This is a genomic window from Stenotrophomonas sp. KH_052 (assembly GCF_057838755.1).
Genome location: NZ_CM174475.1, coordinates 4,432,809 through 4,543,855 on the forward strand (window position 1 = coordinate 4,432,809; position 111,047 = coordinate 4,543,855).

The 111,047-nt window shown below is 64.7% G+C and carries 113 protein-coding genes, 2 tRNA genes and 2 pseudogenes (2 of these 117 cut by a window edge); 55 read left to right on the forward strand and 62 right to left on the reverse strand.

What is annotated here, in order from left to right:
• The 6 genes from yccS to AC3ITW_RS20265 all read left to right on the forward strand — a co-directional run.
• A protein-coding gene (gene yccS, locus AC3ITW_RS20240) for a YccS family putative transporter (RefSeq protein WP_012512300.1) crosses the window boundary here: on the forward strand, positions 1-573 show its 3' end. 1,605 nt of this gene lie to the left of the window's left edge; 573 of the gene's 2,178 nt are visible here — the last part of the coding sequence; its start codon lies off the left edge, out of view; it ends in the stop codon at positions 571-573.
• A gap of 120 nt (positions 574-693) precedes the next feature.
• Complete coding sequence (locus AC3ITW_RS20245; protein ID WP_012512301.1) at positions 694-1,488, forward strand: SDR family NAD(P)-dependent oxidoreductase; 795 nt, start codon at positions 694-696, stop codon at positions 1,486-1,488.
• Positions 1,489-1,585: 97 nt separating this feature from the next.
• Positions 1,586-3,475, forward strand: a complete 1,890-nt coding sequence (locus AC3ITW_RS20250) for an MFS transporter (protein WP_012512302.1) — start codon at positions 1,586-1,588, stop codon at positions 3,473-3,475.
• Between the two features lie 182 nt (positions 3,476-3,657).
• Entirely contained in the window at positions 3,658-3,945 is a 288-nt protein-coding gene (locus tag AC3ITW_RS20255; RefSeq protein ID WP_012512303.1) for a CD225/dispanin family protein, read from the forward strand.
• Between the two features lie 34 nt (positions 3,946-3,979).
• Positions 3,980-4,258, forward strand: a complete 279-nt coding sequence (locus AC3ITW_RS20260; RefSeq protein WP_005411298.1) for a CD225/dispanin family protein — start codon at positions 3,980-3,982, stop codon at positions 4,256-4,258.
• Between the two features lie 43 nt (positions 4,259-4,301).
• Positions 4,302-4,727, forward strand: coding sequence for a DUF2752 domain-containing protein (locus AC3ITW_RS20265; protein ID WP_006473646.1), 426 nt, complete (start codon positions 4,302-4,304; stop codon positions 4,725-4,727).
• 474 nt (positions 4,728-5,201) lie between these two features.
• Here the strand turns inward: AC3ITW_RS20265 and ampE are convergent, their stop codons facing one another.
• The 5 genes from ampE to AC3ITW_RS20290 all read right to left on the reverse strand — a co-directional run bounded on the left by ampE (position 5,202) and on the right by AC3ITW_RS20290 (position 8,935).
• Entirely contained in the window at positions 5,202-6,089 is an 888-nt protein-coding gene (gene ampE / locus AC3ITW_RS20270; protein ID WP_489389883.1) for a regulatory signaling modulator protein AmpE, read from the reverse strand.
• Positions 6,090-6,235: 146 nt separating this feature from the next.
• A complete protein-coding gene (gene nudC / locus AC3ITW_RS20275) occupies positions 6,236-7,141 on the reverse strand; it encodes an NAD(+) diphosphatase (RefSeq protein WP_006398759.1) in 906 nt (301 codons plus the stop codon).
• Positions 7,142-7,298: 157 nt separating this feature from the next.
• The gene (gene erpA / locus AC3ITW_RS20280) at positions 7,299-7,691 is read right to left on the reverse strand and encodes an iron-sulfur cluster insertion protein ErpA (protein WP_154354852.1); all 393 of its coding nucleotides are present in this window, start codon (positions 7,689-7,691) and stop codon (positions 7,299-7,301) included.
• Positions 7,692-7,722: 31 nt separating this feature from the next.
• Positions 7,723-8,187, reverse strand: coding sequence for a bactofilin family protein (locus tag AC3ITW_RS20285; protein WP_006398829.1), 465 nt, complete (start codon positions 8,185-8,187; stop codon positions 7,723-7,725).
• Positions 8,188-8,191: 4 nt separating this feature from the next.
• A complete protein-coding gene (locus AC3ITW_RS20290; protein WP_489389884.1) occupies positions 8,192-8,935 on the reverse strand; it encodes a DUF6776 family protein in 744 nt (247 codons plus the stop codon).
• A 179-nt stretch (positions 8,936-9,114) separates the two neighbouring features.
• Between AC3ITW_RS20290 and AC3ITW_RS20295 the strand changes: the two genes are divergently transcribed.
• From AC3ITW_RS20295 to AC3ITW_RS20305, 3 genes are read left to right on the forward strand one after another with little or no spacing between them, the layout of a single operon-like run.
• Positions 9,115-9,732 (forward strand): DUF4126 domain-containing protein, encoded by a 618-nt coding sequence (locus tag AC3ITW_RS20295; protein ID WP_006398831.1) that lies wholly within the window; start codon positions 9,115-9,117, stop codon positions 9,730-9,732.
• 44 nt (positions 9,733-9,776) lie between these two features.
• Complete coding sequence (locus AC3ITW_RS20300) at positions 9,777-11,663, forward strand: EAL domain-containing protein (protein WP_006398832.1); 1,887 nt, start codon at positions 9,777-9,779, stop codon at positions 11,661-11,663.
• A gap of 1 nt (position 11,664) precedes the next feature.
• Positions 11,665-13,881, forward strand: coding sequence for an ATP-binding protein (locus AC3ITW_RS20305; protein ID WP_485618024.1), 2,217 nt, complete (start codon positions 11,665-11,667; stop codon positions 13,879-13,881).
• A 58-nt stretch (positions 13,882-13,939) separates the two neighbouring features.
• Here the strand turns inward: AC3ITW_RS20305 and bfr are convergent, their stop codons facing one another.
• The 3 genes from bfr to AC3ITW_RS20320 all read right to left on the reverse strand — a co-directional run bounded on the left by bfr (position 13,940) and on the right by AC3ITW_RS20320 (position 15,493).
• Positions 13,940-14,410, reverse strand: coding sequence for a bacterioferritin (gene bfr, locus AC3ITW_RS20310; protein WP_005419804.1), 471 nt, complete (start codon positions 14,408-14,410; stop codon positions 13,940-13,942).
• Positions 14,411-14,554: 144 nt separating this feature from the next.
• The gene (locus AC3ITW_RS20315) at positions 14,555-14,764 is read right to left on the reverse strand and encodes a (2Fe-2S)-binding protein (RefSeq protein ID WP_012512307.1); all 210 of its coding nucleotides are present in this window, start codon (positions 14,762-14,764) and stop codon (positions 14,555-14,557) included.
• Between the two features lie 108 nt (positions 14,765-14,872).
• The gene (locus tag AC3ITW_RS20320; RefSeq protein WP_012512308.1) at positions 14,873-15,493 is read right to left on the reverse strand and encodes an RNA pyrophosphohydrolase; all 621 of its coding nucleotides are present in this window, start codon (positions 15,491-15,493) and stop codon (positions 14,873-14,875) included.
• 120 nt (positions 15,494-15,613) lie between these two features.
• Between AC3ITW_RS20320 and AC3ITW_RS20325 the strand changes: the two genes are divergently transcribed.
• Positions 15,614-15,690 (forward strand) — tRNA-Met (locus AC3ITW_RS20325).
• A 58-nt stretch (positions 15,691-15,748) separates the two neighbouring features.
• Positions 15,749-15,822, forward strand: a tRNA-Gln gene (locus tag AC3ITW_RS20330).
• Positions 15,823-16,060: 238 nt separating this feature from the next.
• On the opposite strand, the gene rpsI is transcribed toward AC3ITW_RS20330, so the two are convergent.
• Positions 16,061-16,453, reverse strand: coding sequence for a 30S ribosomal protein S9 (gene rpsI / locus AC3ITW_RS20335; protein WP_005411311.1), 393 nt, complete (start codon positions 16,451-16,453; stop codon positions 16,061-16,063).
• Positions 16,454-16,455: 2 nt separating this feature from the next.
• Positions 16,456-16,884 carry a 50S ribosomal protein L13 gene (gene rplM, locus AC3ITW_RS20340; RefSeq protein WP_006398837.1) on the reverse strand — a complete coding sequence of 143 codons (429 nt, stop codon included), beginning with the start codon at positions 16,882-16,884 and terminating at the stop codon, positions 16,456-16,458.
• A 196-nt stretch (positions 16,885-17,080) separates the two neighbouring features.
• Here rplM and coq7 point away from each other — a divergent pair, with 196 nt between their 5' ends.
• Positions 17,081-17,725, forward strand: coding sequence for a 2-polyprenyl-3-methyl-6-methoxy-1,4-benzoquinone monooxygenase (coq7, locus tag AC3ITW_RS20345; protein WP_100435357.1), 645 nt, complete (start codon positions 17,081-17,083; stop codon positions 17,723-17,725).
• An 84-nt stretch (positions 17,726-17,809) separates the two neighbouring features.
• Here the strand turns inward: coq7 and AC3ITW_RS20350 are convergent, their stop codons facing one another.
• Both AC3ITW_RS20350 and speD read right to left on the reverse strand, forming a co-directional pair.
• Entirely contained in the window at positions 17,810-18,130 is a 321-nt protein-coding gene (locus tag AC3ITW_RS20350) for a DMT family transporter (RefSeq protein ID WP_005411314.1), read from the reverse strand.
• Between the two features lie 167 nt (positions 18,131-18,297).
• Positions 18,298-19,092, reverse strand: coding sequence for an adenosylmethionine decarboxylase (gene speD, locus AC3ITW_RS20355; protein WP_006473908.1), 795 nt, complete (start codon positions 19,090-19,092; stop codon positions 18,298-18,300).
• A 149-nt stretch (positions 19,093-19,241) separates the two neighbouring features.
• Between speD and crp the strand changes: the two genes are divergently transcribed.
• Both crp and AC3ITW_RS20365 read left to right on the forward strand, forming a co-directional pair.
• The gene (crp, locus tag AC3ITW_RS20360; RefSeq protein ID WP_010482649.1) at positions 19,242-19,931 is read left to right on the forward strand and encodes a cAMP-activated global transcriptional regulator CRP; all 690 of its coding nucleotides are present in this window, start codon (positions 19,242-19,244) and stop codon (positions 19,929-19,931) included.
• 139 nt (positions 19,932-20,070) lie between these two features.
• Positions 20,071-20,832 (forward strand): sulfite exporter TauE/SafE family protein, encoded by a 762-nt coding sequence (locus AC3ITW_RS20365; RefSeq protein ID WP_012512310.1) that lies wholly within the window; start codon positions 20,071-20,073, stop codon positions 20,830-20,832.
• 88 nt (positions 20,833-20,920) lie between these two features.
• On the opposite strand, the gene AC3ITW_RS20370 is transcribed toward AC3ITW_RS20365, so the two are convergent.
• From AC3ITW_RS20370 to AC3ITW_RS20415, 10 genes are all read right to left on the reverse strand, one after another.
• Positions 20,921-21,637, reverse strand: coding sequence for a haloacid dehalogenase-like hydrolase (locus AC3ITW_RS20370; RefSeq protein WP_012512311.1), 717 nt, complete (start codon positions 21,635-21,637; stop codon positions 20,921-20,923).
• Positions 21,634-22,428 carry an indole-3-glycerol phosphate synthase TrpC gene (gene trpC / locus AC3ITW_RS20375; protein WP_100435359.1) on the reverse strand — a complete coding sequence of 265 codons (795 nt, stop codon included), beginning with the start codon at positions 22,426-22,428 and terminating at the stop codon, positions 21,634-21,636. The genes AC3ITW_RS20370 and trpC overlap by 4 nt, the downstream gene beginning before the upstream one ends.
• A 74-nt stretch (positions 22,429-22,502) precedes the next feature.
• Entirely contained in the window at positions 22,503-23,534 is a 1,032-nt protein-coding gene (gene trpD / locus AC3ITW_RS20380; protein WP_006399001.1) for an anthranilate phosphoribosyltransferase, read from the reverse strand.
• A gap of 16 nt (positions 23,535-23,550) precedes the next feature.
• Complete coding sequence (locus tag AC3ITW_RS20385) at positions 23,551-24,138, reverse strand: anthranilate synthase component II (RefSeq protein WP_012512314.1); 588 nt, start codon at positions 24,136-24,138, stop codon at positions 23,551-23,553.
• Positions 24,139-24,140: 2 nt separating this feature from the next.
• Positions 24,141-24,920 carry an SIMPL domain-containing protein gene (locus AC3ITW_RS20390; protein WP_012512315.1) on the reverse strand — a complete coding sequence of 260 codons (780 nt, stop codon included), beginning with the start codon at positions 24,918-24,920 and terminating at the stop codon, positions 24,141-24,143.
• 67 nt (positions 24,921-24,987) lie between these two features.
• Complete coding sequence (trpE, locus tag AC3ITW_RS20395) at positions 24,988-26,463, reverse strand: anthranilate synthase component I (RefSeq protein ID WP_100435360.1); 1,476 nt, start codon at positions 26,461-26,463, stop codon at positions 24,988-24,990.
• 281 nt (positions 26,464-26,744) lie between these two features.
• The gene (yegS, locus tag AC3ITW_RS20400) at positions 26,745-27,698 is read right to left on the reverse strand and encodes a lipid kinase YegS (protein WP_100435361.1); all 954 of its coding nucleotides are present in this window, start codon (positions 27,696-27,698) and stop codon (positions 26,745-26,747) included.
• Positions 27,699-27,980: 282 nt separating this feature from the next.
• Positions 27,981-28,463: a GNAT family N-acetyltransferase gene (locus AC3ITW_RS20405; protein ID WP_006399036.1), complete on the reverse strand. Its 483-nt coding sequence runs from the start codon at positions 28,461-28,463 to the stop codon at positions 27,981-27,983.
• A 58-nt stretch (positions 28,464-28,521) separates the two neighbouring features.
• The gene (gene rpe, locus AC3ITW_RS20410) at positions 28,522-29,196 is read right to left on the reverse strand and encodes a ribulose-phosphate 3-epimerase (protein WP_006399038.1); all 675 of its coding nucleotides are present in this window, start codon (positions 29,194-29,196) and stop codon (positions 28,522-28,524) included.
• Positions 29,197-29,226: 30 nt separating this feature from the next.
• On the reverse strand, positions 29,227-29,556 hold the full coding sequence (locus AC3ITW_RS20415; protein ID WP_006399039.1) for a J domain-containing protein: 330 nt from the start codon (positions 29,554-29,556) through the stop codon (positions 29,227-29,229).
• Between the two features lie 141 nt (positions 29,557-29,697).
• Between AC3ITW_RS20415 and AC3ITW_RS20420 the strand changes: the two genes are divergently transcribed.
• From AC3ITW_RS20420 to AC3ITW_RS20460, 9 genes are all read left to right on the forward strand, one after another.
• Entirely contained in the window at positions 29,698-30,624 is a 927-nt protein-coding gene (locus AC3ITW_RS20420) for a phosphoribosylaminoimidazolesuccinocarboxamide synthase (protein ID WP_006399041.1), read from the forward strand.
• Positions 30,625-30,843: 219 nt separating this feature from the next.
• Positions 30,844-31,329 carry an Mpo1 family 2-hydroxy fatty acid dioxygenase gene (locus AC3ITW_RS20425; protein WP_489389885.1) on the forward strand — a complete coding sequence of 162 codons (486 nt, stop codon included), beginning with the start codon at positions 30,844-30,846 and terminating at the stop codon, positions 31,327-31,329.
• 333 nt (positions 31,330-31,662) lie between these two features.
• Positions 31,663-34,494, forward strand: coding sequence for a monovalent cation/H+ antiporter subunit A (locus tag AC3ITW_RS20430; RefSeq protein WP_100435363.1), 2,832 nt, complete (start codon positions 31,663-31,665; stop codon positions 34,492-34,494).
• Positions 34,494-34,886, forward strand: a complete 393-nt coding sequence (locus tag AC3ITW_RS20435; RefSeq protein ID WP_006399164.1) for a Na+/H+ antiporter subunit C — start codon at positions 34,494-34,496, stop codon at positions 34,884-34,886. The genes AC3ITW_RS20430 and AC3ITW_RS20435 overlap by 1 nt, the downstream gene beginning before the upstream one ends.
• Complete coding sequence (locus tag AC3ITW_RS20440) at positions 34,883-36,418, forward strand: monovalent cation/H+ antiporter subunit D (RefSeq protein WP_489389886.1); 1,536 nt, start codon at positions 34,883-34,885, stop codon at positions 36,416-36,418. Before AC3ITW_RS20435 ends, AC3ITW_RS20440 begins: the two co-directional genes overlap by 4 nt.
• Positions 36,415-36,921 (forward strand): Na+/H+ antiporter subunit E, encoded by a 507-nt coding sequence (locus tag AC3ITW_RS20445; protein WP_006399169.1) that lies wholly within the window; start codon positions 36,415-36,417, stop codon positions 36,919-36,921. Before AC3ITW_RS20440 ends, AC3ITW_RS20445 begins: the two co-directional genes overlap by 4 nt.
• Positions 36,918-37,202, forward strand: coding sequence for a K+/H+ antiporter subunit F (locus AC3ITW_RS20450; RefSeq protein ID WP_006399171.1), 285 nt, complete (start codon positions 36,918-36,920; stop codon positions 37,200-37,202). The genes AC3ITW_RS20445 and AC3ITW_RS20450 overlap by 4 nt, the downstream gene beginning before the upstream one ends.
• On the forward strand, positions 37,199-37,588 hold the full coding sequence (locus tag AC3ITW_RS20455) for a Na+/H+ antiporter subunit G (protein WP_006399173.1): 390 nt from the start codon (positions 37,199-37,201) through the stop codon (positions 37,586-37,588). Before AC3ITW_RS20450 ends, AC3ITW_RS20455 begins: the two co-directional genes overlap by 4 nt.
• Positions 37,589-38,122: 534 nt before the next feature.
• Positions 38,123-39,088: an IS110-like element ISStma4 family transposase gene (locus tag AC3ITW_RS20460; protein WP_012510657.1), complete on the forward strand. Its 966-nt coding sequence runs from the start codon at positions 38,123-38,125 to the stop codon at positions 39,086-39,088.
• Between the two features lie 18 nt (positions 39,089-39,106).
• Here the strand turns inward: AC3ITW_RS20460 and AC3ITW_RS20465 are convergent, their stop codons facing one another.
• Entirely contained in the window at positions 39,107-40,072 is a 966-nt protein-coding gene (locus AC3ITW_RS20465) for a sodium:calcium antiporter (RefSeq protein ID WP_100469763.1), read from the reverse strand.
• A gap of 73 nt (positions 40,073-40,145) precedes the next feature.
• Positions 40,146-40,799, reverse strand: coding sequence for a hypothetical protein (locus AC3ITW_RS20470; RefSeq protein ID WP_489389887.1), 654 nt, complete (start codon positions 40,797-40,799; stop codon positions 40,146-40,148).
• 125 nt (positions 40,800-40,924) lie between these two features.
• Here AC3ITW_RS20470 and AC3ITW_RS20475 point away from each other — a divergent pair, with 125 nt between their 5' ends.
• Entirely contained in the window at positions 40,925-41,464 is a 540-nt protein-coding gene (locus tag AC3ITW_RS20475; RefSeq protein ID WP_006399178.1) for a hypothetical protein, read from the forward strand.
• Positions 41,465-41,546: 82 nt separating this feature from the next.
• Here AC3ITW_RS20475 and hmgA read toward each other — a convergent pair whose 3' ends face one another.
• Both hmgA and hppD read right to left on the reverse strand, forming a co-directional pair.
• Positions 41,547-42,845 carry a homogentisate 1,2-dioxygenase gene (gene hmgA, locus AC3ITW_RS20480; protein ID WP_489389888.1) on the reverse strand — a complete coding sequence of 433 codons (1,299 nt, stop codon included), beginning with the start codon at positions 42,843-42,845 and terminating at the stop codon, positions 41,547-41,549.
• An 85-nt stretch (positions 42,846-42,930) separates the two neighbouring features.
• Positions 42,931-44,043: a 4-hydroxyphenylpyruvate dioxygenase gene (hppD, locus tag AC3ITW_RS20485; RefSeq protein WP_006399182.1), complete on the reverse strand. Its 1,113-nt coding sequence runs from the start codon at positions 44,041-44,043 to the stop codon at positions 42,931-42,933.
• Between the two features lie 66 nt (positions 44,044-44,109).
• Here hppD and AC3ITW_RS20490 point away from each other — a divergent pair, with 66 nt between their 5' ends.
• Together AC3ITW_RS20490 and AC3ITW_RS20495 are read left to right on the forward strand one after the other, a co-directional pair.
• Positions 44,110-44,667 carry a MarR family winged helix-turn-helix transcriptional regulator gene (locus AC3ITW_RS20490; RefSeq protein WP_081307605.1) on the forward strand — a complete coding sequence of 186 codons (558 nt, stop codon included), beginning with the start codon at positions 44,110-44,112 and terminating at the stop codon, positions 44,665-44,667.
• Positions 44,668-44,896: 229 nt separating this feature from the next.
• Positions 44,897-45,868 (forward strand): PDDEXK nuclease domain-containing protein, encoded by a 972-nt coding sequence (locus AC3ITW_RS20495; protein ID WP_153676118.1) that lies wholly within the window; start codon positions 44,897-44,899, stop codon positions 45,866-45,868.
• An 18-nt stretch (positions 45,869-45,886) separates the two neighbouring features.
• Here AC3ITW_RS20495 and AC3ITW_RS20500 read toward each other — a convergent pair whose 3' ends face one another.
• The 4 genes from AC3ITW_RS20500 to AC3ITW_RS20515 form a co-directional block, all read right to left on the reverse strand.
• Entirely contained in the window at positions 45,887-47,026 is a 1,140-nt protein-coding gene (locus AC3ITW_RS20500; RefSeq protein ID WP_012512329.1) for a hypothetical protein, read from the reverse strand.
• Between the two features lie 252 nt (positions 47,027-47,278).
• Complete coding sequence (locus tag AC3ITW_RS20505; protein ID WP_154354855.1) at positions 47,279-47,878, reverse strand: thioredoxin family protein; 600 nt, start codon at positions 47,876-47,878, stop codon at positions 47,279-47,281.
• Between the two features lie 19 nt (positions 47,879-47,897).
• Complete coding sequence (locus tag AC3ITW_RS20510; RefSeq protein ID WP_006399302.1) at positions 47,898-49,397, reverse strand: peptide MFS transporter; 1,500 nt, start codon at positions 49,395-49,397, stop codon at positions 47,898-47,900.
• Between the two features lie 180 nt (positions 49,398-49,577).
• Positions 49,578-50,453, reverse strand: a complete 876-nt coding sequence (locus AC3ITW_RS20515) for a tryptophan 2,3-dioxygenase (protein WP_012512331.1) — start codon at positions 50,451-50,453, stop codon at positions 49,578-49,580.
• 335 nt (positions 50,454-50,788) lie between these two features.
• On the opposite strand from AC3ITW_RS20515, the gene pdhA reads away from it, so the two are divergent.
• The 5 genes from pdhA (at position 50,789) to AC3ITW_RS20540 (ending at position 55,933) form a co-directional block, all read left to right on the forward strand.
• Positions 50,789-51,871, forward strand: coding sequence for a pyruvate dehydrogenase (acetyl-transferring) E1 component subunit alpha (pdhA, locus tag AC3ITW_RS20520; RefSeq protein ID WP_164241296.1), 1,083 nt, complete (start codon positions 50,789-50,791; stop codon positions 51,869-51,871).
• Positions 51,864-52,931 (forward strand): alpha-ketoacid dehydrogenase subunit beta, encoded by a 1,068-nt coding sequence (locus tag AC3ITW_RS20525; protein ID WP_489389889.1) that lies wholly within the window; start codon positions 51,864-51,866, stop codon positions 52,929-52,931. Before pdhA ends, AC3ITW_RS20525 begins: the two co-directional genes overlap by 8 nt.
• 1 nt (position 52,932) lies before the next feature.
• Positions 52,933-53,286 carry an SH3 domain-containing protein gene (locus tag AC3ITW_RS20530; RefSeq protein WP_032973473.1) on the forward strand — a complete coding sequence of 118 codons (354 nt, stop codon included), beginning with the start codon at positions 52,933-52,935 and terminating at the stop codon, positions 53,284-53,286.
• The gene (locus tag AC3ITW_RS20535) at positions 53,283-54,671 is read left to right on the forward strand and encodes a dihydrolipoamide acetyltransferase family protein (protein WP_154354856.1); all 1,389 of its coding nucleotides are present in this window, start codon (positions 53,283-53,285) and stop codon (positions 54,669-54,671) included. The genes AC3ITW_RS20530 and AC3ITW_RS20535 overlap by 4 nt, the downstream gene beginning before the upstream one ends.
• 272 nt (positions 54,672-54,943) lie before the next feature.
• Entirely contained in the window at positions 54,944-55,933 is a 990-nt protein-coding gene (locus AC3ITW_RS20540; RefSeq protein WP_006360661.1) for a hypothetical protein, read from the forward strand.
• Positions 55,934-55,963: 30 nt separating this feature from the next.
• Here AC3ITW_RS20540 and AC3ITW_RS20545 read toward each other — a convergent pair whose 3' ends face one another.
• The 3 genes from AC3ITW_RS20545 to AC3ITW_RS20555 form a co-directional block, all read right to left on the reverse strand.
• Entirely contained in the window at positions 55,964-56,350 is a 387-nt protein-coding gene (locus AC3ITW_RS20545) for a VOC family protein (protein WP_448123504.1), read from the reverse strand.
• A gap of 249 nt (positions 56,351-56,599) precedes the next feature.
• Positions 56,600-57,307 (reverse strand): helix-turn-helix transcriptional regulator, encoded by a 708-nt coding sequence (locus AC3ITW_RS20550; RefSeq protein ID WP_046984839.1) that lies wholly within the window; start codon positions 57,305-57,307, stop codon positions 56,600-56,602.
• Complete coding sequence (locus AC3ITW_RS20555; RefSeq protein WP_489389890.1) at positions 57,307-57,942, reverse strand: Rossmann-fold NAD(P)-binding domain-containing protein; 636 nt, start codon at positions 57,940-57,942, stop codon at positions 57,307-57,309. The genes AC3ITW_RS20550 and AC3ITW_RS20555 overlap by 1 nt, the downstream gene beginning before the upstream one ends.
• A 106-nt stretch (positions 57,943-58,048) precedes the next feature.
• On the opposite strand from AC3ITW_RS20555, the gene AC3ITW_RS20560 reads away from it, so the two are divergent.
• Positions 58,049-59,587, forward strand: a complete 1,539-nt coding sequence (locus tag AC3ITW_RS20560) for a GGDEF domain-containing protein (protein WP_489389891.1) — start codon at positions 58,049-58,051, stop codon at positions 59,585-59,587.
• 107 nt (positions 59,588-59,694) lie between these two features.
• On the opposite strand, the gene AC3ITW_RS20565 is transcribed toward AC3ITW_RS20560, so the two are convergent.
• Complete coding sequence (locus tag AC3ITW_RS20565) at positions 59,695-60,621, reverse strand: DUF808 domain-containing protein (protein ID WP_489389892.1); 927 nt, start codon at positions 60,619-60,621, stop codon at positions 59,695-59,697.
• Positions 60,622-60,831: 210 nt separating this feature from the next.
• On the opposite strand from AC3ITW_RS20565, the pseudogene AC3ITW_RS20570 reads away from it, so the two are divergent.
• Both AC3ITW_RS20570 and AC3ITW_RS20575 read left to right on the forward strand, forming a co-directional pair.
• Positions 60,832-62,478, forward strand: a pseudogene (locus tag AC3ITW_RS20570) (ABC1 kinase family protein); the annotation flags it as partial.
• A gap of 241 nt (positions 62,479-62,719) precedes the next feature.
• Positions 62,720-64,825 (forward strand): phosphoglycerol transferase I, encoded by a 2,106-nt coding sequence (locus AC3ITW_RS20575; RefSeq protein WP_180889309.1) that lies wholly within the window; start codon positions 62,720-62,722, stop codon positions 64,823-64,825.
• A 523-nt stretch (positions 64,826-65,348) separates the two neighbouring features.
• On the opposite strand, the gene AC3ITW_RS20580 is transcribed toward AC3ITW_RS20575, so the two are convergent.
• Positions 65,349-67,718, reverse strand: coding sequence for a DUF3772 domain-containing protein (locus AC3ITW_RS20580; RefSeq protein WP_489389893.1), 2,370 nt, complete (start codon positions 67,716-67,718; stop codon positions 65,349-65,351).
• A gap of 147 nt (positions 67,719-67,865) precedes the next feature.
• Positions 67,866-68,114, reverse strand: coding sequence for a hypothetical protein (locus AC3ITW_RS20585; protein WP_006399378.1), 249 nt, complete (start codon positions 68,112-68,114; stop codon positions 67,866-67,868).
• A gap of 182 nt (positions 68,115-68,296) precedes the next feature.
• Here AC3ITW_RS20585 and AC3ITW_RS20590 point away from each other — a divergent pair, with 182 nt between their 5' ends.
• The 3 genes from AC3ITW_RS20590 (at position 68,297) to AC3ITW_RS20600 (ending at position 70,695) form a co-directional block, all read left to right on the forward strand.
• Positions 68,297-68,791 (forward strand): lipocalin family protein, encoded by a 495-nt coding sequence (locus AC3ITW_RS20590; RefSeq protein WP_012512342.1) that lies wholly within the window; start codon positions 68,297-68,299, stop codon positions 68,789-68,791.
• Between the two features lie 13 nt (positions 68,792-68,804).
• Complete coding sequence (locus AC3ITW_RS20595) at positions 68,805-70,016, forward strand: NAD(P)/FAD-dependent oxidoreductase (protein ID WP_489389894.1); 1,212 nt, start codon at positions 68,805-68,807, stop codon at positions 70,014-70,016.
• 196 nt (positions 70,017-70,212) lie between these two features.
• Entirely contained in the window at positions 70,213-70,695 is a 483-nt protein-coding gene (locus AC3ITW_RS20600; protein ID WP_489389895.1) for a hypothetical protein, read from the forward strand.
• 84 nt (positions 70,696-70,779) lie between these two features.
• Here the strand turns inward: AC3ITW_RS20600 and AC3ITW_RS20605 are convergent, their stop codons facing one another.
• A complete protein-coding gene (locus tag AC3ITW_RS20605; RefSeq protein ID WP_180889851.1) occupies positions 70,780-71,214 on the reverse strand; it encodes a PepSY domain-containing protein in 435 nt (144 codons plus the stop codon).
• 151 nt (positions 71,215-71,365) lie between these two features.
• Here AC3ITW_RS20605 and AC3ITW_RS20610 point away from each other — a divergent pair, with 151 nt between their 5' ends.
• Genes AC3ITW_RS20610 through AC3ITW_RS20620 form a run of 3 tightly spaced genes read left to right on the forward strand, consistent with a single transcriptional unit; the run spans position 71,366 to position 73,631 of the window.
• Positions 71,366-71,656 carry a PepSY domain-containing protein gene (locus tag AC3ITW_RS20610; protein WP_489389896.1) on the forward strand — a complete coding sequence of 97 codons (291 nt, stop codon included), beginning with the start codon at positions 71,366-71,368 and terminating at the stop codon, positions 71,654-71,656.
• Positions 71,656-72,315, forward strand: coding sequence for a response regulator transcription factor (locus AC3ITW_RS20615; RefSeq protein ID WP_489389897.1), 660 nt, complete (start codon positions 71,656-71,658; stop codon positions 72,313-72,315). Before AC3ITW_RS20610 ends, AC3ITW_RS20615 begins: the two co-directional genes overlap by 1 nt.
• Entirely contained in the window at positions 72,312-73,631 is a 1,320-nt protein-coding gene (locus AC3ITW_RS20620) for a sensor histidine kinase (protein WP_489389898.1), read from the forward strand. The genes AC3ITW_RS20615 and AC3ITW_RS20620 overlap by 4 nt, the downstream gene beginning before the upstream one ends.
• 163 nt (positions 73,632-73,794) lie before the next feature.
• Here the strand turns inward: AC3ITW_RS20620 and AC3ITW_RS20625 are convergent, their stop codons facing one another.
• Entirely contained in the window at positions 73,795-74,115 is a 321-nt protein-coding gene (locus AC3ITW_RS20625; protein ID WP_012512348.1) for a DUF6122 family protein, read from the reverse strand.
• Positions 74,116-74,158: 43 nt separating this feature from the next.
• A complete protein-coding gene (speA, locus tag AC3ITW_RS20630; RefSeq protein WP_012512349.1) occupies positions 74,159-76,048 on the reverse strand; it encodes an arginine decarboxylase in 1,890 nt (629 codons plus the stop codon).
• Between the two features lie 191 nt (positions 76,049-76,239).
• Between speA and speE the strand changes: the two genes are divergently transcribed.
• Positions 76,240-77,094, forward strand: coding sequence for a polyamine aminopropyltransferase (gene speE, locus AC3ITW_RS20635; protein WP_100435378.1), 855 nt, complete (start codon positions 76,240-76,242; stop codon positions 77,092-77,094).
• Between the two features lie 132 nt (positions 77,095-77,226).
• Here speE and AC3ITW_RS20640 read toward each other — a convergent pair whose 3' ends face one another.
• Positions 77,227-78,132 (reverse strand): aspartyl/asparaginyl beta-hydroxylase domain-containing protein, encoded by a 906-nt coding sequence (locus tag AC3ITW_RS20640; protein ID WP_032973506.1) that lies wholly within the window; start codon positions 78,130-78,132, stop codon positions 77,227-77,229.
• 492 nt (positions 78,133-78,624) lie between these two features.
• On the opposite strand from AC3ITW_RS20640, the gene AC3ITW_RS20645 reads away from it, so the two are divergent.
• Positions 78,625-79,227, forward strand: coding sequence for an RIO1 family regulatory kinase/ATPase domain-containing protein (locus tag AC3ITW_RS20645; protein ID WP_489390373.1), 603 nt, complete (start codon positions 78,625-78,627; stop codon positions 79,225-79,227).
• A 115-nt stretch (positions 79,228-79,342) separates the two neighbouring features.
• Here AC3ITW_RS20645 and AC3ITW_RS20650 read toward each other — a convergent pair whose 3' ends face one another.
• Positions 79,343-79,681, reverse strand: a complete 339-nt coding sequence (locus AC3ITW_RS20650) for a P-II family nitrogen regulator (protein ID WP_005411374.1) — start codon at positions 79,679-79,681, stop codon at positions 79,343-79,345.
• A 155-nt stretch (positions 79,682-79,836) separates the two neighbouring features.
• Here AC3ITW_RS20650 and ubiK point away from each other — a divergent pair, with 155 nt between their 5' ends.
• Together ubiK and arr are read left to right on the forward strand one after the other, a co-directional pair.
• Positions 79,837-80,088, forward strand: a complete 252-nt coding sequence (ubiK, locus tag AC3ITW_RS20655; protein ID WP_005411375.1) for a ubiquinone biosynthesis accessory factor UbiK — start codon at positions 79,837-79,839, stop codon at positions 80,086-80,088.
• A gap of 125 nt (positions 80,089-80,213) precedes the next feature.
• Positions 80,214-80,648: an NAD(+)--rifampin ADP-ribosyltransferase gene (gene arr, locus AC3ITW_RS20660; RefSeq protein WP_100435379.1), complete on the forward strand. Its 435-nt coding sequence runs from the start codon at positions 80,214-80,216 to the stop codon at positions 80,646-80,648.
• Between the two features lie 85 nt (positions 80,649-80,733).
• Here the strand turns inward: arr and AC3ITW_RS20665 are convergent, their stop codons facing one another.
• The 4 genes from AC3ITW_RS20665 to AC3ITW_RS20680 all read right to left on the reverse strand — a co-directional run bounded on the left by AC3ITW_RS20665 (position 80,734) and on the right by AC3ITW_RS20680 (position 83,856).
• Positions 80,734-81,357: a Fic family protein gene (locus AC3ITW_RS20665; RefSeq protein ID WP_157804793.1), complete on the reverse strand. Its 624-nt coding sequence runs from the start codon at positions 81,355-81,357 to the stop codon at positions 80,734-80,736.
• 440 nt (positions 81,358-81,797) lie between these two features.
• Entirely contained in the window at positions 81,798-82,433 is a 636-nt protein-coding gene (locus AC3ITW_RS20670; RefSeq protein ID WP_157804794.1) for a hypothetical protein, read from the reverse strand.
• Between the two features lie 247 nt (positions 82,434-82,680).
• Complete coding sequence (locus tag AC3ITW_RS20675; protein WP_100435381.1) at positions 82,681-83,010, reverse strand: hypothetical protein; 330 nt, start codon at positions 83,008-83,010, stop codon at positions 82,681-82,683.
• A gap of 240 nt (positions 83,011-83,250) precedes the next feature.
• Positions 83,251-83,856 (reverse strand): DUF998 domain-containing protein, encoded by a 606-nt coding sequence (locus AC3ITW_RS20680; RefSeq protein WP_489389899.1) that lies wholly within the window; start codon positions 83,854-83,856, stop codon positions 83,251-83,253.
• Positions 83,857-84,499: 643 nt separating this feature from the next.
• On the opposite strand from AC3ITW_RS20680, the gene AC3ITW_RS20685 reads away from it, so the two are divergent.
• From AC3ITW_RS20685 to AC3ITW_RS20695, 3 genes are all read left to right on the forward strand, one after another.
• A complete protein-coding gene (locus AC3ITW_RS20685) occupies positions 84,500-84,856 on the forward strand; it encodes a hypothetical protein (RefSeq protein WP_046984191.1) in 357 nt (118 codons plus the stop codon).
• A 46-nt stretch (positions 84,857-84,902) separates the two neighbouring features.
• Positions 84,903-85,379 carry a cold-shock protein gene (locus AC3ITW_RS20690; protein WP_100435382.1) on the forward strand — a complete coding sequence of 159 codons (477 nt, stop codon included), beginning with the start codon at positions 84,903-84,905 and terminating at the stop codon, positions 85,377-85,379.
• Positions 85,380-85,774: 395 nt separating this feature from the next.
• Positions 85,775-86,788: a beta family protein gene (locus tag AC3ITW_RS20695; RefSeq protein WP_100435383.1), complete on the forward strand. Its 1,014-nt coding sequence runs from the start codon at positions 85,775-85,777 to the stop codon at positions 86,786-86,788.
• Here AC3ITW_RS20695 and AC3ITW_RS20700 read toward each other — a convergent pair.
• Positions 86,785-87,345, reverse strand: a complete 561-nt coding sequence (locus AC3ITW_RS20700) for a sce7726 family protein (RefSeq protein WP_157804795.1) — start codon at positions 87,343-87,345, stop codon at positions 86,785-86,787. The genes AC3ITW_RS20695 and AC3ITW_RS20700 overlap by 4 nt on opposite strands.
• Between AC3ITW_RS20700 and AC3ITW_RS20705 the strand changes: the two genes are divergently transcribed.
• From AC3ITW_RS20705 to AC3ITW_RS20725, 5 genes and pseudogenes are all read left to right on the forward strand, one after another.
• A complete protein-coding gene (locus AC3ITW_RS20705; RefSeq protein ID WP_489390376.1) occupies positions 87,250-87,750 on the forward strand; it encodes a hypothetical protein in 501 nt (166 codons plus the stop codon). The two genes, AC3ITW_RS20700 and AC3ITW_RS20705, sit on opposite strands and share 96 nt — an antisense overlap.
• A gap of 30 nt (positions 87,751-87,780) precedes the next feature.
• Positions 87,781-88,809 (forward strand): ImmA/IrrE family metallo-endopeptidase, encoded by a 1,029-nt coding sequence (locus tag AC3ITW_RS20710; protein ID WP_100435385.1) that lies wholly within the window; start codon positions 87,781-87,783, stop codon positions 88,807-88,809.
• Positions 88,809-89,468 (forward strand): hypothetical protein, encoded by a 660-nt coding sequence (locus AC3ITW_RS20715; protein ID WP_100435386.1) that lies wholly within the window; start codon positions 88,809-88,811, stop codon positions 89,466-89,468. The genes AC3ITW_RS20710 and AC3ITW_RS20715 overlap by 1 nt, the downstream gene beginning before the upstream one ends.
• A 299-nt stretch (positions 89,469-89,767) precedes the next feature.
• Entirely contained in the window at positions 89,768-89,914 is a 147-nt protein-coding gene (locus AC3ITW_RS20720; protein WP_157804797.1) for a helix-turn-helix domain-containing protein, read from the forward strand.
• A 218-nt stretch (positions 89,915-90,132) separates the two neighbouring features.
• A pseudogene (locus AC3ITW_RS20725) lies at positions 90,133-91,158 on the forward strand (YifB family Mg chelatase-like AAA ATPase); the annotation flags it as partial.
• A gap of 1,369 nt (positions 91,159-92,527) precedes the next feature.
• On the opposite strand, the gene AC3ITW_RS20730 reads toward AC3ITW_RS20725, so the two are convergent.
• Both AC3ITW_RS20730 and AC3ITW_RS20735 read right to left on the reverse strand, forming a co-directional pair.
• On the reverse strand, positions 92,528-93,247 hold the full coding sequence (locus tag AC3ITW_RS20730; RefSeq protein ID WP_046984188.1) for a DUF6602 domain-containing protein: 720 nt from the start codon (positions 93,245-93,247) through the stop codon (positions 92,528-92,530).
• Positions 93,244-94,005, reverse strand: coding sequence for a nucleotidyltransferase domain-containing protein (locus tag AC3ITW_RS20735; protein WP_046984187.1), 762 nt, complete (start codon positions 94,003-94,005; stop codon positions 93,244-93,246). The genes AC3ITW_RS20730 and AC3ITW_RS20735 overlap by 4 nt, the downstream gene beginning before the upstream one ends.
• Before the next feature lie 469 nt (positions 94,006-94,474).
• On the opposite strand from AC3ITW_RS20735, the gene AC3ITW_RS20740 reads away from it, so the two are divergent.
• Positions 94,475-94,603 (forward strand): hypothetical protein, encoded by a 129-nt coding sequence (locus tag AC3ITW_RS20740; RefSeq protein WP_080354804.1) that lies wholly within the window; start codon positions 94,475-94,477, stop codon positions 94,601-94,603.
• A 232-nt stretch (positions 94,604-94,835) separates the two neighbouring features.
• On the opposite strand, the gene AC3ITW_RS20745 is transcribed toward AC3ITW_RS20740, so the two are convergent.
• Complete coding sequence (locus tag AC3ITW_RS20745) at positions 94,836-95,114, reverse strand: helix-turn-helix domain-containing protein (RefSeq protein ID WP_046984211.1); 279 nt, start codon at positions 95,112-95,114, stop codon at positions 94,836-94,838.
• A gap of 1,575 nt (positions 95,115-96,689) precedes the next feature.
• Here AC3ITW_RS20745 and AC3ITW_RS20750 point away from each other — a divergent pair.
• Complete coding sequence (locus tag AC3ITW_RS20750) at positions 96,690-97,178, forward strand: cyclin-dependent kinase inhibitor 3 family protein (protein ID WP_229301142.1); 489 nt, start codon at positions 96,690-96,692, stop codon at positions 97,176-97,178.
• Between the two features lie 268 nt (positions 97,179-97,446).
• Here AC3ITW_RS20750 and AC3ITW_RS20755 read toward each other — a convergent pair whose 3' ends face one another.
• Positions 97,447-98,061 carry a hypothetical protein gene (locus tag AC3ITW_RS20755; RefSeq protein WP_046984185.1) on the reverse strand — a complete coding sequence of 205 codons (615 nt, stop codon included), beginning with the start codon at positions 98,059-98,061 and terminating at the stop codon, positions 97,447-97,449.
• Positions 98,062-98,123: 62 nt separating this feature from the next.
• Between AC3ITW_RS20755 and AC3ITW_RS20760 the strand changes: the two genes are divergently transcribed.
• The gene (locus AC3ITW_RS20760) at positions 98,124-98,399 is read left to right on the forward strand and encodes a hypothetical protein (protein WP_046984184.1); all 276 of its coding nucleotides are present in this window, start codon (positions 98,124-98,126) and stop codon (positions 98,397-98,399) included.
• 139 nt (positions 98,400-98,538) lie between these two features.
• Here AC3ITW_RS20760 and AC3ITW_RS20765 read toward each other — a convergent pair whose 3' ends face one another.
• The 12 genes from AC3ITW_RS20765 to AC3ITW_RS20820 all read right to left on the reverse strand — a co-directional run.
• A complete protein-coding gene (locus AC3ITW_RS20765; RefSeq protein WP_046984183.1) occupies positions 98,539-98,784 on the reverse strand; it encodes a hypothetical protein in 246 nt (81 codons plus the stop codon).
• Between the two features lie 41 nt (positions 98,785-98,825).
• The gene (locus AC3ITW_RS20770) at positions 98,826-99,467 is read right to left on the reverse strand and encodes a hypothetical protein (protein ID WP_046984182.1); all 642 of its coding nucleotides are present in this window, start codon (positions 99,465-99,467) and stop codon (positions 98,826-98,828) included.
• Positions 99,468-99,486: 19 nt separating this feature from the next.
• A complete protein-coding gene (locus AC3ITW_RS20775) occupies positions 99,487-100,158 on the reverse strand; it encodes a HupE/UreJ family protein (RefSeq protein ID WP_197593495.1) in 672 nt (223 codons plus the stop codon).
• Between the two features lie 56 nt (positions 100,159-100,214).
• Complete coding sequence (locus AC3ITW_RS20780) at positions 100,215-103,352, reverse strand: efflux RND transporter permease subunit (RefSeq protein WP_046984180.1); 3,138 nt, start codon at positions 103,350-103,352, stop codon at positions 100,215-100,217.
• Between the two features lie 10 nt (positions 103,353-103,362).
• Entirely contained in the window at positions 103,363-104,595 is a 1,233-nt protein-coding gene (locus tag AC3ITW_RS20785; RefSeq protein ID WP_046984179.1) for an efflux RND transporter periplasmic adaptor subunit, read from the reverse strand.
• Positions 104,592-105,842 (reverse strand): TolC family protein, encoded by a 1,251-nt coding sequence (locus AC3ITW_RS20790; protein WP_176422360.1) that lies wholly within the window; start codon positions 105,840-105,842, stop codon positions 104,592-104,594. Before AC3ITW_RS20790 ends, AC3ITW_RS20785 begins: the two co-directional genes overlap by 4 nt.
• Before the next feature lie 87 nt (positions 105,843-105,929).
• Positions 105,930-106,295, reverse strand: coding sequence for a hypothetical protein (locus AC3ITW_RS20795; RefSeq protein WP_046984178.1), 366 nt, complete (start codon positions 106,293-106,295; stop codon positions 105,930-105,932).
• Between the two features lie 103 nt (positions 106,296-106,398).
• Complete coding sequence (locus AC3ITW_RS20800; RefSeq protein ID WP_046984177.1) at positions 106,399-107,049, reverse strand: hypothetical protein; 651 nt, start codon at positions 107,047-107,049, stop codon at positions 106,399-106,401.
• A gap of 23 nt (positions 107,050-107,072) precedes the next feature.
• Positions 107,073-107,921: a HupE/UreJ family protein gene (locus AC3ITW_RS20805; RefSeq protein ID WP_425528898.1), complete on the reverse strand. Its 849-nt coding sequence runs from the start codon at positions 107,919-107,921 to the stop codon at positions 107,073-107,075.
• Positions 107,922-108,057: 136 nt separating this feature from the next.
• Positions 108,058-108,435 (reverse strand): hypothetical protein, encoded by a 378-nt coding sequence (locus tag AC3ITW_RS20810; protein WP_143048168.1) that lies wholly within the window; start codon positions 108,433-108,435, stop codon positions 108,058-108,060.
• 96 nt (positions 108,436-108,531) lie between these two features.
• A complete protein-coding gene (locus AC3ITW_RS20815; protein ID WP_046984174.1) occupies positions 108,532-109,866 on the reverse strand; it encodes an MFS transporter in 1,335 nt (444 codons plus the stop codon).
• 97 nt (positions 109,867-109,963) lie between these two features.
• Positions 109,964-111,047, reverse strand: partial view of a CusA/CzcA family heavy metal efflux RND transporter gene (locus tag AC3ITW_RS20820; RefSeq protein WP_046984173.1) — the 3' portion only. It continues 2,162 nt past the right edge of the window; only the last 1,084 of its 3,246 coding nucleotides appear in the window; its start codon lies beyond the right edge, outside the window; it ends in the stop codon at positions 109,964-109,966.

A 111,047-nucleotide genomic window follows, 5' to 3' on the forward strand; every position in this document is an offset into this window, starting at 1 on the left:
CTGATCCTGCCCGACTGGCAGGGCCGGCAGCTGCATCTTGTGCTGGCGCGGGTGCTGGACACCGCCGCGCGCTATCTGGATTCGGTGCTGGGCCAGTACCGCAGCGGCATGCGTGACGATCTGGCCTACCGCATTGCCCGCCGCGACATGCACAACGCCGACGCCGCGCTGTCCACCGCGTTGTCGAACATGCTGCGCGAGCCTGGCCATGTGCGTCGCAACCTGGATGCCGGCTTCCACTTCCTGGCGCTGTCCAATACGCTGCTCGGGCACCTGTCGGCCCTGGGTGCGCACCGCGACCAGGTGGACAGCTACGCCGGCGATCCGCTGGCGCTGGCTGCCGGTGAGCGCGTTCGCAAGGCGCTGCAGCAGCTGGCGACGGCCCTGACCGCACGGCAACCGGTAGCGGAGGACGACAACGATGCCGATCGAGCCGTGGCTGCCGAACTGGAACAGCTCGACGAGGGCATGCCACCCAAGCTGCAGCTGATCCGCACCCAGATGGCGCTGGTGCTGCGGCTGCTGCCGAAGGTGCGGGCGGCGGCCAACGAGGCGGTACGCACGCTCACCTGACAGCCTGCCGCCGGGCATGGCCCGGCGCTACCGCCAACGCAACATCATGTTGCATCCAGTGCTGCATCCCGATCACGCGCTGGCGCGGATACTGGGCGATCCCCTGCCCCGGATTCCTCCATGAAGATCGAACTCACCGGCCGTACCGCGCTGGTCACCGCCTCCACCGCAGGCATCGGCCTGGCGATTGCCCAGGGACTGGCCGTCGCCGGAGCGCGGGTCATCCTCAATGGCCGCAGCACCGACAGCGTCGAGCGCGCCCGCCAGCGCCTGCTCGACGCCGTTCCAGGCGCCGATGTGCTTGGCGTGGCAGCCGACCTGTCCGATGCGGCCGGTGTCGATACGCTGCTGGCCGGCTTGCCCAAGGTCGACATCCTGGTCAACAACGCCGGCATCTTCGGCCCCGAGGACTTCTTCGAAACCAACGACGCGACCTGGGAGCGCTACTGGCAGACCAACGTGATGTCCGGCGTGCGCCTGTCGCGGGCGCTGCTGCCGGCGATGGTTGATGCCGGCTGGGGCCGCGTGCTGTTCATCTCCTCCGAGTCGGCCCGCAACATTCCCGCCGACATGATCCATTACGGGGTCAGCAAGACCGCGCAGCTGTCGCTGTCGCGCGGCCTGGCCAAGCGCGTGGCCGGCAGTGGGGTCACCGTCAACGCGGTGCTGCCCGGACCCACCCTGTCCGATGGTTTCGCGGCGATGTTCGAAGATGAACGCCAGCGCAGTGGCAAGCCACTGGAGCAGATCGGCCGCGAGTTCGTGATGGCGCACCGGCCGTCTTCGCTGATCCAGCGCACCGCCACGGTCGAGGAAGTGGCCAACATGGTGGTGTACCTGGCCTCGCCGCAGGCTTCGGCCACCTCCGGTGCAGCGCTGCGCGTGGATGGCGGCGTGGTCGACGATATCGTCTGAGGCCTTTCAAAGTGTGCGGACCAACGGTCCGCACCCACAGGTCCGCACCCACAGCGGATAGGCAGGAATGCTAGGCTGCGCCGGTCAAGGAGGCTCCATGTCCGGTCACAACCAGTTCGCCCTGCTGCGCCAGCGCCGTTTCCTGCCGTTCTTCGTCGTGCAGGCGCTCGGTGCGTTCAACGACAACGTGTACCGGCAGGCGATCATCAGCATGTTGCTGTTCATGGCCGTGCCGGAGGAAGAACTGGGGCTGTACGCCACGCTGGCACCGGCCATCTTCATCCTGCCGTACTTCCTGTTCTCGGCACTGGCCGGGCAGATCGCCGACAAACTGGAAAAATCGCGGCTGATCGTGATCACCACCAGCATGGAGATCGTGATCATGTCGCTGGCGGCCACCGGGTTCCTCACCCAGAGCCTGCCGGTGCTGCTGATCGCGCTGTTCTGTACCGGCATGCAGTCGACGTTGTTCGGCCCGGTGAAGTACTCGGTGCTGCCGTCGGTGCTGAAGCCCGAAGAGCTGACCGGCGGCAACGGCCTGGTCGAGATGGGCACCTCGATGTCGATCCTCTCCGGCATGATCGTCGGCGGCCTGGTGTTCACCGTGGCCGGCAGCCACGGTACGGTGGTGGCGGCGTGCGCGATCATCGCGCTGGCGATCTGCGGCAACATCGCCGCGCGGCTGATTCCCAAGGTCGATGCTGGCGACCCGAACCTGAAGATCAACTGGAACCCACTGCCGGAATCGCTGGCGGTGCTGCGCATGGCGCGTCAGCAGAAGGCAGTGCGCAACGCGATCCTGGGCGTGTCCTGGTTCTGGTTCGTCGGTACCGTGCTGACCTCGCAGCTGCCGGCCTATGCGGTGACCAACCTCGGCGGCGAACCGACCCTGTACATCTTCGCCCTGGCCCTGTTCTCGGTCGGCACCGGCGTTGGCTCCCTGCTGTGCGAGAAGCTGTCGGCGCGGACGGTGGAAATCGGCCTGGTGCCGCTCGGTGCGTTCGGCATGACCGCGTTCCTGCTCGACCTGTACTTCGCCCGCAGCGGCGAGGCGACCGTGCACGGGCTGGCCATCGGCCCGTTCCTGCAGCAGCCTGGCAGCATCCGTATCGTCATCGACCTGATCGGCATCGGCTTGTTCACCGGCATCTTCGTGGTGCCGCTGTTCGCGCTGATCCAGAGCCGCACGCCGAAGGCGCAGATGTCACGCGTGTTCGCCGCGCTGAACATCCAGAACTCCGGCTTCATCGTCGGCGCCGCGTTGCTGTCACTGGCTGCGCACAAGCTGCTGCACTGGACCATTCCGCAGCAGTTCCTGGCGCTGGCCATCGCCAATGCACTGGTGGCGATCTACATCTTCACCATCGTCCCCGAATTCCTGATGCGCTTCCTCAGCTGGGTGATGGTGCGCACGCTGTACCGGCTGCGCCCGCACGGCATCGAGGCCAACGTACCCGACGAAGGCGCCGCGCTGCTGGTCTGCAACCATGTCAGCTACATGGACGCGCTGATCCTGTCGGCGACGATCCCGCGCCCGGTGCGCTTCGTCATGTACTACAAGATCTTCAACATTCCGGTGATGCGCTGGATCTTCCGGACCGCCAAGGCGATCCCGATCGCCGGCGCGCGCGAGGACCCGGCGCTGATGCAGCGCGCGTTCGACGAAATCGACGCGGCGCTGGCCGAAGGCGAGCTGGTGTGCATCTTCCCCGAGGGCGCGCTGACCCGTGACGGGCAGATGGCACCGTTCAAGTCCGGGGTGGAGAAGATCCTCGAACGGCGGCCGGTGCCGGTGGTGCCGATGGCGCTGCGCGGCATGTGGTCGAGCATGTGGAGCCGACGTGATACCCGGCTGGGCCGCATGCGCGTACCGCGCCGTTTCCGCGCCACCATCGAAGTGGTCGCGGCGCCGGCGGTGGATGGCCACACCACCTCCGCCCCGGTGCTGGATGCCCAGGTGCGGGCCCTGCGCGGCGATCACGCCTGACGAGATAGGCCCGCCGCGCGGGCGCGGCGAACTCCCCCACATACGTCACCGTCCAGTGGCGTACGCGACATGCCGTGACTGTAAACGCATACATGCAACGCCGGTTGCGGTAGATTACGCACCCACAGGGGGGAGGTCCGGCCGATTCATCACGGCCGGCCACCAAGGAATGGAGTCTCGCTTTGAATCAACCACCACCGCTCAGCCGTCCGGTCTACATCCCCAACCACTTGGTCTGGGCGATCCTGACGACGCTGTTCTGCTGCCTGCCGTTGGGCGTGGTGTCGATCGTCTATGCCTCCCAGGTCGATGGCCGCCGCGCGGCTGGCGACCTCCCGGGGGCCTACAGCGCGTCGCGCAAGGCGGGCTGGTGGGCGGTGGCTTCGGCCGTGTCCCTGCCGGTCCTGTTGCTGTTGTGGTTCGGGCTGTTCGGCGGCTTGGCCGTACTGGGCGCTCTTTCCGACCAATGATTCACCACCACCACCCATCAAGGAGCTTGAACCCATGAATACTGCTACTCCGCAGGTCCCGAACAACCTGGTCTGGGCCATCCTGACCACCCTGTTCTGCTGCCTGCCGGCCGGCATCGTGTCGATCGTCTACGCCGCACAGGTCAACGGCAAGCTGGCTGCTGGCGACATTGCCGGTGCCCAGGACTCCGCTGCCAAGGCCAAGAAGTGGGCCATCTGGTCGGCCATCGCCTGGGCCGTGCTGGTCGTGCTGTACGTGCTGTTCTTCGTTGTGCTCGGCGGCATGGGCGCGATGAGCAACAGCGGCTACTGATACGCCTGGACGGATCCGGCGCCTGCGCCGGATCCGTTGTTGCATGTCCGCGCTTCCCGCTCGTTCCCGACTCGCCCGCTGGGCACCGCTGCTGGTCTCCGCCGGCCTGGCCGTGGGTGCCACGGTGGTGCTGCGCAACGTCAATCCGTATGTCGCCGGCAATCCCCTGCCGAGCTGCCCGCTGTACGCGCTGACCGGCCTGTACTGCCCGGGCTGTGGCAGCACCCGCTGCCTGTATTCCCTGGTCCATTTCGATCTGCCCGGCGCGATGGCGATGAACCCGCTGCTGGTCATCAGCCTGCCGTTCCTGTTGCTGATGCTGCTGAACATCGCCGGCATCCGCCCCCGTGTGCTCGACCCGCTGATGCGGGTGCTGGCCAATCCCGTGTTCTGGCTCTGGGTGCTGCCCGGGTATGCGCTGCTGCGCAACCTGCCGTGGGCACCGTTCACTGCGCTGGCACCGATCTAGGTTTTCAGCCAACGGCGCAGCCCCTCGTGGTGGGCGACGTTTGTCGATCATGGGGTTGGCCGGGCGGGATGGGTTTGCGGGGGACGCCGTGAATCCGTCCGTGGAGGCTTGGCCGCGGCATCCATGCCGCGGACACCCCCGCAAACCCATCCCGCCCGGCCACGGACAGTTTCCGTGCGCGTCCACCACGGGAAAGAAAGAGAAGATCAAAAGCGAAAGCGGATCGCTTCGCTGCGCTTGCTCGGAGCCGAGCATGGCTCGGCTCTACAGAACAACCGTCACCGGGAAACTGTCGGGGGTGGGGCGGTGTGGGGCTGCAGGACCGTTGGCGCCATGGATGGCGCCATCGAGCCCCCAAGGACGGGTTTACGGCGTGTCCTGCAGCCCCACACCGCCCCGCCCAACCATCAGCAATCCAAAGCTGCTGTTGCTGTTGCTTCTGCAGGTGCAGGGCTGCAAGCCCTGCAAAAGCCACTACGTCACCCAGCCTGCAATCACCAGCAGGGCGAGGATCGCCAGCCACAGCAGCAGCATCCGCCACACCAGGCTCATCGCATCACGCAGGTCCGGCAGCCGCTGCCATACCGGCAACAATCCCGCCTCGGTGTAATCGTGCGCGTCCTCGCGCAGCTCAGCATTGACACTGGCCCGCGCCACCGCGCCGAGGAAGCCGATGTCACCGGCCAGGCGTTCGCCATGGGCCTGGCGCCAGGCCTTCCACGCCGTATCGAAGTTGCCCACCAGCGCCATCGAGAACGCCATCAGCTGCGCCACCGGCCACTCGATCCAGCCCAGCAGGCGCTGCGCCAGCGCCAGCGGCTCCACCGGCACGCGGGCGCGCATCGGGCTTTCCGCCATCAGTGCCAGCAACCGGTAGCCCAGCGCACCGGCCGGGCCCAGCAGCAGAAACCAGAACAGCACCGCGAACCAGCGCCGCAGCGCGTTGAGTACGGTCGCCTCGACCAGTGACGGAATGTCCTCACGCAGGCTGCCACCGGCCGCCTGCAGGTTGCGTACCGCGGCCTGGCGCCTCGCCGCGTCATCGGCATCGATGATCGCTTCGATATCACGGTCCAGGTCGCGCGGGCCCCAGCACCACGCCAGCACCGCCACGCCCAGCAGCAGCGATGGCAGGCCGAACAGCACGCCGCGCAGCAGCCACGCCAGCAGCGCCATCAGCAACAGCGGCGGCAGCAGCGCCAGGGCGACGCCTGCCGGCCCCTGCCAGGCCTTGCCACCCCGCGCGTCCAGCCAGCCCAGCCAGCGCCGGAAGCCGTCGAAACGGCGCAGCGAAGCGGCAGCGGCCGGGGCCACATGGCCCAGGGCCAGTGCTACCAGCACGGCGGCCAGAGTGGTGAACATGGCAGGTCTCCCTACGAAACAGAACGCTAGGCGTCGCTACCTTACCTGTCGCAGCGACGCCTCCCGCGGTGGATCGCACTGTAACCCGAGGCGTGTTCAGGTGGCGGCAATGCTGGCATCAGCGCAAGCCTTGCAGCCCCTCGCCATCAGCCCCGCTGCTGGCGGTACCAGTGCTCGATCAGGCCCCGCGAAATCGAGATCGGCGGCGACAGGCGGATGCCCTGGCCATCGTCCTCGACATCACGTGCCAGTGCCGCGCCGACCTCGTCGGCACTGAACCAGCGCGCATCTTCCAGCTCTCCGTCCACGGTCGGCAGGTCATCCTGCGCCTGTGCACGGAAGCCGATCATCAGCGCGCCCGGGAACGGCCACGGCTGCGAACCGAGGTATTGGCAGGCACTCACCCGCACCTTGCTCTCCTCGTGTACTTCGCGCACTACGGTCTGTTCGAAGGTCTCGCCGGGTTCGACGAAGCCGGCCAGCACCGAGTAACGGCGCGGTGCCCAGTTCGACTGCCGGCCCAGCAGCAGCCGGCCCTGGTTCTCCACCGCCACGATCACCGCCGGGTCGACCCGCGGGTAGTGCTCGGTGGAACACTGCGCGCAGCGGCCGACGAAGCCGCCACGGGAGAACGCCACGGCCCCGCCGCACACGCCGCAGAAGCGGGTGCGCGAATGCCAGTAGGACATGCCGCGGGCGTAGCTGAAGGCGGTCGCATCGGCCATCGACCACAGCAGCGCGGCTTGGCGCAGGTCGAGCCGGCGCGGCGCGGCAACAGTAACGCTGGCGGCTTCGACCGAGAACCAGGCCTGCTCGCCGCGCAGGCCGAGGAAGACTGCGGCACCGGGACCACCGCCGATGTCGGCGCCGGTCAGCGCCAGTGGCTGGTCGTCATCGCCGGTGAAGGCGGTACCGTCCTGGTCGAGCACGAGGATGCGCGCGCCCGGCCACAGGCGCGCCAGTGCATCGGCATCGTCGCGCAGGGCATCGGCGCGCTCCAGCGGTTCGCCAACGAAGGCGAAACCGGAAAGCGGCGAAGAAGTATTGGGCATCCGGCAAGCGTGCCGCCAATCGATGCAGGTGGCAAGGTCGGCGCTGTGCGCAATCTGCCGGTGTGGTTGCAGGAAGGACCATCCACGCATGGCGTGGATCTACTGATCCGCTCTGGTAGGTGCCAACCCTGGTTGGCACATGCAGGCCACAGGGTTCTTACATGCTGAAGCTGCTGCCGCAGCCGCAGGTGGTCTTGGCGTTCGGGTTGCGGATCACGAACTGGGCACCGGTCAGGCTCTCGGTGTAATCCACTTCGGCGCCCATCAGGTACTGCAGGCTCAGCGGGTCGACCAGCAGGGTCACCCCGCTGGTCTGCACCGCCAGATCGTCCTCGGCACGGTTCTCGTCGAACTCGAACCCATACTGGAAGCCCGAACAGCCACCGCCTTCGATATACACGCGCAGGGCCAGGTCGAGGTTGCCCTCTTCCTGGATCAGGGATTTGACCTTGGCGGCCGCCGACTCGGTGAAGTTCAGCGGGCGCTCCAGCGACTGGTAATCGGGCGCGGCGGCCTGGCTGGCGCCGGGCAGGGAGACTAGCGTGCTCATGGCCTCAGCATGGGGGTGCCGACGATGGCTTTCAAGCCATCGCCTCGGCCAGCTTGCGGCGCGCGGCGGTGTCACCCTTGCCGCCATTGGCCTCATCACCTTCCGGGGCCGGCAGGGCCGCCATCGGGGCGCTGGCATGGATCAGGCGGCCGTTCAGCTGAGCACCCGCATTCATCTCCACCACCTGGTAATGGACATTGCCGTTGACCCGCGCGCTCGGGGTCAGTTCGACTTTCTCGGTAGCATGCACGTCACCGTCGAGGCGACCGCTGATGACGACCACCTGGGCACGGATCTCACCCTCGATCACGCCATGCTCGGCGACCGTCAGGGTCGCGCCACTGGCACCTTCGGCGGCGATCACCTTGCCATGGATGCGGCCTTCCACGTAGAGCCCGCCACTGAATTCCACATCACCGCGGATCACCACCTGGTTGCCGATCAGGGCATCCACCACCAGCTGGCCTTCACGGTTGGATTTGCTGCTTCCGAACATCTGCCTACTCCCCTTTGGCGGCCGGCGCACCGGCCTGTTTCCAGTCGAATACCTGGGTGGTGCCCCCCGCACCACTCCCCAATGTCACCCGCACGCGTTGCGGGGTGAAGTCAGCCGGCAGCATCACGCTGCCGCTGATCTGCTGGAAGTACCGGAACGAGTAATCCTGTCCCGGCACCTTGCTGCGCTGGTGCAGATCATCCCAGCTGATCGTGGCCAGCTTGCCGTTCTTCACGCCTTCCACGGTGAAGCGCATCTGCCCCTGGCTGATGGCACCGCGGTTGAGGTTCTGGGTCAGCACGGCGGTGTACTGCCAGGTGCCGGCCGCTTCCGGGCTGAACTCGATGGAATGGGTGTTCAGGCCCTTGCGCTGGCTGGTTGAACCCACCAGGCGCTCGTAGAAGGCGACGTCGGCGCGCAGGCCGGCGATTTCTTCGTCACGCTCGGCCAGCGAGGACTGCACCTCGGTGTTGGCGGCGCGGCTGATGCGGTCGGAGGCTTCCAGCGTGGCCTGTTTCTGGCGCAGCTCGGTCAGCTGCGTCTGCAGGCCCTCGGCACGCTTCTCGGCGGCCTGCTGGCGCTGGCCCTGCGCATCGCGCGGCGTGGCCATCCAGCAGCCACCCAGCGCGGCCAGCACCAGGCTGAGCAGCCAGATGCCACCGATCACCAGCAGGCGGCGACGGTCCATCGGCGGTTGCGGCGCGCCGGGCAGGCGCACCTGCACGCGCATGGGAGGGCGGTTGTTCATGGGTGGTTTCCGGGGCATCGCGAGGGCGACACCGATACGGCCCCTGTGGCAAACGACGGGCTAGTGTATGACAGGACAGGTGGGTTTCCTGCGCAGGGAGCGGCGGCGGTCTGTGGCGTTCAGGCACGCCATCACCGATAGTGTGGCCCCCTGCACAGTTCCGCCGCCGGAGCATCGCCATGACCGAAGCCCACCTGTTCGTGATCGGCATCCTGCTGGCCTGGCTGGCCGGTATCCGTGTCTACCTCACCGTGTTCGGCGTCGGCCTGGCCGGCCTGCTCGGCTGGGTCGATCTCCCACCCGCCCTGCAGGCCACTGAGTCATGGTGGGTGCTGGGCACCTCGGCGGCGCTGGCCGTGGCCGAGTTCTTCGCCGACAAGATTCCCGGCGTGGACTCGGCCTGGGACCTGGTGCAGACACTCGCGCGCGTGCCTGCCGGCGCCTTCCTCGCCGCCGCCACGCTGTCGCCCGATGGGCAGCTGGGCACCGGCGCGCTTGCTGCCGGCGCCGGTGTCGCGTTGGCCAGCCATGGCCTGAAGGCCGGCACCCGCGCGTTGCTCAATACCTCGCCGGAACCAGCCAGCAACTGGGTTGCCTCCGCTGCCGAAGACACCGTGGTGATCGGTGGCCTGGCCCTGGCCCTGGCACACCCGTGGATCGCGCTGATCGTGGTGCTGGCCTGCAGCCTGGCCGGTGCCCTGCTGGTGTGGATGGTCTGGCGCACCTTGTGGAAAGGCGTGCGCTGGCTGGCGCGCGGCGTCTCCGCAGACGGTCCGCGACAGCCCGGCACCGGTTGAACGTCGGGCTTGTCGCATAATGGACGCGAACACCAGGAGCACCGATGGCCGCAAACGAATCCCCCGCGGGCGCCCGCCCGGGACGCGCTGAAACCCCTCCGGCCGATCATTGGCAACGCTGGGCCGCTGACCCGGCAAGCGCGGTCGTAGTGGCACCGGCGGCAACGCCGTCGTTGGCCACAGTCGACACGCCGGCGACGATCGGCAGCGCACCGCCGCCGCTGCCCGGCCCGGGCGCACTGGCTGAAGCAGGCAACAACGACCAGGCACCGCCGCCCTCCGATTCGCCCTACCGCGTGCTGATCGTCGAGGATGACCGCGCCCAGGCCCTGTTCGCGCAGAGCGTGCTGCACGGTGCCGGGATGCAGGCGATCGTGCACAGCGATGCCGATGGCGCGCTGCAGGCCATCAAGGAACATCGCCCCGATCTGATCCTGATGGACCTGCACCTGCCCGGCCTGGACGGCATGCGCCTGACCGCGCTGATCCGCCAGCAGCCTGGCCTGCAGCTGCTGCCAATCGTGTTCCTCAGTGGCGATCCGGACCCGGAGCGCCAGTTCGAGGTGCTCGACAGTGGTGCCGATGACTACCTGAGCAAGCCGATCCGCCCCCGCCACCTGATCGCGGCGGTGGCCAACCGCATCCGCCGCGCACGTGCCCAGGCCGCAACCTTGCCCGGTGCTACCGGCGCACCGGCCACCAGCAATCCGGAAACCGGCCTGCCGACCCGCCACCACGTGCTGCAGCAGCTCAACACCGCGCTCGCCCACCGCGACCACGGGGGCGTGTTCTTCATTGAAGTGGCCAGCGCGCTGGGCCTGCGCGAGCGCTACGGCTATGCCGCGTTCGAGCGCCTGATGGTGCAGGCCGGGCAGCGCCTGGCTGAGGCCGGTCATCCGCACCTGCTGGCGCGCTTGAACGACAATAGTTTCCTGCTGCTGGCCCGCAGTGCTGACGAAGACAGCCTCGAAGGCATCGCCGCGACCCTGCGCGAGCAGTTGTCGGCGCGGGCCTTCGTGATCCGCGACGACGAATCGGTGCACCTGCGCGGCGTGGTCGGTTACGCGCCGATGTCGCCGGGCTTCGACGATGCCAACAGCGCGCTGGAAGCGGTCGAACGCACCACCCTGCAGGCGCGGCTGCTCAGCGCCGGCGTCGCCGGCCATGTGCATCGCCAGGCGATCACCGAACAGGAACACCTGGCCCTGCTGGAAGGCCAGCTGGAACTGGCGTACCAGCCGATCGTCGCCGTCGCCGGTGGCAACACCGCGCAGTACCAGCTGCTGCTGCGCCTGCGCCAGGCCGATGGCACGGTACTGGCGGCCGGCCAGGTGATTCCGGCTGCGGAAGCGGCAGGCCGCATCGCTGATCTCGACCAGCAGGTGATGGACCATGCGCTGGGCCTGCTCGATCTGTACCGGCATGCCACACAACCGTTGAACCTGTTCGTCTCGCAGTCACTGCGTACCCTGCAGCGCGATGCCTTCGCCGACTGGCTGCTGGAATCGCTGCAGCGGCGCGACCTGCCCGGTAGTGCGCTGGTGATCGACGTACGCCTGCCCGACGCGTTGATCCACACCGTGCCACTGCAGCAGTTCTGCCAGCGCATGGCCGGCGCCGGCGTGCGTTTCTGCCTGAGCCAGTTCGAACCCAGTGCCGACGCCGATGCGTTGCTGACCCAGCTGCCGCTGTCGTTCGTGCGCATGGCCGCGCGCTTCTCCAGCAGCCATGCCAACCCGGCCACCCGCGAAGAACTGCGCAGGGCGATCGAGCAGGCGCATGCCGCCGGCCTGCAGATCATCGGGCAGCAGATCGAAGACCCGCAGGCCGCCGCCGCGATGTGGGTCGGTGGCGTCGACTACATCCAGGGCAACATGGTGCAGTCGGCCGGCAGTGACCTGAACTTCGACTTCCACAACGCGGTGCTCTGACGTGCCGCTGTGGGGCGCGCTGCTGGTTGCCCTTGCTGCGGCCGCCATCGTGCTGCTGATGGGCCTGCGCCTGCGCACGCGCAACCGTGCGCTGGCCAGCCTGCAGCGCGAGCGCAGCGTACTGGCCAGCGAGCGCGACCAGCTGCGCCGCACCACCGAACGCCAGGGCCAGCTGGAACAGCAGCTGCTGCAGGCCAAGCAGGCCGCCGAAGCGGCGGTGCTGGCCAAGGGCGAGTTCCTGGCCACGATGAGCCATGAGATCCGCACCCCGCTCAACGGCATCCTGCCGATGCTGGAGCTGATCGCACGTGGACCGCTGGGCGAGGACCAGCGACAAATGCTGGCCACCGCCTCGGCCAGTTCGCAGCAGCTGCTGCGCATCGTCGACGACATCCTCGATTACTCACGCCTGGAAGCGCAGGCGCTGGAACTGGAGATCACCAGCTTCAACCTGCGCGAGCTGCTCGATGGCGTGGTGCAGCTGATGCAGCGCGCCGCCGATTCGAAGGGCCTGGTACTGGGCCTGCAGCTGGACCCGTCGGTACGGCTGCCAGTGCGTGGTGACCCGGTGCGCCTGCGCCAGGTGCTGAGCAACCTGCTTGCGAACGCGATCAAGTTCACCGCGCGTGGCCAGGTGCAGCTGCGCGTGCAGCGGCTGGGCGAAGGTGCCGCGCAACACCAGCTGCGCTTCGAGATCACCGATACCGGCATCGGTATCGACCAGGCACTGCAGGCGCGACTGTTCCAGTCCTTCAGCCAGGCCGATGCCTCGACTACCCGCATCTATGGTGGCACCGGCCTGGGCCTCGCCATCTGCAAGCGCATCATCGACCTGATGCAGGGCCGCATCGGCGTGCAGTCCACGCCGGGCCAGGGCGCCACGTTCTGGTTCGAGATTCCGCTGCTGAAGGTACCCGGCGATCTGCCCGCGATGGCGCGCACACCCGCAGCGCTGCTGTTGTTCAGTGCCGATGCCACGCTGCAGGCACGCGTCGAGCGCGTCGCGGCCCACCATGGCCTGCAGGTTCAGCCGCTGCCGCAACTAGATGCACTGGTCGAACGCCTGCGCGCGGTGCCGCGCCCTGGCCGGCAGGCACCTGCCTGGCTGCTGGTTGATGCACGTGCGCGCCGCAACGGCGAGGTGACGCTGCAGCGGGCATTGGCCGAACGTGGCGAGGACGACGCACTGCGGGTGCTGTGGCTGCAGGACGAGGCGCTTCCGCCGCACCCGCGCCAGCACCAGCTGCCCGCCCATTTCGACGATGCCGCCCTGCATGCGCTGCTGGCCGTTCCGGTGGCGCATGCGCGCCCGGCTGCGCTGCTGGCCAACGCGGAAGACGGGCAACCGGCTGCGGCGTTGCCGCCGCTGCACCTGCGCGTGCTGCTGGTGGAAGACAACACGGTCAACCGCATGGTGGCCGAACAGCTGCTGCGGGTATTCCAGTGCGAGGTGCGCAACGCCAGCGATGGCGAACAGGCACTGCTCGCGCTGCGCGAGGGCGGCGTGGACGTGGTGCTGATGGACTGCCAGATGCCGGTGCTGGATGGCTACGCCGCCACCCGCCAGTGGCGCGCCGAGGAAATGGAAGCCGGTCGCCCGCGGTTGCCGATCATCGCGATGACCGCCAATGCCATGGCCGGTGACCGCGAACGCTGCCTGCAGGCCGGTATGGATGACTACCTGTCCAAGCCGATCGCGCGCGCCACGTTGCATGCGCTGTTGCAGCGCTGGGGGGGCGGTAGAGCTGCATCACCTGCACGGCCTTCTGTAGAGCCGAGCCATGCTCGGCTGACGGCCAATAGCAGTCGCGCTCCATCAGCCGAGCATGGCTCGGCTCTACAAGACGATGACAGCCGGGTCGGCTCCAAGCCACAGCCGGTGCTTGACCGCGGTGTTCTGGACGAACTGCACGCGGTGATCGGCGATGCCGCGCTCCAGATCGTCGCGGTGTTCCTGGAAGATGCACCCGCAATGGTGCAGCAGCTGCAGCAGGCCGCCCAGAACGGCGACGAGCCGCGCCTGCAGGCGCTCGCGCACACCCTGAAATCATCCAGTGCGAATGTGGGCGTGTTGTCGCTGTCGGCGGTCGCGCAGCGCATCGAGCAGGAAGCCCGTGCCGGCAGCCTGCAGCGCCCCGCCGTGGCGGTGGCGCTGCTGGTTGCGGAATTCGCCCGCGCGCGCGTGGCGCTGACGGGCTACCTGGCACAGCATCGGTAGCGTCGAGCTTGCTCGACCGTCGCCATGCTGATCACAGTCGAGCAAGCTCGACGCCAGGTCACTCTTCCAGCTTGCTCAGCAGGTACTTCGGCTCACCGATACGCTCGATCAGGTCAAGCTGGGTTTCCAGCCAGTCAATGTGCTCTTCCTCCGAATCGAGGATCTTCACGAACAGCTGGCGGCTGACGTAGTCGCCGACTGAATCGGAATAGGCCACGGCCTCGCGCAGGGTGACCACGCCGTCGCGTTCCAGCGACAGGTCGCACTGCAGGATCTCGGTCGGGTTCTCGCCGATGCGAAGCTTGCCCAGCGCCTGGAAGTTCGGCAGGCCTTCGAGGAACAGGATGCGGTCGGCGAGCATGTCGGCATGCTTCATCTCGTCGATCGATTCCTTGTACTCGTGTTCGGCCAGTTCCTTGATGCCCCAGTTCTTCAGCATCTTGGCGTGCAGGAAGTACTGGTTGATCGCGGTCAGCTCGTTGTAGAGGACCTTGTTGAGGAATTCGATGACCTTGGTGTCGCCCTTCATGGGGGTGCTCCTGCGCGCTGAAAACGCAGGCACTTTAGCGCCTTGCGCGCGCCGGTGAAGGAACGCGAATCGTGCGCATTGGCCTGTGCGGCACGCAGTGAAGGAAACGAATGCGCGGCGTCAATGCGCCGCGAAAGAAGTCGCTCAGGCGACCTGTGCCAGGCCGAGCACCGGCAACGGCAGGTCGTGGGTGGCGTGCGCCTTGGCCAGCAGCTCGCCGGCCATGTCCAGGCAGGAACCGCAGGTGGCGCCACAGCCGGTACGCATGGTCAGCTCGGCCACCGACGTGACGCCATGGCTGGCGGCTTCGCGGATCTGGTGGTCGGTGACTCCGTTGCAGATGCAGACGTACACAGGCGTGAACCGGGCTGACAGGCCAGAGGCGGCCTGTTGGCTATTCCAATGGAAACGAGAATGGTTGTCAATCAGAGACCTGAACCATTCTCGATACCGTTCAGCAGTTTACGTCGGCGGGACGTCGCCCTGCGCCTTCTTCGGCCAGTAGCCGCGGCTGCGCGGACGCTTTCGCGGGCGATCGTGGCCAGCCGTGTGGCCAGGCATCCAGGCCTCGGCAGCGCTCTTGGGCATGGCCGTGACGCCCTGCCCGGCCACCCCCTGGGCCAGCGGAGCCAGATGTCGCAAAGCACGTGCGTAGACGCCGCGCTTGAACATCACCACGTGCTCCACCGGGTACCAGAAATCCACCCATCGCCAGTGGTCGAACTCCGGCGAGTCGGTGTGGTCCAGGCACACATGGGATTCGTCACCGGTCAGGCGCAGCAGGAACCAGACCTGCTTCTGGCCGATGCAGACCTGCCGCTCGTTGCGGCGGATGGCCCGCGCCGGCAGCTTGTAGCGCAGCCAGCCGGGCGTTGCCCCGAGCACTTCCACGTGCTCAGGCAGCAGGCCGGTCTCTTCCTGCAGTTCACGATACATGGCCTCGACAGGCGTCTCGTCGGTATTCATGCCACCCTGCGGGAACTGCCAACCGTCCCGGCGCACGCGTCGTGCCCAGAACACCTGGCCGTCCTGCCGCATCAGCACAATGCCGACGTTCGGTCGATAGCCGTCCGGATCGATCACGATGCGGACTCCTAAAAAATCTACTGGTTGGGACTATCCCATGCCGTCTGTCGGCCTACAAGCACGACACAAAAGTGTTGACAGGGTCGATACACATCAGCAGAATAGCGGGCTCACCAAGGCTATGTAGCTCAGCCGGTTAGAGCACAGCACTCATAATGCTGGGGTCGGTGGTTCGAGTCCACCCATAGCCACCACACTGAAATTCAAGTTGTTTTTCAGTGTGAAGAGTGAGAAAATAGTTACACGTTACATTGCCCCTTAGCCAAGCGGTAAGGCACCTGACTCTGACTCAGGCATCGGTGGTTCGAATCCATCAGGGGCAGCCAAATAAAAAAGCAAAAAGCCTGATCGAAAGATCAGGCTTTTTGCTTTTTATCTGGTCACGCAACCTGGCGAAGAGCAGCCGAGCATCGGCTCGGCTCCATCAGGAAGCCAAGGGTAGTGCCGGCCGCTGGCCGGCAACCTCGAAATGCATACCCCCAGAACGACAAAAGCCCGGCCGAAGCCGGGCTTTTGCTTTTCCAACCAGCGGGCCCCCGAAGGAGCCCAACCAGGCGCGGTAGATCAGCGCTTGGAGAACTGGGTGGCGCGACGGGCCTTGTGCAGACCGACCTTCTTACGCTCGACTTCACGGGCGTCACGGGTCATGAAGCCAGCCTTGCGCAGCTCGGACTTCAGGGTTTCGTCGTACTCGACCAGCGCACGGGCGATGCCCAGACGGATCGCACCGGCCTGGCCGGTGGTGCCGCCGCCAGCGGCGGTGACCAGGATGTCGAAGCTTTCGGTGTTCTTGGTCAGCTCGAGCGGCTGGCGCACGATCATGCGCGCGGTCTCACGACCGAAGAACTCGTCCAGCGGACGGCCATTGACGGTGATGTTGCCCGAACCCTTGCGCAGGAACACGCGAGCGGTGGAGGACTTGCGGCGGCCAGTGCCGTAGTTTTGAGTGATAGCCATGATTAGATATCCAGAACCTGCGGCTGCTGTGCGGCGTGCGGATGCTCAGTGCCGGCGTAGACCTTGAGCTTGCGGTACATCTGGCGACCCAGCGGGCCCTTCGGCAGCATGCCCTTGACGGCGGTCTCGATCACGCGCTCCGGGTGACGCTCCAGCGCCTGAGCCAGGGACTCGGTCTTCAGGTTGCCGATGTAGCCGGTGAAACGGTGATACATCTTGTCCTGCAGCTTCTTGCCGGTGACGACAATCTTTTCTGCATTGATGACGACCAGGTAGTCGCCGGTATCAACGTGCGGGGTGTAGACCGGCTTGTGCTTGCCACGCAGACGGCGGGCCAGCTCGGTGCAGAGACGGCCCAGGGTCTTGCCCTCGGCGTCGACGAGGTACCAGTCGCGCTGGACGGTCTCGTTCTTGGCAGTGAAAGTGCTCATGAAGAACTCTAGTTAGGTCGGGCTCATTGCGGCGAAGGACTCACCGGAACTCTGCCACGCGTTGTGAAAGATGAAGCGTAAGAGGCGGGATTGTACGCAGGTCAAGCCCCCGGTGCAAGCTGCCCCCAGCCGCGGGTTGGCAGGGGGCCGGGGCCGGGCGAGAATCGCGGGGTCTTTCGCCCCATCGCGTACCGCCATGACCGTGCTCCGCCAGACCACCCCGCTGGACCATCTGCTGACCGAGGCGCAACGAGCCCTGGACACGGTCTTCGGCAATCCGCCGGCGGCCCGCCCCTACCCGGCCGCGGATACCGACGAGCCGGGCATGGACAGCGCCGAGCGCCGCCACGCGGCCGGCCTGATGCGGATCAACCACGTGGGCGAAGTCTGCGCACAGGGCCTGTACTTCGGCCAGGCCGCCGTGGCCCGCGACCCGGCCACGCGCGAACACCTGCTGGAAGCGGCACAGGAAGAAACCGACCACCTGGCGTGGTGCGCCACCCGGCTGGGCGAGCTGGACAGCCGCCCAAGCCTGTTCAACCCGCTGTGGTATGCCGGCAGCTACACCATCGGCACCCTGGCCGGGCTGCGCGGCGACGGCTGGAACCTGGGCTTCGTGGTCGAGACCGAGCACCAGGTGGAGGCCCATCTGGACGAACACCTGGTCGACCTGCCCCCAGGCGACCTGCGCAGCCGCGCGGTCATCAAGGTGATGAAGGACGACGAGGCTCGCCACGCGGAGCACGCCGAGCAGGCCGGCGCACGCCGCCTGCCGTTCCCGATTCCGGGCGCGATGGCGCTGGCCTCCAAAGTGATGAAGACCATCGCTTACCGCATTTGACCGGGGCGCCCCCACCAACGGTGGGGGCCTACCCAAGGGCACGATGGGCCCCGACGGTGGGGCCCGACCGTTGGTCGGGCCGCCTTAGTTCGGCGAGACCAGCTTCAGGCCGATCACACCCGCCACGATCAGGCCCACGCAGGCCAGGCGTGCCGGCGACGCGCTGTCGTTGAACAGGTAGATGCCCAGCACCGCCACGCCCATGGCGCCGATGCCGGTCCAGATCGCATAGGCCGTGCCGACCGGGATGCTCTTCATCGCCTGGCTCATCAGGTACAGGCTGATCAGCGCGGACACCACCGTGGCGGCGGTGGGCAGGGGTTTGCTGAAGCCTTCGGAGTACTTCATTCCGAGGGCGAAACCGATCTCGAACAGGCCGGCCAGCAGCAGGTAGATCCAGGGCATGGGTGGGGGCTCCTTACCTTTTTTGAAAAAACGAAACGGCCCGGTGTTTTCACACCGGGCCGTGGGTCGGTACATCACCGTGGAACTATACAGTGCGCAAAGCGCAGGTTCCACGGGGCGGGTCGTCCCGCCTGGGCAGCGATGCCTGCCGGCATCGCGCATGGGGCTTACTCGGACAGGTTCCGGCCGTGGAACAGCTCTTCGATCTCGCGCTTGAGCAGCGCTTCGATCTTCATGCGTTCCTTGAACGACAGGTTCTTGGCCTTCTCCTCGAACAGGTACTGGTCCAGGTCGAAGTCCTTCAGGTGCATCTTCGTGTGGAAGATGTTTTCCTGGTAGACGTTGACGTCGAACATCTCGTAACGCGACTTGATGTTCTTGGCCAGGAAGTTCTGGATCGAGTTGATCTTGTGGTCGATGTAGTGCTTCTTGCCCTTCACATCGCGGGTGAAGCCACGCACGCGGTAGTCCATGATCACGATGTCCGATTCCAGACTCTCGATCAGGTAGTTCAGCGCCTTCAGCGGCGAAATGACGCCACAGGTAGCCACATCGATGTCGGCGCGGAAGGTCGCGATACCTTCCTGCGGGTGCGTTTCCGGATAGGTGTGCACGGTGATGTGCGACTTGTCCATGTGCGCGACCACGGCATCGGAGATAAGCTCCTTGCCGGCCTGCTTCTTGTCGATCACCGGTTCTTCGGAGATCAGGATCGTCACCGAGGCACCCTGCGGATCGTAATCCTGGCGGGCCACGTTGAGGATGTTGGCGCCGATGATCTCAGCGACATCGGTCAAGATTTGAGTCAGCCTGTCGGCGTTGTACTCTTCATCGATGTATTCAATGTAACGCTGACGCTCCTCTTCGGTGCGCGCGTAACACACGTCATAGATGTTGAAGCTCAGCGCCTTGGTGAGGTTGTTGAAACCCTGCAGCCTCAGGCGAGGCAACGGCTTGACCACGGCGGTCGATTCCTGTGTAAGAAGGGAAAGGGTGAATTATGGGGCAAACTGTCCCCGGGGGGAACGTGAAGACCGCTCACATCTGGCACACTGTTTGCCCTTAACAATTGCGCTGGTTAAGCTCCGCTATCGACCCCGTGAATCCGTTCATGCGCAGAGGGAGCGCTCCTATCGTGTCAACCGTGCGCCTAGCTAGCAGTCCACTGGCCCTGGATATCGCCACAATCGATCGTTTCCTGGCGCACAGCCACAGGCGGCGATACCCCACCCGTACCGACGTCTTCCGACCCGGTGACCCGGCGGGAACCCTGTATTACGTCATCAGCGGCTCGGTTTCGATCATGGCCGAGGAAGATGACGATCGCGAGCTGGTGCTGGGCTACTTCGGTGCCGGCGAGTTCGTCGGCGAGATGGGCCTGTTCGTTGAATCGGACCGCCGCGAGGTGATCCTGCGGACCCGTACCGCCTGCGAGCTGGCCGAAATCAGCTACGAACGCCTGCACCAGCTGTTCCTCGGCCCGCTGTCGGCCGATGCCCCGCGCCTGCTGTACGCGCTGGGCCAGCAGATCTCCAAGCGCCTGCTCGACACCAGCCGCAAGGCCAGTCGCCTGGCGTTCCTGGACGTCACTGACCGGATCGTGCGCACCCTGCACGACCTGGCACAGGAGCCGGAGGCGATGAGCCACCCGCAGGGCAGCCAGCTGCGCGTCTCGCGGCAGGAACTGGCCCGTCTGGTGGGTTGCTCGCGCGAAATGGCTGGCCGCGTGCTGAAGAAGCTGCAGACCGACGGCCTGCTGCATGCACGTGGCAAGACCGTGGTGCTGTACGGCACCCGTTGATCGTTGAGCATTCGCCGGGCATGGCCCGGCGCTACCCAGGATCACCGGCGACGGTAGCGCCGGGCCATGCCCGGCGGATCGCGGGACATGCGACCTACCATCGCATGCCCCGCACACCCGCTTCCGCTAGGCTCGGTGCATGGAACTGAGCAGCGAATTCTGGTGGTTCATCCTCATCGGCCTCGGCGCACAGCTGGTGGACGGCGCTTTGGGCATGGCATTCGGCCTGGTGTCCTCGTCGGTGATGCTGAGCATGGGCCTGCCACCGGCACAGGTCAGCGCCAGCATCCACACTGCGGAAGTGTTCACCACCGGCGCCTCAGGTGTGTCGCACCTGGCAGCCGGCAATGTCGATAAGCGCCTGTTCCTGCGCCTGGCCCTGCCCGGCGCAGTCGGCGGTGCCGTGGGCGCCTACGTGCTCACCCAGATCCCTGGCGACATCATCCGGCCACTGATCTACCTGTACCTGCTGGTGCTGGCCATCATCATCCTGGCCCGCGCGGCCGGGCGCTGGATGCCCAAGGGCGAGATCCGCCGGGTGCCGGTGCTGGGCTTCTTCGCCGGCCTGCTCGATGCCAGCGGCGGCGGCGGCTGGGGGCCGGTGGCCACCTCCACCCTGCTCGCCCGTGGCGGCCAGGCGCGTACCACCATCGGTACGGTCAACGCGGCCGAGTTCATCGTCACCCTGACCATCTCGGCCACCTTCCTGCTGTCGATGGGCGTGCAGCACCTGCAGATCGTCGCCGGCCTGCTGATCGGCGGCATGATGGCCGCGCCGGTGGCGGCGATCCTGGTCAAGCGGGTGAAGGAGCGCTGGGTGCTGGTGGCCGTCGGCGTGCTGGTGCTGGCCATCAGCCTGTTCCAGATCGGACATGCGCTGACCGGGTATCTGGCGCGCTGATCGTTTGCCGGCCAGCGGCCGGCACTACCAGGACGGAAAAGGGGTAGTGCCGGCCGCTGGCCGGCAAATCCATTACCGTGCGGCGGGATCAGGCCTTGTCGCCGCCGCGGTCGACGCAACCCCAGTTGAGGATGCGGGTACCGGCCGGCAGCACGCGGCGGAAGAACTCCACGCGGCCCGGTTTCGGGTTGACCACGACCGGCGCCTTCGCCGCCAGCAGCAGCGGCAGGTCGGCGGTGCTGTCGGAGTAGGCGATGTCGATATCGCCGTAGCCGCGCTCGCGCAGCATGCGCATCTTTTCTTCGTTGTGGCAGTGGCGGGTCGGGCCAACACCGCCCAGCCGCGGGCCGACCTCGGTACCGATCACCGGCACGTCCTGATGGGCCACGAAGGCCAGGATCGCGCGTGCAAGTTCCGGTGGCGCGCCGGTGGCGACCACCACGCGGTCCCCCTTGGCACGGTGCGCGGCGAACACCTCCAGCGCCTGCGGCAGCAGCTTGGCGCGCATCTGCGCCTCATTGCGCAGCACATAGGCGTCGATGACCTTGTTGAAATCGCGCGCACGGTGCAGGCCGAAACTGCCGATCCACACATAGACCGAAATGCCGGTACGGCGGGTTGGCAGCATCGCCACCAGCGGCCCGGCGATCGGGGTGACCAGCAGCGCCGCCAGCATCCGCAGCGGATTGCGCTTGATCAGCGAAGCGAACAGATGCGTGCCCGAATCGCCGTCGTACAGGGTGTGGTCGAAGTCGAAGACCACCAGCGGCGCATCCTCGCGCGGCGTTGGATAGTGCGTTTTCATGCCGCGAAGAATAGCTGACGCAGGCCCTCGCCCGGCTCTTCCACGCGCATGAAGGCCTCGCCCACCAGGAACGAGTGGATGCCGGCGTCGCGCATCAGCGCCACGTCCTGCGGGCCGAGGATGCCGCTCTCGGTGACCAGCAGGCGATCGCGCGGCACCGCCTTCTGCATGTCCAGCGTGGTCTGCAGCGACACCTCGAAGGTGCGCAGGTTGCGGTTGTTGATGCCGATCATCGGTGCCGGCACCTGCAGCGCACGCTCCAGCTCGTCGATGTCGTGCACTTCCACCAGTACGTCCATGCCCAGCGACATCGCCAGTTCGGACAGCGTGGCCAACTGCGTGTCGTCCAGCGCGGCGACGATCAGCAGGATGCAGTCGGCACCCAGCACACGCGCCTCGTACACCTGGTACGCGTCGATCACGAAGTCCTTGCGCAGCACCGGCAGCGTGCAGGCGTCACGGGCCTGCTGCAGGTAGGCGTCGGCGCCCTGGAAGAAGTCCACATCGGTCAGCACCGACAGGCAGCTGGCGCCGCCGAACTCATAGCTGACGGCGATGTCGGCCGGGCGGAAATCCGGGCGGATCACGCCCTTGGACGGGCTTGCCTTCTTCACCTCGGCGATCACCGCCGGGTCGCCGTTGGCCACCGCCGCCTGCAGCGCGCGCACGAAGCCACGTACTGGCGGGGCGCTGGCCACGGCGGCCTGCAGGTCCTCGAGGGGACGCTGGGCACGGCGCTGGGCCACTTCTTCGGCCTTGCGGGCCAGGATCGTCTGCAGGATGTCGCTCATCGTCGTCGGTTCAATGCGGGGGCGGTGAGGACGGCCATTATCGGCCATCAAGAGGGTCAGGCTGAACCGCGCGCTCAGGCTACCAGCGCGCGGGTGGTGTCAACGTACTGCTGCAGGCGCTGACGGGCGCTGCCGTTGGCGATGGCGGCACGGGCGCGGGCCAGGCCGTCGCCGATGTCGCTGGCCACGCCGGCCACGTACAGCGCGGCGCCTGCGTTCAGGGCCACGATGTCCAGCGCCGGGCCGGGGGTGTTGTCCAGCACCGCACGCAGCATGGCAATGGACTGCTCCGGGCCGTCCACGCGCAGGTTGCGGCTGGCCGACATGGCGATGCCGAAGTCCTCCGGGTGGATCTCGTACTCGCGCACCTTGCCGTCGCGCAGTTCGCCAACCAGAGTGCCGGCGCCCAGCGAGATCTCGTCCATGTTGTCGCGGCCCCAGACCACCATGGCGCGCTCGGTGCCCAGCTCGCGCAGCACCCGCGCCTGGATACCCACTAAATCGGGGTGGAACACGCCCATCAGCACCGACGGTGCGCTGGCCGGGTTGGTCAGCGGGCCAAGGATGTTGAAGATGGTGCGCACGCCCATCTCGCGGCGGACCGGCGCAACGACCTTCATCGACGGATGGTGGATCGGCGCGAACATGAAGCCGATGCCGGTCTGTTCGATGGCCGCGGCCACCTGTGCCGGCTGCAACTCGATGGCCGCACCCAGCGCTTCGACTGCATCGGCGCTGCCGGACTTGGACGACACGCTGCGGTTGCCATGCTTGGCCACGCGCGCGCCGGCGGCAGCCGCGACGAACATCGCGCAGGTAGAGATGTTGAACGTGTGCGAGCCATCGCCACCGGTGCCGACGATGTCGACCAGGTGGGTGCTGTCAGCCACCGGCACCGCCAGCGCGAACTCGCGCATTACGGTGGCCGCCGCGGCGATCTCATCGATGGTTTCCTTCTTCACGCGCAGGCCGGTGAGGATGGCAGCGGTCATCATCGGCGACACGTCGCCGCGCATGATCTGCCGCATCAGGTCGACCATTTCGTCGAAGAAGATTTCGCGGTGTTCGATGGTGCGTTGCAGGGCTTCCTGGGGGGAGAAGCTCATGGGAATGCTCCTAGGATCAGGCCGCCGGACGCTGCAGGAAATTACGCAGCAGGGCGTGGCCGTGTTCGGTGAGGATGGATTCGGGGTGGAACTGCACGCCTTCCACCGGGAACTGGCGGTGGCGCAGGCCCATGATCTCTTCGATCGAGCCGTCGTCGTTCTCGGTCCAGGCGGTCACTTCCAGCGCGTCGGGCAGGCTGTGCTTGTCCACCACCAGCGAGTGGTAGCGGGTGGCCTGGTAGCGGTCCGGCAGGCCGGCGAACACGCCCTTGCCTTCATGGCGGATGGGCGAGGTCTTGCCGTGCATGATGTTGCCGGCGCGGATGACCGTGCCGCCGTAGACCTGGCCGATGCCCTGGTGGCCCAGGCAGACGCCGAGGATCGGCGTGGTCGGTCCCAGGCGCTCGATCAGCGCCAGCGACACGCCCGCTTCGTTGGGCGTGCACGGGCCGGGCGAGATGACGATGCGTTCGGGCTTCTGCGCGGCGATCTCGTCCACGCTCATCGCATCGTTGCGCACCACCTTCACCTCGGCACCCAGCGTCTGCAGGTACTGCACGAGGTTGTAGGTGAAGCTGTCGTAGTTGTCGATCATCCACAACATGGTCAGGTTCCGTCGCTTATCAGGAAAATGGCGTATACGTTTTCGGTGTAGGTGATGGGGCCGGCTTCGATGGATTCGCGTTCAGCGGGCGCCGGCGCCGAGGCCGGTGCGTAGCTGCCGGTCACCGAGATCCTGTCGAGATACTCACCATCCTCGCCCAGCTGCGGCCATTGCCCGGCCTGGATGCCATAGGCAAAGTTCGGCGCCACATCGGAGATGCTGTACAGGCCGCGCACTTTTGTTCCATAGGCCTTGGCCAGCCCCTGCGCGGACTCGCGGGTCTTGGCCGCGGCCTCGCCCTTGAGCTCGCGGCGCAGCGCCACTTCGCCCGAGTAGGTCGGGGCAACACTGCTGACCTGCACGTTCTCATTGGCCTTCAGCGCACCCAGCACGTCCTGCATCTGCTTCACGCTGGCGAAGCTGGCGCGCAACTGGCGCGACACCTGGGTACCCATGAAGACCTGCCGGCTCTGCTCAAAGCGGGTTGCCGGACCGATCCGCAGGTTGTCCGCACGTACGCTGCCTTCCACCGCCTTGTACTGCTTGAACAGCGCCAGCACGCGGGCAACGTTGTCCTGCACGCGGCGGCGCGCTGCATCCGCATCCATGTCGGTCTCTTCGATGTTCAACTGCAGGCCGAACCGGTCCGGCATCACCACGCGGCGCGCCTCGCCCTTCACCAGCAGGTGCGGCTGCGAGGGAATGGTGTTGGCCTGCGCCCACGCAGACGGGGCCATCGTGGCCAGCAGTGACGACCACAGCAATGCGCTCAGCAGCTTCATGCGGTACTCCTTGTCTTGAATGGGAACAGCGGAAGGTGCCGCGGCGTCGGCCACGGCACGGCAGAACTCACAGGCCCTTGGCGGCCTGGGCGACGGCGCGGAACAGCGCGCGGCCCTTGTTCATCGTCTCGTCCCATTCCTTGTCCGGGTCCGAGTCGTAGACGATGCCGGCACCGGCCTGCACATACAGGCGGCCATCCTTGATCACCGCGGTGCGGATCGCGATCGCGGTATCGGCATCGCCGTGCCAGCCGATGTAGCCGATGCTGCCGGCGTAGACATTGCGCTTGATCGGTTCCAGCTCGCGGATCACTTCCAGCGCGCGGATCTTCGGCGCACCGCTGACCGTACCGGCCGGGAAGGTGGCACGCAGCACGTCGGCGTAGCTCAGGCCCGGCTGCAGCTGCCCGGTCACTTCGCTGACGATGTGCATGACGTGGCTGTAGCGTTCGATCACGAACTGCTCGCCCACTTCCACGGTGCCGGCCTTCGAAACACGACCGGCGTCGTTGCGGCCAAGGTCGATCAGCATCAGGTGCTCGGCGCGTTCCTTCGGATCGGCCAGCAGCTCGGCTTCCAGCGCCTGATCCAGCTCCGGCGTGGCACCGCGCGGGCGGGTGCCGGCGATCGGGCGCACGGTCACTTCACCATCCTGCAAACGCACCAGGATTTCCGGCGAGGAACCGACCACCTGCAGGTCGCCGACATCCAGGAAGTACATGTACGGCGAGGGATTCAGTGCACGCAGCGCGCGGTACACATCCACCGGGCGCGCCTTGAACGGCACGCTCAGGCGCTGGCTGAGCACCACCTGGAAGATGTCACCAGCACGGATGTATTCCTTGCTGCGCTGGACCGCATCGACGAAGCCTTCGCGGGTGAAACCGGAGACGAAATCGGACTCGTCCAGCACGTCGCTGTTGAGCGGTGCGGGATAGCCGGCACCCGGTGCGCGCAGCTTGGCGGTCAATACATCCAGGCGTGCCTGCGCCTGCTCGAACGCACCCTCGACACGCGGGTCGGCATGCACGATCAGGTACAGCCGGCCTTTGAGGTTGTCGAACACCGCCAGCTCGTTGGAGTCCAGCAGCAGGATGTCCGGCGTGCCCAGCTCGTCGCGGCCGGCCGGCGGGGCCAGGCGCGGTTCGATGTAGCCGATGCACTCGAAACCGAACCAGCCGACCAGGCCACCGGTGAAGCCCGGCAGGCCTTCCAGCTTCGGTACCGAGTGGGCGCTGCGCAGCGCCTCGACTTCGGCGAAGGGATCGGCCACTTCGCGGGTGTCGACCACCTGGCCATCCTCGCGCACGGTCAGGGTGTGGCCGTGGAAGGCGTACACGCGACGTGCCGGCAGGCCGATGATCGAGTAACGACCAAAGCGCTCGCCGCCTTCGACGGATTCAAACAGGTAGGTATTGGGGCCGTCGGCGAGCTTCAGATAGACCGAAAGCGGCGTGTCCAGGTCGGACAGCACTTCGCGGACAACGGGAATATGGGTGTGGCCTTCAGCGGCCTGCTGCAGAAACTGAGCGTGCGAGTTCAAGACGACTTTCCTTCCGGGACACAGCGTTATGGGGACGGACGACGGCAACAGGCCACCATCGCCACCAACGGCGTGCGGAAGAAAGGGTATGCGGGGTCGTCAGGCTGGACACCCTTTGACTGTATCGCAGCTTGGGCGGGAGGGGAACCCTGTGAAACTGAACCACGGTCCCCCTGGGGCCGGCCACGGGGACCGATGACGGGGACCGGCAGGGTCGACTGCTCTTCGTTCCGACGGCGTAAAACCCCGCGCTACGCGCGCATGTCGACTGACAGTCGACTCTACCCCTGCCGGCCCTGCAACCCCTGCCCACCCAGCAACGGACAGTCGGCCGGCAGATGCATCCTCACCCTGCCCGGCACGCACTCGATGCGGAAGTGGCGGGCCTGTACCGGCTCGCCGTCCAGGTTGAGCGTCAATGGGCGCTCGGATTCCACCTGCAGCCACGGCAGGCGCGCGCGCGTCGCCAGCTGTTCCAGCGCGGCCTGGGTGCCGGACTTCAGCATCTGGCCAAGCGTGGCGGTGACCTCACCTTCCAGCTCCGGAAGTACGGTTACATCCAGCAGCCCATCGTCGATCAGTGCCTGCGGGCACAACTGTTGGCCACCGCCGGCCTGGCGCCCATTGCCGATGCCGAGCGCAATGAAGTCGCCTTGCCAGGCGAAATCCGGGCCCGACAGCCGCGCGTTGATCGGCTCGATCCGCCCCAGCTTTGCAATGCCGGTAATCACGTAGGCCAGCCCGCCCAGCATCTTCTTCAAGCCGGCATCGGTCTCCACCGTCACCTGCGTGCCGAAGCCCCCGCTGGCAAGATTGGCACACCACCAGGGCGTGCCATCGGCGTCCACGCGCAGCAGATCGATGGCATGCGGCGTGGCCTGCCCGATCAAGGCCAAGGCCGCCTTCGGCTCGGTCGGGATGCCGGCCGCAGTCGCGAAGTCGTTGGCGGTCCCCATCGGGATCAGCGCCAGCGAGGGCAACGCATCTGCCGGTTCCTCGCGATGCGCCAGCGTTTCTGCAACCGCGCTGAGTGTGCCATCGCCGCCGGCAGCAACAATCACGTCCACGCCATGGTCGATGGCCTCGGCCACGTAGCGCTCGGCGTCGCCGTCCTCCCAGGTCACCCGCACGTCCAGCTGCACGCCCTGCCCGCGCCAATGGCCGACGGCGTCGCGCAGCTCCTCGTTGCCTGCGGATTTTCCGTTGAGGATCAGGCGCCAGCGCGGGGTGGTCATGCGGTGCTTCCAGGACGGGGGTGGCACAGGCTAGCAATGCGCCGTTTGTCCGCAGTGAATGTCACGCAGGTGTCATTCAGCTACTGGAGAATGGAAGGCCATAGCAGGGACGACGGATGGAGGCAGGATCAGCCTCCCACGCATGCAGCAAGGCCACGCCAGTGTTTGGCGTGGCTTTTTTTTTGGGTGCGTAGGGAGTGCGAACCAAGGTTCGCACCCACCGGGTTGCGGTTCGCACCCACCCGATTGGTAGATCCACGCCATGCGTGGATGCACTTCGCCTCAACCGTTGGCGAAATCGTGCAGCGCCTGGCCCTGCAGCCGGTACACGGTCCACTCGTCCTGCGGTTTCGCGCCGACGGCGATGTAGAACTCGATGGCCGGGGTGTTCCAGTCCAGCACCGACCATTCAAAACGGCCGCAGCCTTCGGCCACGGCCTGGCGCGCGATGTATTTCAGCAGCGCCTTGCCCGCGCCTGAGCCCCGCTTCTGCGGGCTGACGTACAGGTCTTCCAGGTAGATGCCCTTGCGGCCGAGCCAGGTGGAATAGTTGTAGAAATACACCGCATAACCGATCGCTTCACCGTCGGCTTCGCAGATCAGCGCGCTCGCCGTGGCGTCGGCGCCGAACAGGCTTTCGGCGATGCCGATCTCATCGGTCTGCACCGAATGCTCGGCTTTCTCGTAGATGGCCAGTTCGCGGATGAACTGCAGGATCAGGCCGGCATCGGCAACGGTGGCCGAGCGAATGTTCAGGAGTGCCATGGGCAGAAAAAGAGGACGGAGGGGTCAAGCGAGCTTAATCCCCTCCGTCCCTTTTTTGTCAGCGCGCCGCGGCGACGTTGGCGCGCATCTGCGCGATCACGTCCTGGTAGCTGGTCTTGGCGTTGAAGATGGCCGAACCGGCGACGAAGGTGTCGGCACCGGCCGCAGCGATCTCGCCGATGTTGTCGGCCTTCACGCCACCGTCGATCTCCAGGCGGATGTCGCGGCCGCTGGCATCGATCTTCTTGCGCACCACACGCAGCTTGTCCAATGCCGAAGGAATGAAGGCCTGGCCACCGAAGCCCGGGTTGACCGACATCAGCAGCACCAGGTCCAGGTCATCCAGCACCCAGTCGAGGATGTCCACCGGGGTGGCCGGGTTCAGCACGATGCCCGGCTTGCAACCCAGCGAGCGGATCAGCTGGATGGTGCGGTGCACGTGGCGGCTCGCTTCCGGGTGGAAGCTGATGTAGGTGGCACCGGCCTCGGCGAAGTCCGGGATGATGCGGTCCACCGGTTCGACCATCAGGTGCACGTCGATCGGCGCGGTCACGCCGTGCTTGCGCAGGGCCTGGCAGACCATCGGGCCGATGGTCAGGTTCGGCACGTAGTGGTTGTCCATCACGTCGAAGTGGACCCAGTCCGCGCCGGCGGCGAGGACGTTGTCGACTTCCTCGCCGAGGCGGGCGAAGTTGGCGGACAGGATGGAGGGGGCGATGAGGCAGTTGGACATGGCCGGGCCTTGCAACGGTAGGAAAGGGGGTCAGCGCTTGCGCAGGGTCTTGATGCGGTCGTAGGCGGCGTTGATCCGCCGCGACTTCTGCTCGGCCTGCTGCTGCAGCTCGGGGGCCGCGCCACCGAGCTTGTCAGGGTGGTACTGGGAAATCAGCTTGCGGTAGGCGCGCTCGACCTCGGCATCGGTGGCCTCGGAAGTCAGCCCCAGCTCCCGGTACGGGTTCTCCTTGTTCAGGCGGAACCAGTCCGAATCGAAGGCATGGCCGATCAGCAGACCGATGACCGCACCGAACAGCGGATTGGGCCGGAACAGCAGCGCGCCGGCGATGAATCCGAGCAGTTTTCCGTACCAGCGCATGGCGCCCCAGGGTCGACCGGCGAAATGGACGCTCATTTTACGTCACAGCGGGCCCGGACCGCTTTACACTAGGCCGCCCGCTGGTCAGCGGGCCCGCCGGGTCCGTTGGGCAGCCGTATCGACGAAGCCCCAGGAGTGCCCGTGCCAACCACGCTGTTGCAATCCGATCTCCCCGGCCTGCCCTTGCGCCACCGCGGCAAGGTGCGTGACGTGTTCGATATCCCGCGCGAGCGGCTGCCAGCCGGGACCCCACCAGGCGACTACCTGCTGATGGTGGCCACCGATCGCCTGTCGGCCTTCGATGTGGTCCTGCCCGACCCGATCCCGGGCAAGGGCGAGATGCTCTGCCAGGTCTCCAACTTCTGGTTCGCCAAGACCGCGCACCTGATGCCCAACCACCTGACCGGCATCGATGTGGCCAGCGTGCTGCCCGAGGGCGTGGACCCGGCCCTGTACGCCAAGCGCGCGGTGGTCACCCGCAAGCTGAAGCCGGTGCCGGTGGAAGCGATCGCCCGCGGCTACCTGATCGGCAGCGGCTGGAAGGACTACCAGCGCACCGGCAAGGTCAGCGGGATCGACCTGCCCGATGGCCTGCGCCAGGCCGAGCAGCTGCCCGAGCCGATCTTCACCCCCTCGACCAAGGCCGCCGTCGGCGACCATGACGAGAACATCGATTTCGATGCGATGGTGAAGCAGGTCGGTGCCGAGATGGCCGAGCGCGTGCGCGATGCCACCCTGCGCATCTACAAGTTCGCCGCGGACTACGCCCGCGAGCGCGGCATCATCCTGGCCGACACCAAGTTCGAGTTCGGTACCGACGCCGATGGCCGCCTGTACATCATGGACGAGATGCTGACGCCGGATTCCTCGCGTTACTGGCCGGCCGACGAGTACGAAGTGGGCACCAGCCCGCCGAGCTACGACAAGCAGTTCGTGCGCGATTACCTGGAGACGCTGGACTGGGGCAAGACCGCCCCGGGCCCGACCATCCCGGCCGAGATCATCGAGCGCACCCGCGCCAAGTACGGCGAGGCGCTGCAGCGCCTGGCCGGGATCAGCGTCGACTGATCCCCTGCGCCCCCGGCCGGCCCGGCTGGGGGCGTTCTGAATGCGGTACTGCCGGCCGCTGGCCGGCAACCTCGCGAACCTGCAGCCAGGCATGGCCTGGCTCTACTGCCGGTTGCCTGGGGTAGTGCCGGCCGCTGGCCGGCAACCTCGCGAACTCGGCTATGCTCTGGATTGCCGGCCAGCGGCCGGCACTACCGTTGTCCGAGGAAGCAACGCAGCATGCAGACCACCACCGAGCTTGCGCGGCCGATCGACCGCTATTTCGCCAGCTATTCCGACGACCACCGCAATGTCATCAACCAGCGCATCCACGTGGTGGCGGTGCCAGCGATCCTGTGGTCGGTGGTGGCCCTGTTGTGGTGCGTGCCGCCGCTGATCACCTGGTTCCAGTACGGCATCTGGTCGGCGTTCGCGATGTTCAGCGCCTGGTGTTTCTACAACAAGCTGTCGCGCTCGCTGGGCATCGGCATGCTCATCCAGTTCTTCGTGTTCGGCTGCCTGTGCCGGCTGCTGGAGGCGGAAATCGGCCTGCACAACCTGTTCTGGCTGGCGGTGGGCGTGTTCGTGGTGGCCTGGATCGCACAATTCATCGGCCACAAGTTCGAGTGCCGCAAGCCCAGCTTCCTGACCGACCTGACCTACCTGCTGATCGGCCCGGCCTGGGTGATGGCCAAGGCCTATCGGAAGCTCGACTGGCGTTACTGACCCGACCACGACCGGCAAGAGCTGTTGTTTCCTGAACGGGCAGATTCCGTCACCCGCACTCCACGACGGCCCTGCCAGCCTGCGCCGGTGACCCGCCCCCCACCTCCCGCCCGTCGACGGCAGCCCCTGTGCGACAGGGCCTGCGGTCTCCCTGCGTGGGCGTAGGGTGATCCCCGAGGGCAACCCGGGAGCGACTGCAGGAACGTGATGTTGCGCCGCAGAAAAAATGAATCAGCGAACGTTACATGCAATTGATCGCTGTTCAATGGGTTTCGGCGACATTTCGCAGCCTGTTATCCTCCCTGACCTGCTCGTGAATCATGGATTCCCTGCATGCTCCCCAGCCTGCCCCTGCTGCTGGCCCTGCCGTTCCTGATGGCAGTGGCTGTTGCGGCCTTCCCCCGTAGTTCGCGCTCGACTGCTGCCTGGCTGGCGGCGCTGGCGCCGTTGGGCGGGCTGGCCATCCTCGCCTGGCTGACCCCATCGGTGCTCGACGGCCAGGTGGTGCGGACGATGGTCCCCTGGCTGCCGCAGATCGGCCTGGACTTCACCCTGCGCCTGGACGGGCTGGCCTGGATGTTCGCCGGGTTGGTGCTGGGCATCGGCGCACTGGTGGTGCTGTATGCGCGCTACTACCTGAGCAGCCAGGACAACGCACACCGCTTCTATACCTACCTGTTGCTGTTCATGGGCGCCATGCTGGGCATGGTGGTATCGGGCAACCTGCTGTTGCTGATGATTTTCTGGGAAATGACCAGCATCAGCTCGTTCCTGCTGATCGGCTTCTGGTCGCACCGCCAGGACGCCCGCGAGGGCGCGCGCATGGCGCTGGTGATCACCGGCGGCGGTGGTCTGGCCCTGCTCGGTGGCGTGCTGCTGATCGGCCGCATCGTCGGCAGTTTCGACCTGGACGTGGTGCTGGCCGCAGGCGAACAGATCCGCGCCAGCGCGCTGTACCCGTACGCGCTGTTCCTGGTGCTGGCCGGCATCTTCACCAAGAGCGCGCAGTTCCCCTTCCACTTCTGGCTGCCGCACGCGATGGCCGCGCCCACGCCGGTCTCGGCCTACCTGCACTCGGCCACCATGGTGAAGGCCGGTGTGTTCCTGCTGGCGCGCCTGCATCCGGCATTGGCCGGCAGCGATCTGTTCTTCTACACGGTCAGCGGCATCGGCGCGCTGACCCTGCTGATCGGTGCCTGGAACGCGATCTTCCAGCACGACCTGAAAGGCCTGCTGGCCTACTCGACCATTTCGCACCTGGGCCTGATCACCCTCCTGTTCGGCCTGTCCACGCCGATGGCGGTGGTGGCCGGCGTGTTCCACATCCTCAACCACGCCACCTTCAAGGCCTCGCTGTTCATGGCCGCCGGCATCATCGACCACGAAACCGGCACCCGTGACATGCGCAAGCTGGGTGGCCTGCGCAGGCTGATGCCATTCACCAGCGCGCTGGCGATCATCGCCTCGCTGGCGATGGCCGGCATCCCGTTGCTCAACGGTTTCCTGTCCAAGGAAATGCTGTTCGCCGAAGCGCTGACCGCCGGTGGCGGCCCGGGCGCGATGCGCACGGCCGTATCGATCGCGGCGCTGCTGGCCGGTGTGTTCGGCGTGGCCTACAGCCTGCGCTTCGTGCACGACACCTTCTTCGGCCCCGGCCCGCACGACCTCGACCGCGTTCCGCATGAGCCGCCGCGCTGGATGAAGGTGCCGGTGGAACTGCTGGTGGTGATCTGCGTGGCGGTGGGCATCGCCCCGGCACTGACCGTGGCGCCAGTGCTGCATGCCGCTGCGGCCTCGATCCTCGGCAACGCCATGCCCGAGTACAGCCTGGCCGTATGGCACGGCTTCAACCTGCCGCTGGCGATGAGCGCGATCGGCGTGGTCGGCGGCGTGGCGCTGTACTTCGGCCTGCGCAGGCTGATCAACCTGCACGGGGTGACCAATACCAGCCCCGGCCGCAACGTGTTCCACAGCCAGCTGGACCTGCTCTCAGCCGCAGCACAGCGACTGACCAACGGCATCGCCAACGGCAGCCTGCAGCGCATGCTGCTGGGCCTGGTGCTGGTGGCGATCGTGGTCGCCGCCGCGCCGTTCGTGGCCAATCCGGCCTCGCCGAGCTGGACCGCGCCGCAGCCGATCCCGCTGCTGGGCTGGGCGCTGTGGCTGGTGATGATGGCCTGTGCGGTCGCCACCCTGCGCGTCTACAAGCAACGCCTGCTGGCGGTGCTGCTGGTCGGCGGCGTCGGCCTGATGGTGGCGCTGACCTTCGTGTTCCTGTCCGCACCGGACCTGGCGCTGACCCAGCTGCTGGTGGAGATGGTGACCCTGGTGCTGATGCTGCTGGGCATGAACTACCTGCCTGCGCAGTCCGGGCCGGAGCGTCCGCGCTGGCGCAAGCGCCGCGACGCAGTGATCGCGATCATCGCCGGGGCCGGCCTGGGCGCGCTCGCCTACACCGCGATGACCCTGCCGCCGAACACCATGGCCGGCGAGCTGCTCGCCCGCGCCCTGCCCGAGGCCTACGGCCAGAACGTGGTCAACGTGATCCTGGTCGACTTCCGCGGCTTCGATACCTTCGGCGAGATCACCGTGTTCGGCATTGCCGCGCTGGTGGTACACGCACTGCTGCGACGCACGCGGATGGCACCGGAGCAGATCATGCCCGGCCCGCCGATCAAGCTGCCGGTGCCGGCCGACCTGGCCCAGATCATGTTCCCGCTGACCCTGACCGTGTCGATCTTCCTGTTCCTGCGCGGCCACAACGCACCTGGCGGTGGTTTCATTGCCGGCCTGGTGCTGGCCGTGCCGCTGCTGATCCAGTACGTGATCCAGGGCACCACATCGGTGGAATCGCGCTTCGGCTTCGACTACATCCGTTGCATCGGCATGGGCCTGCTGATCGCCATCCTCAGCGGCAGTGCGTCGATGCTGTTCGGCGTGCCGTTCCTGACCAGCGGCCACCTCGACCTGCACCTGCCGCTGATCGGCGAGGTACCGCTGGCCAGCGCGATCGGCTTCGATATCGGCGTGTACCTGGTGGTGTTCGGAGGCGCGATGCTGATGCTGTCGATGATGGCCACCGTGAAACCCTCTCGTACCCGCACCGCGCGCAAGGGCGAGATCGACCTGCAACGCCGCTCGGCACGTACCGGGGAGATGCACTGATGGAACTGGCCCTGGCCTCCGCGATCGGCGTGCTGACCGCCATCGGCGTCTACCTGCTGCTGCGCGCACGCAGCTTCGATGTGATCCTGGGCATGACCTTCCTGTCCTACGCCACCAACCTGCTGATCTTCGCCGGTGGCCGTGTGGTGCTGGGCAAGGCGCCGGTGCTGCAGGAGGGCGTGGACAGCAACCTCGGCAACTACACTGATCCGCTGCCACAGGCGCTGGTGCTGACCGCCATCGTCATTGCCTTCGCGATGACCGCAGTGAGCATCGTGCTGGCCATGCGCAGCCGCAGCGACAACCACAGCGACCACGTGGACGCCCACGAGCCGGATGACGACCTGCAGGATGAGGGTGTGCCGCCGCGCCAGGGCGAGGACCGCGCATGAACCATCTGGTGATCCTGCCGATCCTGGTTCCCCTGCTCGGTGCCGCGCTGTCGCTGTTCGTCGAGCACCGCCGTTATGGCCCGAAGGTGCAGCGCGCGGTGGCCTGGACTGCGCTGTCGGCGCTGGCGCTGGCGGTGGGCCTGCTGCTTGCCACCACCGCCACTGGTGAGATCAACGTCTACCTGCTCGGCGACTGGCCGTCGCGCCTGGGTATCGCGCTGGTCGCCGACCGGCTGTCGGCGTGGATGCTGCTGACCACCCTGCTGCTGGCCATTCCCTGCCTGCTGCATGCCTGCTCGGGCTGGGACCGCCGCGCACCGCACTTCCATGCGCTGTTCCAGTTCCAGCTGGTCGGCCTCAACGGTGCGTTCCTGACCGGCGACATCTTCAACCTGTTCGTGTTCTTCGAGGTGATGCTGATCGCCTCCTACGGCCTGCTGCTCAGTGGCGGCCGCGGCCTGCGCATGCGCATTGGCCTGCACTACGTGGTGTTCAACGTCACCGCCTCGACGTTGTTCCTGATCGCGCTGGGCCTGCTGTACGCCTCGCTGGGCTCATTGAACATGGCCGAGCTGTCGCAGCGCATCGCCGAGGTGCCGCCGGCACAGCTGACCCTGGTGAAGGCGACGATGGGCCTGTTGCTGCTGGTGTTCTGCGCCAAGGCCGCACTGATGCCGCTGTACCTGTGGCTGCCTGAAGCCTATTCGCGCGCGCCGGCCGCCGTGGCCGCGCTGTTCGCAATCATGACCAAGGTCGGCCTGTACGCGGTGCTGCGCATCCAGATGCTGTGGTTCGGCGACGATGCCGGTGCGATGGCCGGCTATGGCCGCGACTGGCTGCTGTGGGCCGGCGTGGCGACACTGGTGCTCGGTGGCCTCGGTGCGCTGGCCGCGACCCGCCTGCGCGTGCTGATCTCCTACCTGGTGATCGTCTCGGCCGCCACGCTGTTCATCGCCTTCTCGGTGGGCACGCCGCAGGTGCTGTCGGCCGGCCTGTACTACCTGCCGCACAGCAGCTTCGTCGCCGCCGCGCTGTTCCTGATCGCCGACCTGATCCGCCGCCGCCGTGGTGGCGCCAGCGACCGCAAGGAAGTGATCGCGCCGATGCCGGGCAAGGAAACGCCCGCCGTGCTGTTCCTGATCGCCGCGGTGTCGGTGGCTGGCCTGCCGCCGCTGTCCGGCTTCCTGGCCAAGGCCGCACTGCTGGCCGGCATGCCGGCGCAGTACACCGGCCCGGTGTGGACTGCCGTTCTTGTCAGCAGCCTGCTGGTGATCATGGGCCTGACCCGCGGTGGCATCCGCCTGTTCTGGCGCGTGCCGCCAGTCGATCCGGATGCGCCGCCGCCGCGCAAGGCACGGCTGCGCCGGGTCGAGCTGTACGCGGCCTGCATCCTGCTGGCCTATGGCATCGGCATGACCCTGGCCGCTGCACCGCTGATGCGCTACACCGACGCCACCGCCGCACAGCTGCTGCAGCCCGGCGAATACGTGCAGCAGCTGCGCGCGACCGCACCGGAGATCCGCCAGCCATGACCGCCCAGCGCTCCCTGTTCCGCCGCATCATTCCCTCACCGATGCTCAGCATCATGGTGGTGGCGTTCTGGCTGCTGATGTCCGACAGCTTCACCGTCGGCCAGACCGTGCTCGGCCTGGTGCTGGGCGTGGTGGTGCCATTGTTCGCCGCACGCCTGGACCGCGAATTCGCCCGCATCGGTACCCTGCGCCCGCTGCCGAAGCTGCTGTGCGTGACCCTGTGGGACATCCTGATGTCCAACATCCGCGTCGCCCTGCAGGTGCTGGGACCGGAGAAGAACATCCATCCGGGCTTCATCTGGCTGCCGCTGGACATCGCCAACATCCACGGCATCGCCGCGCTGACCAGCATGATCACGCTGACCCCGGGCACGGTTTCGGCCGCGCTCAGCGAAGACCGCAGGTTCCTGCTGGTGCATGTGCTGCACCTGGAAGACCCGCAGGCGCTGATCGATACGATCAAACGACGTTACGAAGCCCCGTTGATGGAGATTTTCCCATGACTGGATTCCAGATCATCCAGACCACGCTGGTGGTGTGCATGCACGTGGTCGGCCTGGCCATGCTGCTGGCTACCTGGCGCCTGCTGCGCGGACCGACCGTGCCCGACCGCATCCTTGCGCTGGATACGCTGTCGGTGACCGCCATCGCCGAGCTGATGCTGTTCGGCATGTACCTGAACTCCGCGATCTACTTCGAGGCTGCGCTGGTCATCGCCATGCTCGGCTTCGGCAGCACCGTGGTGCTGAGCAAGTTCGTGCTGCGCCGGGACATCGTCGAATGATCACCGCGATCCAGATCGGCCTGTCGATCCTGCTGCTGTTCGGCTGCTTCTTCATCCTGGTCGGTGCGCTGGGCCTGGTGAAGCTGTCCACGTTCTTCAAGCGCCTGCACGCGCCGACCAAGGCCAGCACGCTGGGCGTGGGCTGCGTGCTGGTGTGTTCGGTGTGCTACCACATCTTCCTCGGCCAGGATCCGCAGCCGCGCGAGCTGCTGATCACCGTGTTCCTGTTCATCACCGCACCGATCAGCGCGCACATGATGGCCAAGGCCGCGCTGTCGCTGCTGATGGAAACCCGCCCCAGCCTGCCCGGCAACGAACCGGCTGCCGAAGAGCAGCTGCCGCCGCCGGAGCCGGTGCGTGAGGAAGAAGGTTCGCAGGGCCGGTAACCCCGGTAGAGGCCGACCTTGGTCGGCGCTTTGTTGCTGCGAGTGCCAACCAAGGTTGGCAGCTACCAGGTGATCGGTGGTGGGTGCCGACCGTTGGTCAGTACGGAGCCAACCGCATACACGCATGGCGTGGATCTACCGACCGCAATGCCCGGTAGAGGCCGACCTTGGTCGGCGCTTTGTTGCTGCGAGTGCCAACCAAGGTTGGCAGCTACCGGGTGATCGGTGGTGGGTGCCGACCGTTGGTCGGCACGGTGTTCTTGGCACCAACGGCAGCCGAGCATAGGCTCGGCTCTTGTGTCTTGGATCGTGCCCTGATCAGGCACAATCCCCCGTTGACCCGGGAGGCTCCGATGACGCTGCCTCGGCTCTTAAGCCTTCGAGCTTGCAAAGTAGATTCAGCGTGTCGGCGGCCTGACACCGCCATGGAACTTGAACGGTATCTTAGGCCCGCCATCGGGTGAGAGCCTGTACTCACAAGGGCAAGTCTGGCGGCTTCCGATCACGATCGTAAGTTCAAGCTGGAGCGAAATCATGCAATTTATCGGCATCGACGCAGCCAAGGCGACTTTTGACATCGCCCTGCCTCTATCTCACGGCAAGTATCGAACCAAGGCCAAACTCCCCAATACGCCAAAGGGTTTTGATGAGCTTCTGGCCTGGCGCGCCAAACATGCGCCGAACGCGGCGGTAGGTATGGAGGCTACAGGCATCTATCACGAGGCCTTGGCTCAAGCACTGGTGGAAGCGGGGGTAGTGGTTCATGTGGCCAATCCCGCCCGAGTAAAGGCGTTTGGGCAGGCGGAGGGGATGCGGACCAAGACTGACCGCAGCGACGCCAAGCTGATTGCCCGGTTTTTTGAGGCACAACGCTCGGAAAAGCTGTATCCCTACGTTCCACCGACGCCCTCGGAGGTGAAGCTGCGCGCCTTGGTACGGCGTCGAGATGACCTCCAGGAAATGCTGCAGATGGAGCACAACCGCCTGGACGTTGCCGATATCTCGGTCCAGCAAGGGATCAAGGATGTGATCCGGACGTTGGAAGAGCAGATCAAGCAGGTCCAGAAGGCGATTGAGGACCATATCGATAACGATCCGGACCTGCGCCGGCGTCATCAACTGCTTACCAGCATCCCCGGTGTAGGCAACACCAGCAGTGCCCAGCTGTTGGCCATGCTGGGGGATCTAAGCAAATACAGCGACGTGCGCCAGGTGGTTGCCCACGCGGGCCTGAATCCGGCCCAGCGTCAATCAGGAAACTACGAAGGCAAATGCCGGATATCACGCGTCGGCGACGCCAATTTCCGCAAAAAGCTGTACATGCCGGCGCTGACCGGGAAGACCCACAACCCCACACTGAAGTCCTTTGCAGACCGGCTCAGCGCGAAAGGCAAGCCCTTCAAGGTCGTCATGTGTGCAGTGATGCGCAAGCTCATCCATCTGATTTGGGGCGTACTGAGAAGTGGCCGACCCTTTGAGCCTGACGTCGCCCTTGCCTAGGCGAGGGCGACACGGTATCTACAACCCCGGTGCGCCCACCAGCAGCAGCTCCAGCATGAACCAGCCCAGGAACGCGACCAGCAGGATCGCGCCTTCGCCGCGGCTGATCTTCAGGTCGCCACGCAGCATCGGGTACAGCACCAGCGCGAAGGCCAGCAGTGCCGGTAGTTCCAGGCGCACGAACGAGGCCGGCAGCGCCAGCGGCTGCAGCACGGCCATCGCACCGATCACCAGCAGCAGGTTGACCACACTGGAGCCCAGCACGTGGCCCATCACCATGTCGCCATGGCCACGGCGTGCCGCAGCGATCGCGGTTGCCACCTCCGGCAACGCGGTACCGATCGCGACCGGCAGCAGACCGACCAGCAGCGGCGTCCACCCCAGTGCAACACCGAAGTCCGCCGCCGCACCGACCACCAGGCGGGCACCCCAGTACAGCGCCAGCGCCGCGATCACCACGCGCAGCACGTTCAACGGCAGGCTGGTACGGCTCAACGCGGATTCGGCGATCGCCGCCTGCACCTCGGCGCTCTCGCTGCGGCCACGACGCAGCAGCACCACCTGCACGATGATGAAACCAGCCACCAGCACGCCGCCTTCCCAGCGCGCCAGGCCGCCATCAAGACCGAACAGGATCAGCACCACGCCCGCCGCCAGCAGCGACCACCACAGTACCGTCTGCAATCGCGCGCGCAGCAGCAGCGGCGCAGCCATCGCAGCGACGGCCAGGGTCAGGCCCAGATTGACGATGCTGCTGCCCACGGCGTTGCCCAGCGCCAGCTCCGGCTGACCGACCGCCAGCGCGCGTGCGTTGACCGCCAGTTCCGGCAGCGAAGTGGTCACCCCGAGCAGCAACAGGCCAGCCGTGAACGGACTGGCCCCGAAGCGTTGCGCCAGGCCGGACACGGCCTTGACGATGGAGTCCCCGCCCAGCGCCAGCAGCAGCAGGCCAAGCAGGAACCAGGCAATTGCAATGGCGATCATCGAGCACTCCCCCAGCGGTCGTGGCGCGATTCTACGCTTGGCCCGTGCGCAAGGCTGGGCCGTGGATCAAGGATCAGCCACAGCCTTCCACATAATCGACCTGCGGGGTCTGGCCCACCCGCCACGCGCCGACCCGGCCGTCCGCGCCGAGCGCGAAGTCGATCACCGCACCGCCCTCCTGCGCCGGCCGCACGCGCAGGTGCTGGGCCTTCTCGTCGTACTTGTCGGGGACGACATCACCACGCTCGGGATACAGCACCTGCAACTCGCCCAGGGTCATGCCGACCTTGCCGCCGCCCGGTGCGATGACCGCAGCACTGTGCACGTCATAGCGCACCAGCTTGCGGCCTTCGATCATCAGGCGCGGATCCTCGGCATTCTGCGGTCGCAGGAAATAGCAGCCATCGTTGCTGTCGTCGACCGGCAGCGGTTTGCCACTGGCATCGGTGCCCAGCCCCTGCAACGGCGCGCCGAAGCCACTGCGGACCTCAGCGATGCCGGCGCCCAGCTTCGCGCCGGCGAAGCCCTCCAGGTGCGCGGGACTGTCCTCGCGGGGGTCATTGGCTGGACGGGCTGCCAGATCAGGATCCGTCGACTGCGCGGGCCCGGTCGCCGCAGCGGTTTCGGCCGGGGTATCGCTGCCACTGCCGGCCGCCCCCTGTTTGTCCTGGCCGCCGCAGGCGGTGAGCGAAAGCAGCAACAGACCAGCAATCGGAAGGTGCTTCATCGGTGCGGTTCCCTGGCACGAAGGTGGCTGCACGCTAGCGCAGCAGATGTGCAGGCATTGCATTGTCATCGCCGTTTCATCGCCTTCGTTCAGGCTCGGCGAGCACCGACTTGGCTGTCCCTTCCATGCAACCGCGCAAGACCGATCTCGCCCGAACTGCGCTGCAGGCCCACCGCGCGCCGCTGGACATGCGCCAGCGCCGGCTGCTGATCCTGTGCGACGGCCAGCGCACCATTGCCGACCTGACCGGCCTGCTCGGCCAGGACGCACCTGCGATGGTCATCCAGCTGGTGCAGGCGGGGTATCTGAGTACAGGGCCGGCCGCACCTGTCCCCTCCCCCGGGCCGGCCGCCGGATCCGTCGCTGCCCCGCCCGCACCGGCGCCGTTGCCGCCTGCGGCCACACCGGTCGAACGCCGCCGCTCGCTGGTGGCCGCGCGCATCTATGTGCTGGGCATCCTGGAGATGCAGCGCCACCCGCAGGCGGCAGCACTGTTCCGCGACCTGCAGCAGGCGCGTGCGGAAGACGAGGTGTTGCAGCGGCTGCAGTCGGCGATGCAGATGCTGCCCGGGCTGACCTCGGACGGCTACTGCCAGCGCGTGCGGCAACGCCTGCTGGAGGCGCTGCCGCTGGAGCATTGCGACGCGTTCGCGGAGGCCGCCTGAAGAAAAGGGGACGGAGGGGATTAAGTCGCAATCAGCACACGTGTGCCGATTGCGACTTAATCCCCTCCGTCCCTTTTTCGGGTCAGCGGTAGTTGTTACGCAGGCCGTTCCAGCACTGCTGGTAATCGCCCTGCCGATGGCCGGCAGCCAAGGCCTGCGCGGTCGGGCGGATCACCGCGCGGGTCTCGAACATGAAGGCCATCGTGTCCTTGATCACGTCCGGCTTGGACAGGTCCGCGTTGGATGCCTTGTCGAAGGTCGGCGCATCCGGGCCGTGGCCGCTCATGCAGTTGTGCAGCGACGCGCCGCCGGGCACGAAGCCTTCGGCCTTGGCGTCGTAGGCGCCATGCACCAGGCCCATGAACTCGCTGGCGATGTTGCGGTGGAACCACGGCGGGCGGAAGGTGTTCTGCGCCACCAGCCAGCGCGGCGGGAAGATCGCAAAATCCATGTTGCTGGTCCCCGGCGTGTCGCTGGGCGAATGCAGCACCAGGAAGATCGACGGGTCCGGATGGTCATGGCTGATCGAGCCGATGGTGTTGAAGCGGCGCAGATCGTAGCGGTACGGCGCGTAGTTGCCGTGCCAGGCCACCACGTCCAGCGGCGAATGGTCGATCGGCGCGCGCCACAGGCGGCCGTCGAATTTGGCGATCAGCTCGAAATCACCATCGATATCCTCGAACGCCGCGTGCGGGGTCTCGAAGTCGCGCGGGTTGGCCAGGCCGTTGGAACCGATCGGACCGAGGTCGGGCAGCTTCAGCAGCGCACCGTAGTTCTCGCAGATGTAGCCGCGGCTCGGGCCATCGGGCAGTTCGACGCGGAACCGCACGCCACGCGGAATCACCGCGATCTGCTGCGGCTCGATCTCGATCACGCCCAGCTCGGTCAGCAGGCGCAGCGCGCCCAGCTGCGGCACGATCAGCAGTTCGCCATCGGCATCGTAGAAATAGCGGCCGACCATGTCGCGGTTGGCGGCGTAGAGGTGGATACCCACACCGGCATGCGCATCCGGCGAGCCGTTGCCACCCATCGTATACAGACCTTCGACAAAGTCGGTCGGCAGCTCCGGTAGCGGCAACGGGCTCCAGCGCAGCTGGTTCGGCGACGCCGGCTGCGCCGCGAAATCGCACTGCAGCTGCGACTGCGCGAACGGGGTGAACTCACCATGGGTTACCGCCGGGCGGATCCGGTACAGCCAGCTGCGGCGATTGCTGCCACGCGGCGCGGTGAACGCGGTGCCGGTCAACTGCTCGGCGTACAGGCCGTGGGCCACCTTCTGCGGCGAGTTCTGCCCGACCGGCAGCGCGCCGGCGACGGCCTCGGTGGCGAATTCGTTGCCGAAGCCGGACTGGTAGCCGCGGGCGGTGATGGCGGGGGACATGGAAACTCCAGAGATTGCCGGCCAGCGGCCGGCACTACCATTCGGACAGGCAATGTCGGCGGGAGGCCGACATTGCCTGCAGACCTTACAGCACGCCGCGGCGGATCTGGTCGCGCTCGATGCTTTCGAACAGCGCGGTGAAGTTGCCTTCGCCAAAGCCTTCGTTGCCCTTGCGCTGGATGATCTCGAAGAAGATCGGGCCGATGCAGTTCTGGGTGAAGATCTGCAGCAGCTTGCGCTGGTGGGTTTCCGGATCGGCATCGATCAGGATCTTGTTCTTGGCCAGGCGTGCCACGTCTTCACCGTGGTTCGGCACGCGCTGGTCGATCACGTCGAAGTAGGTCTCCGGCGTGTCGAGGAAGTCCACGCCCTGCGCGCGCATCGCTTCGACGGTCTCGTAGATGTTCTCGGTGAAGCAGGCGATGTGCTGGATGCCCTCGCCCTTGTACGCGTCCAGGTACTCGTTGATCTGGCTCTTCGGGTCGGACGACTCGTTCAGCGGAATGCGCACGATGCCGTCCGGCGCGGTCATCGCCTTGGACACCAGGCCGGTCTTCAGGCCCTTGATGTCGAAGTAGCGGATCTCGCGGAAGTTGAACAGGCGCTCGTAGTAGTCCGACCACTGCTGCATGTTGCCGAAGTACAGGTTGTGGGTCAGGTGGTCGATGAAGGTCAAGCCGAAGCCCTTCGGGCGCAGTTCGGCGCCGGCGATCAGCTCGTAGTCGCCATCGAAGATGCTGCCGGCGCTGCCATAGCGGTCGACCAGGTACAGCATGCAGTCGCCGATGCCCTTGATGACGGGGGCATTGACCGCCTTGCTGTCCGGCTTGAAGGCGATCGCCTCGGCACCGTTGCCCAGTGCGGTCTGGTAGACCTCCTGGCCCGGCTTCTTGAAGCGGATGGCGAAGCCGCAGGCACACGGGCCGTGCTTTTCGGCGAAGTCGGCGGCGAACGAATCGGGGTCTTCATTGACCAGGAAGTTGACGTCGCCCTGGCGATAGACGGTAATCGGACGCTGCTTGTGCTTGAGCACCGCGCTGAAGCCCATCTTCCGGAAGTACTCATGCAGCTCCTGGCCACGGCCGGCCGGGGCGGCGAATTCGACGAACTCGAAGCCGTCGATGCCCATCGGGTTCTCGAAGGTGGTGACCTGCATGCCGGGGTTGGGGTGCGAGGCGGTCGGGACTGCGGTATTCATGGCGTGGCTCCGAATCGGTACCGCATCGGTACAAACCAGGTGCGGGCAGGTAGGGACCCGGCGAGAATGCAGGGTCTGGACCTACCCCTTATAGTTACACTTGAAACCACCAGCAAGGTGCACCGCAACATGAGCCCCGCCGATCCCGTTTCGACCCGCCTGCGTTCCTCGCACGTCCTGCTCGACCTGGAACAGTTCCTGCCGTACCGGCTGAGCGTGCTGTCCAACCGGGTCAGCGGCAACATCGCCAAGCTATACGGCGATCGTTACGGTCTGGCGATCCCCGAATGGCGGGTGATCACCATCCTGGCGCTGTACCCGGGCTCCTCGGCCAGCGAGGTCTCCGACCGCACGGCGATGGACAAGGTGGCGGTCAGCCGCGCCGTGGCCCGCCTGCTGGAGCGTGGCTTCATCAAGCGCGAGACCCATGGCGACGACCGCCGTCGCTCGGTGCTGGCGCTGTCGGCGGCCGGCTTCGAGGTGTACGAGACCATCGCGCCAATGGTGATCGAGATCACCCGCAAGCTGATGTCGGTGCTGAGCGAGGAAGAGGAACAGGTGCTGGAGAAGCTGATCCTGCGCCTGGCCGGCGACGGCCTGGAGCGGATGGGCGAAGGGGTCTGAAAGAAAAAGGGGACGGAGGGGATTAAGTCGTTTTGAGCCCCAGGTCGCGGATGTCGACCCTGGTCGGTAGTGGAACAGTGGCTGGGCGATTGTCGTCCGCCCCCTTTTGTTCTGACGCGACCCGCTCTTTGGCGGGCCGTGGGCGGGACGCAAGCGAGGCCATCGAACGCATTCACTTCCCGCAGATCCCGTCCTCGGGTGTCGCCCTCGCCCGCCGACATTTCCGCAGATGCACAGGACCATCAACGCCGAGCTGACCCTGCTGTACTGGCGAATAGGCCGCCGCATCCAGGTGGATCAGATGGCTGGGCAACGGGCCCGCTACGGAGAGCTTCTCTTCACCCGGATCGCAAAGGCACTGTCTGCCGAGTTCGGCACGTCCTTCGGTGAGAAGAGCCTGCGCCGGATGGTGCAGTTCTCCATCGCATTTGCAGACGAGCAGATTGTCGTATCGCTGATACGACAATTGAGCTGGACCCACTTCATCGCGCTGATCCCGCTTGCGGATCCGCTCAAGCGCGATTTCTATGCACAGATGGCCGGCACCGTGGGCTGGAGCGTGCGCACATTGCGCCAGCGTATCGACTCAATGCTGTACGAGCGCACCGCGCTTTCCAGTCAGCCCGAGCAGACCATCGCCGATGAGTTGGCGGCACTCCGCGGCAACCAGCAGCTGTCTCCAGGGCTGGTACTGCGTGATCCCTACGTACTGGATTTTCTTGGCCTGAAGGACAGCTTGGACGAGCAGGACCTGGAAAGCGCGATCCTTCGCGAGATGCAGGGCTTCCTGCTCGAACTTGGCACGGGCTTCAGTTTCGTCGCTCGCCAGAAGCGCATCCAGATCGACGGCGATGACTTCCATCTGGACCTGCTGTTCTACAACCGCCGCCTGCGTAGGCTGATTGCCATCGAGCTGAAGATCGGCGAGTTCAAGCCTGCGTACAAAGGACAGATGGAGCTCTATCTGCGCTGGTTGGACCGCCATGAACGTGAGGACGGTGAGCAAGCGCCGTTGGGCATCATCCTCTGCACAGGGAAGAAGGCGGGCCAGATCGAATTGCTGGAGCTGGACCGCTCAGGCATCCATGTTGCGGAATACCTGACCACCCTGCCCTCTCGTGAGGTCCTCAAGCAGAGATTGCAGACCGCCATGGAGCGGGCCCGGCAACAGATGGAGAACCTGCCGCCCAGCCCTCTGTAGTTCCACTGCACCCACGCCTCAGCTCAGATGCTTGCGCCGTGCATGGATCCACGGCACTGCGAGCGCGGCGATGGCGCCACCGGCGAAGCCCAGCGAAGCCGCAACCGTGGCCGCTTCGACCGCCCCTGGCAGCGCCAGCGCCGCGGCCACCAGCAGCAGCGACGGCAGGCCGACGAAGGTGCCCAGGAAGAAGTGCCAGCGCGGCGACCAGGTGTTGAGCTGCAGCAGGCTGACCGGTTGCCAGGCATCGGACGCTGCATCCTCGGCGATCTTCGCCACCACCTTGCCCAGGTCCACTTCCGGCAGCGCGCGCCCCTGGCGTGCGGTCGCCAGCAGCTCGGCCACGGCCTCCACCGGCGGGAAACTGGACGGCCACGCCACCGGTGCCGGCACGCCGTAGGCGGTCAGCAGCGGCACGCTCAGCCACGGCGCCACCAACGGGCGCATGCGGCGCCGGCCATGCACGCACCAGATCTGTGGCTGGCCGTGGGCGGTGACGCTGTACAGCGCCAGCTCCCCGGCTGGTGGGTAGCCGAGCATGGTCACCCGCGCCGCCAGGCTGTCCTGGCCCATCGCGCGCAGGAATCCAGGACGGCTGCGCCCTTCCTGCATCCACGCCAGGCCGAGTGCACCCACCAGATAGGCCTCGGCCACATCCTTGCTGCCGGCAGTGGCGCGCTCATCACTGGCCAGGTACCAGGCCAGCGATTTCGGTTCGGAGACATCGTCCAGGCCCCAGCGGCTGTCATCGCCCAGCACATGGCGCACCGGCAGGCGTGCGGGCGCGGTTTCGCCACGTTCGCCCGGCTGCAGGAACGGCAGTACGCCCTGGATGAAGGTGGACAGTTCGATGGCACGCACGCCATGGCCCTGCCATTCCGGCGGCAGCAGCCCGGCCAGCTGGCCTTCGGCGGCCAACGCATCGAGCCGTGATTTCTGCTCGACCAGTTTCTGCACCGCACCCTTCAGCACCACGTTGTCGGGCAGCGCGATCTGCGGCAGGCGGTGACGCGGCGGTGCCAGTTCAACGGTATCCCCGCCGGTACCCGCGTCATCCAGCAGCGCCTCCTGCGGGGGCAGGGTCACGCCCTCATCTGCTCCGCCCTCGGCCAATGCGCTGGCAGGTTCGGGCAATCGTTCGGCGTGGTCGCTGTGCATGGGCGTTCCGGTAGGTTGCATCGACGGGGCGTCGACTGAAGTCCTTGCCGGTAGCGGCGTGCACTCAGTGAAATTGAGACACCGATTCGGAGAGTGTGACGGCGCGCGCAATAGATCCACGCCCTGCGTGGATGCACTTCTGTGCCGACCAACGGTCGGCACCCACCGAGGTTGCTGGCCCGCGGTTGGCAGCCATCAGAGCATGCTGACCAGCAGGCGGCACCCAGCGAGGTTGCCGGCCAGCGGCCGGCACTACCGGTCAGGTGCCCACTGCTTGAGGAACGCGGTCACGCGCGCGGGCTGGAAAGTTCCGCCCTTGCGCAGCTCACCAGTCGCCTGCGATACCAGCAGTCCACCATCGGCATCGAGCACCAGCAGATACGGGTAGTCGCGTTCCATCATCGGGAACTGTGCGAAGAAGGCGGTGTTGGGCTGTTCGTCACTGGCGTTGATCTTCACCCACACGTAGTGGGCATCGCGGAAGCGGCGCAGGTCGCCATTGCCTTCCACCAGTTCGTCCAACGCATGGCAGCGCTCGCAGGCGGCGTTGCCGACCTCGAGCAGGATGCGCTTCTTGCCACGCTGGGCTTCCACCTTGGCGGTGGCCAGGTCATTGGCCGGGTCGCGGGCCGGGTCGAACTGAGCACCGAGCCCTGCGATGGCGGCGATGTCCGCCGCCACCGGGGTGTTGCCCGAGGCCACCGGTTCGCTGGGGTCAGCGACCGGTGGCTCGGTGGGTCGGGTATCCAGGGGCTGCGTAGGCTCGGCGACGGCAGGCGGTTGCGGTTGGGAACAGGCGCCGATCAGCGCCGCACAGACCACCACCATTGCACCACCGAGCTTGCTACGCATGCCTTCTACCCTCTCATCATCATTTGACGCCGTGCATCAGCTTGTTGATCAGCGGGGCGACCAGGAACAGCACCACGCCGGAGCCGATCAGAGCCCAGAACCCGAAGGTATACCCCTTCAGTGCCGACTCGACCGTCATGCCGCCTTCACCACTCACAACGCCGGCGAAGATGCCCGACAGGTTGTTGCCGATGCCGGTGGACAGGAACCAGCCACCCATGCCGAAGCCGACCAGGCGCACCGGGGCCAGCTTGGTCACCATCGACAGGCCGATCGGCGACAGGCACAGCTCACCGACGGACTGGATGACGTAGACCATGAACAGGGTCCAGAACGGGATCTTGCCGTCCACCACCATCTGCGACAGCGCATACATCAGCAGGGCGAAGGCGGCGCCGTTGAACAGCAGGCCGAGGCCGAACTTGCGCGGAATCGACGGATTGGCGCGGCCCAGGGCCACCCAGATCCAGGCGATGATCGGCGCCAGGGTGATGATGGCCACCGAGTTGACCGACTGGAACCAGGCGGTCGGGAAGGTCCACTCACCCATCTGGCGGTTGACGATGTTCTCGGCCAGGAAGGTGAACGAGCTGCCGGCCTGTTCGAAGAACATCCAGAACATCACGTTGAAGGCGAAGATGATCAGCATGGCGATCACGCGGTCGCGCTGCACCTTGCCCTCGCGGATGCCTTCGACCAGCAGCAGCACGGCCAGTGCGGCGAACATCACGCCCAGGATCCAGGCCAGCGCGGTGGCGCCGGTGGCCAGCAGGAAGTAGGCCACCGGAATGGCGAACAGCGAGCCCACCAGCACCATGACGACACGGCCGAAGCCTTCAGCGCCGGCCGGCGGAGCACCGATGCCCTTCAGGCCGGCACGTCCGACGTAGAACCACACCAGCGAGATCAGCATGCCCACGCCCGAGGCGATGAACACGACCTTGTAGGACGGCATTTCCGAGGTGCCGAAGACCTTGCGGGCCAGGTACTCGGTCAGCACCGGAGCGATCATCGCGCCGATGTTGATGCCCATGTAGAAGATGGTGAAGCCCGAATCGCGACGCTCATCCTTCAGGCCGTACAGCTTGCCGACCATGGTCGAGATGTTCGGCTTGAACATGCCGTTGCCGACGATGATCGTGGCCAGGCCGAGCTTGAATAGATGCTCTTCCGGCAACGAAATCATGAACAGGCCGGCGGCCATGATGACTGCACCGGTCAGGATCGAGCGCTGGTACCCCAACACCCGGTCGGCCACGTAGCCACCGAAGATCGCCGCGGCGTACACCAGCGCCAGGTAGGCACCGTAGATGCGACTGGCGTCGGCTTCACCGGCGGCACTGCCATCACGGAACTGGGCGACGATGTACAGCACCAAGGCCCAGCGGATGCCGTAGAACGCAAAGCGTTCCCAGAACTCGGTCATGAACAGCATCCACAACGGGCGCGGGTGGCCCATCATGGTCTTGAAGTCCGGCACGGCCGGCTCTGGGGTGTTCGCAGTGGCGTTCAAGCTCATGCGGATTTCCTGGTTCGGTGGATGACAAGCACGTCCGATGTGCAGTGGAGCAACGCGCGAGGATCACCGACTTCTGGCGTTCACGTCAAATACACGCCGTTTGAGGCAGGTGCCGGCCTGCTCGCTGAACTTGCATCTGAAACGATCCAGCCGCCGGCCGGGAACCAAGCTGAATGGGAGTCAGGCCAGATCGGCCGGGGGTGCGGCCTGCAGGCTGGTGCGCACCTGGAACAGTTCCGGGAAAAAGGTCAGTTCCAGCGCCTTGGCCAGGAAGCCGACGCCGGACGAGCCACCAGTGCCGCGCTTGAAGCCGATCACCCGCATCACCGTGCGCATGTGACGGAATCGCCAAAGCTGGAACGCGGTCTCCAGGTCCACCAGGTCCTCGCACAGCGAATACTCGCGCCAGTAGCGATCGGTGTCCTGGTAGATGCGTTCGAAGACCGGCTGCAGTGCGTCATCGGCCACATGCGGCTGGGTCCAGTCGTGGGCCTCGTACACCGCTGGGACGGCGTGGCCGAAACGGGTCAGGTACTTCAGGAATTCCTCGTACAGGCTGGGCGCTTCCAGTGCGGTGCGCAGCTGCGCCTGGCCGGCCGGGTCGTGCTCGAACACCTGCAGCATCTGCGCGTTCTTGTTGCCCAGCAGGAACTCGATGTAGCGGTACTGCAGCGACTGGAAGCCGGAGGACGGGCCCAGCACGTCGCGGAAGCCCATGTACTCGGACGGGGTCAGCGTTTCCAGCACCGACCACTGCTCGGTCAGCTGGCGCAGCACCTGCTTGCTGCGCGCCAGCACCTTGCGGCACTGCCAGACTTCATCACGCTGCAGGAAGCCGATCGCGGCACGCAGTTCGTGGCCGAGCAGCTTCAGCCACAGCTCCGAGGTCTGGTGCTGGATGATGAAGAGCATCTCGTCGTGGTGCGGCGGGTTGGACAACGGCTGCTGCGCGCTGAGCAGCTGGTCCAGCCGCAGGTAGCCGCCATAGGTCAGCCGCCCCTGCAGATCGGTGTGGATGCCAGCTTCGAGATCGCGTTGGTTGTTGTCGACGGACATGGGCGGGACCAGATCGGGGGCGGCAAGGGTAGCGCGTTGCCGCCGCGCTGGCAGCCGCCGGGTCCATACCGGGGCGTCCGGGCGCCCGTGGAGCATCCCCTGATATGGGGGCTGCGCGTGGAACCGTTCGGGCCGTTGCACGGGCAGTCAGCCAGAGGCGTATTCTGATGCTTTGCAGCAACGACTGAATACGTTGTTGTTATTGGCCCCCCACCCGCCGGCAGGGGTAAAACAGGGCGTCGCCGTGTTGCGCCGCAGGAAGGCTATTCCGTACGCGTTCCTTAACATGGCGATTCATATCATTTGTAACTTCTCTGTCGAAGGTGCAGTACGCAATGACGGTTGCCGCTGAATTCAAGATCGAATACCTGCAGTACCTGGACGTGGACGGCAAGCTCGTCCGCGATGACCTGCCCGCGTCGCTGCGCGACCCCAAGGTCCTGGTGCCGCTGTTCAAGCAGATGCTGTTCGTACGTACGTTCGACAGCAAATCCATCGCGCTGCAGCGCACCGGCAAGCTCGGCACCTATGCCGCCTGCCTGGGCCATGAAGCCGCGCACGTGGGTATCGGCGCTGCGATGCAGAAGGACGACGTGTTCGCACCGTCCTACCGCGAGTATGGCGCGATGTTCATGCGCGGCGTGCGCCCGCACGACGTGCTGATGTACTGGGGCGGCGACGAACGCGGCAACGACTACGGCGGCAACGCAGCCAAGGACTTCCCGTTCTGCGTGCCGATTTCCACCCAGTGCCTGCATGCCGCAGGCGCCGCGCTGAAGTTCAAGCTCAACAAGGAACCGCAGATCGCGGTGGCCGTGTGTGGCGACGGCGGCAGCTCCAAGACCGACTTCTACGCGGCACTGAATTCGGCCGGCGCCTACAAGCTGCCGCTGATCCTGTGCATCGTCAACAACGGCTGGGCCATCTCGGTCCCGCGTTCGGCCCAGACCGGTGCCGAAACGCTGGCACAGAAGGGTCTGGCCGGCGGCCTGCATTGCCTGCAGGTGGACGGCAACGACCTGATCGCGGTGCTGGCGGCAATGGAGCAGGCGCGCGAACGTGCGCTGGCCGGCGACGGTGGCACTGTGCTGGAACTGATGACCTACCGCCTGTCTGACCACACCACCGCCGATGACGCGCGCCGCTACCGCGACGACGCCGAAGTGAAGGATGCCTGGCAGCGCGAACCGATGCTGCGCCTGCGCAAGTACCTGATCAACGCCGGCGTCTGGAGCGAGGAAGAGGAAACCGCTTGGGTCGCCGAGTGCGGCACGCGCGTGGACGAGGAGGTGAACCTGTACCTCAACACGCCGGTGCAGCCGGTCGAGGCGATGTTCGATTTCCTCTACGCCGATCCGCCGCAGGACCTGCTGGCCCAGCGTGCCCAGGCGATCGCCCTGGAGCAGCGCCATGGATGAGATCAAGAACGGCGCGCCCGGCGCGCACACCAACGCCGCCGACAGCGCCGCCGTCGCGCGCGGAGAACAGAGCATGACCACCACCCCCATCACCCTGATCGAAGCCATCACCCAGGCACTGGCCTGGGAGCTGGAGCACGACCCGTCGGTGCTGGTGCTGGGCGAGGACGTGGGCGTCAACGGCGGCGTGTTCCGCGCCACCGCCGGCCTGCAGCAGCGCTTCGGCTCCGAGCGCATCCTCGACACCCCGCTGGATGAAACCACCATCACCGGCCTGACCATCGGTCTGGCGGCACAGGGCATGAAGCCGGTGGCCGAAGCCCAGTTCGACGGTTTCATGTACCCGATGGTCGACCATATCGTCTGCCATGCCGCACGCCTGCGTTACCGCACGCGTGGCCGCCTGCACTGCCCGATGGTGCTGCGCGTGCCGTGGGGCGGTGGTATCCGCGCACCGGAACACCACAGCGAAGCGAACGAGGCGATCTTCACCAACGTACCGGGCCTGCGCGTGGTGCTGCCGTCGTCGCCGCAGCGTGCCTACGGCCTGCTGCTGGCCGCGATCCGCGAGCCGGATCCGGTCATCTACATGGAGCCCAAGCGCATCTACCGCCAGTACAAGGAAGTGGTCGTCAACGACGGCGAAGCCTTGCCGCTGGACGTCTGCTTCGTGCTGCGCGACGGCACCGACGTGACCCTGGTGACCTGGGGCGCGCAGGTGAAGGAAGCGCTGGAAGCGGCCGACAAGCTGGCCGGTGAAGGCATCAGCGCCGAAGTCATCGACGTCGCCACGCTGCGTCCGCTGGACTTCGCCACGATCGCCGAATCGGTGGCCAAGACCGGCCGCTGCGTGATCGTGCAGGAGGCCCCGAAAACCGCGGGCTTCGGCGCCGAAATCGCCGCGCGCCTGGCCGAGGAATCGATCTACGACCTGCTGGCCCCGGTCGAGCGCGTCACTGGCTACGACACCCACATTCCGCTGTTCCGCCTGGAAATGAAGTACCTGCCGAGCGTTGAGCGGATCGTGGCTGCGGCCAAGCGCGCGGTGGCGGCCGGCTGACATGCGGGCCCGCCTCCTGGGGGCTTACCGCAGCCAGTATCCCAACCCGCTCCGGTTCCGCACCGGCCAGATCGTCGAAGTAGGTGTACGTGACGAGGAATGGCCGGCGTTTGCCTGGGTACGCACCAACGATGGGCGCGCTGGATGGGCGCCCATCGCCTGGCTGCAGCTGCTGGACGAGGGTCGCGCCGAAGCCCTGTGCGACTACGACGCCCGCGAGCTGGATGTGGAAAACGGCGAGATGGTGAAGCTTCATCACGAACACGGCGGGTGGTGGTGGTCCGAGCGCGCCAATGGCGCGACGGGTTGGCTGCCGGCCCGCGAACTGGAACTGCTGGAAGAGAACTGCAAATGAGCCAGACCAAGAACTTCAACCTGCCCGACCTGGGCGAAGGCCTGCCGGACGCGACCATCGTCGAGTGGTTCGTCAAGGAAGGCGATGTGATCAAGCTGGACGAGCCGCTGGTCTCGATGGAGACCGCCAAGGCCGTCGTCGAAGTGCCCTCGCCGTTCTCCGGCACGGTGCTGAAGCTGTCCGGCGCCGCCGGCGACATCATCCCGACCGGTTCGGTGCTGGCCAGCTTCGAGCTGGACCCGAACCTGCCGCAGCGCGCCGATGGCCAGGACACCGGCCACAGCCACGGCCATGCAGCGCCGGCCGCTGCACCGACCCCGCCGCCGCTGCCGGCCGCTGCCGCACCGGTGGCCGCCGAAGCCGCCAAGCCCGCCGCCGCCGAGCGTGACGACGCCGGTACCGTGGTCGGTGCGATGCAGAGCTCCAACGCCGTGCACGCCGAGCAGGCGCTCGCCGTTGGTGGCGTCAAGGCCGTACCGGCCGTGCGTGCCACCGCGCGCAAGCTAGGCGTGGACCTGTCCCGCGTACGCGCCACCGGCGCCGATGGCGCGGTGACCATGGCCGACGTCAAGCAGGCAGCGGCTGATGGCAGCGCAAAGATCGGTGCCGCTCCGGCGCCGGCCGCTGCTGCCGCCTACGCCGCGCCGGCCCCGGCGCAGGTGTCTGCCGCGGTGCAGAGCGAAGCGCGCACCCCGCTGTCCGCCGCCGGCAAGCCGATGCGCACCCAGCCGCCGGGCGTGGTCGCCAAGGGCCAGCCGGAACCGCTGAAGGGCGTGCGCCGCAACATGGCGCGCGTGATGGCCGACGCACACAGCAAGGTCGTGCCGACCACGCTGAACGACGACGCCGACATCCACGCCTGGCTGCCGGGCAACGACGTCACCGCGCGCCTGGTGCGTTCGATCGTGGTCGCCGCACAGAAGGTGCCGGCGATGAACGCCTGGTTCGACGGCGAAGCGCTGACCCGCACCCTGCACGCGCAGGTGGACATCGGCATCGCCGTGGACACCGACGACGGCCTGTTTGTGCCGGCCCTGCGCAATGCCGATATGCTCGATGCACGCGGCATCCGCGAAGGCGTCAACCGCCTGCGCGAGCAGGTGGAATCGCGTTCGATCGCTGCCTCGGAACTGAGCGGCTACACCATCTCGTTGTCCAATTTCGGCATGTTCGCCGGCCGCTACGCGACCCCGGTCGTGGTGCCGCCGTGCGTGGCCATCGTCGGTGCCGGCCGTGCCCGCCACCAGATGACCCCGGTGATCGGCGGCGTGGAAGCGCACAAGGTGATCCCGCTGTCGGTCACCTTCGACCACCGCGCGGCTACCGGTGGCGAAGCCGCCCGCTTCCTGCGCGCGATGATGGACGATTTGGCGCTGGCCAGCTGATCAACCAGCTTATCGGTGGGTGCCAACCGTTGGTTGGCACATGAAACTGACTGGTGGGTGCCAACCTTGGTTGGCACATGAATTGGAGAAACGCCGGGCAATGCCCGGCGTTTTTTTGTGCCCGCTCCGTCGCGCCCCATCTACGCATGGCGCGGATCTACTGGGCTCTCCGACGGTCGGGCGAGAGCGCAAGGGAGCATTTTGAGAATAGTTGCATGGATTCCCAAGAGTAGCTCGATAGCATTGGGCCTCTCTTTGGACGTCGAATCCCCATGTTCGAGACACCGCCCACACTCGAAGAATTCCTGAAGGCGGGCGATGATTTCTTCCGCACCTCTCCATTCTTCTTACGGTTGACGAGGGATGAGGATCCGTCTGACACGAACTGGGTCCTCAGCATCATCTTCCTGCGCTGGCTCGCCCGAAATCGCGCGTTCCTCGACGCATCGGTCGGTTCTACGGTAGCCGCCGCTCCCTCGCCGGCAGATGCCTTGGCATGCATCGAAGCTGCCTTCCAGGACGAAATCCCCGGCGCTGCATTCGACCCGGAATTGCTGGAGTTCACCGTTCGCTACTTCTGCATGGCCGCACCCTACTTGTCGGACGTCTTCTCATTGTTCCCTCAAGACGCCATGCCCTCGCCGGACGCCATGTGGGACAAGCAGGAGCAGGTGTACGCAATTATCGACTCCCGTCTGCAGTCATGGCGCAATGGCGAGTCCATCGTCCGGGCGATCATCCCCAATGCCGATCAACAAGGACACGCCGAACCGGCTACGCCGCTGGACGCTGACGTCTGGATCACAATGCTCGCAACGCTATCGGATGCTGCGGTCACCCGCGAAGGTGACCGTGCATACGCCAACCACTTCTACCGGCCACTAACAAAACCACCGTCAGTAGAAGTCGTCCTTGGGGTCATGAGGGAATTCCTCCGGAATCCGCCACATGACGCGTCGATCATGTGTGCAGCAGAGAACTTCCTGTCGGATATTCCGCTCTCCCGCTACATCAAAGCGTATTCCATCCTCGCCCCCGACCTCTTGGACGTCTCTTCAGATGCTGCGCTCAATCTCTTCAACTATCCGGGCAGTGAATTAACGCCACGCCAGGTCCGACAGTTCATCAAAGAGCTCAGGCGATGCAATCCAGGCCGCGACGTGGTCGCAGAGCTGGCCCAGCTGGCCATTGAATGGGATTCGGAAGACGACGAGACATTTTCAATCGTCATCGAAGCAGCGCAGAAGCAAGGGCAGGTCTAGGAGCCGGCCAGCACCGGCTCCCTCCCTGAATCAATCGCGCGCGACCAACCCCTCGGCGCGGCTGTAGACACGCAGGCGGTGGCCATCCGGATCGGCACCGACGAAGGTGTGGCCGAATTCCAGGGTCACCGGTGTCTGCAGAATCTGCACGCCGAGTGCGTGCCACGCATCGTGCATCTGCTGCACGGCCTCCGGGTTGGCGACCACCATCGCCAGTTCGGCGGCACCGGCCTGTGCGGACACCGGCGGCTGCACGTCGTCGCGTTGCCACAGGCCCAGCGCAGCGCCATCGCCGAGCAGAAACAGGGCGAAACCGGGCGACTGCTCGACCGGTGGCTTGCCGAGAATACCGCGGTAGAACGTGGCGCTGGCGGCGACGTCGCGCACGTACTGCAGCAGGGTGCTGGGCGTGAACATGGGGAAGCTCCGTTGTTGGGAGCGTTCATGGTGGTACGGCCCTGCTGACAGATTCTGTCAGTAGCGTCGGGCTTTCTGGACTGCTGTTGCCCTTGCCTTGGTAGGGGTCGAGCTTGCTCGACTGCTGTTCGCGAAGATCAAAGGCGGTCGAGCAAGCTCGACATCTACCAGGAGCAAAGAGCGAAGCCCACCAACCCATCCCACCAGCAGCAGGAAACGAAACGCGGAAGCAGGCGGGCAAACCCGACGCTACGAACGGTCCAGCCAGTCTGGGGCGATGCCCTGCGCCTTCTGCCAGCGCCGCAGCAGGGTGGCGCGTGGCACGAGGTAGCGATCCTCCAGCACGCGCACCTGGCGGATGCGGTCCAAGCGGAAATGACGGAAGTCCTCGCGACTCTCACACCACGCCGCCAGCATCGGCACTTCATCGAAGTAGCCCAGTGCGAACGGCCAGACGATGCGCTCGGTACGTTGGCCCTGCGCATCCTGGTAGCCGAACTGCAGTCGTTGTTGCGCGCTCACCGCTTCGCGCACAGCCTGCAGGCGCGCAGCGGGTACCTTGGCTGCCGCACGCGAGGGACCCACGCGCAGGCCGCTATCACGCAGCGCTTCGCGCCGCGCGGCAGGCAACACATGCGCGATGCGGGCCAGGGCATCACGCGCGGCCTCGGCCAACGCAGGCTCTGTGCGTGCCGCGACCCAGCGCAGGCCCAGCACCAATGCATCGATCTCCGCAGGTGGCAGGGTCATCGGCGGCAGGGTATCGCTCGGCGCCAGCTGGTAGCCGACGCCGGCCTCGCCACGCAGGTCAGCGCCCTGCTCGCGCAGGGTCTCGATATCGCGGTACAGCGTGCGCAGGCTGATGCCCAGCGCTTCGGCCAGCACCTGCCCGGCCACCGGCCGCCGATGGCGGCGCAGCAGCTGTTGAAGCTGGGTCAGGCGCAGCGCACGCGACATTAGCCGACCAGTGCGTTCGACGCCACTACATGCTGCCCAGGTTGCGGGGCCAGCGCGGCTTCGACCAGTGCCTTGGCGATCTCGCTGGCCGGATTGATCCGCCATGCCCGTGGCAGCACCGGCCCCAGTGCGCCCAGCACCGACAATGCGAAAAGCTCGCCACGCCGCACCTCGTTACGCTCGCCACCAATCAACCCAGGGCGTACCAGCGTCAGCGAAGCGAACCCCAGCGCACGCAGGTCATGCTCCAGCTCGCCCTTCACCCGGCTGTAGAAGATCGACGACTGCGGGTTGGCGCCGGCTGCGGAGTTCAGCACATAGGTCTGCGCACCCTGCGCCTGCGCCAGCCGGGCGAACGCCAGCGGGTAGTCGTGGTCGATGTGATGGAAGGCCTCGCGGCTGCCGGCCTGGGCAATGGTGCTGCCGAGCGCGCAGATGACCGCGTCCACACGCGCCCACCCGGCTGCGGCGGGCAGCGCATCGAAGGCCAGCACCGGGTTCTCCAGCGTCCCGTGGGTCATGCCCAGCGGGCGGCGGGTGGGAGCGACCACGGCACTACAGCGCGGGTCATCCAGCAGCCTGCGCAGGGTCAGCCCGCCGACCAGGCCGGTCGCCCCCAGCAACATCACGCGCATCACCACCTCCACTGCGGCATCCTGTCGCCCATCCTAGCCGTTCAAGCCGTCGGCAGCCGCGCCGATATGCTGGAACCAGTCCCTGCCAGCCCCCAGGATTTGCTCCATGACGGACCAGCCCGACCACCGCCCTGCCCCCGGTACCGCCCTTGGGCCGCCGGCACGCGTGCGCGCGGTGGTGGATGACGGGCTGGGAGACCGCGTGGTGCTGCAGGGCGGCGGTGGTGTGGCCCTGCAGCAGCTGTTCGCCGGCGCCGATGCACCGGAACCACTGCTGGCCGCGTTCGCCAACGGCATGGCCACCCTGCCCGGCGAACTGGGTGACATGGGTGACCGCCTGCAGTCGGCGCAGGCCAGTGCCGACTGGCCGCGCTACGGGCGCGCGATGCGGCAGCTGATCGACAAGTACATCCGAACCATCGAACAGCATTCGCCGGACGGGCAGCCGGAAAGCCTGCGCCTGTCCGAGCAGCTGCGGTTGCTGCTGGGTGGCGCGGTGGTGGCCCTGCTGCAGCACGACCCGGACCTGCGCGAGCAGGCGCAGACGCTGGCCATGCAGCTGCGCCAGTGGCAACCGGGCACGGCGCTGGAACCGATCGAACAGGGCGTGCGCGAGCTCGGCCACCAGGTCGGCGTGCGTGCCGAGAGCTGGCAGGAGCAGCAGGCGCTGCTGCTTGAGCTGTTCGCGCTGCTGCTGGAGAACGTCAGCGAACTGCTGGACGACCGCAGCTGGCTGCAGGGCCAGATCGCCGCAGTGCGCCACCTGCTGGACGGACCGCTGGAAGCCGAAGCGGTGGAGCGCACCCGCGCCGAGCTGCGCGAAGTGATCTACAAGCAGGGCCTGCTGCGCCAGGGCATCGACGATTCGAAGGCGGCGATGCGCGGACTGATGGGTGAGTTCATCGAGCGCATGGATGGCATGGCCACCAGCACCGGTGAGTACCACGACCGCATCGGCAGCTATGCACTGCAGCTGCGCGAGGCACGCAGCATCGCCGACCTCAATCAGCTGCTGCAGGAAGTGATGCGCGATACCGGCAAGGTGCAGCAGCAGGCCGCGCAGGCGCGCGATCATCTGGCCAGCGCGCGCCAGGAAGTGGAACGTGCCGAGCAGCGCATTACCGAGCTTGAGCAGGAACTGCGCGCGGCCGGTGACCTGGCGCGCATCGATCCGCTGACCCAGGCACTGAACCGCCGCGGCCTGGACGAACTGCTGCAGCGTGAGCTGGCCCGCGCCGCGCGCAACAACTCGCCGTTGGGCGTGGCGATGATCGACCTTGATGATTTCCACCAGACCAACGATGCGCACGGCCATGCCGGTGGCGATGCGCTGCTGCAGCACCTGGTGTCCGTGTGCAAGCTGCTGCTGCGCGCCACCGACGGCATCGCGCGGCTGGGTGGCGACGAGTTCGTGCTGGTGCTGCCGGAAACCCAGGGTGCCGACAGCATGGCCACCGTGCAGCGCCTGCAGCGCTCGCTGGCGCACCGCGTATTGACCGTGCAGGACCAGCGCGTGCCGGTGCATTTCAGTGCCGGGTTGGCGCAATGGCAGCCCGGCGATGACACCGAAGCACTGCTGCGGCGCGCGGATGACGCGCTGTATGCAGCCAAGCGGCAGGGCAAGAACCGGGTACAGGCGGGGTAGTTTCCCGGTACACCGGAAACTGCTTCGGTAGGTGCCAACCTTGGTTGGCACACGCGGGAAACAAAGCGCCGACCAAGGTCGGCCTCTACCGGACAAAGGGCCGTTGCTTACTTCCCGCGCAGTTTCTGGAACCCGGTCACCGCGGCCAGCACGATGGCACCGGCGATGATGCCCACCACCATGTTGGCCACGGCGCTGATCAGCCAGCCCCACTGCCCTTCGCCACCCAGCGCCTGCACCGCGTGGTGCAGTGCCGGCACGTTGTGCACCAGGATGCCGCCGCCGACCAGGAACATGGCGATGGTGCCGGCCACCGACAGGAACTTCATCAGCCACGGCGCCGAGGCCACCAGGCCGCGACCGAAGGCGGCCACAGCCCCACCCTTGCGCGACAGGTACAGGCCGACGTCATCAAGCTTCACGATGCCCGCCACCAGTCCATAGACGAAGACCGTCATCGCCAGTGCGACCACGGCCAGGGTGACCACCTGATTGGTGAACGGTGCGGTGGCAACCACGCCCAGGGTCAGCACGATGATCTCGGCCGAGAGGATGAAGTCGGTACGGATCGCGCCTTTTACCTTGTCCTTCTCCCACGCCACCATGTCCACCTGGGTATCGGCCAGCGCCTTGCGGCGCTCGGCCTGGCGCTCGGCATCGTCGTCGGAGGAATGCAGGAAGCGATGCGCCAGCTTCTCCACGCCCTCGAAGCAGAGGAAGGCGCCACCGATCATCATCAATGGCACGATCAGCGGCACGTTCCAGCCACGGCTGTGCAGCCAGGCCTCCAGTGCACTGATCGCCAGCGCCGCCGGTACCAGGATCACCTTGTTGACCAGCGAGCCCTTGGCCACCGCCCACACCACCGGCAGTTCGCGGTTGGCGTTGACCCCGGTGACCTGCTGCGCGTTCAGCGCCAGGTCGTCGCCGAGCACACCGGCGGTCTTCTTCGCCGCGACCTTGGTCAGGACCGAGACGTCGTCCAGCAGGGAGGCGATATCGTCGAGCAGGGCGAACAGGCTGGCACCGGCCATGGGGCGTCCAAGTGAGGGAATGAGCGGATTCTGACCGATCCGGCGTGGACTGCGGAAGATATCGGGTTCACCACGTGACGACCCCGCCCCGGCCAGACTGGGGCGTGATCCCGTTCCGCCGGGCATGGCCCGGCGCTACCGGCCGTCGTCTGCAAGGAGTTCCGCTTGAGCAATCCGCCCACCGCCAATGGCAACCCTCCGCTGGTCAAGGGCATGAACCGGCGCAGCCAGATCCTGCGCCTGCTGATGCGCTACCGCCATTCGGGCGTGTTCTCGGGCATGAACCTGGATGCCGCCAGCAACCAGGCCGACGTCCCCGCCGATGGCAACCCGGAACAGTTCGTCAGCGACCTGGAGGCCTTGGGGCCGACCTTCGTCAAACTGGGCCAGATGCTGTCCACCCGCCCGGACATGGTGCCGGTGGAGTTCGCCACCGCGCTGGAGCGCATGCAGGAAAAAGTGGCCGAGATCCCGGTCGCTCGCATCCATGCCATCGTCGAACAGGAGCTGGGCGCGCCGGTGAACAAGCTGTTCGCCGCGTTCGATCCCGAGCCACTGGGCTGTGCCTCGATCGCGCAGGTGCATCGCGCGGTGCTGCACGATGGCCGCCAGGTGGCGGTGAAGGTGCAGAAACCCGAGGTCGCCGCGCAGCTGCGCTCGGACCTGGAGGCACTACGCAGCTTCGCGCTGGCCGCCGATCACCTGACCCAGGTCGGCCGTCGGGTGCGCCTGCGCGACTGGCTCAACGAGTTCGCCAAGACCCTGATGCAGGAGCTGGACTACCACGCCGAGGCCGAGAACCTGGCCCGTTTCGGCCGCCATCTCAGGCCGTTCCGCCGCCTGTGGATACCGCAGCCGCTGTGGGACTACAGCAGCCAGCGCGTGCTGACCATGGAACTAGCCACCGGCGTGCGCGTGGATGCGATTCCCGATGTACGCCGCACCGAACAATCGATGGACCCGCTGGCGGCGGCGCTGATCCGCGGCTACCTGGACCAGATCTTCGTGCACGGCGAGATCCATGCCGACCCGCACCCGGGCAACCTGCGGGTGATGCCCGATGGCCGGCTGGCGATCTTCGACCTGGGCATGGTCGCGCACATGCCGCCGCGCCTGCGCGAGCGACTGCTGAAGATTCTGTTCGCCGCGGTCGATGGCCGTGGCGAAGAAGTGGCCGATGACCTGATCAGCATCAGCACGCGGCTGGAAGCCTTCGACGAAGAGCGCTACCTGCGTGAGACCGGCCAGCTGATCGCGCGCTACGCCGCCAGTGGCAGCTTCTCCGAAGGCCGCGTGGTGCTGGACCTGGTGCGCATCGCCACCGCCTGCGGCCTGCGCACGCCGCCGGAGCTGAGCCTGCTGGGCAAGGCCCTGCTCAATCTGGAAACCGTGTGCCGGTTGCTGGCACCGGACCTGGATACCCGCCGCATCGTCGAGCGCCAGCTGCAGCATGTGATGCGCGCGCGCCTGAAGAAATCGCTGTCAGCCGCCAACCTCGCCAGCGAGGCGATGGAGCTGCAGCAGCTGCTGCGCGATGGGCCGCGCAAGCTGTCGGACATCATGGCGCTGCTGGCCGAGAACCGCCTGCAGATGAAGGTGACCGGCCTGGAAGAATCGCGGTTGATGGAGAACCTGCAGAAGATCGCCAACCGCGTTGCGGCCGGCATCATCAGCGCCGCATTGATCATGGCTGCGGCAATGATGATGAAGATCGACACCGGCTGGCATCTGTTCGGCTACCCGCTCATCGCCCTGATTCTGCTGTTCATCGGCGTGGTTCTCGGCCTTGGCATCGTCACCAGTGCATTGTTGTTCGATCGTCGTGCGCGGGCACGCGAAGAACGTGGGCATCGCTAGCGCATCAACGTAAACAGCCGTATTCATGCTGTTTTTAATGCAATCCAACGAAGCCTTTCACGCGCGTTTTACCTTCTGAGCGCGATTGCACGCGCGTTCTTTCAACAAACATTTCAGTCAGGTTCGTGCATGCACTATCGGGTCATCGGCCTGTCATGTGTATGTGCTTGTGACAGCGCCGGTCGGATGGACACGCGTCGGTACGACGTCCATCAACATCCCGTCACTGCCGAAGCTGCCTATGCTCTGGATACTGTTGTTGTCGTTGCTGCTGCTGTGCTGGCTGTTCCTCGCGTCCGGCAAATGGGTGTGGTGGAAGGCCGGTTCGCTCTCGTTGCTGCTGCTCATGCTCAGCGCATGGTGGCTGATCGACAAGTTGTCCGGTGATGGCCTCAACGCTGCAACCCTGTATCACCTCGGCGCCGATATGGAAGGCGCCGGTGTCTCCGACTTCAAGGGCTACATTGCCGGCTTCATCGTGCTGGCGCTGGTCTCGCTGCTGCCGCTGTTCGCCACGCGGGTGAAGCGCTGGCGCCGGCCTGGCCACGGTGGCGCGTTGTTCGCCGGTTTCGCGGCCGTGTGGGTGGCCACGATCATGATCAGTCCGCTGGCCCGCGACGGCCAACGCCTCTACCAGCAGCTGCGTCCGGTCGACTTCGCGCGCATCGCCCCCGAATACCAGGTGCCGACGCAGCCGCTGCAGCGTCCGCGCAACATCGTCTGGATCTACGGCGAGAGCCTGGAACGCACCTATCTGGACGAGAGCGTTTTCCCGGGCCTGATGCCCAACCTCAACCGCCTGGCGTCCGAGTCGCTGGACGTGCGCAACCTGGCCTCGGCCGAGGGCAGCGGCTGGACCATCGCCGGCCTGGTCTCGTCGATGTGCGGCGTGCCGCTGACCACTTCGCAGGGCGATGAGAACAGCATGGACCGCATGGGCAGCTTCCTGCCCAAGGCCGTGTGCCTGGGCGATTACCTGAAGCAGCAGGGCTATACCAACCACTATCTGGGCGGTGCCAACGGCCAGTTCGCCGGCAAGGGCCAGTTCCTGGCCAGCCACGGTTTCGATGAAGTGCATGACCTGGCGTGGTTCAAGCAGCAGAAGAAGATCGGCCGCATCCACTACTCGGCCTGGGGCGTGCACGATGACGTGCTGCTGGATACCGCCTACCAGCGCTTCGAGCAGCTCTCGCGCGCCGGTTCGCCGTTCATGCTGACCACGTTGACCATGGACACCCACCACCCGGCCGGTCACCTGCCGGTGTCGTGCAAGGGCGAGCGCTACCAGAGCCAGTACGGCAACATCAACATGCTCAACGCGCTCAAGTGCAGCGACCGGCTGATTTCGCAGCTGGTGCAGCGCATCCAGGCCAGCCCGTACGGCAAGGACACGCTGATCGTGATCGCCTCCGACCACCTGGCGATGCCCAACGATCTGACCCATATCCTGACCCGGCAGAAGCGCGAGAACCTGCTGCTGTTCCTGGGTGATGACATTGCCCCGCAGCAGCTCAGCGCCGCCGCCGGCACCACGCTGGATTCGGGTGCGACCCTGCTCAGCCTGCTGGACCCGAACCTGAAGACGATGGGCTTCGGCCGTTCACTGATCGATACCCAGCGCGCGCCCAGCGCCAGCGTGGCCACCCAGCGCGATGGCGGCCGCGATTACCCGCAGTACCTCGCCTTCGCCCGTTCGCTGTGGCTGGGCGAACCGACCCGCGAGCTGAAGATCGATGGCGATGACCAGGTGGTGGTCGGCCTGCAGCACGTGCAGCCACCGGTGTTGCTGGAGTACGACAAGGACTGGGGTTTGAAGTCGGTGTATCTGGAAAACACCTCGCGCCAGTTCGATGATGCCAATCCGGACAACACCCTGGCCTACGTCGACCGTTGCACCGCGTTCGAGGACGGTTCGGCCGACGGCGACTGGTGCGCGCTGCTCGTGAACCGCGACAACGGCATCAAGCTGTACCGCGACAACGACCTGCGTGGCGGCATCGCGGTGGATGCACCGCTGGATGCGTTTCAGGGCCCGCGCCCGAGCGTACGCCAGGCGCACATGATCACCCAGAAGGGTCGTCGTACCCGCGCTGGCCAGTACATGCTGCAGCTGGTGGCGAGCACGCGCCCGGATCGCGGCTTCTGGATCGAGGCGGTGTCCTCGCAGCGCAAGGTGGTACTGGCGCAGCAGTGGGTGCAGCCCGATGCCAACGGCAAGATCAACGTGTCGTTCGGGCTGGATCACGAAGTGGATGATCTGGAGATCCGCGCGTGGTTGAACCACGCCGAGAAGCTGGCGGTGGACACATTCGCACTGGTGCCATCCCGCAGCCGACCACGAGGGTAGGGGTTTCTTTGCAGGGCTGCGCCCTGCACCTGCCGAAGCAACAGCCGAAGCAACAGCAACGGCAACAGCGGGCATTCCGTGGGATTGCGGGGTGGGTCCGGTTGCGGGAGACGCCGTAAACCCATCCATGGGGGCTTGGCCGCGGCATCCATGCCGCGGACACTCCCGCAACCGGACCCACCCCGCCTTCGACAGTTTTCCGCGATCTGTCGGAAATACTCTTGGGGTCAGATCCGTTTTCCGGAGGAAAACGGATCTGACCCCAGATTGATTTCGATATCTGACAGACGTGTCGACAAGGTCGACACCTACCGACAGCCGCAGGAATCTGTCAGGGGTGGGGCGGTGTCGGAGTGCGGGGTGTCAGCCGCATGGATGCGGCTGCCAAGCCTCCATGGACGGATTTACGGCGTCCCCGCACTCCGACACCGCCCCGCCATCCCACGGAATGCACGCTGTTGCCGTTGCTGTTGCCTTTGCTCCGGCTTGTAGCGGGTGCAGGGCGCAGCCCTGCAAAAACCCCCTACTCCTGCGGATCGCGGGTGATGTGGATGTCCGTCGGGGTCGACAGCGGGATGTTCCGCTCCGCCAGGATCTGCAGCAGGCTGAAGTACAGATCGCTGCGGGTGGCGTAGACCTGCCGCGGGCTGGCCACGTACGCGAAGCTGTTGATGGTGATCTGGCCACCGGCAATGCTGTCGATGTAGACCGTTGGCGCCGGCTGCTTCAGCACGTTGGTGTGTGCGGTGTACGCATCCAGCAGCGCCTGCCGCAGGTTGCCGAAATCGGTGCTGGGCGGCACCGCGAACTGGATCTGGATGCGGCCCTGGTTGTTGCCCATCGTCATGTTGCGCACGGTCTTGGTGACCAGCTCGGAGTTGGGCACGATCAGGGTGGACTTGTCGCCCACCTGGATCTCGGTCGAACGCAGGCTGATGCGGCGGATGTCGCCCTCCTGGTCGCCCAGCTTCACCCAGTCGCCGATCTTCACAGGACGCTCGGCCAGCAGGATCAGGCCGGAGACGAAGTTCTGTGTGATCACCTGCAGGCCGAAACCAATACCCACTGACAACGCACTGACGAGCAGCGCCAGCTTGGTCAGCTCCAGCCCCATCGCCGTCAACGCCCAGACCACGGCGAGGATGATGCCAACGTAGCGGGCGACGGTACTGACCGAGTTACGCGCCCCCAGGTCCAGTTCGGTCTTGGGCAGGTAGGTATCGGTCAGCCAGCGCTGCACCAGCTGGGTGATCGCCAGACCGGCCAGCAGCACCACAACCGCCAACACGATCTGCATCGGCTTCAGGGTGGTTCCGCCCAACGGAATGCCCGTGGTGAGCAGCGAAGTGAATCGCTCCACCACCGCACCGATGTTGCCGAACGGCGCCACCAGGGCAAGCAGCGTGAGCAGCACGACCACGGTACGCAGCGCCGCCGACAGCAGCACGCCGGCCTGCTCCAGCCGCGATACGCTCAGGCCGGTGCTGAGCAGAATGGTCTGGCCCACCTTGCTGTCGGCATTGAGCATCCACGTGCTCAGGTCATCGACGAATTTGAACAGCAGCGTCGCCGCCAGCACCACGATGCTGCCGCCGATCAGCTGCTGGTTCACGAACTTGGCGAAGTTCAGATAGCCCAGCAGGGTGGCGATGATGGCCGCTACTACCGCGACGTTGCCCGCCACGCGTGCCAATACCAGCCAGCTGCTGCGGCGCACCGGTGTGGCCGCGCCCACGCCATCGGCCTGCGCCTCCAGCTTGGCCTCGGCCTCGGCGGTCTGCCGGCGATGCAGGCGCGCCAGGGTCACCAGCATGGCCATGATCAGGCCGAGGTAGGTCAGCGCAATCAGGCCATCCAGCGCCACCGTGGTGACGTCGCTGGTACGTGTGGCCTGATCGAGGGCGACCAGCACCGTGCTCAGCCAGGCCAGCGCCGCCGCGCCCCACGCGTACTTGCGCAGCTTGAGCGCGGCGGTGTCATCCAGATTCAGCAACCGCCACGACGGCCGCTTGGGAACCAGCATGCAGGCGCTGAGTGCCGCAATGAACGCAGCGCGGAACGTTGCGGTCTCCAGCCCGTCGGCCACCACCTGCAGGCGCGGCGCAATCGCATTGATGGCATCCAGCGCCGCCATCAGCACCACCACGGCATAGCCGGGCAGCAGCGTGCCCACCAGCAGCAGCCACATGGCCAGGCCGGAGCGCCGCAGGCGGCCATCGGGCGCACGCTCGGACGCGGCAAAGCGGCGACCCAGCCGGCGCAGCCACAACCGCAGCGGGAACATCATGACCAGTGCAGCCAGCAGGCCCAGCAACGGCGTGCCCCAGCCGTTGGCCCGGATGCCGGCGACGAACGTATCGCGCCCCTGCTCGGCCAACGGCGCGACGCGTGCGATATCGATCGGCAGGCGCTCGGCAACCTTGCTCCACAGCGCGGGCGACAACGGCGAGGCAACCTTCTGCCCCAGTTCTTCGGTACGTTGCGCGGCGCGCTGCTGGTCGATGTCGGTCGCCAGCTGCTGGGCGCGCACGGCACTGGTCTTGGCCTGCGCTACCGACGCGGCCAGTCCGTCGCGTTGTTTGTTGATGCTGCGCCGTTGCGCCGCCAGTTCGGGCGGCTCGGTGGTGCCCTCGGCAGGCGTGCCCAACTGCGCCAGCTGTTCGTCTAGGCGGACGAGCTGTGGCTGCAGCTCCTTTTCCAGCGCCTCGGCGTCACGCCGTACCTGCGAGGCATTCTCGGACAGCATCGCCAGCGTCTCGATGGCTTCAGCGTCGCCGCGCTTGCGGTCGACCTCCTTCAGCTTCGCATCGATATCTGCCAGCTGCTGCTTCGGCGTGGGCGCATCATCCTGCGCCAGCACCGGCGCGGACAGCAGGAAGACGCTGCACAGCATCAGGACCCACCAGGGGCCCCGTGCACGGATCGATCGCAGGAAAGAAGACAAGCCAGCCACACCGGTTCGCGCGGACCACCGCGCCTGCGCGCGACTATACGGCAGAGCCGGTCAAGGGCGGATGGGTGGCCCCGGCAGCGTCGAGCATCAGTACTTCAGGCGCAGCTCTTCCACCGTCGGCTGCTGCAGCGCGTACCAGTCCTGGAACTCTTCCTCGGTAATCTCATCGGGCGCATATACCGCCACCGGGTGCCAGTCGTGGTCGGTCGGCAGCGGCTGGCGCGGGCCGGCACGCAGGCTGTAGGCCACGCCTTCGTAGTCGACCAGGTCATCGACCTGCGGCCACTGTTCGCGTGCGAACGCGGATTCACTCTTCAACAGGATCACCTGGTACATCGGCACCTCCACCTCGGTTGGATCAGGAAAACACGGCGCTGGCTGCAGGATACCGCCGCGCCGGTGACAACGGGCGCTCCGCCGGGGCGACGGAACGTTCTGGACACGGCCATCGCCCCGGCTTCACCCGCCCATGGCAAGGCCATCGGCATCGTGGAGGCCCACCCCTGCCACGACCGCCGATGACCGAGCACCCGCCGCTGAAGACCGTCGCCGACCTCAAACTGCCCCGCTACCTGGGCACCTGGTATGAGATCGCGCGCCTGCCGATGCGCCATGAACCGGAAGGCTGCACCGACGTGTCGGCGCACTACACCCTGCTCGACAACGGCAACGTCGGCGTCACCAACCGCTGCCGAATGGACGGCGAGGTCGAAGAAGCCACCGGCGAGGCCTGTGCCGTCGACAACGACAGCGCGCGGCTGGAGGTGAGCTTCCTGCCCAAGGGCCTGCGCTGGTTGCCGTTCGCCAAGGGCGACTACTGGGTGATCCAGGTCGCTCCGGACTACAGTGTGGCGCTGGTCGGCAGCCCCGATCGCAAGTACCTGTGGCTGCTGGCCCGCGAGCCGCGCCTGGACGCGACCGTGCAGGACCATTATCTGGCGGCCGCCCGCCTGCAGGGCTTCGATCTGTCCGAACTGATCCAGACCCCGCATACCGGCCGTCCCACCGCCTGAGCAGCACACGGCCATGGACCTGAAGAGCGGTTACCCCTGGTGGGCGGTACGCAATGGATTGATCCAGGCGTTTCCGCCATTGGAAAAGGACCTGCGCTGCGACGTGCTGGTGGTCGGTGGCGGCATCACTGGCGCGCTGATTGCCAACGAACTGTCCCGGCATGGCCACGACGTGGCGGTGATCGAGCAGCGCGACATCGGTTGGGGCAGTACTGCGGCCAGCACCGCGCTGCTGCAGTACGAGATCGATACCCACCTGCTGGAGCTGGCCCAACGCTATGGCCAGGACGCCGCCGCGCTGGCCTACCGGGCCTGTGCCGAGGCGATGCCGGCGCTGGGTGAGGTGTCGCGTGGGCTGGACGTCGATTTCCAGCGCATGGACAGCCTCTATCTGGCCAGCCGCCATCGCGACGTACCACGCCTGATGGCCGAGGGTGAGGCGCGGCGCGGCATCGGTCTGGATGCCCGCTGGCTCGGCCCGGAGGCACTGCAGGAACGCTTCGACGTGGACGCCGGTGGTGCCCTGCTCACGCGCCAGGCGGCACTGGTCGATCCCTATCGCCTGACCTATGCGCTGCTGCAGCGCGTGCGCCGGCGCGGCGGCAATGTGGTGCATGACCGTACGGTGCTGCACACGCTCACTCCCTCCGCACGCGGCGTGAGCGCCCTCACCGAGGGCGGCGCCACGATTCACGCCCGCCATGTGGTGCTGGCAATGGGCTACGCCAACCAGACGTGGCTGCATCAGCACGTCGCACGTAACCGCAGCAGCTACGCCTTCATCACCGACCCGATCGATGCGGACGTGCTGGGCCGCCTGCGCAACACGATGGTGTGGGAGAGCGCACGCCCGTACCTGTACCTGCGCGCCACCGGCGACCGCCGCCTGCTGGTGGGCGGGCTGGACGACGCCATCGACATCCCCGCCCGCCGCGATCGGCGCGTAGAGCGCAAGGCGGACAAGCTGATGAAGCAGCTGCTGCATTGGTTCCCGCGGCTGGACCCGGTGCCGGCGTTCTCCTGGGCCGGCACCTTCGCCGAAACCGCCGACGGCCTGCCGTTCTTCGGCCCGCACGATCAATGGGGGCCACGGGTGCACTTCGCCATGGCCTACGGCGGCAACGGCATCACCTATTCGATGATCGGCGCGCAGCTGCTGCGGGCCCGGATCGAGCGGCGCAAGCACCCGTTGCAGGGGCTGTTCGGGTTCGGGCGGCTGCGGTAGCGCCCGCCTCTTGTAGAGTCGAGCCATGCTCGACTGCGTCTGCCAACAGCAGTCGAGCATGGCTCGACTCTACAGAGGCCGCAGTCGAGCAGGCTCGACTCTACGGGGCGCCGACAGGCATCATTCAAGCAGCCCCTGCTAGCGTCGGCCTGTACCGCCGCGTGTTGCGTGGCCACCTGTCCGCTGGAGCGCCGTCATGATCCGCCACCTGACCCTGCTGCTGTGCCTGGCCCTGCCGGGAACCGTGCTGGCCCAGTCCGCTGCTGGCGCGACCGCGCCGCAGGCGACCGGGCTGGACCTGTCGCTGCCGCAGGCACCGATGCGTTATCTGAACGATGCGAGCCTGAAGCAGGACCCGCCGGGCACGTTCTACGGCGACAAGAGCGGCCCGCGCGTGCACGACGACGCGAAGATCGCCGACGTCACCGACGACAAGGTCAAGGTGTCGGGCAGCTTCACCACCGGCATCGGTTATTCCAAGAACGGCGGCAACAGCCACTACAACGCCGCCACCCTGAACCTCAGCAAGAACTACACCACCGATGAAGGCAAGACCCATGGGGTCAACGTCAACATCCACGTGAGCGAAGGCAAGGGCCCGGGCTTCTACGGCCCGTACGGCGGCTACTACGGCCGCGGCCCGGGCTACTGGGATTACCCGCCGCCGTTTGGTTGGTAACGACCTGCGGGTAGCGCCGGGCCATGCCCGGCGGCTTGATGCATCCGCTGCGCGCGCCGGGCATGGCCCGGCGCTACCTGGGCGTCAATCCAGCCAGCCGTCGCGCTCGCTGTGCAGGATGCGGCCGTCATAGCCGCTCAGGCGCACGTCCACCTTCTGGTTGCGGGCATTGCGCGCTTCCAGCGACCAGGTCGCGCCATCGCGTTCCAGCGAATGGATCTCGCGCAGGCCATGCGCCTGTGCCCGTGCCAGCACCTGCTCGGTGCTCAACAGCGCGCGGCCGCTGTGCTCGTCGAAGATCTCGCCGGTCTTGGGGTCCACGTAGACCTCGCTGAAGCGTCCATCGGCGCGGCTCACGTCAGCCTCCCACAGGCCATCATCGCGTTCGATCTCGTGGATCTGGGTGTAGCCGGCCTTGCGCAGGGTCTGTTCGACCTGGGCCATGCCCAGCGGTGCAGCCTGTGCGGCGGGAGCAATCGCAAGGGCGACAACGGTGGCAAGGGTGAGCGACTTCAACATGGGGGTTCTCCTGTTCGTGTTCGTGGCCGGACCATCCCGGCAACGCCACGATGCACCCCGTGGTTAACAGCGCCTTAGCCGCCCCTGTTAGCCAACGGTTAGTCACCCCCGGCACACTCACGCCTGTTCCTACAGCCCACCCTGCGCCCCGATGCTCTCCACCCTGCCTCTGCTGCTGGCCCTGGTCAGCGCCCCGACCGCCGCCGCGCCTGCACAGGACCCGGCGCAGCAGGTGGCGCGCCGCGCCGTGCAGCAAGGCCGTTACGTGCCATTGGAAAGCGTGGTGCGCGATGCACTCAAGCGCTACCCGGGCCAGCTGCTGGAAGTGGAGCTGGACGACGGCGTCTACGAGGTGGAGATCCTGCGCGCAGACGGCGTGGTGGTGGAGCTGGACTATGATGCGCGCAGCGGAAAGCTGCTGAAGACGGAGCTGGACGACTGATGCGCATCCTGTTGGCCGAAGACGATACTGCGCTGGCACAGCGCCTGCTGCCCCTGCTGGAGCAGGCCGGCTACGTGGTGCAGGTGGTTGCCGACGGGCGCGAGGCCGAGGAGATCGGCCAGATCGAAGACCTGCAGGCCGCCATCGTCGACCTGGGCCTGCCCGGGCTGGATGGACTGAGCGTGATCGAGCGCTGGCGCGGCAACGGCCGCAGCTTTCCGGTGCTGGTGCTGACCGCCCGCGGGCGCTGGCACGACAAGCTGGCCGGCTTCGATGCCGGCGCCGACGACTATCTGACCAAACCGTTCCAGGCCGACGAACTGGTGCTGCGCCTGCGTGCACTGATCCGCCGCAGCCATGGCCATGCCAGCCCGCGCCTGCACTGCGTCCCGCTGCAGCTGGACGTCAACGCCGGCCGCTTCGAACTGGACGGGCAGGCGCTGCCCCTCAGTCCGCAGGAGTTCCGCCTGCTCAGCTATTTCATCCACCACAGCGGTCAGGTGATCGGCCGTGATCGCCTGGGTGAACAGGTGTTCGAGGGCGGCTTGGATCCCGACTCCAACGCGCTGGACGTGCTGCTCGGGCGGGTGCGCCGTAAGCTCGGCATCGATCTGATCCAGACCGTACGCGGCCAGGGTTGGCGGCTGGCCGCGCCGTGAGCCGGCAACCCTCGCTGCGACGGCGCCTGCTGCTGGCTGGCGGTGTCGGCCTGCTGCTGGTCTCGCTGCTGGCCAGTGCACTGCTGGGCGAGCTGTTCAAGCGCAGCGCGCGCGATCGCTTCGACCATGAACTGCAGCAGGACATGCTGACCCTGCTGGCGCAGGCCGAAGTGGATGCGGACGGACAGCTGCGCCTGCGCCAGGAACCCAATGACGCACGCTTCCAGCGCGTGTTCTCCGGTGCCTATTGGCAGATCGGCGGTGCCGATGGCCGCGTGCTGCTGCAGTCGCGCTCGCTGTGGGATGAAACCCTGCCGGCGCCGGCTACCGGGCCGGCCACGCGCAATCTGCACGGACCGATGCAGCAATCCCTGCGCGCACGCGTGCAGCAGGTTCGCCTGCCACGCGCCAGCGAGCCGTTCGTGGTCGTGGTCGCCACCGACCGCAGTGCGCTGGATGCGGATGTGGCCGCATTCCGTCAGCGCACGGCCATCGCCCTGGCCGTGCTGGTTGCCGCGTGGCTGGCGGTGCTGGCCAGCCAGGTGCACTTCGGATTGCGTCCGCTGCATCGCCTCGGTGCGCAGCTGGAACGGGTGCGCCGCGGCGAGGCGCAGCGCATCGATACACAGGGACTGGGTGCGGAGGTTGCACCGCTGGGCGAGGAGCTCAACGCGCTGCTGGAGCATCAGCAACGCATGGTCGCGCGCGCGCGCACCAGCGCACAGGATCTGGCGCATGCGCTGAAAACCCCGCTGAGCGTGCTGGCCACCGAGGCCGACAGCGACGGCGCTGACTGGCGGGCGACCGTGCGTGAGCAGAGTGCTCGCATGCAGGCCAGTGTTGACCGTTACTTGGCTGCCGGACTGGCCGCCGACCATCGACAGCGGACCGACGTGGCGGCAGTCGCACAGGCGCTGTGCCGGTTGATGGCACGCGTGCATGGCGAACGCGGCATTGCGTTCACGGCGGCTGGTATCGATCCGACGCTGCAGTTCGCCGGTGCCAGGGCGGACCTGGAGGAGATGCTGGGCAATCTGCTGGATAACGCCGGCAAGTGGGCGAAGCAGCAGGTGGACGTCACTGCAGACACCAGCGAAAGGCAGTTGCGCATAGAGGTACGCGATGACGGCCCCGGGCTGGCCGCAGACGCGCTGGAACAGGTCACCCAGCGTGGGGTGCGCCTGGATGAGCGCGAGGGCAGCAGTGGGCTGGGCCTGGCGATTGTGGGTGATATCGCTGCCAGCTATGGCGGGCGGTTGGCGCTGGAGAATGCGCAGCCGGGATTGCGGGCCACGTTGTGGTTGCCGGTGGCGTGAGGCGGCCAACCTGACGGCGGGTAGTGCCGGCCGCTGGCCGGCAACCACGTGATCAACGGGAACACCCTGCGGAAGCCGGCCAGCGGCCGGCTCTACCAAGCGCCAACCCGACCGGTCGCCGTGCACCCGGCAGGTGTCGACCTTGGTCGACACGCACCCAGCATCAACGGTGGTGCATCCACCAGCAATCAATCGCGTCCAGCACGATGTGGATCATCAATCCGATGCCCACCAGCCGCGTCTTCTTCGGCACGCACAGCCCCGCATAGACCGCAATCGCCGGTGCGGTATGCAGCGGGTGGAACCCGATGCTGCAGCGGTTCGGTGCATAGATCGGATCGGCCAGCAGGTGGTCCAGATCGATGATCCAGCCCAGCAGCATCAGCAGCCACGCCGAGGCGAAGCGCTTGCGCCAGAACAGCCATGCCAGCAGGGCTGGCACGGCGGCATGCAGGAACAGGTGGAAGATCGCGCGCGCGCTCATCGGGGCCGGTAGCGCCGGGCCATGCCCGGCGTTCCCGTTTACCTCAGACCAGCGGTTCGTCGGACAGGTAGGTGTAGCCGGTCAGGCCGGCTTCCAGCGCCTCCGACAGCTCCTGCGCACGTTCCGGCGACAGCTGCGCCTCGGCCACGCGCTGCGCATAGGTCGCACGCAGCTCGTCCAGGCGGTAACCCACGTAATCCAGCATCACGTCGGTGGTGTCACCACGGCGCTGCTGGGTGATGGCGTAGCCATCGGCATCGGCCAGTACTTCCACCGCGTCGGTATCGCCGAACAGGTTGTGGATGTCGCCCAGGATTTCCTGGTAGGCGCCGACCATGAAGAAGCCGATGCGGTAGCTCTCGCCCGGTTTCATCTTGTGCAGCGGCAGCGAGCTGTCCAGGCTCTCGTTCTCGACATAGGTTTCCACCATGCCGTCCGAGTCGCAGGTCATGTCGGCGATGATGCCGCGACGGTCCGGGGTTTCGTCCAGACGCTCGATCGGCACGATCGGGAACACCTGGTCGATCGCCCACACGTCGGGGATCGATTCGAACACGCTGAAGTTGACGAAGTACTTGTCGACCAAGCGCTCGTTCAGTTCATCCAGCACCGGGCGATGGCTCTTCTCGTCGTAGCTCAGGCGCGCACGCACGCCGTGGGCGATGGCGTAGAACAGATCGTCGATGCGCGCACGCTGCGGCAGGTCGATCTGGCCCAGCGCGTAGCTGGCCAGGCCTTCGGCGTGGAAATGCTGCGCTTCCTGGAACAGTTCCACCGCTGGGCGCACGTCCAGCTCGTCGTGGATCTCGCGCAGGTGGCGGATCGCTGCCGGCTCGTCGTCGTGCTGGTCCGGTACGCGGCCTTCCTGCGCCTCTTCCACTTCCGAAACGTTGGCGATCAGCACCGCGTGGTGCGCGGTCATCGCGCGGCCGCACTCGGTAACGATGCGCGGCGGGGTCAGGCCGAATTCTTCGCAGGCATTGGCCAGCGGCTGCACGATGTTGCTGGCGTAGGAATGCAGGCCGTAGTTGATCGAGCAGAAGCTGCGCGAGCGCGTGCCTTCATAGTCCACGCCCAGGCCGCCGCCCACATCGACGTGGGTGATCTTCGCGCCAAGGCGCGACAGCTCCACGAAGTAGCGGGTGGCTTCGCGCATGCCGTTGGCGATGTCGCGCACGTTGGAGATCTGCGAGCCCATGTGGAAGTGAAGCAGGTTCAGACAGTCGGCGTACTCGGTGTCACGCAGCGACTTCCACAGGTCCAGCAGCTGGCGCGGCGACAGGCCGAACTTGGCCTTGTCGCCACCGCTGTTCTGCCACTTGCCGGCGCCCAGCGAGGCCAGGCGCATGCGCACGCCCAGACCCGGCTTCACGTCCAGCGCCTTGGACTCTTCCAGCACCAGCTTCAGCTCGGACGGCTTCTCGATGACGATGAAGGTCTGCAGGCCCAGCTTGCGGCCGATCAGGGCCAGGCGGATGTACTCGCGGTCCTTGTAACCGTTGCAGACGATCAGGCCACCCGGGCGCGACAGCGCCAGCACCGCCATCAGCTCGGGCTTGCTGCCCGCCTCCAGGCCGAAGCCTTCGCCGTGGTGGCTGGCCAGGGTGCCGGCCACGCCACGGGTCTGGTTGACCTTGATCGGGTACACGGCGGTGTAGCCACCGCTGTACTCCCAGTCCTGCTGGGCCTGGCCGAAGGCCGCCTGCAGCTTGCCCAGGCGCTGGCCCAGGATGTCCGGGAAGCGCACCAGCAGCGGCAGCTTGGCGCCAGCTGCGCGCGCAGCGTCCACCACCTTGGGCAGCGACACCACCGGGCCGTCTGCCCCGGTCGGTCTCACTACCATGTGCCCGGCCTGATCCACGTCGAAGTAACCGTCCGCCCAATGCGGGATCGAGTAGGTCTTGCGGGCTTGGTCGAGGGACCAATCGGTCATTGCAGTCGGCCTTGTTGGCAATAAAAGGGGGGGCATGATAACGCCTATATGCCCACAGGTTCGTTATCATGCGCGCCCGCGCCCGTGGCAGGTTCCAACCTGAACGGGCCGATCCGTCCGGATGTGGCATCTGTGCCACGCGGCCCCGCCCGCCAGCCCGGCTTCACCCCTCCGAACAGGACTGTTTTCAAATGACTGACAGCAACAACTGGTACATCGAGCACTTCGAGCGCACCGGCTCGGCCATCGGCTACCGCATCACCGGCAAGCTGGACGAGGTGCAGTCGCCGTTCCAGAAGATCGAGATCTTCCAGACCACCGACTGGGGCAACCTGATGACCATCGACGGGGCCATCATGCTGACCAGCAAGGACAACTTCTTCTACCACGAGATGATCAGCCACCCGGTGCTGTTCACCCACGCCGCGCCCAAGCGCGTTGTGATCATCGGCGGTGGCGACTGCGGCACCCTGCGCGAAGTGCTCAAGCACACCGGCGTGGAGAGCGTGACCCAGTGTGATATCGACGAGCAGGTGACGGTGATGGCGCGCAAGCACTTCCCGGAACTGTGCGACTCCAACGACGACGCGCGCGCCGAGCTGCTGTTCGACGACGGCGTGGCCTACATGGCCAACTGCCCGGCTGGCAGCGTGGACGTGGTGATCGTGGATTCGACCGACCCGGTCGGCCCGGGTGAAGGCCTGTTCAACAAGGCCTTCTACGCAAGCTGCTTCAAGGCCCTGAAGGACGACGGCATCCTGGTGCAGCAGTCCGAATCGCCGCTGATGCAGCTGGAGCTGATCAACGAAATGCGCACCGAGATGGGCAAGGCCGGCTTCGGCTCGTTCAAGACCCTGCCGTTCCCGCAGCCGTGCTACCCCACCGGCTGGTGGAGCGTGACCCTGGCGCGCAAGGGCGAAAGCAGCTTCGACTTCCGCCAGGCCGACTCGGCCGCCAAAACCTTCGAGACCCTGTACTACACCGCCGCGCTGCACACCGGCGTGCTGGTGACCCCGCCGTTCGTGCAGGCCGCACTGAAGGGTTGATCCAACAAAAAACCCGCGCTGGCAACAGCGCGGGTTTTTGCTTTCTGTAGAGTCGAGCCATGCTCGACTGCTCTTCTGCAGGGCTACCGCGATCTGACCGAAATGCAGTCGAGCATGGCTCGACTCTACAATTCAAAGCGCCCAGATACCGGCGATCACCGCCACCACCAGGCCCCACTTGATGACCTGATACGCCACCACGCTGCGCTCGCGCAGTGCCTTGGCCTTCAGGCGCACCTTGTAGACGCTGCCGAATGCCTTGTTGACGCCACCGGTCGGGTCACCCGGCAGGTTCGGCGAGGCACCACCGGCCAGCAGCGTGGCCGCCACCGCGCGGTTGAACAGGCCTGGCAGGCCGAAGCGCAGCGGGCGGGCGATGTCGCAGAACAGGATCACGCGATCATCGGGCGTCTCGTTATGCGCATGGTGGATGTAGGTCTCGTCGAACATCATCCACTCACCGTCGCGCCAGCTCTTCTTGATGCCGTCCACTTCGATGTAGCAGCCGTCGTTGTTGGGCGTGGCCAGGCCCAGGTGCAGGCGCAGCGAACCGGCGAACGGGTCACGGTGCGGGCGCAGTTCACTGCCCGACGGCAGCTGCGCGAACATCGCCGCACGCACGTCCGGCAGCGACTCCAGCAGCGCCGTGGTCTTAGGGCACATTGCCTTCGCCGACGGGTGCGACGGGCCATACCACTTCAGGTAGAAGCGCTTCCAGCCACGGCGGAAGAACGAATTGAAGCCGGCATCATTGAACGTGCTGGAGGCCGCGATCGCCTGCGCATCGCGCAACGCCAGCGCCTCGTCGCGGATCATCTGCCAGTTCTGGCGCAGCGGCTCCAGCTGCGGGAATTCCTTGGCCGGGTCCAGGAACGGCGTGGTCGGCACCTTCGAGAACATGTACATGACCACGTTGATCGGGGCCATGAAGCTGGAATGGTCCAGCAGCTGGCGCGACCAGCGCGCGCGGACCTTGCCACGGAAGTGGATGTACAGCACGCAGGCGACGAACAGCGCTGCGATGACGATTTTGATGATCAAAGCACTTTCCTCCAGCCGCAGCCGGAACGGGAAACAGGGCGATGCACGGCCGGACGGCCAGCACCGGTGGGGACCGCGGCAGGGGACGGGGACGTGCCAGGAAGGGGCGGCCGCCGATGTCGCGAATTAACAGCTTATGGTCGGTAGGCCGTGCGTCGGGGTCAAGCTGGACGTGCGTGACGTTCAGCGGGCCGCGGATGAACGAAGCAGAGCGAAACGCAACCTATTGATTCTGAAAGAACCGACGACAAAGTGAGACAGAATTGTCCGATTGAGCGCGACGAACTGTTCCAGCCACGACCCCGACATTTCTCCGACAAATCGTGGAATAGCGAACTGGTGAGTACTAAAATTAACGAAAACTTAGTAACTCCCTGTAACACCGGTTCGCTTGACGCTTTGCGCCACCCACCGGGTCGTCCGAGACCCCGACATGTATCTTCCTGCTCTCCCCCCTCCTCCTGCGGCGATGACGCCGCCACCCCGCTACTGCTCAAGCGCGGCGAACGCTTCCTGGCCCCCGACGTCTACCGCACCTGCCTGGACGGGCGCGAGGCGGTCATCAAGGACTATTCCCGCTACCGCGGCACTCCCGTTTCACTGATCGCGCGGCTGATGGTGCGACGTGAAGCCCGCATGCTGCAGCGCCTCGGCGGCTGGAAGCATGCCCCCGCGCTGCTTGGCACGCTGGGTGGCCTGGCGCTGGGCATGGAGTTCATCCCTGGCCAGACCCTGAGCACTGCGCAGGCCGTCGGCAATGAAGTGTTCGAGCAGCTGCAGCACGCGCTCAGCCGCCTGCATGCCGCCGGCATCACCCACAACGACCTGCATGGCACCAACGTGGTGGTCAGCAGCGGCGTACCGGTGCTGCTGGACTTCACCTCGGCCTGGCGGGCCCCGCGTTGGCTGCGCCGCAACCCGCTGAGCCGCCAGATGCGCCGCAGCGACATGAAGAACCTGCTGAAGATCCGCCAGCGCGTGACTGGCCAGGCGCCGAGTGCTGCGCAGGCCGCGCTCGTGGCCGACCCCGGCTGGGTCGCCGCCGTGCGCCAGGGCTGGAAGCGGTTCTACAAGTGGGCCAAGCGCCGGTAGGGGTCGAGCTTGCTCGACCGCTTTACCGCTCCTTGTAGAGTCGAGCCATGCTCGACTGCTCTTCCTGCATCGCGCGAAATGCAGTCGAGCATGGCTCGACTCTACAGAAACCGGGTTACAACGCGTCCGCGTCCAGCTCACCGGTACGAATACGCACCACGCTGCCCAGGTCGTATACGAACACCTTGCCGTCGCCAATCTTGCCGGTGCCGGCGGCCTTCACGATGGCCTCAACCACGGCCTCCACCTGGTCATCGGTCACCGCCACTTCCAGCTTCACCTTCGGCAGGAAATCGACCACATACTCCGCGCCGCGGTACAGCTCGGTATGGCCCTTCTGGCGACCAAAGCCCTTCACTTCCGTCACCGTGATGCCGGTAACCCCACGCTCGGCCAGCGCTTCGCGCACGTCGTCGAGCTTGAACGGCTTGATCACCGCCATGACCATCTTCATCGTCTATCTCCTGTCTTCCGGCGTGGAGGATAGCGCCTGAACGCGGCCCGTGCGAAGCCGCTGCCGCCTGTCCGGGCGATGGGTGCCAGCAGTATCCTTGTGCCCGAATGGCCTGCCCGCGCCGGATGCACGGGCCCACCCCCACGGAGCACCCCATGATCGACCTGAATCAAATCGATGACCTCGCCCGTCGCCTCAGCGACCTGGTGCCGCCGGGCCTGCGCGAATCGCGCGAGGAACTGCAGGCCACCTTCAAGAGCGCGCTGCAGGCCGGCCTGGCCAAGCTGGACCTGGTCACCCGCGAAGAGTTCGAAGTGCAGCGCGCCGTGCTGCTGAAGACCCGCGAAAAGCTGGACGCACTGGAAACCGCCGTGCGCGAGCTGGAAGGGCGCGGCGCCGCAGAATGAAAAAAGGAGGCGCACCGCGCCTCCCACTACAGAGTATTTCCCGGATGGGGCCTTGCAGCAAGGCCCACCGGGCGCCCTAGACTCGCCGGCCTGTCGATCCGGCAGGACACGCAGGGGCAGTGCCGATGGCGCAGGACACCGAATGGACACCCGTTTCGCATGACACCTGCGACCAGGTCGCCGGGCCGTTCTATCACGGCACCCGCGCTGACCTCGCGGTGGGCAAGCTGCTGAGTGCGGGCTTCCGCTCCAACTATCGCGACAGTGTGGTGATGAACCACATCTACTTCACCACCATTGCCAAGGGCGCCGGGTTGGCTGCGGAGATGGCCCGGGGTGAGGGGCGGCCGCGCGTGTATGTGGTGGAGCCGACCGGGCCGTTTGAGGACGACCCGAACGTGACCAACAAGAAGTTTCCCGGGAACCCGACGCGCTCGTATCGGAGTGCGCAGCCGTTGCGGGTGGTTGGAGAGATTGTGGAGTGGGAGCTGTACGACGCGGAGTTCGTTCGGCAGTTGAGAGCGTTTGTTGCTTCGGGGAGTGGGGAGATCATCAACTGAGGGAAGGAGAGACTCTTGCTTTGCCTGACGGAAGATCGATACAGCAGGTCGTCGAACGATGTCCGCTTTCGGCCAGTAGCAGACGCTACTGGTCACGGACTCTGACGTACGCCTTCAAGACCTCTATTAGAGAAATGATGCGCTTTGCGGTTGTTGCCGCTTCGAAAGCGTGTTTGATCTCAACATCGTACGGGCGGGGATGTATCGTCCAAGCTTCACTTAGTTCAATTTCATCTCGCTCAATAACACATGCAGCGAATATCAAACGTTGAATATGCCCGTTCCCATCAAGAAAGGGGTGAACCAGGCCAAAGATGTAAAACAGGATAGCTATCTCGCGCAATATCGTTGCAACGTCTGTGCCAGGACTGAGGCTGAATATTTTAGCTGCCTGAACTCCAATCCGATCTAAATTAATCGCTACATCTTCTGGTGCAAGAAACTCCTGGAATGTTCCGTCATCATCGCGAGTAGCGCCAATACGACGATTCGCCAGAGTTGTACCATTTGTCCCGCGATAGGTGCCTGCGTACTCGGGGCACTGCAGCGGCGTCAACTTGGCATAGAGCCTTTCGTGAACTGTCCTAGGATCAGTGATGAACTCCAGTCGTTCTTGGGAGCTCGCTTCCAACAGCCCTTGCAGCTCCGCCGCACATCCAGCTTTCAACACTTCATCGTAATTCGCCATCTCGTGCGGGTCCCACTTCACGACTTCTATCATTCGATTATCACCAATCTAGGGCAGGCTATAGCAATTAATCAAAAAAATAGTAGCTCATCTTCCCCAGTGTGGGGGGGGGTGGATTGTGATCTCGAGAACATAGCGCCAAGACTGGGCTTCCTGGGTTCGAGCCACTTCCTCGCGATCAAAGATGCGCGTTCGCCAGTCCACCAATCTACTTTGTCTGCCTCAGGCCAGAAGCAGTCCTTCGTCGCAGGCCCAGCCCGAACTGCCGCCGGTGCGGTTAATACATACTTCGCGCGGGTAGTAGTAGGCCCGTAAGGATCATTGACGGAAGTACAGCATGGCGTCCATTGCAAACGCAACGCATCGACGTGCAGCACGCATTATCTCAAGACAACATGACCCGCGACAGTAGCCCGAGAGCCTAGGCCAAAGGCGTCATCCCCAGAGCCAGCTTCGAAATGTTAGGCCCCAGCTAAGCGACCGAAGTATCCTTCTAGCATCTCGGCGGTTGAAGAATGTATTGCTTCGATGGCACCGACTGCTTCTTCGAACAACTGCTCCGGGATTTCCTCCTGGCTTCCAACAGCCACAACAATGGCACCCTCTTTTTGACCAGGACCGACGGCTGAGAAAACGTGGCTCTCCGACAGATGGACCCATCCAGAGAGTGTCTCGTAAACAGGCTCTACCCAATCAATCTCCGCTTTAAGCGAGTCTACTAGGTGACGGTCGGTTAGTGCATTTCCGTTTCGATCTCTGAACCTGCGGAGGCTGTTGCCGCCAACAACGTGAAGTGCGAGATCGTCGATCGACTCCACGATTCGGTACGCATGTAGCCTGAGAAGTCCGTCAAGTTGAACGCGAAGAAGTGGAGCAAGTGCATGAATGTTGCGCTCATTGACTAGTGCCGGCATTGCTCGAAGCAGCCCCAGGTTCCTATTGAGAATTCCAAACATGACAAGATCCGCGGCATAAAGCGGCTTGCCTTCAGCTGAGCGAAGGTGACCGGAGAAGATCGCCAAGTAGCGCTTCGTAGCCTCCTCAACGATTTCTTCGATGCGCAAGGTGAGCATGTTCTGGGACTCGACGAGTGACATAAGCGGTACTGCGGAGCGAGTTCAGCCTGGATGACTATTGTACCTGCACCTCTCTCACCCGGCGTCCGCTTCCGGCCAGGGAGCGGACATCAATCGCAAGAGTCTTCCATATCGCGGAGCACCGGCGCGAGAGTCTGAGCTCCATCAGGCCGGCTAGATACGCGACGCGCGATTCTCATGCTCGACCCTTGCCACGCTACTGCAAGATGATTGCAGGCTATTCGCCTTGCTCTACTCCAGCGATTCGTCACTCCCGCCTTTCCGCCTGGATATGGATAGACGAAACACTGGAAGCCAAGGAATGATTGGACCAAGCATCCAGCTCTTCCGCAATTGAGCCACTCAGGAGCCATCCGCAGCCGGTGGATTGAGCCGAAGCCAAGGCAAGAACCACAAATTCAGGCCACGATTGCGCAGCATGATGGGAGCAGGCACTCACAATGAAGCCGCCCTTGTGATAGGGCTCGGCGTGGAGATTGCTGACTTCAAGACTTGCTTGCTCAAACATCCGCGCCGCGACCTTGAGAGCCGCCTGCTGCGATGTGCAATTGGTGAACAAGCGCCAGTACAACTCCATGAGTCCACAATCTTTCAAAAGGCCCTCTGGGCGCGGTTGCGCTACTTATAGCAGAAGGCGCGCACGACCTTTCCCCTCTTGCCACCCGGGGTGCCAGCATCAAGGAACAGATAGTTGAAGAGCGCCCACGGCTTGAACAGTGGGCACCCTGGGATGAATCCCGAGAAGATCACCTTGAGCTGGGGCCGGAGAATCGAGAAGTCCTTGATCGGTCCTCCATGTTCCTGCCGCGCGCCCCTATCAATGCGCCGGCTGCGCCTTCAGCGCGCTTGCCCCCCCCCTGCGCACCAGATACAGCGCAACCAGGAACGGCCACAGCGAGTTGATCGACGAGAACAGGCGCTGCGTCAGCCCCCTGAATCCCGCCGGGTCCGCCCCCACCACGTTCAACCAGAGATAGACGATTCCTGCGATGCTCACCAAAGCGGTCACGGCGTACGCCCTTCGGTTGGCAGACCACGCGCTCAATTCGATGTGCGACATCGCCGGTGCAATGATGTTTGCGATACCGATGGTGTAGAAGCCGTGCATCGGATGGCCCATGGGCCAGAGCCCGTTGGTCAGCATGGAGATGCCAAAGATCATCCAGCAGATCGCGCCTACGGCAATCCGGCGACCGGACTCCCGCCACACCCCGATGGCAAACGCCACGAAGCCCACGCCGCAGCCGATGGGGGCAATCCTGGCGCAGATGCTTGCAAGCGTCGGTGCCTGCAGCAGCTCGCTGGCGTGCTGTGCAAGCGGGTTGTAGCCCGGCGCGAATACGGCGGCAACGCTGGTCCAGAACAGGAACCACGGAAGCGGGACCAGACCCGCGCAGAGAAGCAGTCGGCTGCGGCGTGACACGTACGGTGGTCCTTGTTTGGCCTGCGCCAGTGGGTGGAATCCAGACGAACGCCGCAGAACCTTCCTACTGCGGGCAGGACGATCGTGAGTGACTACAGCAGTAGTCAGATTGCGCGCGGCACTCGGAAGGTTCAATAGGCAAGAAGTCATTTAAACCATCCAGCGGGTGTCGCAGCGGTTCGGTTGCATGAGCGATCACACATGTCCGATGGGCGAGTGCTGTCGCATTTGCCGCGCCTTACATCTCTGACGGAAGGTTCTGTCGACTCCGTTCCAGAAGTGCCGTTCCGCCTAGCACACCAAGGCTCTCGCCCCTTTCCACGCTATGCGACAATGCCAAAAGCGTCTCGGGTTTTGGCGGCATTGACCCCTACCCGTTGGCATTCCGAACAACTGCAGGTAATCGTTACTGCGCCACCGTGCATCGGTGGTCGGGACTCGAAAGCCCGTTTTGTTGGGAAGTAGTTTGCGCTTGCCAGCCGGCACCATCGCGCGTGGTGCCGGCTGGCAATCCGTCTGCCGGCTATGGCGGGCGGGGCGTGGGGGTCTTGTACCCGCCGGTTCCCAACATCCGGTTTTCGAGCCACGCTCTGCCCGCCACCTTTATCGGTGGCGGCGTCCGCCTGCATGCACGGAGCCTGCCATGACCACACCGCACTCCCCACCCCCGCGCCCCATCCAGGAAGCGCCCTTGGCCGCTCCGGCCTTGGACCCCAACAGCCTCATCGCCATCCTGCACGCCATCGGCGCGGGCGCTGCGGCCGACGGCCAGCCCTGGCCCGAGCGGCACCATCTACGCAGCCGGCAGATGCAGTTGTCCGACGCCGACTGCGCACTCACCGGCCAACGCATCGTGCAGGAGATCCTGCTGGCGGCCGAGCGCACGCGCCAGAACGGCGAGCCGGAGCAGTACGTGGGCGACCGGGTGATGGAGGGGCTGGTGATGGCCGATCTCGCGCTGACTGCCTTCATCCACGAGCGGATGCGACCCAAGGACTGAGCGCGCTTATGGCGCGGAGTTTTTCTGCCTGTGTGCGGGGTGACAAATGAAGATGCACGGCCTTGCCGCTGCAGCGGCGTGCATCGCGGTGATCGGCGCGATGTGGATGGAATGGCCCGAAACAGCGGGCGATCAGGTGTGGGCCTACCAGAAGCTGCGGCCGGCCGATTACCGCCAGCTGCGCAGTGATGCGCTCGGCTTCGTTACCGCGAAGGCATACGAGGGCTTTGAACTGCACGCGCGCCATGCCGGGGCAACGTCCTTCGAGATCCGGTGCAAAGGCGTGCTGGTGATGGACGTGGAGAACGCACCCTCGCGCGTGCTGATCCGCATGCCTGCCGATGCACGGTGGCGGGCACCGGATATCGAACGCCTGCGCAGCAACTTCGAGCGCTGGCTGGATCTGCACCAGAGCCAGGGGCGGTTGCTGGTGGAAAGCGCGGGGCCTTCGTGGGTTGAGGCGCGGTTTGGGCGCTTCACTGGGTCAGTGCCTGATGAGCAGCGGTGCCTATTCGGGAATTGAACTCCAAATCGCCGCGTCATTCTGAACTTGTGGCCTCAGACGTCGGTCATGCAGGATCTGACGTTTTCGGCTTTTTTAGAACCGTCCCTGAAATCAGGAGTGAACCCAAGGCATTGCTGCCGATGTCGAGGGCACAAGGCGAAACCGAGGCGCGCCCACTCGCCCTGCATCCCTCCACCACCACAGTTGAACACCGGCACCATTCCGAGCCTATCTCAGTTCAATGACAACTGAAGAGTAAATAGTCCGTCAGGCTAAAGTCTGTGGCCTGCCTATTTGACTCCACAGCAGATCCCAACCATCATCTAAAGGACTCCATGGAGGGGGTTTTCCTTCAGGAGCCACAGCCGGGTGACACAGCTTGCCTGTAGACCATAAACGCCAAGGAGGGGGCCATGGCGAAGTTTCCGATGTATCCGCAGTACGTGCCAATCATCAAATGGCAGACCTATGAGCAGCGAGCCCTGACGGAGCTTACCGCTGCGGTTGTGCCCAGGACGCTTCCATGTGTGGAGGTCCGTGACTCCAAACAGCACGCATCGATACTTGATTGCTTCTCCAAAGTCTGGAAGTACCCGGCATTGGTCGACTATGCCAATCCAGAAGGAGTACTGACAAAAACGCGCCTGAAGGAGCTCAATCAATTTCTTAAGCTCGCTGACGGCTCAGGCAAGCAAGCTATGCCGGTGCTGAATCCGTTGACCGCAGCTCAAGACTTCCCGGTCATTGCGCCCAATCTCGGCGGTAGAAAGGTTGCCCTTCGCCTGCGCGTGGATCTACCAGGGATTGGAATTGGCATCGCCTTGGTGAGGAATGCTCTCACCGTTCCCGGCTTGGCCGAGAGGGCAGAGCGATTGATCGTTGATCTGGGCCGGACGCCAGCAACACATCCAAGCGATCTAACCACGTTGGCAGCAGCCTTGCAGACCTTGAAAGGCCTCGGCTTTGCCCACCTGCACCTTTCATCCGGATCCTTCCCCGGCTCGCTGGCCAATATTGTCGGCACTGGTGAGGTTGAGCGGAAGGATTGGAAGCTGTGGCATAGCGTGCAAGCCTTGGCGCCGCTCGCCCTAGTCGGCTTCTCCGACTACGGCCCTCTCAATCCTGACTGGACAGAGGAGATCCTTCAGCGCCGAGGAAGTCGAGTAACCATCCGCTACGCATTAGATGAAAAATGGCGGATTGTTCGCGGGACCAACGCGACCAAGCAAGAGTCGGTCGCCATCTCAAAGATTCTGGTCAACATGTACCCGCACGAGTACCAGGGACCGACCTTCTCCTTCGGTGACAAACTCATCGCAGAGCGGGTAGACCCAGCGATTCCACTGAAGAAGAAAAGTGGCGGGCATCTACACATCACAGAGTACTGGACACACCACATCAGCTACGTGCTGCAAAAGCAGTACTAATGCACTGCTGTTGCGCTGCTCGCTCGCGCGAGTAGCGCAGCGCGGATGTGCTCCTTGATTTCGTCAAGCTCCAAAGCCTGCGCGATGTGCTGCTGGATCAAGTACAGGCTCTTGCTGCGCCACCCTTTGATGTCACCCTCCTTGCGCAGCACCTCTAGCGCCTCTTCCTTGTTGAGGATCGAGGCTAGGGAGGCAGCCTTGTGGCGCACATTCAGACCCGCCTCCCGAATGCAATGGAAGGTTCCGGCCTGGGAATCCACCACCATCGCTCCCCACCAAGGAGGCAGAAGGTCCATCGCCTTTGCGACATGGCACGGAGCCATCACCAGGGTGACCCGATCGAAAACCCAGCCATAGCGAGAGCCTTGGTTGATCAACCTGGCCAGGCTGTCAGCCTCGCTCTTGATCTCAAAGCAGTGCATCTGCTCAACCAGAACCAGATCAGCACGAACCTCACCGCCATGCAGGCGAAGCTCTTCGATCAGGGACACCTGATGAGCCTGGGCTTGATTGGCCAGATGACCGGCCAAGGCCTGCTTAATCTGAAGCTCTCTCATGGGAATTCTGGGCGGGATGTACAGCCGGAGCATAACACGACTATGCTTATATGCAATCCTACAAGCGGAATTTTCATGAGAAAGCTCAAGCAACCCCTGGCATTGGCCGTAGAGTTGCGAGACAAGCTTGCGCTGGAGGGCTTAGCAGGTAGCTCTGCTATCGCTAGAGCGGCGAATCTTGGCCAGCCCCAAGTCTATCGGAACCTGTTTGGACGACCCAAGAAGGTCAGCCGAACCATGCGCGATCTATGCAAATATGCGAACGTTGATGCATATGAGGGAACTTCAAACCCCAGCGAGTCGAAGGTGCTGATGGAAGCACTGGCCACTGTGTGGGACGGCAGCGACGCGCATGCCCGGCGCCTGGCCAAGCTGCTCTTTGCCCACCAGCAGGCCCACATGTAACAATCGGCCGCGGCCCAACGGAGGCCAAGGATGAACAAGAATTTCCCAACGGTGTCGGTGAAGAGTGCCTACGACGCGCTCAGTGCGGCCGGCTTCCCCAAAACCTTTGTCTCACGCCTGCTACCGGAGTGGTGGGACAACGCACTATTCAAGACAAGTACCGGTGCGATCGAGTTTGCCTCGATCCTCAAGCAACGTCTTGGCCTGGACGTGCGTTTTGCCGATAGCGGAGAGCTGGAAGTCCTCGTCCCCAACCGCCCTGCACGCTACAAAAAGCGGGCCGCCACACAGGAATCTGAGCTGCGCGTATGCGCCAGCCTCGGCATGGCCATGGGGAAGCTAGCCCGATTCTGCATGGATCGTCAAAGCGCCCCGCTTCCAAAAGATCCGCTCAAACTCGCTAAACAGATTCGCGCCAGGACCGACGCACCGGCCATCACCTTCTCGACGTTGCTGGAGTTCTGCTGGGGCATGGGAGTGCCAGTGCTGTTCCTGAAAGAGCTTCCCCGCGGGAGCAAGCGCATCACTGGAATGGCGCTGCAGATCGATGGGAACCCCGTGATCGTACTTGGATACCAGTCCAGTCAGAACGCCAGACAGCTCTTCGTCTTGGCACATGAACTCGCCCATATCTGCCTGGGGCATGTTGGTGAGACTGGGGTACTGGTCGATGAGGAAATGGAGGCCATCACTGATGCGATCGAGCGAGAGGCGGGCCGTCCGGCTGACGCAGAAGAGCGGCAAGCCGACCAATTTGCACTTCGGCTGCTTCGCAACGGGCACGTCCACCTCCCCCTGGCCGGCAGCGGAGTATCCGCCGCTGAGCTCGCTAACTTGGCTGTCGCCAAGGGCAGGGAACTGGGCATCGACCCGGGCCACATCATCCTCAGTTATGCCCGCGAGCATGATGATTGGATGCTGGCCAACATGGCCTTGGCGTATTTTCCGGATCAGGCCAACGCAACAGACAAGATCAAGCACCAATTCAAGACCCACTGCGACGTCGGCCGGCTCTCGGATGACAACCAGGCTTATCTGCTCAGCATGCAAGGCTTCTGATGAGCGCAGACCACTATCTCATTGACAGCGATGCAGCCAAGGCGCTCTGCCAGTACGGTCTGATGGAGGACCTGGCAACCGCGCTTGGGCTGAAACTGAGCGACTTTTCCATCCTCGCCCAGCTGCGGTACCAACTCCATCTAGCCAACCCCACCAAGGCGCTCAAGAAGCTCGGTAGCAAACTAGCGGTCGACCAAGCCGGCGAGCTGGTCGCCAATGCGAGCGAAGTGGTCGTGCTACTTGATTCGGCAAACTATGCCCTACTGGAAGGCACTCCTGATATTGATGGCGGTGAGTTGGCCCTGTTTGCCGCCATGTGCGATGACAACGCTGCAGGCCTGATCACAGGGGACAAGCGCTCGCTGGTTGCCCTGTGTAAAGTCGAGGGCCCGATCCAAGAAAGCTTCAGTTGGGCACAGATTCTTTGCCTTGAAGAGGCAATCGCACTGCTGATCGGTCACTTCGGCTGGATGTACGTGTCCGAGCGAGTCCGTGAGCGGCCCGATGTAAACGTTGCAATTTCCAACATCTTCGGCAGATCTACTGCTGCCCATGAAGCAGCTATTTCTGAGGGGCTGCAGAGCTATCTCAAAGAGCTCCAGATCAACACTGCCGGTAAGTACTGTTCACCTTACCTGTCCGGATTGGCCAACCAGTGACGCCTCGGGGTTGCAATGACGTTCAAATTTCTCGTTAGGCCATCCACAGAGTTGCGTAACATCTGCTGAGACGCAGCGATCTAATCTTTAACCACGTGTCACCAAAGGCCTGGGCCAATCGTGCATTCAGACCCTCTTTTCCATCGGGCAATGAACTGGATGCAATTCAACATTAAGAATGAGTTACGACTGAAAGATCTCGTGGGTCTACTCGGCGCAAGTGGAAGGACGGTCATCCGTCGCTTCCGAACTGCACTGATACAACGCCAAACTCCTAGGTGTAGAACTTGAGGATGCAAATGGCGGGCTCGCCTCTTCAAGGTAGATGCATCGACCAGATCGCTTCGCAAGTCGGATACTCAGACGGAAGCTCGTTCGCACGGGTCTTTCGGGAGAGGACGCGCATGAGTCCAGAGGCTTACCGGAGCAGGTACTCAAGCGGCTAGGCATCCAGAACGTCGCAACCCTACGCAGGGATCGGGATCTGTTGGAGCCGGCGACTGAACGTCTTCGGCTTTCAGCACGGGCCTTGCACCGGATTCTGCAGGCGCTGTACGCCGCTTCCCATCTGGCCGGAATCCCCTAGCCGTTTCAGCGGCAATTTCCGATGGTGCCTTGGGGTTGCCCGCCGCACCATCAAGCGTCTCTCTGCAGGAAACCACACATGAGCCTGGCGCTGGTCCACAGCCGTGCCCGCGCCGGGGTCGATGCCCCGCTGGTGCGGGTGGAAGTGCACCTCTCGGGTGGCCTGCCTGCCACTCAGATTGTCGGACTGGCCGAGACCAGCGTGCGCGAATCGCGCGAGCGCGTGCGAGCCGCCCTGCTCTGTGCACGCTTCGACTTTCCGCAGCGGCGCATCACGTTGAACCTCGCGCCGGCCGATCTGCCCAAGGAAGGCGGCCGCTACGACCTGGCCATCGCGCTGGGCATTCTGGCGGCCAGTGGCCAGGTCGATCCGCAGTCGCTGCTTCAGTACGAATTCCTGGGCGAGTTGGGCCTGACCGGTGAACTGCGGCCAGTGGCTGGCGCTCTGCCGGCGGCGATTGCGGCGGCTGACGCCGGGCGCATCCTGGTGGTGCCGCCGGGCAATGCCGCCGAGGCTGCACTGGCCGAGCATGCCGATGTGCGGGTAGCGCGTACGTTGCTGGAGTGCTGCGCTGGGTTGGGGAACCCACGCCTGCTGCCGCCAGTAGAGCGTGTGGACACGACGCCGTTGCCGCTGCCGGATCTGGCCGATGTGCGCGGCCAGGCGCATGCGCGGCGCGCATTGGAGGTCGCCGCAGCGGGTGGGCACCATCTATTGCTGATCGGTAGCCCTGGCTGCGGCAAGACGCTGTTGGCTTCGCGCCTGCCCAGCCTGCTGCCGGACACCGAGGAAGCCGAGGCGTTACAGCTGGCTGCGATTGCCTCGGTGAGTGGTGAAGGGCTGGACCCACGGCGCTGGCGGCAACGGCCTTTCCGATCCCCACATCACAGTGCCAGTGCGGCGGCGCTGGTGGGCGGCGGAAATCCGCCTTGCCCCGGCGAAATCTCGCTGGCCCATCACGGCGTGCTGTTCCTGGACGAGCTTCCGGAGTGGAATCGAAGTGCGTTGGAAACCCTGCGCGAGCCGCTGGAATCTGGCCACATCCGCATCGCCCGCGCGGCGCGGAGCGTGCAGTATCCTGCACGGTTCCAGCTGGTGGCCGCTTTTGTGAGGAATCTCACCATATAGGCATTTAGGTCGTCAGGGATGACCAATCGAGCCGACCAGTTCTTCACGGCAGACGGCAAAGAGCACCGAGCAGTCGCGACGGATACTTTATGATTGCCACAGCCCCCAAAGGGGTCACTGAGTAATCTTAGCTATTGCCGTGAGCATTCCAGGAACCAAGCCCGTCCGAAAGTACATCATTCCCCTCGCATTTCTGCTTGCCTTCGGAATGCCGCTAGTTTGCGTACTAGTAGCGAGACTGTTCGGTGATCTGTGCTGGCCGCAGAGAATCGGAGCGATTTACATCGGATTGTCAGTTCTTGTGCAGGGATACATTGCGGCTGATCAGTCAAAGGTCTGCCATGAGCTGAGCGACGGGACAACACTTCGCCAACACATCAATCAGACCGGCTTCACAATGGCCCTGTTCGGAACACTCTTCGCTGCGCTCGGGGATCTGCCCGGAAGCTACTACGGTGTTGCCATGTGCCGTGGCTAAACTCACCATCGAAATACACATTGAGGTCGCGCCCTGCTCCTCACTTTGAATGACCGTTGGACGCGAGCTTGGGCTTATCCATACAGTACTTCGTAACGTCGGAGCCCATCACAAGATGCCGACCCACGCGTCACAGCTATCGGCCGCTTTGGACCACTCAGCGTCGTCACAGCAGCTGCCCATCAATCATCGATTTCGCACTAGGTACGAGCACCCCGAAGCACGCCGGCAAAATTATTAGTCAGTTCCGCGGCCGGTGTTGCGCCGTCGAGTAGCCCATGAGGTGAAGGGAACCACTCGACCTCTCCCCCACCGGTGGTACGACGCAGACCCTACCGATCGCCAAAATGCTACCTACTATCAATCAATGGGGATACGCCCACAGCAGGTAGTTCGAGGAATCCTCGGGCACATCTGCTCCGTAGGCCGCGGAAGGAACGACGAGCGCCTCAGCAGGCACCTCTTCAACCCCGACTCCGGTCTTCCTCATGGAGTCCGCCTTAGCTACTGGGTCTACCCCTAGGCAGGACACACAGCGATTCGCGACTTCGCGCTGGGCAACTTTGCCACTGGCATTTCCAGCGTTGGGAATCTGCTCAAAAGCTACCCGCTCGCCTTCGCCAAGGCATGGAGCAAGGACTTCGTTTTGATTGGTACGCCGACATCGGGCCCGCCGACGAAGTTGATCCTCACTTGGACTTTGTGGCCCTCCTGGACAGCTATGGCCAGAGCATGTGCGAGGCAACCGCTACGCTGGCATGCACGATGAAGGAGCATTCATCGCCAAGGAGAGAAACCCCCAAAGCCTGGTGCGCAGATTGCGCCATTGTGACCGCATGCCCCAGCGGCAGGCATTCCCTTGCCAATCTACGGGATGTGTTTGGCGTAGCTACGAATGTCGAGCATCGGTACCGTTCCGAGCTCCTGCAGCCTAGCCATCAGTTCAAGCAAGAACCTTGTGGTTGCCCGCGGCCCAGCCTGCCGTTCGAGCGCGCCTTCATCGTTCATGAAGAACGTACCCGCATCTGCAATACAGCCCATATCCAGCTGTCTATTCCCGGCTTGACCAAGAACATGGTCGGCCAGGGTCTGTCCCAGCGGTGGCACCCACGGGCAGCTCAATGACAGCAACCCGGCGAGAATGCGAGCCGGCTCCTTCGCTGGTTTGGGACCATCGACTGTAGGCACCGGCATGGTGGTTCTGATCAGGCGCCTCACACTCTCTGCCTTGAATTGCGCATAGCCGATAGTCTCCGCGCTCGTTACCTGCTTGGCCTCAAAGACCGCATACACACTCTCCGCAGGAACGTAGTGCACCCCCAAGTAGGTGAACACCAATGGGGAGTATTGGCGATCGTGTATAACCACGTCGATCTGCTGACTGAAGTTCCCCTCGCTATCCACAACGTGGGCCTTGCTGACCACGTACCGCTTGGGCAAGTAGCTGCTTAGCAGATCGATCCAGACCTGTTCACTTGCATCTCCCTTGTCGGTGGGGTGATGCAACGCAAGGCGGGCAGTTCTGAGCGCGGCCTCCACCTGCTCGTGCAAGTGATCCAGAAGGTTGGGAAGTGATGGCTGATTCATTGGACGATGCTGCCCCATGTCTCTTGCGCAAGCGCAACCTGAGCGGCGCGCTCAATCGCAAGTTTGTCTGCAAACGTAAGATCATCAGAGATCGCGTTGTTCGCGTTAGCGGGGTCTGTAACCCGAGCGGCTACGAAACTATTGGCCAAGAAGCGAAGCACCACCAGAACGCGCTCGGCCAAGCTAACGGAGAAATTGAGCTGCAACGCCCGGATCACAACCAACTCAAGGTAGACCGATGGGAAGTCCAACCTGTTTTGATCCCGCCAGAGCTTGATGATCCTTGTCTCAGGCTGCATGCCGGCCGCGCGTACTACGTCAATGTGGGTTTGAACGTTGGTCTTCGTCCAAGTATCTGCCCGGCTGCGATAGAGACTATAGTCTGTGGTGAGCGCCGTTTGTTGTTTCCCAGGCACAAGATCCACATCAATCTGAGCCACCCGAATGCCCAGAGACACATCCTGCTTACGCACAACGTAGCCCGCATCTGTCAGAGCGTTGAAGAGCGTCAGGTAGATCTGCTTAAGACTATCGGGAGTCGAAGGACGCAAGGAAATAAAGAGATCCACATCAGTGCCACTCTTATTGGCTGTCCCCTTCGCGAAGGATCCGCTTGGAGTTACTGACTGCACGTACCGACCGCCCCAGGCATTGATCACCGGGGTCAGCGTTGCCCTCGCTAAGAACGCAGGGGAGAGCAAGGACGTATCGACGGCCTCTCTCGTAAGAATCGCCTTCAGGTACAGGTCTCCAGTCAAGCCCGATCTCCGTATCGTTCCTTGCCATTGTACGACTCATCCCGGCACCAGCAGCTTCATTGGTGTCCGGCTGGGCACTGTTTCGATACCTGCCATACCTGCCATACCTGCCATGCCCGCCATGCCCACCACGCCCGCCATCCATGATGGCTCTGGATCCTTCAAACCGGCGTAGCATGGCGGGAAGCGACCTTAAGGGCAGCTACCATGGGCGAACTCTCTAATGCAGAGGTGGTCAGACTTGCGGAAGCCGCTCGCCAAACCTTCCGCCAGATCGCGATGGCATGGTCCTTGACCGATCAAGAGCAAAGCGCGCTCCTTGGCAGCCGGTTGAGATCGCCTTTGCTGTCGCATATTCAAGCGCATCCGATGCTACCCGGCCAGAGACGCTTGAGCGCGTGAGCTACCTGATTGGCATTCACGCTGCACTGCACAACACTTTTCCGATCAGCGACACGCCGATGGCTGGATACGTCGGCCGAATACCGGACGTCCGTTCAATGGTGCTATCGCGCTGGCACTGATGTGCAGCGGCCAATTAATCGACCTTGCCGCGGTCCGTGAGCACTGGAGACGAACGGAATGGGGCCCCCTCTAAACTGTGCACGCACTATGCCGGCAGCCAGCTACCTTGAGTCGGCTGGTTGCGGTTGCATAGCAATGAGCATGCCGTATTGGTCGCGAGGCAACTCGAACCAGAACAGTCATTGATCAGACAAGGCCGAACGTTGGCAGCAGCTCAACCAAGAAGGTTCTTCGCTTCACAGGTGGCCCCCGCAGAAAGAGCCCACATGAATCATCTGGCTTGACGCAATCACCACCGTCGCTCGCTAGTGCCGGTCCTTAATCTGGCTGCCGCGCACGCTCTGTAGCATCTTCATGACCTGATCAGAGACCTCAGCCGGAGAGAACCCCAAGGCAGCGGCGATGAGGCAGAACTCCAATACGTCCAAGCGCCGGGCCCCAGACTCAACGGAAGAGACTCGCTGCTGAGGCCACCCCAGATGAGCGGCTAGCCGGGTTTGACTGATACCCAACGACTCACGTCGCTCGCGGAGCAGGCCGACCAACCGAAGGTACGCACTTTGGTAGATCGTCTTGGTAGCCATCAGGTCCGCCTGGAGGAGCGGAACGAAATCTATGGCCGAGCCGGGCACTACATGAAAATTGTGTAGACGACTTTCCGGTGGCTTGCTAGCATCAGAGCCGGTTGAACTGCCGGGGATCGAGTGATCTATGGTCGTGACCAACAGACCCTCATCCCTCCGTGGCCAGACCTCGATGCGCTGCTAGTATCGCTTGGGCCGTTCTACGCGTGCGCGTGGTGTGCGCTCGAGCGCTCCACTTCGATTTCCGCACCTGTGGCCGCTGACACAGCAGTTGCGCAGCACTTGCTGCTGTTCCTTCAGACAGCGGGGGTCCTAGCTGAGACGAGCTCGTCAAATGGCTCTACAAGGCGATCTCTTTACGACCCTATTAGCTGGAGCTATCGGGAGAGCAGTCAGCTGCCTGACGACCTGAGTAGTTCACTAACCCATGCACTTAGAGCATGGCGCCCCTCGCTTGGAGCACAGGACCGACAGTGGCTCTGGCGTCAGCTTTCCGACCGCGAAGCTGCTGCCTATCTCGTGTCATTGCTACGCAAGCATCGGATCCGTACTCAACACGCCGAGGAGATCCTATGTGTACAGGAAAGAGAATGGCGTGAGCTGAGTTTGGGACGCAAGCGATACGTGCTTTGGTCGTCAGTCCGGGGAGCTGCGAGTGAGTTCTTAAGCACCGGCGGCGACGAATCCGCAGCATTGACCGTGCTGAGCCGCGAGATACGCGGTCGAGCAGATTGGCTATCTCGCAAGCAAGCATCAGGAACGCTAAGCAAGTCTGACTACTGCTTTCTGCCGGACCCTGCATGGCGGCGACCGCTGATGGTCGATGTCGCGTTGGAGTGCCTACTGCCTATTGGCGACGACTACTGGCTCGCCCCTCCTATTCTGGCTCGGCAGCAAGAGGGGCCAGGACTCAGATCGCGTCTCTTACGACGCACTCAAACGTAGATAGGCTCCTATCGCATGCGCCCCAGTATCCTCGCCCTCGATCTCGAGGGAACCCTGATCTCCAATGCGGTCAGCCAAATTCCTCGACCAGGACTTCGGGATTTCCTAGATTATGCTAGAACCACCTTTGATGAGGTTGTGCTTTTCACAACGGTATCTCGGCATATGTCGCTAAGAATCGCCTTACTTCTGGCTGAGGAAGGCCATGTGCCTGGCTGGTTCACAGGGGTCCGCTACGTCGAATGGACTGGGCCTACCAAGGACCTTCGATTCGTGTCTCCACTACTTGGCCAAGCTCTGCTGCTTGACGACCACCGCCCCTACATCCACCGGGGTCAACACAAGTTCTGGGTTGAGGCCCCGCTATTCGCATCACCGTACCTTGCTGATGACAGTGGGTTGCAGGCCGCCCAGCGACGCATCGGGGAGAGAGTGTCGCTGCTTTCTAGCTCGCCTGACTAAGCATCAATCGAAGCCATCGCGCCAGAGCCGCAGACGAAGCCACGTCTAGGTTCTCTGCATGACAGAGCGCGCCATTCAATCGCCGGAGTCAGCGTGACTAGAACCAGTCTTTCCCACCCCCTTCAGATTGCGACTCTCCCGGTTGGCCATTGCGGTGGGGCCATCGGGGTGACGTTCGCGCCTGGCAAGCATCAAGTCACAGCTATGACCGGATCGTGGTCGCGAGACTTGGATATGGACCTTCAAGCTATAAGTTCATGGGGCGCAAGTCATCTCATCAGTCTAATTGAGCCTTGGGAGTTCGAGGATCTTCAGATCGCCGCTCTGCCAGAGCGTGCAGCAGACCATGGTCTACGGTGGTACGGACTGCCGATCGTGGATGGCGCCGCGCCCGATTACGGGTTCCTCCAGCGATGGAAGGAGTTGGAGACGTCCATCTGCAACGCGCTACTTAACGGCAAACGGGTTGTCGTCCATTGCAAGGGCGGACTTGGCAGAGCAGGCACTGTCGCCTGCATGCTTCTCCTCAGCACCAAGACTTCCCTGAGCAGCGAGGATGCGATCAGGCGCGTGAGAATGGTACGCCTTGGTGCCGTTGAGACATTGGAGCAAGAGGAGTTCCTGCACAACTGGGCATCTGCCTCACATCACCTCTAGGGAAGCACTGATCAGCTTCCTGTCCTTCTGATAAGACCAACCCCAACGTGTCGCTGCTGAGGATCGTCGCGTTAGGAGAGGGCGCGGCAGCAGCCGGCGCAAGTCAGTATCGGGCGACTGACCAATGCCCGGCTTCGGTCAGAAGACGATAGCCCCCTCCCCCGATAGATCTTTCTTATCCACGACTAGCCTTGAGCCTACTGGTCCCGCGGAGAAGAGAAATAAGGGGCGGGCGGATTCTGGCGTTAGCCGGATTGCCGCCAACGACCTAGATCTCTCCAAGATCCTTGAGCACGGCCTGTCCCTTCTGCAAGAACCCAGCCAGCAACCGGCCTCCCGCCACTCGCCGGCCAAGTTGCTCATTGAGGTAGCTGGCCTGCAGGCGTGCGTGGGCCAGCAGATCCTTCTGGGCCATGCTAGGAATCACGGCCCGGAGCGGTTCGCCTGGTGAGGCCAGCTGCCCCCGGATCGGCTGGACCACGCAAGGGTGCTGGCTGCCGCTCTTGGCATATGCCGTGGCCATCATCCGGTCGCTCTTCGACGACCAGCCACCAAACACCAACTCGGTCCCGAGCTGCTCGATCGGTAATCCTGCCTCGGCTGCCGCCTTCTCGTAGTTCGGCCACAGCTGGTCCACCACCAACCCCAGCTCGGCAGATAACTGTTCCATTGTGAAATCTGCGCGGTAGCTAGCCTGCAGCGCCAGCTCATAAATGCGAAGGAAGAACTGCGTAGAACCTCGCGTAGCAAACATCAGGTTGTGCTGAGGGATCAGCAGCAGCTTTGCCCCGGCGGAATGTGCCCCTGTGAGAGCATCCTCTGCCAAGGTATCCACGGCGACGACAAGGTGATCACGAGTGAGCAGAAGGTTGAGGATGCTCATGGCGGACTCGTCCAGATGTTCGCAAACTATCGCCTTCCCACCCCTTGCCTGTCCAGACTGCCATGACCTCCGAGATCACAGAAATCCTTGAGCGCCTCCACGCTTGCGAGGCCGCACTTGAGATGCACCGCGGCTACCTCAAAGCAATGGAGTATGGGTTGCGGGTTTCGTTTCTAACACACCAAGACCCGGTGATTCTGCTCGACACGTGGACCAGACTGCTCCCCTCGATCGCCCATAGCCACGAGAGGGAGGGCAGCCAGCAATTCGCCGCCGCATTCCAGCAGTCCCTGACAGTTCTCACTGAGCAGATCGGCACCGAGTGCAAGAGACCCTAAGCAGCCAAGGCGTACGGCTCAACGAGGCGGGCAATGTCCGATCTCGGCCAGAAACGGACGTCCCAGCACACGGTGCCTGCACTGCGACTTCTGCATCAATGTGGCCCGACACTTACAGCCGGGCCACATTGCCCACCGCTTACTTCTTCTTAGCGCCCGAAGCCGCCTCGGCGTCGCAACGCTCCTTCAATGCCTTGGTCTGAGAGTCATTCAGATCAACCTTGTACTTCGATCGATCAGCCAGCTGCTCGCACGTCTTTGGCTTAGCTTGTGGCGCGGCGGCCGGCACCGGATCGGCATGCAAGGCAGGATCGTGGGCAGATGCGCCTGAGGACCATGTCAGGCCGGCAACGAGGCATACAGCGAACGTATAACGCAGTTTCATGGATTGACTCCTGGGTTGGTTCCGGCGGAATGCCGGGGGTGTTACGGCTGATACAGGTCGGCCTGATAGCCATTCAGTTCGATTGTGATGATCACCGGCGAGGTACCTCGGTTCTGCCAATACCAGCCATGTGTTCCATCGAAGGGAGCGATGAAAGTCCCCTCTGCTTTCGATTGGGCGCCCTCTACGGCGTAGCTGGTCCAGGCTCCCTTCACGTCAGGTCTCTCGCCATGCATGTCCACGGCAACCGGAGCGCTGGATGTCCAGCGGAACAGCATTCCTGCACCCGTGGTCATGTGGGACTTCAGCTCCATGCCTTTGCCTGGCTCGATTTCGATGGTCATGGTGTCCTGACGCAGCGCGCCAGAACCAAAACCTACAGCCGCTGGATCAAGGGATTGCCCCTTGTTCTCTCCGAAGGCGACCTTGGCCTTCTCGGACAAGGCCGCAATGGCTTCCGGGCGCCCATTTGAGGTTTGAGGAACGGCTTCAGATGCGGAGGAATCGCCGCTCGCGGCCAGCGCATCCAAACCGAGGGCACGACCCACGCCAGTCGGGTCAATGCCGTACTCGGCGGGCAGTACGGTAGTGATCAGAATCACACCAGCGACCGCCACGGCGAGCGCGGTCGATTTGAGCAGTCGGCGAGTGCTGGGAAGTTGCTGATTGATGGAAATGGACATTGAAAGCCTCGATCAAAGGTCAGGAAACGAAGTAGCCCGTCAGTTGCATGCCCATCAGCACGAAGCCGGCACACATCAGGACGGTATTGATGCTGTAGGCCTGCCGATGGAAGGACGGCAGGCGACGCCAGAAGCCCATCAGAATCAGGATGCCGGCCAAGGCCAGCAGCTGGCCCAGCTCCACGCCGACGTTGAACGCCAGCATGTTGGGCACCAGCCCGTCAGCGGACAGGGTGAAATCCTGCAACTTCGTTGCCAATCCGAAGCCATGGAAGAAGCCGAAGATCAGCACGGCTGCTTTGGTGTTGGGCTGCACGCCGAACCAGCGCTTGAACGCCCCCATGTTGTCCAGTGCCTTGTAGACCACTGACAGTCCGATGATGGCGTCCACCACGTAGGCATTCACGTGGAAGCCACCCAACACGCCCAGCAGCAGCGTCGTGCTGTGACCAATGGCGAACAAGGTCACGTAGATGCTGACATCACGCATCCGGTACAGGAAGAAGATCACCCCGAACAGAAACAGCAGGTGGTCGTACCCTGTGACCATGTGCTTGGCACCCAGGTAGGTAAATGCAATCAGCTGGGTGCCCGTGCTGTCCTCCAGGAAGGCTTGGTCACCCTCACTGACACCGTGGGCGAACGCAGCCCAGGGAATCAACAGCGCGGCCAGCAGGAGGAGCCACGACAACGGTCTGTTCAACGGAATCAAGCGTAGGTTCCTCAACGTTGGAAAAAGGGAAAGCGTCATTCGGCTTCATCCTTGGACGTATCGCCCTCGCGATGGATGAGGCGGTAAAGCGCAGGAAGCACCAGCAGCGTCAGAAGCGTGGACGAGACGATGCCGCCGATGACCACCGTGGCGAGAGGACGCTGTACTTCAGCGCCGGCACCGACGTTCAGTGCCATGGGCAGGAAGCCCAGGCTGGCGACCAGGGCAGTCATCAGCACAGGTCGCAAGCGTCCCGCTGCCCCCTCGCTGACAGCGCGGTGGAGAGGCACACCCTGTTCCCGCAGGCTTTTGATGAAGCTGATCATCACCAGGCCGTTCAGTACCGCCACGCCCGAAAGCGCGATGAACCCGACACCGGCCGAGATGGACAGCGGAATGTCACGCAGCCACAGAGCCGCCACACCGCCGGTAAGGGCGAGCGGCACGCCGCTGAAAACGATGGCGGCATCACGTCCCGAACCAAACGCCATGAACAGCAGGCCGAAGATCATCACCAGCACTACGGGCACCACCACCATCAGCCGCTCGCTGGCCGAGATGAGCTGCTGGAACGTGCCGCCATACTCCACCCAGTAACCTTCAGGCAGCTGGACTTCATCTCCGACGGCGGCGCGCAGCTCCTCGACGAACGAGCCGAGATCGCGTCCGCGGACGTTGCTGGTGATAACCACACGCCGCTTGCCGTTCTCGCGGCTGATCTGATTCGGGCCTGGAGCCACCTCAACCTTGGCCAGCTGCCCCAGCGGAACGAAACCGCGATCAGCATCGGCCTCTGTCGAACCTGACACCGGTACAGGCAGTGATTCCAGCGTGCGCGTGTCCTGACGCAGGTTCTCGGGCAGCCGCACGACGATGTCGAAACGACGATCACCTTCGAATACTTGGCCAACGGACTCCCCACCCAATGCGACCGATACGGTCTTCTGCACATCGTCGATTGCCACGCCATAGCGCGCCAACGCGTCCAGGTCAGGCGTAATGGTCATCAACGGAAGGCCCGAGACCTGCTCCAGCTTCACGTCCGCTGCGCCGGTGATCCGGTTGGCAACGTCCTCGATCTGGCTGCCGATCTGTGCGAGTTGATCCAGATCGTCGCCATAGAGCTTGATCGCCACTTCCGCGCGCACGCCGGCGATCAGCTCATTCATGCGCATCTGCACCGGCTGAGTGAACTCGTAGTTGTTGCCGGGGATGGCTCTGACGGTCTTCTCCAGCTCGGCAATCAGCTGGGCCTTTGGTTTGCGCGGGTCCGGCCACTGGTCCCGATCCTTGAGCATGATGAAGGTGTCGGCGACCGACGGAGGCATCGGGTCGGTCGCCACCTCGGCAGTACCGATCTTGGCCACCACCTCGTCGACTTCAGGGAACTGCTTGATGGCAGCTTCCAGCTGGCGTTGCATGCCGATGGCTTGGGTAAGGCTGGTTCCGGGGATGCGCAGCGCGTGCAGGGCGATATCGCCTTCATCCAGGTTGGGGATGAACTCTGTACCCATGCGACTGGCACCGATGCCGGCCACCACGGTAAGTGCAACCGCTGCGCCGACCACCCACCTACGGGCACTGACCGCCCGCTCCAGCAGAGGGCCATACAGGCGGGTTACGCCACGCATGACCTTGGTTTCCTTCTCGGACACCTTGCCGGTGACGAACTGCGCCACGGCAGCCGGCACGAACGTCAGCGACAACGCCATGGCACCGGTGAGGGCGATTACCACGGTCAAGGCCATGGGATGGAACATCTTTCCTTCCACACCCGACAACGCGAAGATCGGGATGTACACCGCCGCGATGATGAACAGACCGAACAGGCTGGGCTTGATGACCTCGGCGCTTGCCGAAGCGGCCAGGGAGAATCGCTCCTCGCGCGTTAACAGGCGTCCCAGCGCATGCTGGCGTTCACCGAAGCGGCGCAGGCAGTTCTCCACGATGATGACCGCGCCGTCCACGATCAGGCCAAAGTCGAGCGCACCGAGGCTCATCAGGTTGGCCGATACCCGGTTCTGCACCATTCCGGAGATCGTTAGCAGCATGGTCAACGGGATGACCGCAGCGGTGATGAGCGCGGCGCGCAGATTGCCCAGCAGCAGGAACAGCACCGCGATGACCAGCAGCGCGCCCTCCAGGAGGTTCTTCTTCACCGTTTCAATGGTGCGATCCACCAGCTCGGTTCGGTCATACACCGGGTGTGCACGAACGCCCTCGGGCAGCGTGCCGTCGATCTCCTTCAGCTTGGCAGCGGTGCGCTGGGCAACGGCCCGGCTGTTCTCGCCGATCAGCATGAAGGCCGTGCCAAGCACAACTTCCTTGCCATCCTTGGTGGCGGCGCCGGTCCGCAGCTCGGTGCCTTCGTGGACATCAGCAAGATCGCCTACTCGCAGCGGCAGCCCCTCACGATTGGCCACCACGATCTTGCGCAGGCCGTCCATGTCGGCAACCTGCCCAGGCACGCGTACCAGGTATTGCTCGCCGCTCTTCTCGATGTAGCCCGCACCGACGTTCGCATTGCTGCGGGCAACGGCCTCCATGACGTCCTGCAGGGTCAGGCCATAGGCCTGCAGCTTGCGGGGGTCTGGCGTGATATGGAACTGGCGGACGTAACCGCCCACGGTGTTGACCTCGGTCACGCCCTTCAGGTGCCGCATCTGCGGGCGTACCACCCAGTCCTGCAGGGTACGCAGTGCCATTGGCGTCCAGGTTTTCTCAGCTCCTGGTTCGGCCTCCACGGTGTACATGAAGATTTCGCCCAGGCCCGTGGCAACCGGTCCCAGTGTTGGCTTCAGGCCATTGGGCAACTGGGAGGCCGCCTGCTGCAGACGCTCAGCAACCTGCTGGCGGGCGAAGTAGATATCTGTCCCATCCTCGAATACCACGGTCACCTGCGAAAGGCCGTAGCGCGAGATTGAGCGTGTGTACTCCAGACGTGCCAACCCGGCCAGTGCGGTTTCAACCGGGAAAGTCACGCGCTGCTCGGCTTCCAGTGGCGAATAGCCAGGGGCTTCGGTGTTGATCTGTACCTGTACATTGGTAATGTCAGGCACGGCGTCGATGGGAAGCTTGCTGTAGTTCCAGATGCCCAGGCCGGACAGCGCCAGCACGAGCAGCAGCACAAGCCATCGATGCGCGATGGACGCGCGAATGATTCGCTCTAGCATGGGATGCCCCTCAGTGATCGTGGCTCGCGCCAGACTTTTCGATGTCCGCGCGAATCAGGTAGCTTTGCTCGCTGACATAACGGGTACCGGGCTTGAGGCCACCGAGTACCTCGACCAGCTGCCCATCGCGCTTGCCGAGCTCAAGCATGCGCACCTCATACGTGTCGCCCACCTGTGCGAAGACCACGGTGAAGTCACGGAAGCGCTGCAGCCCGGATTCCTTGACTGCCAACGGGACCTGGGTTTCGGACAACACGACCTCGGCCGACACGGCCATACCCGGGCGCCACCGGCCGTCTTCATTGGGGATGCTGACCCGTGCGACTACGCTTTGGCCGGCACTGGCCAAGGGGAGCAGGCTCTGCACCCGTCCTTGGGTTTCATGGGCGCCAGTGGCTGAGCGAAGCGTCACCACCTGGCCTGCAGCAAGCCGCTCGGCGTCGGTGCCCAGTGCCCGCAGGTCTACCCATACCTCGGAGAGGTCGGCGATCTCGAACAACGTGTTGTCTGCCGCCACGTCCCCAACGCTGGTATTACGCGCCAACACAATTCCGCCAAACGGCGCGATGACGGCATAGCTGCGCATGCTGTCGTTGCCTTCCACCGTGGCCAGAGTCTGGCCCGCACTGACTCGCTGGCCCATCTCGACTGCAACGCTGCGCACCACGCCGGGAAAGCGTGCTTTCACTGCGGCTTGCCGCGCCGTGTTGACCGTCACGTTGCCCATCAAGGTCACTGTGTCGCGGATGCTGGCACTGCCTGCTGCTTCCACCACGATGCCCGCGTCCTTAGCTGCTTGTGGTTCGATTCGCGTACGGCCTTCATAGGAGGGGTAGTTCCAGCGATGGGACTTGCCTGCTGCGGTGGCTTCGGCCACCACATCGAACGAGTGCGGCTCAGTGACCTCCCCACTGCCGACGAGGTAGCCGTTCTCCGGCTTGAAGCTGAAGGTATTGACCTCGCCGTCCAGACGCTTGAGCTGCATGCTCGCCTGCACTTCGGAAGGCGGAATCGGTTTGTCGTTGCGATACGCGTAAAGACGGAAGTGTGGCGGCGTGTTGGTTTCGTAAACGGTGATCTCGAGGGCAAAATCGCCGTCACGCAGCATGCGCCCTCGATTCGGCCCTCGTTCGTAGTCGGCGGATGCGGCAGCTGTCTCGGTAGAGGCTTCGGTCGCGGCTTTGTCACCGCCGCAGGCGGAAAGGACCAAGGGGAACATGATCAGGAATGCGTAGCGGTTCATGGGCGGATGTCCAGAGCGGAGGCGGTGAGGCGATCTGCCTCGACCAGCAGTCGGAGATAGCGGGCGGCGGCTTCAACTTCGCGCTCGCGAAGGTCGAACAGGGTCTTCTGCGCCTGGCCCAGCGCCAGATAGGAGAATCGGCCCTCCTCGAAGCCGCGCCGGCTCTGCTTCAGTGCTGCCTCGGCCTTGGGCAGCTGGCGTTCGCGTACCGACTCGACCTCCAGCTGCGCTTGCCGCAATTGCTGGTAGATATCGAAAAGTTCCTGTTGCAGTTCAACGGCCTGCGCTTGGCGCCGGGCACTGAGGGCAGACAGCTCGTGGTCGACTTCAGAAACGGAATACGCTGATCGCTTGCGGCTGCCCAATGGGACAGAAACCGACATCACCAATCCGCTGTCTTTGGTGGCTTCCAGCCGGCGAATGCCCAGGCCCACGCTGACATCTGGCCGGGCGGCGGCAAGCGCCACGTTACGGCGCGCGGTCAGCACGCCTGCCTGGGACTCAAGAAGCTGTTGCTGAGGTGTCGAAGGCAGCTTCGCGGCCATCGCCTGGAACTGCTCAAGGGGGGGCAGCACCGAGGTATCACCAGCGACGGCGCCAAAGTCGACCGTCAACGCACCCCATGAAGCTGCGAGCGCATGGCGTGTCGACTCCAGACGCTCCAGCGCCTGATCGCGCTTGAGTTCGGCGTCGGCAACTGCGATTTCTGCCGCTCGCAGGTCGGAATCAGGATTGCGCGCCGCCGAGACCCAACGCCCGACCTCTCGCTGCAGGGCGCGCGCCATCGCGATGCGCTCCTGCGCGTGTTCCACATGCTCCTGCGCGGCCAGCACATCGATGAACCGTCCTGCGGCTCGGGTGGCGATGGTTACGCGAGTCACGTCCCCTGCCCGTTGGGCCGCGTCGATCTCCGCGCCGCCCAATGCCTGTCGCGCAGCGCGCTTGCCGCCGAGTTCCAGCAGGCGGGATACGCGGAACGTTGCCTCAGCGGCATCCATCCCTGAAACGCTGCCGCTGCCAGCAACGTTCTCCAGTTCCCCGCCCAGAATGATGGGCGCCGGCAGGCCCTCCCGGGCTGCACGGCTGCGGGTTGCCTCCAGCTGGGCGGCATCAGCTGCGGCGCTCGGATGACTGCCCAGGGCGCGGGCGACCGCTTCCTCCAGGCGCAGAACTTCGGCGGCATGGCCAGGCACGGCCATACCGCAGGCGCCGGCAATGGCCAGCGCCCACACACTACGGAATTTCACGGAAGCCTCCGGAAAGATGTTAGAACAACGCGCTGCCGCCCGCTAAGGCAGGCAGCAGAACAGGCCGCGCGGACGCGGCAGGCGTTGTCAGACGATCGGAGGCCGGAAGGGCGAGGCGGGATAACCCAAAGGCACGCGCAGCAGCCGCAATGCGGGCACGTCGGCGCTCAGTGCGAGAGCGACTACCTGGTGGTGGCCATTGAACAGGCTCCCTGCGAAGCTTGCGTCTGCCTGGTGCAGCACGCTGTGCGCACCAGAGGCGTGGTCGTCGTCGAGGTTGTCACTGGCTCCGGCCGGATGGGAATGCCCATGGTCGAACGCAGCGGCGATGTCGTGCTCCAGACCATGCAGTTCGCTCAGCTGGATCACCATCGGCCGCGCCACAACACTCAGCAGCATCAGCGCGAAAAGGCTGATGCGGGCGAGCACACGGTGGCGGGCGGAAAGACGCATGGGATCTAGGGTAAATGTGGCACGTGGCCTTGTCGAGATGGTAGGACGAATGTTTGCAGAGGAGCGTACCCGGCTGCCCCGGGCACGCCCTCCTGGCCTGGTCTTACATTTTCTTCAGCTGTTCATACTGCCCGCCCGTACGCAGCAGCAGGGTGACCGGTTCCTCGCCGCGATTGCGCCAGAACCAGCCGTGGTTGCCCGTAAAGGCGGCCAGAAGTACGCCCTGGTCGGACGCCTCACCTCGCCCCTTCTCATAGCTGATCGCACGACCACCGCCGTCACCATGGGTGTCGAAGTTCACCACCCCGCCCTGGACCGACCAAGTGTAGGTCGCACGCTCGCCTTCCTTCATGGAAAGCTTGATTTCGGTACCCTGACCGGGCGCCAGCACGACTTCGGCTTCGTCACGCCATTCCGTGGCTGCGGGCGCTGAGGCCGAAGCAGCGGCCGGCTTGGGAGTGACTTCGACTGTCTGGCGATCCCGCGTGGAGACCTGGGTGAGCACGGCGAGGCCCTCCTCGGCCCGGGCATCCATGGCCGCATCCGCTGCGGCTTCTTCGGACAGTTGCTGCTTGATCTGTCCCATCTCGGTCAGACCCAGCATTCGGCCTATACCCAACGGATCCACGGCGTGTTCCGCAGGCAGCACGACACCGATGAGAAGCACGACGGCGATGCCGGCGGCGATGAGGGTAGTGCGCGCCAGCTGGCGGCTGCTGGGGAGGTCACTTTCGAGGGGCTTGCTGTTGTACATGATGGTAGGGATCTCTCAAGGATTCAGGAAATGGCGTAGCCGGTCAGCTGCATGCCGATCAGGACGAAACCTGCGCAGAGCATTGCCGCGTTGGCGAAGTAGGCGTGCTTGAAGAAGCTGGCGGTGCGGCGCCAGTAGCCCATCACAATCAGGATGGCGCCCAGGGCAAGCATCTGCCCCATTTCCACCCCGACGTTGAAGGCGAGCAGGTTCGGAAGAAGACCATCGGGGGAGATGTCGTACTCGATGATCTTGGTGGACAGGCCAAAGCCATGGAACAGTCCGAACACCAGTGTCGCGACCTTGGTATTGGGCTGGAAGCCGAACCAACGCTGGTAGGCACCGAGGTTGTCCAGCGCCTTGTAGACCACTGACAAGCCGATGATCGCATCGATGAGATAGCTGTTGATGCCCACATTGAAGAGCACACCCAGCAGCATCGTCGTGGAATGACCGATGGCAAACAGGGTGACGTACAGCGCGACATGCTTCATCCGGTAAAGGAAGAAGATCACGCCCAGCAGGAACAGAATGTGGTCATACCCGGTGGCCATGTGCTTGGCGCCCAGGTAAGCGAAGGCGATCAGATTTACCCCTGATATCTCTTGGATGTAACCCTTGTCGCCCTCGGCGATGGCATGCGCCAGAGCACCATCGGCAGTGAAAACAAGTAGCAACATGGTTATCGCTGCGAGCAGCGTGCGCGGCCAGTGCGACGGCATGGCCATGGGATGGGTACGGGTGGATAACCCGGAATGTGGTCTGGGGATCATGATGGAGTTCTTGAGTGACATGACATGCCACGGACCTCCGCGCCGCGCCCCGCCACAGGCGCACGGCAACGCCATGCAGATGTGTGCCAGGGCACGCATGCACGTCGTTACCGCGCGGTGGCGCAGGAGTCAGCCGGATCGTGGCCGGAATACAGAGGGGAACTGCGATGCGTCTAGCCGCAAGCCAGCCGCACGCCCGCAGAAAGCAGGCAGCGCGGCAGACATGCGCCCGGCATCAGGCCGCGACGATGGGAGGCCTGAACAACGATGAGCAGTGATGGGCAATGAACGCTGCCTGGCGATGCCAGGGGTGCGCACCACGGCCGATGGCTGGATCGTGGAGTGCTACGTCCAGCAGGATGCCAAGTGACCCGCCCAGATCGGACTGGTGCAGCACGCCATGGCCGCCCGACGCGTGCAGAGGATCCCGATCTGCAGCATCACGATCGCCCGCGTGCGGATGTCCATGTTCGGCTGCGGTCTGCACCATGTGCTGCAGACCATGCAGCTCGCCAAGATGATTCAGCACCGGGCGCAGGAACATGCTCGCCACCAGCATCAGAAAGATGCTGGTGAGCAGTCGCACATTCGATATCCGGCGCAGTGATGTCATGCTCAAAGACTAGTGTGTTGCTGGATCAAAGTCGACACGAAAAAGGGGGGGTGTTCAGCGTGCGCGCGCTACTGGGCATCTCTGGTGACTCGTCGTTCATCCGGGCCAACGGGTATGGTTGTCATCGATGACAAAACGGTGCGAGTGGCCTTGTTCCGTATGCGCGTGTTCCTGCATGTGCGGGTGGTCCGCAGGGAGATCATCATGTCGGTGGGTGATTGCGTCAGGATCATTCGCAGGCCAGGTACGCCAGGCGAATAGAAGCCCCGCGCAGGCCACCACCGCGAGCGCCAGAACCGCCACCGGCATGCCCAGGCGTGCCCCCACGGTACCGGCCAGTGGGTAGGCAATCAGCCAGCAGACGTGGGAAAGCGAGAACTGCGCGGCGAACAGGAAAGGAAGGTCAGTGGACTCTGCCGAGCGCCGTAGCAGCCGGCCGCCTGGTGTCACCAAGCCGGCGTAGCTCATGCCCAGCAATGCCCAGCCGGACAGCACCAGGGGCCAGCCGATCGCGGAGGGCGTCAGCCACCACGTAACCCCCAAGGCGGTAAGCACCGCAAGCATCATGCTGGCTGCAGAGAGCATCACGCGACGGTCCGGTACGCGGTCCAGTACCTTGGGAAGAACCAACGCCATCAGCATCGAGCCGCCGCCGAACGCAGCCAGGGCCCAGGCGACCTGGGCTTCAGCACCGCCCAGCACGTTGCGCACGACCACCACCGTATTGACGAATACCATCGCACCACCCGCGGCAGCGCACAGGTTCAGCGCCAGCAGGCCTTTCAGTCGAGGCGTCTTCAGATAGATACGCATGCCACGGATGGCCCGTGCATAGGGGCCTTCCTTGCGCGGCGAGGCTGCAACGAAGGGGAATGCCGTGACCACGACCAGCAGCGCTGAGCAGACGAAGCCCACCGACGTACCGGCGAAAAGGCCATGGAAGCTGATCAGTGTCAGCAGGGCCGCCGCCAGCGCAGGGCTGAGCAGGCTTTCCAGGTCATACGCCAGCCGCGACAAGGACAATGCACGGGTGTAGTCGCGCTCTTCCTTGAGGATTTCCGGAATGGTCGATTGGAACAGCGGCGTGAAGCAGGCTGATGCCGACTGCAGAAGAGCGATGAGCAGGTACACCTGCCAGATCTGATTCACGAAAGGCAGGCACAGTGCCGCGGCCGCGCGCACCAGATCAAGCCCGATCAGGACCGGCTTACGCAGATTGGCTGGCACGACCGCGCCGGACATAGGCGCGAGCAGGACGTAGACCACCATCTTGATGGCCAGTGCCGTGCCGAGCACCTGGCCGGCCTGCGCGCCGGCCAGGTCATAGGCGAGCAGCGAAAGCGCCACGGTCGCCAAGCCAGTACCGACCAACGCAATCACCTGGGCAGCGAACAGATTCCTGAAGGTCGGAAAACGGAGAACCTCGATCATGGCTGTCCTCGGAGGAATGGAGTGCAGAAATGCCAATACCCTGCGGATCGTAGAACGATCCGCAGGGCCGGGCGTGAAACTGTGGAAGGGAACGTACTCAATCGGTTTCCGGCGCCGGCAGTGGGTCCTCGATGCCCGCTGCCTTCCTGCGCGCAGTCCTGCGCAGCACCAGCCCACACAGTGCCGGCAGGACGAACAGGGTCAGTACGGTTGCCGTGATGAGGCCGCCGATGACCACGGTCGCCAACGGCTTCTGGACTTCAGCACCCGTGCCGGTTGCGATCGCCATGGGTACAAACCCCAGTGAAGCAACCAAGGCCGTCATCAACACGGGCCGGACGCGCTCCATTGCACCCTGCTCCACCGCCTCGTTCGGCTCCATGCCGTCATGCAGACGCTTCTTGATGGCGGAGATCAACACCAGTCCGTTCAGCACCGCCACACCCGAAACAGCAATGAACCCCACTGCTGCCGAGATCGAGAACGGAATGCCACGCAAGGCCAGCGCGAAGAAGCCACCGGCCAGCGCCAGCGGTACGGCCGTCAGCACAGTGCCGGTCAACAGCCCGTTGCCGATGGCCATATACAGCACCGCGGCAATCAGGATGAAGCACAGCGGCACGATGATGGCCAAACGCTGGGTAGCTGCCTGCAGGTTCTGGAACTGCCCGCCCCACTCGATCCACGAGCCGGTCGGCAGTTGCACCTGCTGTGCGATCGCTACCTTGGCATCGTCCACGAAGCTGCCCAGATCACGCCCCACTACGTTGGCCTCTACATAGATCCGGCGCTTGCCGTTGTCACGACTCACCTCGTTCAGACCCTGCGTGAAGCGGAAGCTGACCAGCTCACGCAGCGGCACCGAAGGGCTGCCTTCCTGATTCCCCGGCGGCAGCATGACCGGCACCGCACCCAGGACGTCCAGATCACTTCGGTCGACGCGGGGCAGTCGAACCACCACATCGAAGCGGCGATCGCCCTCAAAGATCTGGCCCGCCTGGCGTCCGGCCAACGCGGCCGACACCGTATCAGCCACATCCTTAACGGTCAGGCCATAGCGGGCGATCGCTGCGCGATCAAACGCCATGTCGAAGGTCGGGAAGCCACCGGTCTGGGCCACACGCACATCCGATGCCCCGGGAATCTTCTTCAGCACAGCAGCAATTTTGTCTGCGCTGGTG

Coding starts and splice junctions, on each gene's coding strand:
- AC3ITW_RS20245 (WP_012512301.1), top strand. CDS start 694: ATGAAGATCGAACTCACCGGCCGTACCGCGCTGGTCACCGCCTCCACC.
- AC3ITW_RS20250 (WP_012512302.1), top strand. CDS start 1,586: ATGTCCGGTCACAACCAGTTCGCCCTGCTGCGCCAGCGCCGTTTCCTG.
- AC3ITW_RS20260 (WP_005411298.1), top strand. CDS start 3,980: ATGAATACTGCTACTCCGCAGGTCCCGAACAACCTGGTCTGGGCCATC.
- AC3ITW_RS20265 (WP_006473646.1), top strand. CDS start 4,302: ATGTCCGCGCTTCCCGCTCGTTCCCGACTCGCCCGCTGGGCACCGCTG.
- ampE (WP_489389883.1), bottom strand. CDS start 6,089: ATGTTCACCACTCTGGCCGCCGTGCTGGTAGCACTGGCCCTGGGCCAT.
- nudC (WP_006398759.1), bottom strand. CDS start 7,141: ATGCCCAATACTTCTTCGCCGCTTTCCGGTTTCGCCTTCGTTGGCGAA.
- erpA (WP_154354852.1), bottom strand. CDS start 7,691: ATGAGCACGCTAGTCTCCCTGCCCGGCGCCAGCCAGGCCGCCGCGCCC.
- AC3ITW_RS20285 (WP_006398829.1), bottom strand. CDS start 8,187: ATGTTCGGAAGCAGCAAATCCAACCGTGAAGGCCAGCTGGTGGTGGAT.
- AC3ITW_RS20290 (WP_489389884.1), bottom strand. CDS start 8,935: ATGAACAACCGCCCTCCCATGCGCGTGCAGGTGCGCCTGCCCGGCGCG.
- AC3ITW_RS20295 (WP_006398831.1), top strand. CDS start 9,115: ATGACCGAAGCCCACCTGTTCGTGATCGGCATCCTGCTGGCCTGGCTG.
- AC3ITW_RS20300 (WP_006398832.1), top strand. CDS start 9,777: ATGGCCGCAAACGAATCCCCCGCGGGCGCCCGCCCGGGACGCGCTGAA.
- bfr (WP_005419804.1), bottom strand. CDS start 14,410: ATGAAGGGCGACACCAAGGTCATCGAATTCCTCAACAAGGTCCTCTAC.
- rpsI (WP_005411311.1), bottom strand. CDS start 16,453: ATGGCTATCACTCAAAACTACGGCACTGGCCGCCGCAAGTCCTCCACC.
- rplM (WP_006398837.1), bottom strand. CDS start 16,884: ATGAGCACTTTCACTGCCAAGAACGAGACCGTCCAGCGCGACTGGTAC.
- coq7 (WP_100435357.1), top strand. CDS start 17,081: ATGACCGTGCTCCGCCAGACCACCCCGCTGGACCATCTGCTGACCGAG.
- AC3ITW_RS20350 (WP_005411314.1), bottom strand. CDS start 18,130: ATGCCCTGGATCTACCTGCTGCTGGCCGGCCTGTTCGAGATCGGTTTC.
- crp (WP_010482649.1), top strand. CDS start 19,242: ATGCGCAGAGGGAGCGCTCCTATCGTGTCAACCGTGCGCCTAGCTAGC.
- AC3ITW_RS20365 (WP_012512310.1), top strand. CDS start 20,071: ATGGAACTGAGCAGCGAATTCTGGTGGTTCATCCTCATCGGCCTCGGC.
- AC3ITW_RS20370 (WP_012512311.1), bottom strand. CDS start 21,637: ATGAAAACGCACTATCCAACGCCGCGCGAGGATGCGCCGCTGGTGGTC.
- trpC (WP_100435359.1), bottom strand. CDS start 22,428: ATGAGCGACATCCTGCAGACGATCCTGGCCCGCAAGGCCGAAGAAGTG.
- trpD (WP_006399001.1), bottom strand. CDS start 23,534: ATGAGCTTCTCCCCCCAGGAAGCCCTGCAACGCACCATCGAACACCGC.
- AC3ITW_RS20385 (WP_012512314.1), bottom strand. CDS start 24,138: ATGTTGTGGATGATCGACAACTACGACAGCTTCACCTACAACCTCGTG.
- AC3ITW_RS20390 (WP_012512315.1), bottom strand. CDS start 24,920: ATGAAGCTGCTGAGCGCATTGCTGTGGTCGTCACTGCTGGCCACGATG.
- yegS (WP_100435361.1), bottom strand. CDS start 27,698: ATGACCACCCCGCGCTGGCGCCTGATCCTCAACGGAAAATCCGCAGGC.
- AC3ITW_RS20405 (WP_006399036.1), bottom strand. CDS start 28,463: ATGGCACTCCTGAACATTCGCTCGGCCACCGTTGCCGATGCCGGCCTG.
- rpe (WP_006399038.1), bottom strand. CDS start 29,196: ATGTCCAACTGCCTCATCGCCCCCTCCATCCTGTCCGCCAACTTCGCC.
- AC3ITW_RS20415 (WP_006399039.1), bottom strand. CDS start 29,556: ATGCGCTGGTACGGAAAACTGCTCGGATTCATCGCCGGCGCGCTGCTG.
- AC3ITW_RS20425 (WP_489389885.1), top strand. CDS start 30,844: ATGCAGACCACCACCGAGCTTGCGCGGCCGATCGACCGCTATTTCGCC.
- AC3ITW_RS20430 (WP_100435363.1), top strand. CDS start 31,663: ATGCTCCCCAGCCTGCCCCTGCTGCTGGCCCTGCCGTTCCTGATGGCA.
- AC3ITW_RS20435 (WP_006399164.1), top strand. CDS start 34,494: ATGGAACTGGCCCTGGCCTCCGCGATCGGCGTGCTGACCGCCATCGGC.
- AC3ITW_RS20440 (WP_489389886.1), top strand. CDS start 34,883: ATGAACCATCTGGTGATCCTGCCGATCCTGGTTCCCCTGCTCGGTGCC.
- AC3ITW_RS20445 (WP_006399169.1), top strand. CDS start 36,415: ATGACCGCCCAGCGCTCCCTGTTCCGCCGCATCATTCCCTCACCGATG.
- AC3ITW_RS20450 (WP_006399171.1), top strand. CDS start 36,918: ATGACTGGATTCCAGATCATCCAGACCACGCTGGTGGTGTGCATGCAC.
- AC3ITW_RS20455 (WP_006399173.1), top strand. CDS start 37,199: ATGATCACCGCGATCCAGATCGGCCTGTCGATCCTGCTGCTGTTCGGC.
- AC3ITW_RS20460 (WP_012510657.1), top strand. CDS start 38,123: ATGCAATTTATCGGCATCGACGCAGCCAAGGCGACTTTTGACATCGCC.
- AC3ITW_RS20465 (WP_100469763.1), bottom strand. CDS start 40,072: ATGATCGCCATTGCAATTGCCTGGTTCCTGCTTGGCCTGCTGCTGCTG.
- AC3ITW_RS20470 (WP_489389887.1), bottom strand. CDS start 40,799: ATGAAGCACCTTCCGATTGCTGGTCTGTTGCTGCTTTCGCTCACCGCC.
- AC3ITW_RS20475 (WP_006399178.1), top strand. CDS start 40,925: ATGCAACCGCGCAAGACCGATCTCGCCCGAACTGCGCTGCAGGCCCAC.
- hmgA (WP_489389888.1), bottom strand. CDS start 42,845: ATGTCCCCCGCCATCACCGCCCGCGGCTACCAGTCCGGCTTCGGCAAC.
- hppD (WP_006399182.1), bottom strand. CDS start 44,043: ATGAATACCGCAGTCCCGACCGCCTCGCACCCCAACCCCGGCATGCAG.
- AC3ITW_RS20490 (WP_081307605.1), top strand. CDS start 44,110: ATGCAGGGTCTGGACCTACCCCTTATAGTTACACTTGAAACCACCAGC.
- AC3ITW_RS20495 (WP_153676118.1), top strand. CDS start 44,897: ATGCACAGGACCATCAACGCCGAGCTGACCCTGCTGTACTGGCGAATA.
- AC3ITW_RS20500 (WP_012512329.1), bottom strand. CDS start 47,026: ATGCACAGCGACCACGCCGAACGATTGCCCGAACCTGCCAGCGCATTG.
- AC3ITW_RS20505 (WP_154354855.1), bottom strand. CDS start 47,878: ATGCGTAGCAAGCTCGGTGGTGCAATGGTGGTGGTCTGTGCGGCGCTG.
- AC3ITW_RS20510 (WP_006399302.1), bottom strand. CDS start 49,397: ATGAGCTTGAACGCCACTGCGAACACCCCAGAGCCGGCCGTGCCGGAC.
- AC3ITW_RS20515 (WP_012512331.1), bottom strand. CDS start 50,453: ATGTCCGTCGACAACAACCAACGCGATCTCGAAGCTGGCATCCACACC.
- pdhA (WP_164241296.1), top strand. CDS start 50,789: ATGACGGTTGCCGCTGAATTCAAGATCGAATACCTGCAGTACCTGGAC.
- AC3ITW_RS20525 (WP_489389889.1), top strand. CDS start 51,864: ATGGATGAGATCAAGAACGGCGCGCCCGGCGCGCACACCAACGCCGCC.
- AC3ITW_RS20530 (WP_032973473.1), top strand. CDS start 52,933: ATGCGGGCCCGCCTCCTGGGGGCTTACCGCAGCCAGTATCCCAACCCG.
- AC3ITW_RS20535 (WP_154354856.1), top strand. CDS start 53,283: ATGAGCCAGACCAAGAACTTCAACCTGCCCGACCTGGGCGAAGGCCTG.
- AC3ITW_RS20540 (WP_006360661.1), top strand. CDS start 54,944: ATGTTCGAGACACCGCCCACACTCGAAGAATTCCTGAAGGCGGGCGAT.
- AC3ITW_RS20545 (WP_448123504.1), bottom strand. CDS start 56,350: ATGTTCACGCCCAGCACCCTGCTGCAGTACGTGCGCGACGTCGCCGCC.
- AC3ITW_RS20550 (WP_046984839.1), bottom strand. CDS start 57,307: ATGTCGCGTGCGCTGCGCCTGACCCAGCTTCAACAGCTGCTGCGCCGC.
- AC3ITW_RS20555 (WP_489389890.1), bottom strand. CDS start 57,942: ATGCGCGTGATGTTGCTGGGGGCGACCGGCCTGGTCGGCGGGCTGACC.
- AC3ITW_RS20560 (WP_489389891.1), top strand. CDS start 58,049: ATGACGGACCAGCCCGACCACCGCCCTGCCCCCGGTACCGCCCTTGGG.
- AC3ITW_RS20565 (WP_489389892.1), bottom strand. CDS start 60,621: ATGGCCGGTGCCAGCCTGTTCGCCCTGCTCGACGATATCGCCTCCCTG.
- AC3ITW_RS20575 (WP_180889309.1), top strand. CDS start 62,720: ATGCTCTGGATACTGTTGTTGTCGTTGCTGCTGCTGTGCTGGCTGTTC.
- AC3ITW_RS20580 (WP_489389893.1), bottom strand. CDS start 67,718: ATGCTGTGCAGCGTCTTCCTGCTGTCCGCGCCGGTGCTGGCGCAGGAT.
- AC3ITW_RS20585 (WP_006399378.1), bottom strand. CDS start 68,114: ATGTACCAGGTGATCCTGTTGAAGAGTGAATCCGCGTTCGCACGCGAA.
- AC3ITW_RS20590 (WP_012512342.1), top strand. CDS start 68,297: ATGACCGAGCACCCGCCGCTGAAGACCGTCGCCGACCTCAAACTGCCC.
- AC3ITW_RS20595 (WP_489389894.1), top strand. CDS start 68,805: ATGGACCTGAAGAGCGGTTACCCCTGGTGGGCGGTACGCAATGGATTG.
- AC3ITW_RS20600 (WP_489389895.1), top strand. CDS start 70,213: ATGATCCGCCACCTGACCCTGCTGCTGTGCCTGGCCCTGCCGGGAACC.
- AC3ITW_RS20605 (WP_180889851.1), bottom strand. CDS start 71,214: ATGTTGAAGTCGCTCACCCTTGCCACCGTTGTCGCCCTTGCGATTGCT.
- AC3ITW_RS20610 (WP_489389896.1), top strand. CDS start 71,366: ATGCTCTCCACCCTGCCTCTGCTGCTGGCCCTGGTCAGCGCCCCGACC.
- AC3ITW_RS20615 (WP_489389897.1), top strand. CDS start 71,656: ATGCGCATCCTGTTGGCCGAAGACGATACTGCGCTGGCACAGCGCCTG.
- AC3ITW_RS20625 (WP_012512348.1), bottom strand. CDS start 74,115: ATGAGCGCGCGCGCGATCTTCCACCTGTTCCTGCATGCCGCCGTGCCA.
- speA (WP_012512349.1), bottom strand. CDS start 76,048: ATGACCGATTGGTCCCTCGACCAAGCCCGCAAGACCTACTCGATCCCG.
- speE (WP_100435378.1), top strand. CDS start 76,240: ATGACTGACAGCAACAACTGGTACATCGAGCACTTCGAGCGCACCGGC.
- AC3ITW_RS20650 (WP_005411374.1), bottom strand. CDS start 79,681: ATGAAGATGGTCATGGCGGTGATCAAGCCGTTCAAGCTCGACGACGTG.
- ubiK (WP_005411375.1), top strand. CDS start 79,837: ATGATCGACCTGAATCAAATCGATGACCTCGCCCGTCGCCTCAGCGAC.
- arr (WP_100435379.1), top strand. CDS start 80,214: ATGGCGCAGGACACCGAATGGACACCCGTTTCGCATGACACCTGCGAC.
- AC3ITW_RS20670 (WP_157804794.1), bottom strand. CDS start 82,433: ATGTCACTCGTCGAGTCCCAGAACATGCTCACCTTGCGCATCGAAGAA.
- AC3ITW_RS20675 (WP_100435381.1), bottom strand. CDS start 83,010: ATGGAGTTGTACTGGCGCTTGTTCACCAATTGCACATCGCAGCAGGCG.
- AC3ITW_RS20685 (WP_046984191.1), top strand. CDS start 84,500: ATGACCACACCGCACTCCCCACCCCCGCGCCCCATCCAGGAAGCGCCC.
- AC3ITW_RS20690 (WP_100435382.1), top strand. CDS start 84,903: ATGAAGATGCACGGCCTTGCCGCTGCAGCGGCGTGCATCGCGGTGATC.
- AC3ITW_RS20695 (WP_100435383.1), top strand. CDS start 85,775: ATGGCGAAGTTTCCGATGTATCCGCAGTACGTGCCAATCATCAAATGG.
- AC3ITW_RS20705 (WP_489390376.1), top strand. CDS start 87,250: ATGCAGGCGAAGCTCTTCGATCAGGGACACCTGATGAGCCTGGGCTTG.
- AC3ITW_RS20700 (WP_157804795.1), bottom strand. CDS start 87,345: ATGAGAGAGCTTCAGATTAAGCAGGCCTTGGCCGGTCATCTGGCCAAT.
- AC3ITW_RS20710 (WP_100435385.1), top strand. CDS start 87,781: ATGAACAAGAATTTCCCAACGGTGTCGGTGAAGAGTGCCTACGACGCG.
- AC3ITW_RS20715 (WP_100435386.1), top strand. CDS start 88,809: ATGAGCGCAGACCACTATCTCATTGACAGCGATGCAGCCAAGGCGCTC.
- AC3ITW_RS20720 (WP_157804797.1), top strand. CDS start 89,768: ATGGCGGGCTCGCCTCTTCAAGGTAGATGCATCGACCAGATCGCTTCG.
- AC3ITW_RS20730 (WP_046984188.1), bottom strand. CDS start 93,247: ATGAATCAGCCATCACTTCCCAACCTTCTGGATCACTTGCACGAGCAG.
- AC3ITW_RS20745 (WP_046984211.1), bottom strand. CDS start 95,114: ATGGCTACCAAGACGATCTACCAAAGTGCGTACCTTCGGTTGGTCGGC.
- AC3ITW_RS20755 (WP_046984185.1), bottom strand. CDS start 98,061: ATGAGCATCCTCAACCTTCTGCTCACTCGTGATCACCTTGTCGTCGCC.
- AC3ITW_RS20760 (WP_046984184.1), top strand. CDS start 98,124: ATGACCTCCGAGATCACAGAAATCCTTGAGCGCCTCCACGCTTGCGAG.
- AC3ITW_RS20765 (WP_046984183.1), bottom strand. CDS start 98,784: ATGAAACTGCGTTATACGTTCGCTGTATGCCTCGTTGCCGGCCTGACA.
- AC3ITW_RS20770 (WP_046984182.1), bottom strand. CDS start 99,467: ATGTCCATTTCCATCAATCAGCAACTTCCCAGCACTCGCCGACTGCTC.
- AC3ITW_RS20780 (WP_046984180.1), bottom strand. CDS start 103,352: ATGCTAGAGCGAATCATTCGCGCGTCCATCGCGCATCGATGGCTTGTG.
- AC3ITW_RS20785 (WP_046984179.1), bottom strand. CDS start 104,595: ATGAACCGCTACGCATTCCTGATCATGTTCCCCTTGGTCCTTTCCGCC.
- AC3ITW_RS20795 (WP_046984178.1), bottom strand. CDS start 106,295: ATGCGTCTTTCCGCCCGCCACCGTGTGCTCGCCCGCATCAGCCTTTTC.
- AC3ITW_RS20800 (WP_046984177.1), bottom strand. CDS start 107,049: ATGTACAACAGCAAGCCCCTCGAAAGTGACCTCCCCAGCAGCCGCCAG.
- AC3ITW_RS20805 (WP_425528898.1), bottom strand. CDS start 107,921: ATGCGTGCCCTGGCACACATCTGCATGGCGTTGCCGTGCGCCTGTGGC.
- AC3ITW_RS20810 (WP_143048168.1), bottom strand. CDS start 108,435: ATGACATCACTGCGCCGGATATCGAATGTGCGACTGCTCACCAGCATC.
- AC3ITW_RS20815 (WP_046984174.1), bottom strand. CDS start 109,866: ATGATCGAGGTTCTCCGTTTTCCGACCTTCAGGAATCTGTTCGCTGCC.